Origin of the sequence: Dyella ginsengisoli LA-4, from assembly GCF_000334915.1 — a bacterium.
In the GTDB taxonomy this organism is placed as follows: domain Bacteria; phylum Pseudomonadota; class Gammaproteobacteria; order Xanthomonadales; family Rhodanobacteraceae; genus Dyella_A; species Dyella_A ginsengisoli_A.
Genome location: NZ_AMSF01000037.1, coordinates 1 through 113,252, shown reverse-complemented (window position 1 = coordinate 113,252; position 113,252 = coordinate 1). Strand labels below are relative to the sequence as shown.

108 protein-coding genes, 3 tRNA genes and 1 other RNA gene (1 of these 112 running past the window's edge) are annotated in these 113,252 nt (G+C 66.9%); 90 read left to right on the top strand and 22 right to left on the bottom strand.

All coding sequences use genetic code 11. From position 1 onward, the window contains the following. From C693_RS0111005 to C693_RS0110995, 3 genes are all read left to right on the top strand, one after another. A protein-coding gene (locus C693_RS0111005; RefSeq protein ID WP_017462331.1) for an alpha/beta hydrolase crosses the window boundary here: on the top strand, window positions 1-1,020 show its 3' portion. Its footprint begins 603 nt before the window's first position; only the last 1,020 of its 1,623 coding nucleotides appear in the window; the start codon falls outside the window, past its left edge; the stop codon is at window positions 1,018-1,020. A gap of 411 nt (window positions 1,021-1,431) precedes the next feature. Continuing rightward, complete coding sequence (locus C693_RS0111000; RefSeq protein WP_017462330.1) at window positions 1,432-2,913, top strand: SulP family inorganic anion transporter; 1,482 nt, start codon at window positions 1,432-1,434, stop codon at window positions 2,911-2,913. Window positions 2,914-2,922: 9 nt separating this feature from the next. Next, window positions 2,923-3,777 (top strand): universal stress protein, encoded by an 855-nt coding sequence (locus tag C693_RS0110995; protein WP_017462329.1) that lies wholly within the window; start codon window positions 2,923-2,925, stop codon window positions 3,775-3,777. A 52-nt stretch (window positions 3,778-3,829) separates the two neighbouring features. On the opposite strand, the gene C693_RS0110990 is transcribed toward C693_RS0110995, so the two are convergent. From C693_RS0110990 to C693_RS0110980, 3 genes are all read right to left on the bottom strand, one after another. Continuing rightward, window positions 3,830-4,264: a VOC family protein gene (locus tag C693_RS0110990; protein WP_017462328.1), complete on the bottom strand. Its 435-nt coding sequence runs from the start codon at window positions 4,262-4,264 to the stop codon at window positions 3,830-3,832. A 76-nt stretch (window positions 4,265-4,340) separates the two neighbouring features. Beyond that, window positions 4,341-5,156 carry a helix-turn-helix domain-containing protein gene (locus C693_RS0110985; protein ID WP_017462327.1) on the bottom strand — a complete coding sequence of 272 codons (816 nt, stop codon included), beginning with the start codon at window positions 5,154-5,156 and terminating at the stop codon, window positions 4,341-4,343. 80 nt (window positions 5,157-5,236) lie between these two features. Next, window positions 5,237-7,624, bottom strand: a complete 2,388-nt coding sequence (locus C693_RS0110980; protein ID WP_017462326.1) for a DUF3772 domain-containing protein — start codon at window positions 7,622-7,624, stop codon at window positions 5,237-5,239. Between the two features lie 88 nt (window positions 7,625-7,712). On the opposite strand from C693_RS0110980, the gene nfi reads away from it, so the two are divergent. After that, the gene (nfi, locus tag C693_RS0110975; protein ID WP_017462325.1) at window positions 7,713-8,396 is read left to right on the top strand and encodes a deoxyribonuclease V; all 684 of its coding nucleotides are present in this window, start codon (window positions 7,713-7,715) and stop codon (window positions 8,394-8,396) included. A gap of 46 nt (window positions 8,397-8,442) precedes the next feature. On the opposite strand, the gene C693_RS0110970 is transcribed toward nfi, so the two are convergent. Further along, entirely contained in the window at window positions 8,443-8,880 is a 438-nt protein-coding gene (locus C693_RS0110970; RefSeq protein ID WP_017462324.1) for a DUF3592 domain-containing protein, read from the bottom strand. 196 nt (window positions 8,881-9,076) lie between these two features. Here C693_RS0110970 and C693_RS0110965 point away from each other — a divergent pair, with 196 nt between their 5' ends. The 22 genes from C693_RS0110965 to purF all read left to right on the top strand — a co-directional run bounded on the left by C693_RS0110965 (window position 9,077) and on the right by purF (window position 29,810). Beyond that, window positions 9,077-10,921, top strand: a complete 1,845-nt coding sequence (locus C693_RS0110965; RefSeq protein WP_017462323.1) for an ABC transporter ATP-binding protein — start codon at window positions 9,077-9,079, stop codon at window positions 10,919-10,921. A 277-nt stretch (window positions 10,922-11,198) separates the two neighbouring features. Next, complete coding sequence (locus C693_RS0110960; protein ID WP_017462322.1) at window positions 11,199-11,420, top strand: hypothetical protein; 222 nt, start codon at window positions 11,199-11,201, stop codon at window positions 11,418-11,420. Window positions 11,421-11,869: 449 nt separating this feature from the next. Then, window positions 11,870-12,643 (top strand): hypothetical protein, encoded by a 774-nt coding sequence (locus tag C693_RS23710; RefSeq protein WP_157798602.1) that lies wholly within the window; start codon window positions 11,870-11,872, stop codon window positions 12,641-12,643. Window positions 12,644-12,782: 139 nt separating this feature from the next. Continuing rightward, on the top strand, window positions 12,783-13,043 hold the full coding sequence (locus C693_RS23705) for a hypothetical protein (RefSeq protein WP_157798601.1): 261 nt from the start codon (window positions 12,783-12,785) through the stop codon (window positions 13,041-13,043). 59 nt (window positions 13,044-13,102) lie between these two features. Further along, entirely contained in the window at window positions 13,103-13,336 is a 234-nt protein-coding gene (locus C693_RS23700) for a hypothetical protein (RefSeq protein WP_157798600.1), read from the top strand. A gap of 70 nt (window positions 13,337-13,406) precedes the next feature. Continuing rightward, window positions 13,407-13,670, top strand: a complete 264-nt coding sequence (locus C693_RS0110955; RefSeq protein ID WP_157798599.1) for a hypothetical protein — start codon at window positions 13,407-13,409, stop codon at window positions 13,668-13,670. Window positions 13,671-14,192: 522 nt separating this feature from the next. Continuing rightward, window positions 14,193-14,624 carry an NAD(+)--rifampin ADP-ribosyltransferase gene (gene arr, locus C693_RS0110950; RefSeq protein WP_017462320.1) on the top strand — a complete coding sequence of 144 codons (432 nt, stop codon included), beginning with the start codon at window positions 14,193-14,195 and terminating at the stop codon, window positions 14,622-14,624. A 111-nt stretch (window positions 14,625-14,735) separates the two neighbouring features. Next, window positions 14,736-14,951: a hypothetical protein gene (locus tag C693_RS0110945; RefSeq protein WP_157798598.1), complete on the top strand. Its 216-nt coding sequence runs from the start codon at window positions 14,736-14,738 to the stop codon at window positions 14,949-14,951. A 70-nt stretch (window positions 14,952-15,021) separates the two neighbouring features. Then, window positions 15,022-15,489 (top strand): GNAT family N-acetyltransferase, encoded by a 468-nt coding sequence (locus C693_RS0110940; RefSeq protein WP_017462318.1) that lies wholly within the window; start codon window positions 15,022-15,024, stop codon window positions 15,487-15,489. Between the two features lie 170 nt (window positions 15,490-15,659). Continuing rightward, window positions 15,660-16,550: an ankyrin repeat domain-containing protein gene (locus C693_RS0110935; protein ID WP_017462317.1), complete on the top strand. Its 891-nt coding sequence runs from the start codon at window positions 15,660-15,662 to the stop codon at window positions 16,548-16,550. A gap of 169 nt (window positions 16,551-16,719) precedes the next feature. After that, entirely contained in the window at window positions 16,720-17,574 is an 855-nt protein-coding gene (locus C693_RS0110930) for an ankyrin repeat domain-containing protein (protein WP_017462316.1), read from the top strand. Between the two features lie 23 nt (window positions 17,575-17,597). Further along, window positions 17,598-19,901: an XVIPCD domain-containing protein gene (locus tag C693_RS21565; RefSeq protein ID WP_017462315.1), complete on the top strand. Its 2,304-nt coding sequence runs from the start codon at window positions 17,598-17,600 to the stop codon at window positions 19,899-19,901. Between the two features lie 92 nt (window positions 19,902-19,993). Then, complete coding sequence (locus C693_RS0110920) at window positions 19,994-20,413, top strand: heavy metal-responsive transcriptional regulator (RefSeq protein WP_017462314.1); 420 nt, start codon at window positions 19,994-19,996, stop codon at window positions 20,411-20,413. Further along, window positions 20,413-22,977: a heavy metal translocating P-type ATPase gene (locus C693_RS0110915; RefSeq protein ID WP_026107344.1), complete on the top strand. Its 2,565-nt coding sequence runs from the start codon at window positions 20,413-20,415 to the stop codon at window positions 22,975-22,977. Before C693_RS0110920 ends, C693_RS0110915 begins: the two co-directional genes overlap by 1 nt. Window positions 22,978-23,084: 107 nt before the next feature. Beyond that, entirely contained in the window at window positions 23,085-23,249 is a 165-nt protein-coding gene (locus C693_RS24015) for a hypothetical protein (protein ID WP_017462312.1), read from the top strand. A gap of 66 nt (window positions 23,250-23,315) precedes the next feature. Next, complete coding sequence (locus tag C693_RS0110905) at window positions 23,316-23,723, top strand: ketosteroid isomerase-related protein (RefSeq protein WP_017462311.1); 408 nt, start codon at window positions 23,316-23,318, stop codon at window positions 23,721-23,723. A 4-nt stretch (window positions 23,724-23,727) separates the two neighbouring features. Beyond that, entirely contained in the window at window positions 23,728-24,324 is a 597-nt protein-coding gene (locus tag C693_RS0110900; protein WP_017462310.1) for a GNAT family N-acetyltransferase, read from the top strand. Window positions 24,325-24,333: 9 nt separating this feature from the next. Beyond that, window positions 24,334-25,221, top strand: a complete 888-nt coding sequence (locus C693_RS0110895) for a carbon-nitrogen hydrolase family protein (RefSeq protein WP_026107343.1) — start codon at window positions 24,334-24,336, stop codon at window positions 25,219-25,221. Next, the gene (gene folC / locus C693_RS0110890; RefSeq protein WP_017462308.1) at window positions 25,218-26,507 is read left to right on the top strand and encodes a bifunctional tetrahydrofolate synthase/dihydrofolate synthase; all 1,290 of its coding nucleotides are present in this window, start codon (window positions 25,218-25,220) and stop codon (window positions 26,505-26,507) included. Before C693_RS0110895 ends, folC begins: the two co-directional genes overlap by 4 nt. A gap of 89 nt (window positions 26,508-26,596) precedes the next feature. Next, a complete protein-coding gene (locus tag C693_RS0110885; RefSeq protein ID WP_017462307.1) occupies window positions 26,597-27,601 on the top strand; it encodes an SPOR domain-containing protein in 1,005 nt (334 codons plus the stop codon). Between the two features lie 28 nt (window positions 27,602-27,629). Beyond that, the gene (locus C693_RS0110880) at window positions 27,630-28,304 is read left to right on the top strand and encodes a CvpA family protein (protein ID WP_017462306.1); all 675 of its coding nucleotides are present in this window, start codon (window positions 27,630-27,632) and stop codon (window positions 28,302-28,304) included. Between the two features lie 30 nt (window positions 28,305-28,334). Further along, window positions 28,335-29,810 (top strand): amidophosphoribosyltransferase, encoded by a 1,476-nt coding sequence (gene purF / locus C693_RS0110875; RefSeq protein ID WP_017462305.1) that lies wholly within the window; start codon window positions 28,335-28,337, stop codon window positions 29,808-29,810. Window positions 29,811-29,831: 21 nt separating this feature from the next. On the opposite strand, the gene C693_RS0110870 is transcribed toward purF, so the two are convergent. Then, window positions 29,832-30,221, bottom strand: coding sequence for a VOC family protein (locus C693_RS0110870; protein WP_017462304.1), 390 nt, complete (start codon window positions 30,219-30,221; stop codon window positions 29,832-29,834). A gap of 68 nt (window positions 30,222-30,289) precedes the next feature. On the opposite strand from C693_RS0110870, the gene C693_RS0110865 reads away from it, so the two are divergent. From C693_RS0110865 to C693_RS0110855, 3 genes are all read left to right on the top strand, one after another. Next, on the top strand, window positions 30,290-31,096 hold the full coding sequence (locus tag C693_RS0110865; protein WP_017462303.1) for a ferritin-like domain-containing protein: 807 nt from the start codon (window positions 30,290-30,292) through the stop codon (window positions 31,094-31,096). Between the two features lie 120 nt (window positions 31,097-31,216). Beyond that, the gene (locus C693_RS21560) at window positions 31,217-31,636 is read left to right on the top strand and encodes an SRPBCC family protein (protein ID WP_017462302.1); all 420 of its coding nucleotides are present in this window, start codon (window positions 31,217-31,219) and stop codon (window positions 31,634-31,636) included. Between the two features lie 27 nt (window positions 31,637-31,663). Continuing rightward, complete coding sequence (locus C693_RS0110855; RefSeq protein ID WP_017462301.1) at window positions 31,664-31,936, top strand: DUF4242 domain-containing protein; 273 nt, start codon at window positions 31,664-31,666, stop codon at window positions 31,934-31,936. Between the two features lie 45 nt (window positions 31,937-31,981). Here C693_RS0110855 and C693_RS0110850 read toward each other — a convergent pair. Next, a tRNA-Pro gene (locus C693_RS0110850) sits at window positions 31,982-32,058 on the bottom strand. Between the two features lie 151 nt (window positions 32,059-32,209). On the opposite strand from C693_RS0110850, the gene hisS reads away from it, so the two are divergent. The 8 genes from hisS (at window position 32,210) to C693_RS21545 (ending at window position 40,367) form a co-directional block, all read left to right on the top strand. Next, window positions 32,210-33,595: a histidine--tRNA ligase gene (hisS, locus tag C693_RS0110845; RefSeq protein WP_017462300.1), complete on the top strand. Its 1,386-nt coding sequence runs from the start codon at window positions 32,210-32,212 to the stop codon at window positions 33,593-33,595. A 181-nt stretch (window positions 33,596-33,776) separates the two neighbouring features. Further along, a complete protein-coding gene (locus C693_RS0110840; protein ID WP_017462299.1) occupies window positions 33,777-35,681 on the top strand; it encodes an HAL/PAL/TAL family ammonia-lyase in 1,905 nt (634 codons plus the stop codon). A 75-nt stretch (window positions 35,682-35,756) separates the two neighbouring features. After that, entirely contained in the window at window positions 35,757-36,149 is a 393-nt protein-coding gene (locus tag C693_RS0110835) for a DUF6165 family protein (protein ID WP_017462298.1), read from the top strand. 161 nt (window positions 36,150-36,310) lie between these two features. Further along, on the top strand, window positions 36,311-37,561 hold the full coding sequence (locus C693_RS0110830) for a tyrosine-type recombinase/integrase (RefSeq protein ID WP_017462297.1): 1,251 nt from the start codon (window positions 36,311-36,313) through the stop codon (window positions 37,559-37,561). 80 nt (window positions 37,562-37,641) lie between these two features. Further along, on the top strand, window positions 37,642-38,589 hold the full coding sequence (locus tag C693_RS23695) for a hypothetical protein (RefSeq protein WP_157798597.1): 948 nt from the start codon (window positions 37,642-37,644) through the stop codon (window positions 38,587-38,589). A 116-nt stretch (window positions 38,590-38,705) separates the two neighbouring features. Then, window positions 38,706-38,978 carry a helix-turn-helix transcriptional regulator gene (locus tag C693_RS21555; protein ID WP_052329386.1) on the top strand — a complete coding sequence of 91 codons (273 nt, stop codon included), beginning with the start codon at window positions 38,706-38,708 and terminating at the stop codon, window positions 38,976-38,978. Then, window positions 38,965-40,152, top strand: coding sequence for an AAA family ATPase (locus C693_RS21550; protein ID WP_083868283.1), 1,188 nt, complete (start codon window positions 38,965-38,967; stop codon window positions 40,150-40,152). The genes C693_RS21555 and C693_RS21550 overlap by 14 nt, the downstream gene beginning before the upstream one ends. 2 nt (window positions 40,153-40,154) lie before the next feature. Then, window positions 40,155-40,367, top strand: a complete 213-nt coding sequence (locus C693_RS21545) for a hypothetical protein (RefSeq protein ID WP_043598625.1) — start codon at window positions 40,155-40,157, stop codon at window positions 40,365-40,367. A gap of 938 nt (window positions 40,368-41,305) precedes the next feature. Here the strand turns inward: C693_RS21545 and C693_RS0110805 are convergent. The 9 genes from C693_RS0110805 to C693_RS0110770 form a co-directional block, all read right to left on the bottom strand. Next, window positions 41,306-43,138, bottom strand: coding sequence for a DUF262 domain-containing protein (locus C693_RS0110805; RefSeq protein ID WP_017462292.1), 1,833 nt, complete (start codon window positions 43,136-43,138; stop codon window positions 41,306-41,308). Between the two features lie 35 nt (window positions 43,139-43,173). Continuing rightward, window positions 43,174-43,605 carry a hypothetical protein gene (locus C693_RS23690; RefSeq protein ID WP_157798595.1) on the bottom strand — a complete coding sequence of 144 codons (432 nt, stop codon included), beginning with the start codon at window positions 43,603-43,605 and terminating at the stop codon, window positions 43,174-43,176. A 75-nt stretch (window positions 43,606-43,680) separates the two neighbouring features. Next, window positions 43,681-46,455: a DEAD/DEAH box helicase gene (locus tag C693_RS0110800; protein ID WP_017462291.1), complete on the bottom strand. Its 2,775-nt coding sequence runs from the start codon at window positions 46,453-46,455 to the stop codon at window positions 43,681-43,683. 10 nt (window positions 46,456-46,465) lie between these two features. Beyond that, complete coding sequence (locus tag C693_RS0110795; RefSeq protein ID WP_017462290.1) at window positions 46,466-46,963, bottom strand: hypothetical protein; 498 nt, start codon at window positions 46,961-46,963, stop codon at window positions 46,466-46,468. After that, entirely contained in the window at window positions 46,960-50,172 is a 3,213-nt protein-coding gene (locus C693_RS0110790) for a hypothetical protein (protein ID WP_017462289.1), read from the bottom strand. Before C693_RS0110790 ends, C693_RS0110795 begins: the two co-directional genes overlap by 4 nt. 12 nt (window positions 50,173-50,184) lie before the next feature. Next, entirely contained in the window at window positions 50,185-51,174 is a 990-nt protein-coding gene (locus tag C693_RS0110785; RefSeq protein ID WP_017462288.1) for a hypothetical protein, read from the bottom strand. Next, window positions 51,174-53,906: a DUF499 domain-containing protein gene (locus C693_RS0110780; RefSeq protein WP_017462287.1), complete on the bottom strand. Its 2,733-nt coding sequence runs from the start codon at window positions 53,904-53,906 to the stop codon at window positions 51,174-51,176. Before C693_RS0110780 ends, C693_RS0110785 begins: the two co-directional genes overlap by 1 nt. A gap of 463 nt (window positions 53,907-54,369) precedes the next feature. Continuing rightward, window positions 54,370-54,684: a hypothetical protein gene (locus tag C693_RS0110775; protein WP_157798594.1), complete on the bottom strand. Its 315-nt coding sequence runs from the start codon at window positions 54,682-54,684 to the stop codon at window positions 54,370-54,372. Between the two features lie 315 nt (window positions 54,685-54,999). Next, on the bottom strand, window positions 55,000-56,043 hold the full coding sequence (locus C693_RS0110770; protein WP_017462285.1) for a glycosyltransferase family 9 protein: 1,044 nt from the start codon (window positions 56,041-56,043) through the stop codon (window positions 55,000-55,002). Between the two features lie 25 nt (window positions 56,044-56,068). Between C693_RS0110770 and C693_RS0110765 the strand changes: the two genes are divergently transcribed. The 9 genes from C693_RS0110765 (at window position 56,069) to C693_RS0110730 (ending at window position 61,654) form a co-directional block, all read left to right on the top strand. Further along, complete coding sequence (locus tag C693_RS0110765; protein ID WP_017462284.1) at window positions 56,069-56,833, top strand: 3-deoxy-D-manno-octulosonic acid kinase; 765 nt, start codon at window positions 56,069-56,071, stop codon at window positions 56,831-56,833. Continuing rightward, window positions 56,830-57,588: an MBL fold metallo-hydrolase gene (locus C693_RS0110760; RefSeq protein ID WP_017462283.1), complete on the top strand. Its 759-nt coding sequence runs from the start codon at window positions 56,830-56,832 to the stop codon at window positions 57,586-57,588. Before C693_RS0110765 ends, C693_RS0110760 begins: the two co-directional genes overlap by 4 nt. Window positions 57,589-57,728: 140 nt before the next feature. Then, a tRNA-Ser gene (locus tag C693_RS0110755) sits at window positions 57,729-57,821 on the top strand. Window positions 57,822-57,922: 101 nt separating this feature from the next. Next, an RNA gene (gene ffs / locus C693_RS23035) (signal recognition particle sRNA small type) lies at window positions 57,923-58,019 on the top strand. A 115-nt stretch (window positions 58,020-58,134) separates the two neighbouring features. Continuing rightward, a complete protein-coding gene (gene dnaX, locus C693_RS0110750; protein WP_017462282.1) occupies window positions 58,135-59,820 on the top strand; it encodes a DNA polymerase III subunit gamma/tau in 1,686 nt (561 codons plus the stop codon). A gap of 25 nt (window positions 59,821-59,845) precedes the next feature. Beyond that, on the top strand, window positions 59,846-60,169 hold the full coding sequence (locus C693_RS0110745) for a YbaB/EbfC family nucleoid-associated protein (protein ID WP_017462281.1): 324 nt from the start codon (window positions 59,846-59,848) through the stop codon (window positions 60,167-60,169). 106 nt (window positions 60,170-60,275) lie between these two features. Then, complete coding sequence (recR, locus tag C693_RS0110740) at window positions 60,276-60,878, top strand: recombination mediator RecR (protein ID WP_017462280.1); 603 nt, start codon at window positions 60,276-60,278, stop codon at window positions 60,876-60,878. Between the two features lie 4 nt (window positions 60,879-60,882). Continuing rightward, window positions 60,883-61,287: a GNAT family N-acetyltransferase gene (locus C693_RS0110735; protein ID WP_017462279.1), complete on the top strand. Its 405-nt coding sequence runs from the start codon at window positions 60,883-60,885 to the stop codon at window positions 61,285-61,287. A 22-nt stretch (window positions 61,288-61,309) separates the two neighbouring features. After that, window positions 61,310-61,654 carry a histidine triad nucleotide-binding protein gene (locus C693_RS0110730; protein WP_017462278.1) on the top strand — a complete coding sequence of 115 codons (345 nt, stop codon included), beginning with the start codon at window positions 61,310-61,312 and terminating at the stop codon, window positions 61,652-61,654. Between the two features lie 68 nt (window positions 61,655-61,722). On the opposite strand, the gene C693_RS0110725 is transcribed toward C693_RS0110730, so the two are convergent. The 4 genes from C693_RS0110725 to C693_RS0110710 are packed head-to-tail and all read right to left on the bottom strand — an operon-like array spanning window position 61,723 to window position 66,206. Continuing rightward, window positions 61,723-62,304 (bottom strand): Slp family lipoprotein, encoded by a 582-nt coding sequence (locus C693_RS0110725; RefSeq protein WP_017462277.1) that lies wholly within the window; start codon window positions 62,302-62,304, stop codon window positions 61,723-61,725. Between the two features lie 43 nt (window positions 62,305-62,347). Further along, the gene (locus C693_RS0110720; protein WP_017462276.1) at window positions 62,348-64,318 is read right to left on the bottom strand and encodes a transglutaminase TgpA family protein; all 1,971 of its coding nucleotides are present in this window, start codon (window positions 64,316-64,318) and stop codon (window positions 62,348-62,350) included. Next, on the bottom strand, window positions 64,315-65,268 hold the full coding sequence (locus C693_RS0110715) for a DUF58 domain-containing protein (protein WP_017462275.1): 954 nt from the start codon (window positions 65,266-65,268) through the stop codon (window positions 64,315-64,317). Before C693_RS0110715 ends, C693_RS0110720 begins: the two co-directional genes overlap by 4 nt. Beyond that, window positions 65,268-66,206: an AAA family ATPase gene (locus tag C693_RS0110710; RefSeq protein WP_017462274.1), complete on the bottom strand. Its 939-nt coding sequence runs from the start codon at window positions 66,204-66,206 to the stop codon at window positions 65,268-65,270. Before C693_RS0110710 ends, C693_RS0110715 begins: the two co-directional genes overlap by 1 nt. A gap of 41 nt (window positions 66,207-66,247) precedes the next feature. On the opposite strand from C693_RS0110710, the gene C693_RS0110705 reads away from it, so the two are divergent. Further along, complete coding sequence (locus C693_RS0110705) at window positions 66,248-67,858, top strand: ArnT family glycosyltransferase (RefSeq protein ID WP_017462273.1); 1,611 nt, start codon at window positions 66,248-66,250, stop codon at window positions 67,856-67,858. 3 nt (window positions 67,859-67,861) lie between these two features. Here the strand turns inward: C693_RS0110705 and C693_RS0110700 are convergent, their stop codons facing one another. Beyond that, complete coding sequence (locus C693_RS0110700) at window positions 67,862-68,443, bottom strand: Maf family protein (RefSeq protein ID WP_017462272.1); 582 nt, start codon at window positions 68,441-68,443, stop codon at window positions 67,862-67,864. Continuing rightward, complete coding sequence (locus tag C693_RS0110695; RefSeq protein WP_017462271.1) at window positions 68,440-68,886, bottom strand: hypothetical protein; 447 nt, start codon at window positions 68,884-68,886, stop codon at window positions 68,440-68,442. Before C693_RS0110695 ends, C693_RS0110700 begins: the two co-directional genes overlap by 4 nt. A gap of 194 nt (window positions 68,887-69,080) precedes the next feature. Here C693_RS0110695 and C693_RS0110690 point away from each other — a divergent pair, with 194 nt between their 5' ends. The 42 genes from C693_RS0110690 to gyrA all read left to right on the top strand — a co-directional run bounded on the left by C693_RS0110690 (window position 69,081) and on the right by gyrA (window position 112,086). Next, on the top strand, window positions 69,081-69,557 hold the full coding sequence (locus tag C693_RS0110690; protein WP_052329384.1) for a YceD family protein: 477 nt from the start codon (window positions 69,081-69,083) through the stop codon (window positions 69,555-69,557). 36 nt (window positions 69,558-69,593) lie between these two features. After that, window positions 69,594-69,788: a 50S ribosomal protein L32 gene (gene rpmF, locus C693_RS0110685; RefSeq protein WP_017462269.1), complete on the top strand. Its 195-nt coding sequence runs from the start codon at window positions 69,594-69,596 to the stop codon at window positions 69,786-69,788. A gap of 154 nt (window positions 69,789-69,942) precedes the next feature. Next, on the top strand, window positions 69,943-70,917 hold the full coding sequence (locus tag C693_RS0110680; RefSeq protein WP_017462268.1) for a beta-ketoacyl-ACP synthase III: 975 nt from the start codon (window positions 69,943-69,945) through the stop codon (window positions 70,915-70,917). Between the two features lie 139 nt (window positions 70,918-71,056). After that, entirely contained in the window at window positions 71,057-72,004 is a 948-nt protein-coding gene (gene fabD / locus C693_RS0110675; protein WP_017462267.1) for an ACP S-malonyltransferase, read from the top strand. A 33-nt stretch (window positions 72,005-72,037) separates the two neighbouring features. Beyond that, the gene (fabG, locus tag C693_RS0110670) at window positions 72,038-72,781 is read left to right on the top strand and encodes a 3-oxoacyl-ACP reductase FabG (protein WP_017462266.1); all 744 of its coding nucleotides are present in this window, start codon (window positions 72,038-72,040) and stop codon (window positions 72,779-72,781) included. Between the two features lie 227 nt (window positions 72,782-73,008). Next, the gene (acpP, locus tag C693_RS0110665; RefSeq protein WP_017462265.1) at window positions 73,009-73,248 is read left to right on the top strand and encodes an acyl carrier protein; all 240 of its coding nucleotides are present in this window, start codon (window positions 73,009-73,011) and stop codon (window positions 73,246-73,248) included. A 149-nt stretch (window positions 73,249-73,397) separates the two neighbouring features. Then, window positions 73,398-74,687, top strand: a complete 1,290-nt coding sequence (gene fabF, locus C693_RS0110660) for a beta-ketoacyl-ACP synthase II (protein ID WP_017462264.1) — start codon at window positions 73,398-73,400, stop codon at window positions 74,685-74,687. Window positions 74,688-74,694: 7 nt separating this feature from the next. Further along, window positions 74,695-76,047, top strand: a complete 1,353-nt coding sequence (locus C693_RS0110655) for an aminodeoxychorismate synthase component I (protein ID WP_017462263.1) — start codon at window positions 74,695-74,697, stop codon at window positions 76,045-76,047. Beyond that, the gene (pabC, locus tag C693_RS0110650; protein WP_017462262.1) at window positions 76,044-76,868 is read left to right on the top strand and encodes an aminodeoxychorismate lyase; all 825 of its coding nucleotides are present in this window, start codon (window positions 76,044-76,046) and stop codon (window positions 76,866-76,868) included. The genes C693_RS0110655 and pabC overlap by 4 nt, the downstream gene beginning before the upstream one ends. Continuing rightward, complete coding sequence (mltG, locus tag C693_RS0110645) at window positions 76,865-77,899, top strand: endolytic transglycosylase MltG (RefSeq protein WP_017462261.1); 1,035 nt, start codon at window positions 76,865-76,867, stop codon at window positions 77,897-77,899. The genes pabC and mltG overlap by 4 nt, the downstream gene beginning before the upstream one ends. A 2-nt stretch (window positions 77,900-77,901) precedes the next feature. Continuing rightward, window positions 77,902-78,531 carry a dTMP kinase gene (gene tmk / locus C693_RS0110640; RefSeq protein WP_043598628.1) on the top strand — a complete coding sequence of 210 codons (630 nt, stop codon included), beginning with the start codon at window positions 77,902-77,904 and terminating at the stop codon, window positions 78,529-78,531. Continuing rightward, window positions 78,528-79,463 (top strand): DNA polymerase III subunit delta', encoded by a 936-nt coding sequence (holB, locus tag C693_RS0110635; RefSeq protein WP_017462259.1) that lies wholly within the window; start codon window positions 78,528-78,530, stop codon window positions 79,461-79,463. The genes tmk and holB overlap by 4 nt, the downstream gene beginning before the upstream one ends. Window positions 79,464-79,486: 23 nt before the next feature. After that, window positions 79,487-80,410, top strand: coding sequence for a PIG-L deacetylase family protein (locus tag C693_RS0110630; protein ID WP_017462258.1), 924 nt, complete (start codon window positions 79,487-79,489; stop codon window positions 80,408-80,410). A gap of 86 nt (window positions 80,411-80,496) precedes the next feature. Continuing rightward, window positions 80,497-80,850, top strand: coding sequence for a PilZ domain-containing protein (locus C693_RS0110625; RefSeq protein ID WP_017462257.1), 354 nt, complete (start codon window positions 80,497-80,499; stop codon window positions 80,848-80,850). A gap of 255 nt (window positions 80,851-81,105) precedes the next feature. Beyond that, complete coding sequence (locus tag C693_RS0110620; RefSeq protein ID WP_017462256.1) at window positions 81,106-81,462, top strand: NADH-quinone oxidoreductase subunit A; 357 nt, start codon at window positions 81,106-81,108, stop codon at window positions 81,460-81,462. After that, a complete protein-coding gene (locus tag C693_RS0110615; protein ID WP_026107339.1) occupies window positions 81,453-82,010 on the top strand; it encodes a NuoB/complex I 20 kDa subunit family protein in 558 nt (185 codons plus the stop codon). The genes C693_RS0110620 and C693_RS0110615 overlap by 10 nt, the downstream gene beginning before the upstream one ends. Before the next feature lie 13 nt (window positions 82,011-82,023). Continuing rightward, on the top strand, window positions 82,024-82,752 hold the full coding sequence (locus C693_RS0110610) for an NADH-quinone oxidoreductase subunit C (RefSeq protein ID WP_017462254.1): 729 nt from the start codon (window positions 82,024-82,026) through the stop codon (window positions 82,750-82,752). A gap of 1 nt (window position 82,753) precedes the next feature. Continuing rightward, complete coding sequence (locus C693_RS0110605; protein WP_017462253.1) at window positions 82,754-84,010, top strand: NADH-quinone oxidoreductase subunit D; 1,257 nt, start codon at window positions 82,754-82,756, stop codon at window positions 84,008-84,010. A gap of 19 nt (window positions 84,011-84,029) precedes the next feature. Next, entirely contained in the window at window positions 84,030-84,557 is a 528-nt protein-coding gene (gene nuoE, locus C693_RS0110600; protein ID WP_017462252.1) for an NADH-quinone oxidoreductase subunit NuoE, read from the top strand. Between the two features lie 4 nt (window positions 84,558-84,561). Further along, the gene (nuoF, locus tag C693_RS0110595; protein ID WP_017462251.1) at window positions 84,562-85,905 is read left to right on the top strand and encodes an NADH-quinone oxidoreductase subunit NuoF; all 1,344 of its coding nucleotides are present in this window, start codon (window positions 84,562-84,564) and stop codon (window positions 85,903-85,905) included. Beyond that, window positions 85,905-88,232, top strand: coding sequence for an NADH-quinone oxidoreductase subunit NuoG (nuoG, locus tag C693_RS0110590; RefSeq protein WP_017462250.1), 2,328 nt, complete (start codon window positions 85,905-85,907; stop codon window positions 88,230-88,232). The genes nuoF and nuoG overlap by 1 nt, the downstream gene beginning before the upstream one ends. 2 nt (window positions 88,233-88,234) lie before the next feature. Further along, window positions 88,235-89,263, top strand: coding sequence for an NADH-quinone oxidoreductase subunit NuoH (nuoH, locus tag C693_RS0110585; RefSeq protein WP_017462249.1), 1,029 nt, complete (start codon window positions 88,235-88,237; stop codon window positions 89,261-89,263). A gap of 8 nt (window positions 89,264-89,271) precedes the next feature. Continuing rightward, complete coding sequence (gene nuoI, locus C693_RS0110580; protein WP_017462248.1) at window positions 89,272-89,763, top strand: NADH-quinone oxidoreductase subunit NuoI; 492 nt, start codon at window positions 89,272-89,274, stop codon at window positions 89,761-89,763. Window positions 89,764-89,778: 15 nt separating this feature from the next. Then, a complete protein-coding gene (locus C693_RS0110575; protein WP_017462247.1) occupies window positions 89,779-90,435 on the top strand; it encodes an NADH-quinone oxidoreductase subunit J in 657 nt (218 codons plus the stop codon). Further along, complete coding sequence (nuoK, locus tag C693_RS0110570; protein WP_017462246.1) at window positions 90,435-90,740, top strand: NADH-quinone oxidoreductase subunit NuoK; 306 nt, start codon at window positions 90,435-90,437, stop codon at window positions 90,738-90,740. The genes C693_RS0110575 and nuoK overlap by 1 nt, the downstream gene beginning before the upstream one ends. Window positions 90,741-90,744: 4 nt before the next feature. Continuing rightward, window positions 90,745-92,790 carry an NADH-quinone oxidoreductase subunit L gene (nuoL, locus tag C693_RS0110565; RefSeq protein ID WP_017462245.1) on the top strand — a complete coding sequence of 682 codons (2,046 nt, stop codon included), beginning with the start codon at window positions 90,745-90,747 and terminating at the stop codon, window positions 92,788-92,790. Between the two features lie 15 nt (window positions 92,791-92,805). After that, complete coding sequence (locus C693_RS0110560; RefSeq protein WP_017462244.1) at window positions 92,806-94,314, top strand: NADH-quinone oxidoreductase subunit M; 1,509 nt, start codon at window positions 92,806-92,808, stop codon at window positions 94,312-94,314. 12 nt (window positions 94,315-94,326) lie between these two features. Continuing rightward, a complete protein-coding gene (nuoN, locus tag C693_RS0110555) occupies window positions 94,327-95,781 on the top strand; it encodes an NADH-quinone oxidoreductase subunit NuoN (RefSeq protein ID WP_026107337.1) in 1,455 nt (484 codons plus the stop codon). A 75-nt stretch (window positions 95,782-95,856) separates the two neighbouring features. Beyond that, a tRNA-Met gene (locus C693_RS0110550) sits at window positions 95,857-95,933 on the top strand. 191 nt (window positions 95,934-96,124) lie between these two features. Then, window positions 96,125-96,652 carry a ribosome maturation factor RimP gene (gene rimP / locus C693_RS0110545; protein ID WP_017462242.1) on the top strand — a complete coding sequence of 176 codons (528 nt, stop codon included), beginning with the start codon at window positions 96,125-96,127 and terminating at the stop codon, window positions 96,650-96,652. 54 nt (window positions 96,653-96,706) lie between these two features. Then, window positions 96,707-98,212, top strand: coding sequence for a transcription termination factor NusA (nusA, locus tag C693_RS0110540; protein ID WP_017462241.1), 1,506 nt, complete (start codon window positions 96,707-96,709; stop codon window positions 98,210-98,212). A gap of 130 nt (window positions 98,213-98,342) precedes the next feature. Continuing rightward, window positions 98,343-101,129, top strand: a complete 2,787-nt coding sequence (gene infB / locus C693_RS0110535) for a translation initiation factor IF-2 (RefSeq protein ID WP_017462240.1) — start codon at window positions 98,343-98,345, stop codon at window positions 101,127-101,129. Window positions 101,130-101,249: 120 nt separating this feature from the next. Then, window positions 101,250-101,624 carry a 30S ribosome-binding factor RbfA gene (gene rbfA, locus C693_RS0110530; protein WP_017462239.1) on the top strand — a complete coding sequence of 125 codons (375 nt, stop codon included), beginning with the start codon at window positions 101,250-101,252 and terminating at the stop codon, window positions 101,622-101,624. Continuing rightward, window positions 101,624-102,547 (top strand): tRNA pseudouridine(55) synthase TruB, encoded by a 924-nt coding sequence (gene truB, locus C693_RS0110525; RefSeq protein WP_017462238.1) that lies wholly within the window; start codon window positions 101,624-101,626, stop codon window positions 102,545-102,547. The genes rbfA and truB overlap by 1 nt, the downstream gene beginning before the upstream one ends. 184 nt (window positions 102,548-102,731) lie before the next feature. Then, a complete protein-coding gene (rpsO, locus tag C693_RS0110520; protein ID WP_017462237.1) occupies window positions 102,732-103,001 on the top strand; it encodes a 30S ribosomal protein S15 in 270 nt (89 codons plus the stop codon). 18 nt (window positions 103,002-103,019) lie between these two features. Then, a complete protein-coding gene (gene pnp, locus C693_RS0110515; protein ID WP_026107336.1) occupies window positions 103,020-105,125 on the top strand; it encodes a polyribonucleotide nucleotidyltransferase in 2,106 nt (701 codons plus the stop codon). Between the two features lie 82 nt (window positions 105,126-105,207). Further along, the gene (locus C693_RS0110510) at window positions 105,208-106,542 is read left to right on the top strand and encodes a poly(R)-hydroxyalkanoic acid synthase subunit PhaE (protein ID WP_338390723.1); all 1,335 of its coding nucleotides are present in this window, start codon (window positions 105,208-105,210) and stop codon (window positions 106,540-106,542) included. 9 nt (window positions 106,543-106,551) lie between these two features. Further along, window positions 106,552-107,616 (top strand): class III poly(R)-hydroxyalkanoic acid synthase subunit PhaC, encoded by a 1,065-nt coding sequence (gene phaC, locus C693_RS0110505; RefSeq protein WP_017462234.1) that lies wholly within the window; start codon window positions 106,552-106,554, stop codon window positions 107,614-107,616. Window positions 107,617-107,632: 16 nt separating this feature from the next. Further along, a complete protein-coding gene (locus C693_RS0110500) occupies window positions 107,633-107,824 on the top strand; it encodes a PspC domain-containing protein (RefSeq protein ID WP_017462233.1) in 192 nt (63 codons plus the stop codon). Between the two features lie 77 nt (window positions 107,825-107,901). Next, window positions 107,902-108,915 carry an S-methyl-5-thioribose-1-phosphate isomerase gene (gene mtnA, locus C693_RS0110495; protein ID WP_017462232.1) on the top strand — a complete coding sequence of 338 codons (1,014 nt, stop codon included), beginning with the start codon at window positions 107,902-107,904 and terminating at the stop codon, window positions 108,913-108,915. A gap of 5 nt (window positions 108,916-108,920) precedes the next feature. After that, complete coding sequence (locus tag C693_RS0110490) at window positions 108,921-109,322, top strand: GtrA family protein (protein WP_017462231.1); 402 nt, start codon at window positions 108,921-108,923, stop codon at window positions 109,320-109,322. Window positions 109,323-109,461: 139 nt separating this feature from the next. Next, window positions 109,462-112,086, top strand: coding sequence for a DNA gyrase subunit A (gyrA, locus tag C693_RS0110485; protein ID WP_017462230.1), 2,625 nt, complete (start codon window positions 109,462-109,464; stop codon window positions 112,084-112,086). Between the two features lie 62 nt (window positions 112,087-112,148). On the opposite strand, the gene C693_RS0110480 is transcribed toward gyrA, so the two are convergent. Continuing rightward, window positions 112,149-112,634, bottom strand: a complete 486-nt coding sequence (locus C693_RS0110480; protein ID WP_017462229.1) for a peroxiredoxin — start codon at window positions 112,632-112,634, stop codon at window positions 112,149-112,151. Between the two features lie 139 nt (window positions 112,635-112,773). Here C693_RS0110480 and C693_RS0110475 point away from each other — a divergent pair, with 139 nt between their 5' ends. Next, entirely contained in the window at window positions 112,774-113,223 is a 450-nt protein-coding gene (locus C693_RS0110475) for an Hsp20/alpha crystallin family protein (RefSeq protein ID WP_017462228.1), read from the top strand. Window positions 113,224-113,252: the final 29 nt, after the last annotated feature.

The window sequence follows — 113,252 nt, the reverse complement described above, 5'->3', positions numbered from 1 at the left end:
AGCGCGTTCTGGGGCCGGCCGATCCACATGAAGGGCTGGGTGCTGCTGCCGCCGGGCTACGACGTTTCGGGCAAGACCACCTACCCGGTGGTCTATCACACGCACGGCTACACCGGCGGCTATCGCAGCGAGGCGATGACCGGCCTGACGATGTACGGACAGATGGCCGAGAAGGCCATGCCGCCGATGATCTGGGTGCTGCTGGACGAGTCCTCGCCCACTGGTACGCACGAATTCGCCGACTCGGTGAACAACGGTCCGTGGGGGCAGGCGCTCACCACCGAGCTGATTCCGTCGCTGGAGAAGCAGTACCGCATGGACGGCAAGGCCAGCGGGCGCTTCCTCAACGGACATTCTTCCGGCGGCTGGGCCACGCTGTGGCTGCAGACGCGTTATCCGAAGGTGTTCGGCGGCACCTGGTCGACCTCGCCCGATCCGAGCGATTTCCACGACTTCACCGGCATCGACCTGTATGCACCGCACGCCAACGTCTACCGCCGTGCGGACGGCACGCCGTACCCGCTGGTGCGCGACCATGGCAAGGTGATCGCCACCTTCCAGCAGTTCGCGCAGATGGAGCGGGTGGTCGGGCCCTACGGCGGCCAGATGGCCTCGTTCGACTGGGTGTTCTCGCCGCGCGGCAAGGACGGCCGTCCCGAGCCGATGTTCGACCGCGACACCGGCGACGTCGATCCGGCGGTGGTCGCGTACTGGCACGATCACTACGACATCGCCTATCGCCTGAAGACGCACTGGCCGCAGCTGAAGAAGGATCTCGACGGCAAGATCCACCTCTACGTGGGCACCGCCGACACGTTCTACCTCGACGGTGCGGCCCACAAGCTCAAGGCGGTGCTCGACGGGCTGGGCGCGAAGTCCTCGTTCCACTTCATCCCGGACCGCACCCACTTCGACCTGTACCGCATCGGCGACGACCGCCAGGGCCTGATGAAGCAGATCACCTGGCAGATGTACGCCATCGCGCGCCCGCATTCGACGCTGAAGCCGCCGGCACAGTGATCGTGACTCCGGCTGCCGCCTCGTCATGATGCGGCGATGCGCGGCGCAATTGCCGCCCGCATCGCCGCCCATCCGTAGCGAGCGGCCCCGCGGGCGCCCCCGGCCGTGGCTTCTGGCGGAGGCCGGCCCGCTGCGCCCGGCCCGTGCATCGCACGAGAGCGGCCGCCGGAGCGCTCCATCGGCCATACGCGGCAGCGATCCGCGGGCTTGATGTATCCTTTCTGGATGTCTTTGCCTGTTCCTTCTCCGCTCGCCGTCGTTGGCGGGCTCGCGCCTACGCCACCGTAGCGCGGCAACCCCAGACCCCAGCAAACGATCGGTCGCCCACCGGCGGCCGGAAATTCCTGTGCTCCCTTCCCCGCAGATGCATGCCGCGGGCGGGGCGCTTCTGACCCCGGATCCCTTTTCCCCATGACTCTCCGGACATTCCGTCAGGACTGGCTCTCCAACGTGCGCAACGACGTGCTGGCCGGCACCGTCGTCGCGCTGGCCCTGATCCCCGAGGCCATCGCTTTTTCCATCATCGCCGGCGTCGATCCGAAGGTGGGTCTCTACGCGGCCTCATGCATCGCCATGACCGTGGCGATCACCGGCGGCCGGCCGGCGATGATCTCCGCGGCGACCGGTGCGATGGCGCTGCTGATGGTCACCCTGGTCAAGGACCACGGGCTGCAATACCTGTTCCTTACCACCATCGTCACCGGCGTGCTGCAGGTGGTGGTGGGCCTGTTCAAGCTCGGCACGCTGATGCGTTTCGTCTCGCGCTCGGTGGTGACCGGCTTCGTCAACGCGCTGGCGATCCTGATCTTCATGGCGCAGCTGCCGCAGCTGATCGGCGTGCCGTGGATGGTCTACGCGCTGGTCGCGGTTGGGCTGGCGATCATCTACGGCTTCCCGCGCATCACCCGGGCGGTGCCATCGCCGCTGGTGGCAATCGTGCTGATCACCGCGTTCACCCTGCTGACCGGCACCCACGTGCGTACGGTCGGCGACATGGGCGCGCTGCCTGCAAGCCTGCCGCAGTTCCTGTGGCCGGACGTTCCGCTGAACCTGCACACGCTGGCGATCGTGCTGCCGTATGCGATTCCGATGACGGTGGTCGGCCTGCTCGAGTCGCTGATGACGGCGGCGATCGTCGACGAGTTCACCGATACCACCGGTGACCGCAACCGCGAGTGCGTGGGGCAGGGTCTGGGCAACATCGTCGCCGGCCTGTTCGGCGGCATGGCCGGCTGCGGCATGATCGGCCAGACCGTGATCAACGTGAAATCCGGCGGTCGCGGGCGGCTGTCCACCTTCTGCGCCGGCGTGCTGCTGCTGGCGATGGTGGTGTTCGCGCGCGAGTGGGTCAGTCGCATCCCGATGGCGGCGCTGGTCGCGGTGATGATCATGGTCTCCATCGGTACCTTCAAATGGAGTTCGTTCCGCAACCTGCGCGAGCACCCGAAATCGTCCAGCGTGGTGATGATCGCCACCGTGATCGTGGTGGTGGCCACCCACAACCTGGCCATCGGCGTGCTGGTCGGCGTGCTGCTCAGCGCGCTGTTCTTCGCGCGCAAGGTGGGACAGGTGATGCATGTCGGCTCGGCGCTCAACGCCGATGGCCGCATGCGCGAGTACCGCGTCACCGGGCAGGTGTTCTTCGCCTCGGCCGAGGCGTTCGTCGCCTCATTCGATTTCCGCGAGGCGCTGGATGTGGTGCGCATCGACGTCAGCCGCGCGCATTTCTGGGATCTCACCGCCGTGGGCGCGCTGGACAAGGTGGTGCTGAAGTTCCGCCGCGAGGGCGCCACGGTCGACGTCCATGGCATGAACGAGGCCAGCGCCACGCTGGTCGACCGTCTCGCTGTCCACGACAAACCCGATGCCGTCGAGGCCCTGGCGGGCCACTAGGAGCTGCACATGAACCATCTGCTGGTCTGTATCGACGACTCGAGCTACACGCGCAGCGTGGTCGACCACGCGGCCTGGGCCGCCTCCCGGCTGGGTGCCGGCATCGAGCTGCTGCATGCGATCGATCGCCATCCGGAGCGTCCGACGACGGCCGACCTCAGCGGCAACCTCGGTGTGGACACCGACCAGGCGCTGCTGTCCGAGCTGGCGGGACTGGACGAACAACGCGGGCGCCTGGCCATGGCGCGCGGGCACCAGTTGCTGGACGCTGCCAGGGCCGACCTGCAGCAGCGCGGCGTGTCCGGGGTGCGTGATTGCCTGCGCCACGGCAACCTGGTCGATCTGCTGGAGGACGAGCAGCTCACCCATGATCTGCTGGTGCTGGGCAAGCGCGGCGAAGCGGCGGATTTCGCCCGGCTGCACCTGGGGGGCACGCTGGAGCGCGTACTGCGTACCGCGACGCGGCCGGTGCTGGTGGCGTCGCGCGCGTTCCGCCCGATCGCCAGGGTGCTGCTGGCGTTCGACGGCAGTGCCAGTTCGCGCAAGGCGGTGGACCTGGTCGCGCGCAGCCCGCTTTTCGCAGGGCTGGAGTGCCACGTGGTGATGGCCGCCAGCGAAGACCGTGCCGCCACCGTGCACATGGACTGGGCGCACGCGCTGCTGGATGCGCTGGAGATCACCCACCGCACCGAGATCATCCCCGGCAACGCCGAGGAGGTGATCGGCGGTTACGTGGAGCGGCACGGCATCGACCTGCTGGTGCTCGGCGCCTACGGCCACTCGCGCATCCGCGAGCTGCTGCTGGGCAGCACCACCACCGCGCTGATCCGCCGCTGCCTGGTGCCGGCGCTGGTGGTGCGCTGAGGGGACCCTGCCCAGGCGGAAGGGCAGGCGAGGACGTGCGCCGGAGCCTGCCCTACTGGCCGGGGCCCTGGTCCTTCCACGGGTCGTAGCTGCCGAACCACCACAGGTGGCCTTCGACGTCGCGGCAGCTATAGCCGGCACCGCCGTAGTCCTTCTCTTCGTAGTCGTCCACGATCCGCGCGCCGGCGGCTTTGGCCTGGGCGTAGTGGGCGCGGCAGTCCTCCACGATCACGCAGGCGCATTGGGTTTCGCGCCCCTGGGTCTGGTCCGGGTGCAGCAGGTGCTCCCCGAAACCATCGTCGCGCACGCTGCCGAGCATGATCATGCCCGGGCCGTAGCTGAGCTGGGCGTGCGCGATGCCGCCGTCGTCGTCCGGGTAGACGGCGTGGCGCTGGAAGCCGAACGCGCGGCACAGCCAGTCGATGGCGGCGGGCGCGTCGCGGTAGCGCAGGCAGGGAATGATGGTGCTGCCCTGGATCGATGGCATGGCGGGTCTCCTCGATAGCGGGTGGGACAAGCCTGGCGCCGCGCGCGCGATGCCGTCTTGGCGATTTTCCGCGCGGCTACCCGATCACCAGGTGATTCAGGTGCGGGCCGCGCTGCGCCAGGAACGCGCCGGGGGTGAGCCCGGCAAAGGCACGGAACTCGCGCACCAGGTGCGCCTGGTCGGTAAAGCCGCCGTCGGCAGCCACCCGGCACCAGTCCACGGCGCCGGCCCGGTGCACCTGTACCACCACCGCGCGAAAGCGCTGCAGTCGCGCGTAGCGCTTCAGGCCGATGCCGATCTGGCGCCGGAAGCGCATCCGCAGGCGGTCGTCGGACAGGCCGGTCTGTTCCACCACGCCGGCGATGCGCGCCCACTGCGGCGCGCGATCCAGCGTTGCGGCGGCATGCGCCACCGCCGGATCGATCGCCGGTCCGCGCCGGTGGGCGCGCAGCCATTGCTCGAGGAGCTGCAGGCGTGCCTGCGGTCCGGTCGCTTCGAGCAACTGCTCGCGCAGTCGCCGTGCGTGGCTGCCGAACAGGTCTTCCAGGTCGATGTCCCGCGCCAGCAGGGCCTGCTGGTCTTCGGCCGTGAGCGCATGCGCACCGCCGGGTCGGAACACCACGCCCATCACGCGCACCTGCTCGGCGGTGTCGATGATCTGGCTGGTCACCCGCGGGCCGCCCAGCACGCTGCCGGATGCGCGCAGGCAGCGGCGCTGCGGCTCGTCGGTATAGACGCGCGTCTCGTCCTCGCGCAGGTTGATGATCAGCTGCGCGCCCGGTTGCGGCAGCACCCGCTCGAGGTGGTGTCCGCAGGTCGGCATGTCCCAGTCCCAGATCTTTTCGACCAGGGCATCCAGCGGGGCGGCCGGATGGCGCTGCGTGAGTCCCATGGATCGCCTCCGTCGAGGAACGGAGTTCCAGCCTCGCGCGTCGGGACCCGGCTGTCGAGTCCCGCCGGGCCGGCGCCTGTTCAGTCCTCGCCGGGTGCGGGCGGGCGCGGCGAGCGGTGCACCACCATGTCCTGCGGGCGGATCAGGCGCAGGCTCTCCTCGCGCAGGCGGGTCAGCAGGGTGAACAGGATCTCGCTCTTCACCATCGAAGCATCGCGCGGGCTGCGGGTGTAGGCGTAGGCGCCGAACACGATGTGGGTGGTGGTGACACTGTCCAGCCGTACGAACGGGGCCGGGTCGTCCAGCGTGCCGGGGTGGGCAGCGAGCACCGTCAGGATCACGTCGCGCACGTGCGCCGCGTCGGTGTCCAGCGGCATCGGCAGGGTGAAGCTGACCCGGCCCAGCGCATTGGCCAGGGTCACGTTGCGCACGTTCTGGGTGATCAGCTGCGAGTTCGGCACGATCACCGTGGAGCGGTCCCACAGCTGGATCTCGGTGGCGCGCACGTTGATCCGGCGGATGTCGCCTTCCACGTCGTTGATGCTGATCCAGTCGCCCACCTTCACCGGGCGCTCGGCCAGCAGGATCAGTCCGGAGATGAAGTTCGACACGATCGCCTGCAGACCGAAGCCGATGCCCACCGACAACGCGCTGGCGATCCAGGCGATGTTCTGCAGGCTCACCTTCAGCGTGGCCAGCGCCATCACCACCACCAGCACGCCGCCGACGTAGCCGAGCAGGGTCACCATCGAGCTGCGCATGCCGGGGTCGAGGCGGGTGTTCGGCAGCAGCTCGCGATCCAGCCAGCGCTTGAGCGTGCGGACCACGAACAGGCCCGCGACCAGCACCGCCAGCGCCTTGAGCACATCCGCCGGCGCCAGCTTCAGCTCGCCGAAATTGAATCCGCCCAGCAGCGAGCCGACGCTGGCGCCGAGGTCTTCCGGACTGGCCCCCAGGCGTGACACCACCGCGGCGATCGCCAGCAGCAGGGCGAAGGCGCGGGTCATGCCGGCGAGTACCGTGCGGGCCTGCTCCAGCCGCTCCGGCGTGACCTCGAACGCGTCCTGCAGGCGCTGGCCGTTGCTACCGCGGGGCGAGAGCAGCAGCTCCCACAGGTCGTTCAGCACGTGCGAAGCCAGGTACAGCGAGGCGACCACCACGCCGATCCATACCGTGTTCACTGCGATGAAGAACGCCAGCGCGATGTAGCCGGTGGCCACGCCCAGCACGCCCAGGATGGCGGCGACCATCAGCACGCCCAGTCCGATCCCCACCCACAGCGGGCGACCCGGCGGGGTCTCGCCGTTGGCCAGCTCGCTGCGGCGCGCACGCGCCTGGCGCATCAGCAGGGAGAGCAGCAGGCCACTGATCACCAGGGCGATCAATCCGCGGGTGGCCACCGTGGCCGGCAGGCTGGCGCTGATCGCGTGGTTCACCAGCTCCATCGCGCCGAGCAGGGCAACGGCCATGGCCAGCCGCCATGGCAGCGGTCGCAGCGCGCAGGCCTCGGCATCGGAGAGTCCCGGCATCCGCCAGCTCGGCCGCGTGGCAGAGAGCAGGGCGCGGCCGAGCCCGGCGATATAGGCACTGAGCAGTGCCAGCCGCACCATCTGCAGCCCCAGTGCATGCAGGTCGCCGTCGAGCAGGCCGTTCCAGTCCAGCGACTGCAGCGCCAGTTCTGCTGCCAGGCCGGTGTTGAGCGCCGTGAGCAGGGCGATTGCCAGGGCCAGCGCACTGCGGCGCAGGTGGCCCGCCGGCACGCGGTTCTGCGTGAAGCGCAACAGGCCGCGCTCGAGCAGCCAGCGGCCGACGCCCAGCAGCAGGGCGGCCGCCAGCAGGCAGGCGAGGAACGGCGTGCGGTTCGGCGGCAGCCATGCCGCGACGATCGCGTCGCGCAGGTCATCGCCAAGGTTGCGCAGCCGATGCAGGTCCGCGGGCAGGCTGCGCAGCGGGTCGGACCAGAACGCGCGGCTGAACGGCGTGGCCGTGCGTTCGGCCAGCCGTGCCTGGAACGCGTTGCGTCGCAGGTCCGAGAGCTGGGTGGCCAGTTGCTCGGCCTCCTGGCCCATCAGCTGCGCCTGCTTCATCTGCGCATCGACATCGGCCGCCGCCTTCTCCAGCTTGCGGCGCTGGTTGCGCACCTCCGGTGTCTCGGTGGTGTTCTTGTCCGGCACCGGGCCGAGCACGGCCAGTTGCGCCTGCGCGGCCTGCACCTGGGGGGAGAGGCTGGTCGCCAACTGGCTGGCCTGGTCCTGCACGGCCAGTGCCTGATTGCGCAGGTCGGTGAGCGCGGCCGTATCGGGCTGGCTGTCCAGCGCCTTCTTGATGCCGTCGAGCTGGCCGCGCATCTGTGCCAGCGCCTGGTCGGGTGTGGGCGGCGTGGCCGGGGCGTCGGCCTGGCGTGCCGCGGCGGTGGCGCTGCCGAGCAGGAGCAGAAGGGTCAGCAGCAGGCGCAGGAACTTGGGCATCCCGAAATGATCGGAGTCGCTCCGCGAGGGGTCAATGGAATCCCCGGCCGCGCTGGCATCTTCGGCGGCGGGCGTTCAGGCTGGCGGGATGGAAGTCCGACTCGACGTACCCCCCGAGCTGCTCGCCTGGGACGGCGACGTGCCCCGTGCCCGGCAATTGCAGGCGGAGCTCGCCACGCGCGTGCTTCTGCAGGACGATCTTGCTCCATTGCGGCGCCTCGCCGGCGTGGACGTGGGCTTCGAAGAAGGTGGCGCAATCACCCGCGCCGCCGCCGTGCTGCTCGATGCCGACACCCTGCAGCCGCTGGCTGAGGTCGTGGCCCGCCTGCCGACGCGGATGCCCTACATCCCGGGCCTGCTCTCGTTCCGCGAACTGCCCGCCGTGCTCGCTGCGCTGGCGCAGTTGCCGCAGGTGCCGGACCTGGTGCTCGTCGATGGCCATGGCGTGGCACATCCGCGCGGGCTGGGCATCGCCGCACACCTGGGCGTGATCACCGGCCTGCCCACGATCGGCGTGGCGAAGAAGGTCCTGGTCGGTCGCCACGAGCCGGTCGGGCCGAAGCGCGGCGATCGCCAGCCGTTGCTGTACCAGGGGCGGGTGATCGGCACCGTGCTGAGGAGCAAGGACCGCGTCCAGCCGTTGATCGTTTCGGCCGGCCATCGGGTCTCGCAGGCGACCGCGGCCGAACGCGTGCTGGCGGCCGGACGGGGCTACAAGCTGCCCGAACCGACCCGCCTGGCCGACCGGATCGCCTCGCGTCGCGATCGCTGATCGCGCGCACTGCCAGGGTCGTGGCCCACGCCATGCGGTGCGCGCCTCATGCCTTACACCTCTCGTGCCACGCCATCGGGGCCAACAGGCAAGCAAGCGCCGATGCAGCAATTGCCAGGCAGTAGAGGAACGTGGAATGGCGCAGCCCGTAGCCCATGATGAAGGCGCTTTCTTTCACGCTTGCCGCATGCGGGTCATAACGTACCTGAACCCCTTGGCCTTCGACGAACGCCGGCTCGCGCATACCTACGTTCGAGATGAAAGTGATGGTCTGTCCTTCGGCGGTGCTGAACTGCACGGTCGGGAACCATTTGCAGCGCGTCCTCCTGTGGCCGTCGTAATAGCCACACCGCGGAACGACCGCCGTGACGCGGCCATGGGCCTGAGCCAGCATGGCGTCGCGCCGATGCTCCTGCACCGCCGTCAGCCGACCGGCCACAAGCAACGCTGCAGCGATCAGCGCACTGAACCAGGCCTGCTGCATTCGCCCGATGCGCGGGCCCCGGTGGCGAGTCGTTCCCTGACCATGCGGCATACGCCGGTTCCTTGTCGGCGGCGCTGCTGTGGCCACCTCGTCGCGGTCTAGACTAGTGCCTCTCCATGCTCCTGGTTCGCCTGCCGACGCACCCCATTGATCGGTGAGTCGAAGCCCGAGCCGCTCTGCTCCCCCGGACACCCACATGCTCTTCCGCTGGTTCGAAAACCTGATCGACCCGTTCAAGGAACCGGTCGACGCCATGCCGCCGGCCACGGTGGGGCGCTTCTACGCGTTCTACCTGCGCCAGGTGTGGCCGATCTTCCTCGTCACCCTGCTGGTGGGCCTGGGTTTCGCGCTGATCGAGGTGGCGCTGTTCGGCTTCATCGGGCGCATCGTGGACATGGCCAACGCCACGCCGGCGGCGGACTTTTTCCGCCTGCACGGCCGCACGCTGCTGTGGATGGGCTTCGTCGCGCTGGTGCTGCGGCCGGTGCTGTCGGGGCTGCACGACCTGCTGGTGAACCAGGCGATCGTGCCGGGGCTGACTGGGCGCATCCGCTGGCAGAACCATCGCTACGTGATCCGCCAGAGCCTGGGCTTCTTCCAGAACGACTTCGCCGGGCGCATCGCCAACCGCATCATGCAGACCGGCGCGAGCCTGCGCGAGTCGGCGGTGCAGATCGTCGACGCGCTCTGGTACGTGGTGGTGTACACGGGCAGCGCGATCTTCCTGTTTGCCCAGGCCGATGCGTGGCTGGCGGCGCCGCTGGTGGTGTGGATCGTTGCCTACGTGGCGACGCTGGCGTACTTCATCCCGCGCACCAAGCAGCGCTCGTGGGAATCGTCCGAGGCGCGCTCCAAGCTGATGGGCCGCATCGTCGACGGCTACAGCAACGTGCTCACGCTCAAGCTGTTCTCACACACCCGCCGTGAGGAGGACTACGTGGCCGCCGCGCTGGGCGAGCAGATCGGCAAGACCCGCCGCATGACGCGCATGACCACCGCGATGGACATCACCATCACCTCGCTCAACGGGCTGCTGATCACCGGCACCTCCGGCCTGGCGCTGTGGCTGTGGAGCCAGGGCCGCGTCACCGTCGGCGCCATCGCGCTGGCCACCGGTCTGGTGATCCGCATCAACAACATGTCCGGCTGGATCATGTGGGTGGTCAACGGCATCTTCGAGAACCTCGGCACGGTGCAGGACGGCCTCACCACCATCGCCCAGCCGCGCACCGTGCAGGACGCGCCCGACGCGGTGCCGCTGGTGGTGCGCGAGGGCGGCGTGCGCTTCGAACACATCCACTTCCACTACGGCAAGCAGGGCGGCGTGATCGCCGGGCTGGATCTCGCCGTGCGGCCGGGCGAGAAGATCGGCCTGGTCGGTCCGTCCGGTGCGGGCAAGTCCACCCTGGTCAACGTGCTGCTGCGCCTGTACGACCTGGAGCAGGGTCGCATCCTCATCGACGGCCAGGACATCGCGCACGTCACCCAGGAGAGCCTGCGCTCGCAGATCGGCGTGGTGACCCAGGACACCTCGCTGCTGCACCGCTCGATCCGCGACAACCTGCTCTACGGTCGCCCGGATGCCAGCGAGGCGCATATTGCCGAGGCCGTGCGCAAGGCGCGCGCCGACGAGTTCATCCCGACCTTGCTCGACGGGCAGGGCCGCACCGGCTACGACGCCCATGTCGGCGAGCGCGGCGTGAAGCTCTCCGGCGGCCAGCGCCAGCGCATCGCCATCGCCCGCGTGCTGCTGAAGGACGCGCCGATCCTGGTGCTCGACGAGGCCACCAGCGCGCTCGATTCGGAAGCCGAAGCCGCCATCCAGGACAGCCTCGACCTGCTGATGCAGGACAAGACGGTGATCGCCATCGCGCATCGACTTTCCACCATCGCCCGCATGGACCGGCTGGTGGTGATGGACAAGGGCCGCATCGTCGAAACCGGCACGCATGCCGAGCTGATCGCGCACGAGGGTCTGTATGCGCGGCTGTGGGCAAGGCAGACGGGCGGGTTCGTGGCGGTGGAGGATGAGGTGGGGTGATAAAGCTGGTCCTGCGGTGGTGCACGCGACCGAGAGACCCCTGACGAGCCGTCTGTTACGCCGGCATATCTGCCGGTGTAACTCATACACCCTCACTTCCGCCGTGTAACACCGGTCACTACAGGCGATGCTTGCCTTGAGTTTTCTTTGCAACTGATTGAAGGGGCGCTAAATTTTCAACTTGCCCGCTGCGGATGGGGCCATGCATACTCGGTGCAACACCCCGGATGTGGGGTCTACTAAGCGTTAGGCTTTACTCATCGCAACGGAAGCGCTTATGAAAAACCTTCTGATCTTTGCCGGCGTGGCCTTTATGTTGAGAGGAGGAGTGGATTGCTTTGCCCTTATCCGCAACGTCCAGGCCGCTAGCATCAATTCGGCGTACTCCGCGGGTTACATCACGGGGCAAGCAATCGGCGCAATCGCACTCCTCGTAGCCGGCGTCGGTCTCATCAAACGTGGCAAAGCTGCCGCTAAATCAAGACTCCCGACAGTCTAACCACTCATCCAAGCGGACGGCTTCGCCGCCGCTTAACTCCGACGTTAGAAGGTTCTGGAGCGTATGGATTCGCCAATCGACCATCTTCACGAAAAGGTTCTAGTCAATAGCCTCCTTATGGGCGCAATTGGCAAAGGGTCAAAAAAACATGGATAAGTTTTCTGGCTGGCTTCTCGCGGGATTTGCCGCGGTTGTCGCCGTGCTCTTCGGCAACCTAAGCGAGGCATCAATGTATCTCTCAGGTTGCGCCATTCAGACGGTATTTGCGTGTTTCTTCATCGTGGCCATTCTCGGCATCGTCGCGAAGGGTCTCGCGGTGCTTGTTGCCAGCCCGAGTGCCGCAAAGACTGCCATCGTTCTAGCGAACGATGGCAGCATTCGTATGCCTGCGATACTACGTAACGTCGGCTATTTCCCTCTACCTCGTCTGATCACCGAAAAGGCAGAATATGGACAACTTTGGTGTTGGAAGGGGCTGTTTAGCCCTAGCGCTTGGCTTGGTGCCTGCGCTGGTTGTTGCCGGACAAGTGGCATATCAGGATCCTAACACGGATCGGGAAATCTGCCCGGATTTCTACAAAGTAGTCAATGGCGCCAATCTTTCGAAACTGACGGACGATGAGCTATGCAACTTTAGATTCTCAAATCTCGGCTTTCGACCTTCAAGAGATTTTTCGACCCCAAAGTGGGTTGTGCTGGACGTCAAAGATCCTGTTGCGACATATGAGAAGATGGTGAATGCAGACTATCCCGCATATGGTGTAAAAACAAGACCGGTCGCCGATGAGGAAACTCTTAACAAGATAAGTAGTTACTATAAAGACGGCTATATAGAGTTTGTGAAATCAAACGTGCCAATGGTTACTTATGATGTGACAAGTTCCAGGGTCCCAATTGGATCCATCACGCTGGTTGAGATGAGGTATCGAAGGTGTCCAGTTGGAAACAGAAATGCCGTGCCGGCACCCTATTTTGCGGCTTTTTACGATACAGATCTAAATCATCCAATGGTGGCGAACGGAATGTCGATCTCTAGCGAGATCGTTATTTGGAAAGGGTGGGTGCCAATAGCGCTTACCTATCCTGATCGTTGGTTGGCAGGCGACGATAGTCGCAAGGGTCTATTTGTAAACATCGACTCTGTGTGGAAATCCCCCATGCGTCGCGGGGGGTGGGAAATTTTGGGCGGTAAAATCTGCGGCTACACAGTCAATAAGGGATGATCATGGATGGCCTAACATCTCGTTCAAGGCGGACGCGCTGACGCGCGCCGCTTAACTCCAGCGTTAGAGGTAGGGCTCGCGGTCAGCGACACAAAGGCTCCGGGGATGATCACGTGGCACTTGCCAGAACGGAGGTGAAATGAAAGGGATGCAAATCGGTGCAGTAGTAGCTATTTTTGCTGTATTCGGTACTCTTGGGCTTTTTGGCGCTGCGGCCATCGCCATCCAGTGCGCCGACTCCCGATTGGTTCGTGCAAACGCTGCGAAGTTGCTATCTCCTTCCGAGCTAAAAACGTTGCACTCTGCAAATGGCCTCTGTTCAGACACATATGTCTTTATCCGCAACGGCAAGAAGATGTGCATCAGTGCGGGCATGGGGACTGTCGGCAGCTGTGGGTAGCACTCTAGCCAGTCATCCAAGCGGCTTCGCCGCCGCTTAACTCCAGCGTTAGGCAGAACATGCTTACTGTGTTCTGGTTCAACACAAGCAGTGGTCTTGGGTTTGGCGTAACCGCCGAGTCCCAGGTTGCGGCCGAAGATCTTCTGCGCAAGTATGGCTATCCATCGCGTGACGTCGAGATCACCAGCGTCGTTGCTGGTGTTAAGTTCGCCGACCTCGATCAAAAACATATAGTTCCAAACGCCGGGCCGATCATTGTGAAGGGGATCTGGTATCCGAGGCACAACGTTTGAGGCTGCGCCTAATAACTCCTTCAAGGCGAACGCACTGATGCGCGCGGCTTAACTCGAGTGGTGGGTTCGCATGGCCTTTCTGCAGCAACTATCTTCTTCGCTCTTTCCGCATCGTTGGCGGCTTCTGGCTATTTCCATGGCCGGTCTGCTGATCTGTGCCGTTCTCTTTTTCCTCGCACATTCGGCGATTGGGGTTGCGTTGGTGGGACCGCTGGTCCTTCTGCCTTGGGGGCTCATGTGCGTGGCCCGCGCCAAGTACGCATTTCAATCGGCGTTCTTTCTTGCCCTTGCCACTTTCGGTCTGGCATGGCCTCTGATCGTGCTCCTGGGCTAGCTACCCAACTCCTTGTTCATGGTGGAGCGCGCATCGCGCGCCGCTTAGCGCCAGCGTCAGGCGCCAAAAGGGCCTCGGCGTGCGCCACGGATGAACAGCCATCCAAGGCAATCGCCGTTCGAGGGGCTGGTCGATCGAACGGCGTTCGACGTCTTGCTGGCGCATGGCACGAGCGGGTGTTGGCCGATAAATCCGCACGGACTGCAGATTCCCCTCTCGGTCCTGGAAAGTTCTTCCCGACTGGCCGGGTGCTGCGCAGATAACGCGCGAGATCGATTTCGTGCCGCGCCAGAGTCTCGGTAGTGACCAGACGCCGAGCGGCTCCGGCTGATTTCGTCGAGATACGGGTGTGATGCCTCTCGATCGCCGGGAATCCTTGGGCCGGCCGCGCTGGTCAAAAAAGGCGCATCGCGCCTCCCAGCTTCAATCTATATCAGCCGCCTGGGCTTGCGGCAAGGCGCTCGCCCTGACCTAGGATCGCCACCCTGCCGATTGGGCAGGAAGCATGAGGCGCTCCGGGTCATGCATGAAGAAGACTGGACTCCCGTTTCCGTCGAGAACTGCGGTCAGGTTCGAGGGCCGTTCTATCACGGCACCAGGGTGGACCTCTCCGTTGGCGACATGTTGAAAGCAGGGTTCACTTCCAACTACGACGAGAGCGTCGTGATGAACCATGTCTACTTCACCAGCTTGCCCAAGGGGGCTGGTCTCGCCGCGGAGCTGGCGCTCGGAGCGGGAAGGCCGCGGGTCTACGTTGTAGCGCCAACCGGTGCGTTCGAAGACGACCCGAACGTCACCAACAAGAAATTCCCGGGCAATCCGACACGGTCCTATCGAAGCGCGCAACCTCTGAGGATCGTCGGCGAGCTGGAAAGTTGGGAGCTCTACGATCCGGAGTTCATTCTGGAACTCCGGAGGCGGGTCCAGGCGGGCATGGGAGAGATCATCAACTGATCCGGATGAGGGGGGGCCGGTCCGATCACGATGGCACGCGGGCCACTTGGCGCCGCATCTGTTGCTCGCCGTCCTATCATCGGTGGCGACCCGCGCCATGCGAGAGCCGTCATGTTCAAACCCTTGGGATGGATGTACCGCCCCACGTCGATCACCGGCTGGGTAATCACCGTGCTGGTGCTGGCGTTCTGCGTGCACATCTTCGTATGGGTGGATGCCCGTTCGCACTCGGTAAGCGATACCTTCTACGGCGTGTTTCCCTACGTCGTGCCGACGGTTACCGCGTGGTACGTGCTGGCGATGCGCTTGTCGGGGCACCGGGAGTGAGCCCGGCCTGCCGACTGCGACGGAACTGTCTTTCTCGGTGCCTCCACCTGACTCCCGGAAGCCGTTTGCCGTGACCGTCGATTCCCTGCTCATTCGTCCTGTCTCCCAGTCCGACCATGCGCCGTGGCGGCTGCTCTGGGACGGCTACAACGCGTTCTATGGCCGCGAGGGCGAGACGGCGTTGCCGGAGGCGATCACCGCGTGCACCTGGAATCGATTCCCGGATCCAGCCGAGCCGGTGTTTGCGCTGGTGGCCGAGCTGGACGGCGAGGTCGTCGGAATCGCGCATTACCTGTTTCATCGCAGCACCACCCGCATCGAACCGGTGTGCTACCTGCAGGACCTGTTTACCCGCACCGACCTGCGTGGTCGTGGGGGCGGGCGGCAGTTGATCGGGGCGGTTTATCAACGAGCGCGCGACGCCGGCGCGCGACGCGTCTATTGGCAGACGCAGATCGACAATGCCGCCGGCCGGGCCCTGTACGACAAGGTGGCGCGCCATCTGGGCTTCATCGTCTATACGCACGAGGTCGCCTGAAGCGCGGCCTGGTCTCCGCACGCGGCTTGCGCCGACAGCGGCGCGATCAGCCCTTCTGCTAGCCTCGCGGCCAAGGATCGTGTGACGAAGATCACTTCCGGCGCGCCGCGTCGGGACGCGGCGGGCTTGCCCCGCTTAGGATCCGGCTCTGACCTGCCATGGGACGGCATATGTCGCGAAACGTGTTTGCCCTTGCCGGGCTTCTGATGAGCCTGCTGCTTGCCGGCTGTGGCCCGGACACGCCGGCGAGCCACTCGCGCTACGGGTTGGGCACGTACTTCAGGGATCCGCGCGCACAGGCGCTGGCGCTGGCGGCGGAGCAGGGCGATGCCGCGCAGGTGCGGCACCTGATGAAGGACGAGCACATCGATCCGGACCGCTACTTCAGCGTGGACGGCAGCGGCATGCCGCTGATCGGGTGGCCGATCTACACGCACAACCCGGCGGGCCTGAGGGCGCTGCTGGACAACGGCGCCGATCCGAACGCACGCAAGCCGGGAACGCACTCCAAGCAGTATGCCGACGGCAGCGGCGGCACGTACTTCGACTACAACAACGCCATGGTGCTCGCGGCCACCGAGAAGGACCCGATCTACCTGAAGCTGCTGCTCGACCACGGCGGCGATCCGAACACGCGCAACGCCAACGACGAGCCGCTGCTGTTCCAGGCGTTCATCTGGCACAACCAGTGGCAGAACGTGCAGCTGCTGGTGGAGCGTGGGGCGGACGTCAATGACACCAGTCGGGGTACGTCGATCCTGTTGGATTATGCCGGCGCGGGTGACTTCAAAGCAGTTTACTGGTTGCTCGACCATGGTGCGGATCCCGACGCAGTGGGCTCGCTCCTGAAGCAACCGGCGCCGCCCGCGCCCAAGCGTAATCTCATCGTAGAGAGCATCTACTGGCACCCCGGCAATCCCGAAGACCCGACGTGGCAGCGCCGTTGCCAGCACTGGCTCCTCGATCACGGATATCAGCGGCCTCCCATGCCCGAGTCGTATCGCACCATGCGCAGAGACCTTGGTTTTCCCTATGAGGAAAAAGACATCCCCCTGCGTTGAAACACGCGATCAAGGAGTGATCCATGTCCGATGCCAGCGAGCGAGAGCTTTTGACCGTAGTAGCCGGGGTGCGATGTGGCGGCCTGGGGCGCCCGAACACCAGAGCGGCATGAAATCTGCCATGGGACGGCATATGTCGCGAAACGTGTTTGCCCTTGTCGGGCTTCTGATGAGCCTGCTGCTTGCCGGCTGTGGCCCGGACGCGCCGGCGAGCCACTCGCGCTACGGGTTGGGCACGTACTTCAGGGATCCGCGCGCGCAGGCGCTGGCGCTGGCGGCGGAGCAGGGCGATGCCGCGCAGGTGCGGCACCTGATGAAGGACGAGCACATCGATCCGGACCGCTACTTTAGCGTGGACGGCAGCGGCATGCCGCTGATCGGGTGGCCGATCTACACGCACAACCCGGCGGGCCTGAAGGCTTTGCTGGACAACGGCGCCGATCCGAACGCACGCAAGCCGGGAACGCACTCCAAGCACTATGCCGACGGCAGCGGTGGCACGTACTTCGACTACAACAACGCCATGGTGCTCGCGGCCACCGAGAAGGACCCGATCTACCTGAAGCTGCTGCTCGACCACGGCGGCGATCCGAACACGCGCAACGCCAACGACGAGCCGCTGCTGTTCCAGGCGTTCATCTGGCACAACCAGTGGCAGAACGTGCAGCTGCTGGTGGAGCGCGGGGCGGACGTCAATGACACCAGTCGGGGCACGTCGATCCTGTTGGACTACACCTCGCGTGGGGGATTCAGGCAGGCGTATTGGCTGCTTCAACATGGCGCGGATCCGGAGGCCGTGGGCGACCTGCTGAAGCAGCCACCCCCGCCGGCGCCGAAGTGCAACCTGATCGTCGAGGACGTCTTCTGGCACCCGGGCAATCCGGACGACCCGACCTGGCAGCGCAAGTGCCAGCAGTGGTTTCTCGCCCATGGCTACAAGCGCCCGCCGATCCCGAAGGATTACCGCGATATGCGCAAGAACCTTGGTTTTCCCTATGAGGAAAAAGACATCCCCCTGCTTTGAAACACGCGATCAAGGAGTGATCCATGTCCGATGCCAGCGAACGCGAGGCACTGCTCGGCCAACTGCAACGGTACGGAAGTCCGGCCGCCCGGGCGGAAGCGACCAGGCTTCAGAAGCTCTACCACGACCGCCAGATGGCGGATCTTGCGACCGACGCCTACGCCTCGGCGAGGCATGAGGGACAGCCGCCGCACGGCTGGTTGCGGGCCTCCGAACATCCGGAGCTGCTCGTACGCTATGCCGGCTCGCTGGGTATTTCGACCAAGGATCTGCTCGACCAGCTGCAGCCGGAGAGTTCGGGCTTTCGCGCCGAGATCTATCTTCCGGATTCGTCGGTGCTGGGGCCGGGCTACAAGCCGGTACTCGCATTCAAGGGATCGTCCGGGGAGGTGTTGACGCCTTCGGGCTTGCGCGACACTACGGCCGAGGATTTCGTCGCCAACAACTTCCCGCAGTCGGTGGGGCTGGAGACCGACTACTACGATCGCGCCATGGCCGTCGCGAGAAATCTCAAGCTCGCTGGTCTGGACTTCGAGCTCACCGGACACAGTCTCGCCGGAGGCATGGCTTCGGCCGCCTCGGCAGTCACCGGCAGGCCGGCGACCACATTCAATGCCGCCGGCCTGCATCCGAATACCGCGCTGCGGTTCGCCGAGCGGCACGACATGGCTGTGTACGACGTGAGCCACCGCATCACCGCCTACCAGGTGCAGGGCGAGCTGCTCAGCAACGGCGTGCAGGACAACATCCACGGCATGGACGCCAACCAGCGGAGCGAACTCGGTGGCGTGCTGCGCGACACCTGTCGGTTGCTACGGCAGGTGCCCGAGGCCCGCAACCTGCTGGAGAACCGCCTGATGGACGGTATCCCCACGGCGGAGCGGGCGACCGTGCGCGCGTTCGTCGACACCGTGGCCACCGGCGATACCGACAAGCTGCTGCGCGAGTTGCCGTTGGCCGCCGGTGAGGTTCCGCCGCTGCTGGCACCGATGCGCCGGCTGGATCCCAACGATCCGGGCAGCCAGCTGGTGGCCCGCAACCACGCGCTGTCGCTGCCCGAGCTCACCCTGTTGGCCGGGCCGGTGCTGGAGGCCGCCAACGCGGCGGCGCGCGGTGCCGACCTGGGGCGGCAGGGCGGCGAGCTGATCGCCGCTGGCGGCCACCGGGTGCATCAGGGGTTGGACCAGGTGAGCAGCGGCGTGCGCGCCACCGCCGAACGAGCCGGTGCGTTGGCCAACCAGGCGACCCGCTGGGGTGGTGGCTTCCTGCAGGATGGGGAGCGAGTCGCCGGCGAGGTGCTGGCGCAGGGGCGCGAAGCCTCCTCCCACGTGCAGGCCGGCCTGGACGAGGCGGTCGGGCAAGCGCGCGATGTCGGCGCCGAGATCGACGCCGGCGTGCTTCGCGGGATCGGGCGAATACTGCCCGATGGGGCGAGGCAGTGGATGGACCACCAGGCGGACCAGATCGATACCGCAGGCGACCGCGCGCTTGCGCAGGCGCACTCCGGGGCGGCAGCCAGTCTGCGCGACGGCCGCGCGGATGCCGATGCCATCCGCAGCCAGGTCCGGGCGGCCGCGGCCGCCACGGGGCAGGGGGCGGCGGCGCTGGGAGCACTCCAGCAACGGACAGCGATACAGGCCGGGGACCTGGCAGCATCGGGCATCGCCTTCGGCGGACGCGCCGTGGACGAGGTCACTGGACACGCGCCGCTGGCCGGCGCCGCGCTGGGCGGTGCGCCCGCTGCGGCGCCCACCGTGCTCGGTTCGGCGATCCTGGCCCGCTTCGGGGGCAGCGAGGCAATGCATGAGGCATTCGAAAGACACCTGATGTCCGCCACCGTCCTGCCCAGCATGGACAAGCGCATCGAGAACGTGGAGCAGGAGGCGCGGCAGGTGCTGCGGCAGCACGCGGTCGCTCCGCCGGCGGCGCGACGGCTCGATGATCCGTCGCATCCGGGGCATGCGATGTTCCGGCAGATCCGCGGCCACGTACACGACATCGACGCCTCGATGGGACGCACGTCCGACACGCGGAGCGACAACCTGTCCGGTCATCTTGCGGTGGCTTCGCATGCGGCTGGACTCAGCCGCGTGGATGCGGTGGCGATGAGCGAGGACGGCGCCCGCGCGTTCGCGTTGCAGGAGCGCACGCCCCGCGCGCTGAGCCTGGTGGCGCAGGTCGACACGCTGGAGGCGGTTCGCACGCCGCTGGCGCAGAGCAGCGCTGCCTGGCTCGCGCTGCCGGCAGTGCAGGCACAAGCGACGGAGCTGGCACCGCCGGCACGGATCCAGGCCGGGCCGGAGCACCCGCCCCTGCTGCCGAGCTGATCGACCGGTCGCAGGGCGCGAAGCCAGTGGTCAAGTCGGTCGGCTCGACCGGGCTTGACTCTGGACCTGAATCAAGGGTCTAGACTTTCGCCATGGATACGAACAGCTCGCTCACCATCGGAGCCGTCGCCCGGCGCGCCGGCGTTCCCATCGACACCATCCGCTACTACGAGCGCGAAGGCCTGCTGCCTGAGCCGGTTCGTCGTGCCTCCGGCTACCGCAGCTATGGCGAGAGCGCGGTGGCCCAGTTGCGCTTCATCCGGCGTGCCAAGGATCTGGGTTTCACGCTGGAGGAGATCCGCGGGTTGCTGGCTTTGTCCCACGACCGCCAGCGCGGCGTGAAGGCAGTGAAGCGACGTGCCGAGGAGCGCCTGGCCGCGATCGATGCACGCATCGCCGAGTTGCAGCGCGTGCGCGATGGCCTGGCCGAGTTGGTTGCCTCCTGCCCCGGCCACGGCGCACCGGAGCAATGCCCGATCCTGCGTGCGCTCAACGATGGGGAGGGTGCCTGATGGACACCGGAACCTCCTGCTGCCGGGGCGCGGAGACACCACGCACGGCGATTGACCCGGTCTGTGGCATGACCGTGGACACCACGGCCGGCAAGCCGAGCACGGTGCACGAGGGCCAGACCTTCCACTTCTGCTGCAACGGCTGCCGGACGAAGTTCGAGGCCGATCCGGCGAAGTATCTGGCGGCGGAACCGGCCAGCGGCGGTTGCTGCGGCGGCAAGGCGGTTTCGCAGGCGGGGCACGACCACGCACACGGCCATCATCACGGCCATGCCGGCGACCACGCGGTGAAGGACCCGGTCTGCGGCATGACCGTGGACCCGCACACGGCAGAGCATCGCGCCGGGCATGGCGGCCACACCTACTATTTCTGCGCGGCCCGCTGCCGCGAAAAATTCGTGGCCGATCCCGAGGCGTATCTCGGCGGGCGCAAGCCCGCGCCGCCGGCGCCGGCCGGCGCCATCTACACCTGCCCGATGCATCCGGAGGTGCAGCAGGTCGGTCCCGGCGACTGCCCCAAGTGCGGCATGGCGCTGGAGCCGATGATGCCCACCGCCGAGGACGATGGCAGCGAGCTGAAGGCGATGGCGCGCCGCCTTTGGACGCTGGTGGCGCTCACCGCACCGGTGTTCGTGGTGGCGATGCTGCCGCACCTCACCGGCTGGCATCCGCCGGCGCCGTGGGACCGCGTGGCGGCATGGACCGAGGCGCTGCTGGCCAGCGTGGTGGTGCTGTGGGGCGGGGCACCGTTCTTCCGGCGCGGCTGGAACTCGCTGCGGCCGTGGTCGCCGAACATGTACACGCTGATCGCACTGGGCACCGGCGTGGCGTGGGTCTACAGCGCGGTGGCGTTCCTCGCGCCGGGCGTGTTCCCGGCCAGTTTCCGCGACATGCATGGCCGCGTGGCGGTGTACTTCGAGTCGGCAGCGGTGATCGTCACCCTGGTGACGCTGGGTGATTTCCTCGAGCTGCGCGCGCGCCGCCGTACCGGCGAGGCATTGAAGGCGCTGCTCGGTCTGGCGCCGAAGATCGCGCATCGGATCGATGCCCAGGGCCGCGAGGCCGATGTGTCGCTGGACGAGGTGCAGCCCGGCGACACGCTTCGCGTGCGGCCGGGTGAGAAGGTGCCGGTGGACGGCGTGGTGCTCGACGGCGACAGCCATGTCGACGAATCCATGCTTACCGGCGAGCCGATGCCGGTGGCCAAGACGGCCGGTGACCCGCTCACCGGCGGTACGGTCAACCAGGACGGTACGGTGCGGATGCGCGCCGAGAAGGTCGGCAGCGAGACGGTGCTGTCGCAGATCGTGGCGCTGGTCGCCGCGGCCCAGCGCAGCCGGGCGCCGTTGCAGCGGGTCGCCGACAAGGTCGCCGAATGGTTCGTGCCGATCGTGGTGGCCTGCGCGGTGATCGCGTTCGGGTTGTGGGCCTGGCTGGGTCCGGACCCGCGGATGACGCGGGCGCTGATCGCCGCCGTGTCGGTACTGATCATCGCCTGTCCCTGCGCGCTGGGTCTGGCCACGCCGATCTCGATCATGGTGGCCAGCGGTCGCGGCGCCCACCTGGGCGTGCTGTTCAAGGATGCCGGCAGCATCGAGGCGATGCGCGACATCGACACGCTGGTGGTCGACAAGACCGGCACCCTGACCGAGGGCAAGCCGGCGCTGCGCGAGCTGGTGCCGCTGGGCGGGCGTTCGCATGACGCGCTGCTGGCACTGGCCGCCGCGCTGGAGGCGCCGAGCGAGCATCCGCTGGCCCGTGCCATCGTGCGCGCGGCGGGTGATCAGGCGCTGCCCGCGGTGGAGGATTTCCGCAGCATCGCCGGGCAGGGTGTGCAGGGGCGCATCGACGGCCAGGCCGTGGCGCTGGGCAACCGGGCGATGATGCGGGCCCTGTCGGTCGACGTGGACGCTGGCGCGGTGACCCATGCCGACCGGCTGCGTGGTGAAGGGGCGACAGTGATGTACCTGGCGCTCGGGGGCGCGCTGGCCGGGTTGATCGCAGTGTCCGACCGCCTGAAGGACGGCGCGGCCGAGGCGATCCGTCGCCTGCACGCCGAGGGCCTGCAACTGGTGATGCTTACCGGCGATCACCTGCTGAGCGCGCAGGCGGTGGCGCGTGAGCTGGGCATCGACGAGGTACACGCGGAGGTGTCGCCTGCCGGCAAGGCGGCGGTGGTGCAGTCGCTCAGGAAGAACGGCCGGCGTGTCGCCATGGCCGGCGACGGCATCAACGACGCCCCGGCGCTGGCCGCGGCGGACGTCGGCATCGCCATGGGCACCGGCACCGACGTGGCGATGGAGAGCGCGCAGGTGACCCTGGTGAAGGGCGATCTGGGTGGCATCGTGCGGGCGCGGGCGCTGTCGCGCGCCACCGTGCGCAACATCCACCAGAACCTGTTCTTCGCCTTCGTCTACAACGGCATCGGCGTGCCGCTGGCGGCCGGCGCGCTGTATCCGTGGCTGGGCTGGATGCTGTCCCCGATGGTCGCCGCGCTGGCGATGAGCTTCAGTTCGGTGTCGGTGGTGAGCAACGCGCTGCGGCTGCGCTCGGCGCGGTTGTGATGCGGCGGTGACGGTTGTCACCGGCGGTGGCTGACGGAACCGACTGCCACGGGAGAGGGGGGCAGCCGATGATGCTCCCACGCCCATCGGGGCGAGGGAGCACAGCCATGAACACCGTCAACGACACCCGCAGCCTGCTCGATCGCCATCTGCCCCTGCTGGTCGGCCTGCTGGCCGCACTGCTGGCCGGCAAGGCCCTGAAGAAGATGTTCTGGACCGCCTTCGGCATGTACTGGGCGCTGCGTGCCAGCGGGATCCATCCGTTTGGCTGAGCGGCGGCGGGAACGGGTGATGGCTTACACTTTCGCGTCCCCCGCCACGCCCCGGAGCCGCCCGCCATGTCCGACGCGATCGCCCTGATCCAGCGCTACTACGCCGCGTTCAACGCTGGCGACTGGGAGGCGATGCTGGCCTGCCTGACCGACGACGTGGCGCACGACCTCAACCAGGGCGGGCGGGAGCACGGTCGCGAGGCGTTCCGCGCCTTCCTCGCGCGGATGAACCGCTGCTACGCCGAGCGGCTGGAGAAGATCGTGGTGATGGCGGCCGCCGACGGCACCCGCGCGGCGGCCGAATACGAAGTGCATGGCAGCTATCTCGCCGACGACGAGGGCCTGCCGCCGGCGCACGGCCAGCGCTACGTGCTGCCGGGCGGCGCGTTCTTCGACCTCCGCGACGGGCGCATCAGCCGCGTCACCAACTACTACAACCTCGCCGACTGGATCGCGCAGGTCTCCGGCGGCTGACCCGATGGCCGTCCGCACCATCACCTGCACCGGCAAGGCGGTCGCGCCCTACCTGGCTGACCTCGCTCGGTTGCGCAGCACCGTTTTCCGCGACTACCCGTATCTCTACCAGGGCAGCGCGGACTACGAGAGCGAGTATCTGACCGCCTACGCGCGCTCGCCGCGCAGCGTGTTCGTGCTGGCGCTCGACGGTGACACCGTGGTCGGCGCGTCCACCGGCATCCCGCTGCTGGACGACCAGCCGGCCTTCCACGCGCCGTTCCGCGAAAAGGGCCTGGCCCTGGACGAGGTGTTCTACTTCGGCGAGTCGGTGCTGCTGCGCGACTACCGCGGGCAGGGGCTGGGCCATCGCTTCTTCGACGAACGCGAAGCGCACGCGCGCCGGCTGGGCGGTTTCGCGCTCACCGCGTTCTGTGCGGTCGAGCGCGCCGATGACGATCCGCGCAAGCCGGCCGGCTACCGCCCCAACGACGCCTTCTGGATCAAGCGGGGGTATCGCCGGCAGGACGATCTGTTCTGCACGCTGGACTGGAAGGAGCTTGGCGACGCCGCGGCCAGTCCCCACCTGCTGCGGTTCTGGTTGCGTCCGCTGGAGGGCTGAGCGTTGAGCGTGAAAGTGGCGGTGGCGCAGTGGCCGATCGGTGCCCCGGCGCGTTTCGATGATTTCGCGGCCCGCGTGGAAAGCGAGCTGGCCGGCGCCGCCGCGCAGGGGGCGCAGATCGCCGTGCTGCCCGAGTACCTGGCGCTGGAGCTGGCGCATGCGTTCGGCCCTGCGGTCTACGGCGACCTGCAGCGTTCGCTGGAGGCCGTGGACGGGCTCTATGCCGATTGGCGTGCGCTGTTTTCCGGGCTGGCGCGCCGGCACGGCATGTATGTGGTGGCCGGCAGCTTCCTGCGGCGGCAGGGCGGGGCGTTCCGCAACCGCGCGCTGCTGTTCGCCCCGGACGGTCGCGTCGGCGAGCAGGACAAGCTGCGCCTGACCGGCTACGAGAAGCAGGCCGGCTGCATCGAGCCGGGTGACGCGCTGAAGGTGTTCGACACCGAGTTTGGCCGCGTCGGCATCAACATCTGCTACGACGTCGAGTTCCCGCTGTTCGCACGCGCCCAGGCCGAGGCCGGCGCGGCCCTGCTGCTGGTGCCCAGCTGCACCGACACCGAGGCGGGTGCCTGGCGCGTGCGCATCGGCGGCCAAGCCCGCGCGCTGGAGAACCAGGTGCCCGTGGTGTGTGCGGTCACCGCGGGCGTCAGCGAATGGAGCCCGGCGCTGGACGTCAACACCGGTAGCGCCGCCGTCTACGTGCCACCGGACCGCGGCCTGCCGGAGACGGGCGTGCTGGCCGCGCTGGACGCCGACGCGGGCTGGCTGCTTGCCGACGTGGACGTCGCCGCGGTGTGCGAGGCCCGCGCCATCGGCCAGGTCGGCATAGCCGCCGACTGGCCTGGGCAACGCCTACCCGCCGTGCAGCGCGCACGGCTTGCCGGATTCGAACCCGCGTGAACACCCGAACCCTCGCCGACTGGCTGAGCTACCAGGAACAGGTCAATCCCCGCGCCATCGAGCTGGGTCTGGAGCGCGTGCGCGCGGTCTGGCAGCGGATGGGCGCGCCGCGGCCGGCGCGCCACGTGGTCACCGTCGGCGGCACCAACGGCAAGGGCTCCACCGTGGCCCTGCTCGAGGCGATGCTGCGCCAGGCCGGTCGGCGGGTGGGCTGTTTCACCTCGCCGCATCTGCTCGCCTACAACGAGCGCGTACGCATCGACGGCACCGACGTGGACGACGCGTCGCTGGTGGCCGCGTTCGAGCGCATCGAGGCGGCGCGCACGCAGGGGCCGGGTGCGCCGATCCCGCTGACCTATTTCGAGTTCGGCACCCTCGCCGCGCTGGACCTCTTCGCCCGCGCCGACCTGGACGTGGCGGTGCTGGAGGTGGGCCTGGGTGGGCGGCTCGACGCGGTGAACATCGTCGATGCCGACGTGGTGGCGATCACCACGGTGGATCTGGACCACATGGACTGGCTGGGGTCGGACCGCGACAGCATCGGACGGGAAAAGGCCGGTATTGCCCGCAGCGGCCATCCCGCCGTGGTGGGCGAGGTCGAGCCGCCGGTCGGCCTGCTCGATGCGCTGCATGCCATCGGAGCGCAGGTGGTTCGCGCCGGCGTCGATTTCCGGGTGGAGCACCTGTCATCCGGCTGGAGCTGGGTCCACCGCGACGGCACGGCGATGACGCTGCCCGACCCGGCGCTCGCCGCACCGGTGCAGTACGCCAACGCCGCCACGGCGATCGCCACCCTGCATGCGCTGGGTCACGGGTTGCTGGGAGATCACCCGGAGCATGCGGTGGCCTCGGCGCTGCGCAGCGTCTCGGTGTCGGCACGGCTGCAGGCGCTGGGGGGCGATCCGGCGCTGTATGTGGACGTGGGCCACAACCCCCAGGCTGCGCGCGCGCTGGCGCAGTGGCTCGATGCCGTGCCGCACGGGCGGGTGCACGCGGTGTTCGGCGCACTGTCGGACAAGGACGTGGCCGGCGTGATCGTCGCGCTGGGGGCACGTATCGACCACTGGCACCTGGCCGGGTTGGATCGCGACACGCCGCGCGGCCTGCCGGCACACGCCCTGGCCGAGGCCTTGGCTGCCGGCCGGCCGGAGGCCCGGTTCGACCTGCATCCCGGCGTGGCCGAGGCGCTGGACGCGGCACGCGCAGCCGCGCTTCCCGGCGAGACGATCCTTGCGTTCGGTTCGTTTTTCGTCGCCTCGGCGGTGCTCGCAGCGCATCGCGCCTGAACGCGGCCCCCCGGCGGTTTCCGGCGGCAGGGGTACGCCGGGTATAATTCCGCCGCTTCGCGCCGCGCCCGCCACCCCTGGAGCCCGTCTTGAAAACTCGCCTGCTGGGAGCTGCCGTTCTCATCGCGCTGCTGGTCCTCATCGTCCCGATGTTCTTCCCGAGCCATCCGCCGGCGGCACCGGGCGACCAGTCGGTGAGCCTGGCGATTCCGCCGGCACCGGATCGCGATCTGCAGACCCGCACGATGAGCCTGAACCCCGACGCTTCCGCACCGGCGATTCCGGCCAGCACGGGCGCAACCGTCATCCCTGCCGCCGGCAACGGCAGCAGTGACCAGCTCGCCACGGTCGACATCCCGTCGCACCGTCCGACCGACGTCGAGACCGGTGCCGCTGGCGCCGCAACGACCACGCCTCCTCCAGCGACGCCCGCCGCCAGCCAGCCGGTGATCCAGCCGCAGCCGCAGGCCCCCAAGGCTGGCAGCGCTCCGGCAAAGGCACCGCCCAGCACTCCGGTCAGCAAGCCGGCGCCCACTCCGGAACCGGCGCTGCCAGCGGCTGCGGCCGCGCGCGGCAGCTACACGCTCAACCTCAGCGCTTACGCCTCCAGCAGTGGCGCAGCCAGCCTGATGCAGAAGGTGCGCGCGCTGGGCTATCCGGTGCGCAGCCATGCCATCCACCAGGGCGGCAAGACGCTCACCGCGGTGGAGGCCGGTCCGTTCCCCTCGCGCACCGCGGCCGAGAGTGCGCGACTGAAGATCACCCAGAGCATCGCCGGCGTGCCGGCAAAGCTCGAGAGCAGCGCCAGCACCCCGGCCGGCGACGCGCCGGCCAGCGCGCCGGCCAAGGCCAGCCGGGCCGGCGGCTGGGCGGTGCAGGTCGCCGCGATGAGCGGCCAGTCCGACGCGATCGCCCTGCGCGACAAGCTGCGTGCGAACGGCTTCGATGGCTTCGTCGACTCGGTCGTCGTGGGCGGCAAGAAACTCTGGCGCGTGCGCGCCGGGCCGCAGACCCAGCGGGACGATGCGATGCGCGTGCGCGAGCAGATCAAGTCCAAGCTTGGCCTGTCCGGCAACGTCGTCAGCGTCCCCTGAGCAGCAGTCGTAACGGAGTGACCGCAGGATGAACTGGGCCGATTACGTCATCGCCGCGGTGATCGCCATTTCGGTGCTGATCGGCCTGTGGCGCGGGCTGGTGGCGGAGGTCCTGTCGCTGGCGATCTGGATCGGCTCGATCTGGGTCGCCTGGGCGTTCGGTCCGACCGTCGCGGGCTATTTCGACCACAGCATCCACACGCCCGAACTGCGTCTGATGGCCGGCTATGGCTTGTGCATCGTCGGCATGCTGATCATCGGCGCGCTGGTCAATGCGATCTTCCACCGGCTGGTGGTCGGCGCCGGTCTGTCCGGGCCGGATCGCGCGCTGGGCGTGCTGTTCGGTTTTGCCCGCGGCGTGCTGCTGGTCGCGTTGATGGTGTTCCTGCTCGGTTTCACCGCCGTGGTACGCGAGCCCTGGTGGCACCAGTCGCTGTTGTTGCCGCAGTTCCAGGGCGTGGCGATCGCCGTGGGTCAGCACCTGCCGGCCAGCACCGGGCGCTATCTGCATCCTTCGCCAGAGGTGAGCGACAGCCTGTCCCGGCTAAAGGCCGGTGCGGACGGTGCCGATCTCTCCGGCATGCGGCGCCTGCTCGACGCGCAGGCCGCAACCTTGCGCGGACCGCTCGCCGCACCCACATCGCCTGCTCCGGCGACGTCTTCTCCCGCGGTGGCTCCGGCCGGCGCACCTTCGCATCCGTAATCGCAACACCCCACGCAGGCACCCAACATCATGTGCGGAATCATCGGCATTGTCGGCATCACCGAGGTCGCCTCGGCGCTCTATGACGGCCTCACCGTCCTCCAGCACCGTGGCCAGGATGCCGCGGGCATCGCCACCGTGGATGGATCCCGCCTGCGCCTGCACAAAGGCAACGGCCTGGTACGCGACGTGTTCAACCAGACCTCGATGAGCCACCTGCGCGGCCGCATCGGCATCGGCCATTGCCGTTATCCCACGGCGGGCTCGGAGGGTGCCGACGAGGCGCAGCCGTTCTACGTGAATTCGCCCTACGGCATCGCCTTCGCGCACAACGGCAACCTGGTCAACACGGACGTGCTGCGCAAGGAGATGTTCGAGGACGACCGGCGCCACATCAACACCGATTCCGATTCCGAGGTGCTGCTGAACGTGCTGGCGCACGAGCTGCAGATCCAGGAGCGGATGGCGATCACGCCGGACAACATCTTCAAGGCGGTCGCCGGCGTGCACGCGCGCGCCAAGGGCGGTTATGCCTGCATCGGTCTGATCCTCGGCTACGGCCTGATCGCCTTCCGCGATCCCAACGGCATCCGCCCGCTGGTGCTGGGCGAGCGCGTCACCGACGAGGGTCGCGAGTATGCGGTGGCCTCCGAGTCGGTGGCGCTGGACGTGCTGGGCTTCAAGCGCCTGCGCGACATCGAGCCCGGCGAAGCGGTGGTGATCACCGACGACGGCCAGCTGTTCAGCCGCCACTGCGCCGAGGCCGCGGTGCATGCGCCGTGCATCTTCGAATACGTCTACCTGGCCCGCCCGGACTCGATGATCGAGGACGTGTCGGTGTACAAGGCGCGTCTGCGCATGGGCGAGAAGCTGGCGCAGAAGATCATGCGCCTGCGCCCGGACCATGGCATCGACGCGGTGATTCCGATCCCCGACACCTCGCGCACCGCCGCCAGCGCGCTGGCCGGCGCGCTGGGCGTGCCGTTCCGCGAGGGCCTGGTGAAGAACCGCTATGTGGGTCGCACCTTCATCATGCCGGGGCAGGGCGACCGCGTGAAATCGGTGCGCCGCAAGCTCAACGCGGTGGATCTGGAGTTCCGCAAGAAGACCGTGCTGCTGGTGGACGACTCCATCGTGCGCGGCACCACGTCGAAGCAGATCATCCAGATGGCGCGCGATGCCGGCGCCACGCGCATGTACTTCGCTTCGGCCGCGCCGCCAGTGCGCTATCCGAACGTGTACGGCATCGACATGCCGTCGGCGCACGAACTTGTCGCGGCCGGCAAGACCGAGCAGGAGGTCGAGGCGATGCTCGGCGCCGACTGGCTGATCTACCAGGATCTCGATGACCTGATCTGGGCGGTGCAGGACGGCAACGAGGACCTGACGCAGTTCGACACCTCGTGCTTCTCCGGCGAGTACGTCACCGGTCTGGAGAGGGACTACCTGCAGCAGATCGAGCTGATGCGCTCGGACGACGCCAAGGCGGCGCGCCGGATCGCCTGAGCCTGGGGACCCGCGGACGGTTCAGCCGTCCGCGAGCGGCCGTCCGCCGATGTTCTGGGCGATGCGCCAGAGCACGCCGGAAGGGTCGGTCAGGCAGAAATCGCGCATCCGCCAGGGCCGATCGGCCGGTGCGTCCAGGCGGATACCGTAGCGCTCGGCGATGCCCCGTTCGCACAGGTACCGGTGCCAGGCATCGACATCGGCAACCAGCAGGTGCATGACGAAGTTGCCGGCCAGGTCGGGATGGTGAAAGTCCTGCAACAGGAAGCTGCAGTCGCCGGCCGCGAAGTAGGCGACGCCATCGCCCTCGGATTTTTCCTCGAAGCCGACATCGGCGTAGAAACGCCGCGACAGCGCGTAGTCGCGGGCGGGAACGAAAGCCTTGATCTCGATGGTGTCCAGGCGATCCATGCGAATATCTCCGGGGTTGGGGGGCATGTCTGGCCGGCTACGGCCGGCGACGATCTAGACTTGCCACGATGAACGATCTGCACGCCGCCGCCAAGACCTGCCTGGACGCCGCCGACCCGGTCGAGAAGCTGCGCCTCACCCATGAAACCTGGCAGGCCCTTCTGGCCGGGGAGCTCGGGCCGGATGCGGGCTCGCCGCCACCGGGGCCGATCGGTGCGCCGGGCCGTCCGCTGCGTCCCCGACTGGTGCCGGCCCGCCAGGTGCCGCAGCGTGGCCTGGGGACGCCGGCCGGCCGCGCCGCGCTGGTCCACGCGGTGGCGCATATCGAATTCAATGCGATCAACCTGGCCTGGGACGCGGTCTACCGTTTCCGCGGCATGCCGGACGAGTACTACCGCGACTGGGCCAGTTGCGCGCACGACGAGGCACGGCACTTCGCCCTGCTGACCGAACGGCTGGCCAAGCTCGACCATGCCTATGGCGACTTCGACGCGCACAACGGCCTGTGGGAGATGGCCGAGAAGACCGCCCATCACGATATCGCCCGCATGGCGCTGGTGCCGCGGGTGCTGGAGGCGCGGGGACTGGACGTGACGCCAGGCATCATCGAGCGGCTGACCACCGTCGGAGACACGCGGACCATCGCGATCCTCGAAGTGATCCTGCGCGAGGAAGTGGCCCATGTGGCCGCCGGTACGCGCTGGTTCCGGTGGTGCTGCGCACGCGACGGGCTGGAGCCACGCGACACATTCATCGCGCTGCTGCAGCAGTACATGGGTCCCGGCCTGCGCGGGCCGTTCAACCACGAGGCGCGACTGCGCGCCGGCTTCGATGCCGGGGAAATGGATCGCCTGCTGGAACTGGCGAACGCCTGAACGGGCGCTGCGCTGCACCTTTCTCCGGAGACGGCAGGCGGGTAGGGTCGGTCGGGTCGCTGCCGGAATCGCCGGATCGCGATTCCGCCGCGACAGCCGATCCCTGCCGGAGGAGCTGCCATGCTGAGTGTGTCCGAAGCTGCCGAACTGAACGTGCCCGCGGACGTCGTCTGGAAGACGCTGGGCGATTTCGGCGCTGCCGATCGTTACCTCGATCTGGTCGAGCGTTGCGAACTGCAGCGCAACGGGGGCAGCGTGGAGCGTCTGCTCCACCTGCGTGGAGGAGGCCTGGTGCATGAACGCCTGGTGCTGGCCTGCCCGCAGGACCGCGCGCTGCGCTACACCATCGTCGATTCCCCGCTGCCGGTGGCCGACTATGTCAGTACGGTGCGGGTGGACGCGATCGACGGCGATCGCTGCCGCGTCAGCTGGTCCGCCACCTTCGATCCGTACGGGGCCGGCGAGGAGCAGGCCCGCGACGCCGTCGCCGCGATCTACCGCATGGGTTTCGACGGGTTGCGACGGTTGCATGCCGTGTAGGCCTGCCATCACCGAGGAGACATCGCCATGCCGAAATTCCTGATCGAACGCGACATTCCTGGTGCCGGCGCGCTCACGCCGGAGCAGCTGAAAGGCATTTCGCAGACCTCCTGCGGCGTGCTCGACGCGATGGGGCCGCGCATCCAGTGGGTGCACAGCTATGTCACCGACGACAAGGTGTATTGCGTCTACATCGCCCCGGACGAAGCCACCGTGCGCGAGCACGCCAGCCGGGGCGGCTTTCCCGCCAACAAGGTGACCCCGGTCCACGCCATCATCGATCCGACCACGGCGGAATGACGGCCACAAAAAAGCCGGCGCGGGGCCGGCTTTTTCGTCGAATTTTGGTCGGGGAGACAGGATTCGAACCTGCGACTTCTACGTCCCGAACGTAGCGCTCTACCAGGCTGAGCTACACCCCGTGGGAGCCGCGCATTCTAGCGACCGTCCCCGACCTTGGCAACAGGGGGCGCGACATTTCGATGCTCCCCGGGCGGTCGGGCATGGACTGCCATCTGCTAATCTTAAGGGCTGCCGTTTCGCGGCGTTCCACCCCGTCAAGCAGAGGATTCCATGGCGCTTACCCCGGCCCGCACCATGCCCGGCGTGCTCGAGCTGTTGCCGCTCGACCAGATCGCGTTCCAGCGCATGCTCGACACGATCCGCCGCAACTACGAGCGCTTCGGCTTCCTGCCGGTGGAAACGCCGGTGATCGAGTACTCCGACGTGCTGCTGACCAAGACCGGCGGCGAGACCGAGCGCCAGGTGTACTTCGTGCAGTCCACCGGCGCGCTGAATGCCGAGAAGGACTCCGACGGCGTGCCCGAGCTGGCGCTGCGCTTCGACCTCACCGTGCCGCTGGCCCGCTACGTGGCCGAGCACGAGCGCGAGCTGAGCTTCCCGTTCCGCCGCTACCAGATGCAGCGCGTGTACCGCGGCGAACGCGCCCAGCGCGGCCGTTTCCGCGAGTTCTACCAGTGCGACATCGACGTGATCGGCAAGGACAGCCTGTCGATCCGCTACGACGCCGAGCTGCCGGCGGTGATTTACAGCGTGTTCCGCGAGCTGGACATCGGCCCGTTCACCATCCAGCTCAACAACCGCAAGCTGATGCGCGGCTTCTTCGAGAAGCTGGGCATCGCCGATGCCGAGCAGCAGATGCTGGTGCTGCGCGAGGTGGACAAGCTGGACAAGCGCGGCGCCGACTACGTGCGCGACACGCTGACCGGCGAGACCTTCGGCCTGAGTGCCGAGGTCGCGCAGCAGATCCTCGATTTCGTGCAGGTGCGCTCCACCTCGCTGCAGGACGCCTACGACAAGCTCGACGCGCTGGGCGCCGGCCCCGAGGCGATGGAGCAGGGGCGTGCGGAGCTGAAGGAGGTGCTGGGTCTGATCCACGCCTTCGGCGTGCCGGAGACGCACTACGCGTTGAACCTGTCGATCGCGCGCGGCCTGGACTACTACACCGGCACCGTCTACGAGACCACGCTCAACGACCATCCGCAGATCGGCTCGATCTGCTCCGGCGGCCGCTACGAGAACCTGGCCGGCCAGTACACCAAGTCGCACCTGCCGGGCGTGGGCATCTCGATCGGCCTGACCCGCCTGTACTGGCAGCTGCGCGACGCCGGCCTGGTCAACACCGCGCAGAGCACGGTCGATGTGCTGGTGACCCAGATGGACGAGGCTCAGCTGCCGGCCTATCTGGCGCTGGCCAGCGAGCTGCGCAGTGCCGGCATCGCCACCGAGGTGGTGCTGGAGGCCGGCAAGCTCGGCAAGCAGTTCAAGTACGCCGACCGCGCCGGCATCCGCTTCGTGGTGGTGCTGGGCGAGGACGAACTGGCCAAGGGCGTGGTGACGGTGAAGGACCTGCGCCGCGAGGACCAGTTCGAGGTGGCGCGCAGCGAGCTGATCAAGACGCTGCGGGTGGAACTGGAACAGGCGGCCGTCATGGGCTGATGTTCCTGCGATGGCGCGGCGCAGCTTGCCCGTCACCGTCGCAGCCCCGAGCATGCGCCGTCGTTGCGGCCGCCCCAGGCGGTTCGCGCGGCGGCTTTTCACATCCGGTGTCGGCGCATGTCGCGCCCCACCATCCGACGACCCCGCGCCCTCGGCGCGTGTCGATCCCAGGGAGAAACGAGTGACTTCGCAGGATTTCATCACGCTGGACGGCTCCAGCCTGACCCGCAAGCAGCTGGTGGCCGCGGCGCGCGGTGGTGCATCGGTCCGGCTGGATCCGGCCCAGCTGGCCCGGGTGCAGCGCGCGGCGGATTTCCTCGCCGAGAAGGTGAGCTGCGGCGAGCCGACCTACGGCGTCACTACCGGCTTCGGCTCCAACGCCGACAAGCTGCTGGGCGCCCATCGCCTGCGCGACGAACTGCCCGGCGGCAATCCGCACCAGCCGGAAGGCACGCTGCTGGACGAACTGCAGCACAACCTGATCATCACCCACGCGGTGTGCGTCGGTAAGCCGTTCGCCGAGGACGTGGTGCGGGCGATGCTGGTGATCCGCATCAACACCCTGATGCGCGGCCATTCCGGCATCCGCGTGTCCACGCTGGAAGCACTCACCGCCATGCTCAACGCCGGTATCGTGCCGGTGGTGCCGGAGAAGGGCTCGGTCGGCGCCAGTGGCGACCTGGCGCCGTTGTCGCACCTGGCGATCGTGCTGCTCGGCGGCGGTGAGGCGTTCTATCGTGGCGAGCGCATGCCGGGCGCCGAAGCGCTGAAGCGCGCCGGGCTGGAACCGATCCGGCTGTCGTTCAAGGAAGGGCTGGCGCTGAACAACGGCACCGCGCAGATGCTGGCCACCGGCGCGCTGGCGCTGGACACGCTGGAGCGGCTGCTCGACACCGCCGACCTCGCCGCCGCGATGACGCTGGACGCCTTCGCCGGCCGCAGCGGCGCGTTGCGCGAGGAAGTCCACGCGCTGCGTCCGCATCCGGGCCAGGTGGAAACCGCCGCCCGCGTGCGCGAGCTGCTGGAGGGCTCGACCCTGGTCGACATTCCCTACCACCTGGTGCCGCGCTTCCGGCAGTGGACGTCCGATGCATGGAGCACGCCGGAAGACCAGGCGCTCAGCTTCGACATCGGCTGGGAATGGGTGCCGGCCAACCAGCGCCACGGCCGCGAGGCGTTCTACAGCCGCTTCCTGCCGTTCAAGGGCGGCAAGAAGCACCAGCCGCAGGATGCCTACTGCCTGCGCTGCATGCCGCAGGTGCATGGCGCGGTGCGCGACGCCTGGGCCCAGGCCTGCCGCGTGTTCGACATCGAGCTGAACGCGGTCACCGACAATCCGCTGATCTTCCCGGACAACGACGAGGCGCAGTTCATCGAGGAACAGGTGATCTCCGCCGGCCACTTCCACGGCATGCCGCTGGCGCTGGCGATGAGCTACGTGAAGGCGGCGATCCCGGTGCTGGCATCGATCTCCGAGCGGCGGCTCAACAAGCTGGTCGACCCGGCCACCAACGACGGCCTGCCGGCCTTCCTCACCGGCAACGAGGACGCCACCGATTCCGGTTTCATGATCGTGCAGTACACCGCCGCGGCGCTGGTCAACGACCTGGCTACGCGGGCCCATCCGGCCAGCGTGTACTCGGTGCCGACCAGTGCCAACGCCGAAGATCACGTGTCGATGGGCGCCAACGAGGCGCGCCACGTGCTGGAGATGTGCGAGGACCTCGGCCACGTGCTGGCGCTGGAGCTGTACACCGCCGCGCAGGCGCTGGACTACCGCCAGGAAATGCTCAACGCCGCGCGCCGCCTGGCCGCACGCGGGGACTGGCGCGCGCTGGCCGCCAAGGTCACCAACGCACCGCGCGAGGATAGCCCGCACTACGCGCAGTTCGTCGCCGAGGTGCAGGCCCTCACCAGCGCACTGGCCGAGGTCGGCGACTACCATGCCGGCAACGCCGTCCGCCGTGCATACGAGCGCCTGCGCGGGCGGATCGCCTTCATGCACCGTGACCGTGCGATGGATGGCGACGTGCGTGCCGTGTGCGAGCTGATTGCGCAGGGGGCAGTGCTGGACGGCGCCGCCTGACACGTCCACGGACGACCCGATCCGCCGATTTTCCCGGTGCGCCGGCCGGTGCACCGCACGACTCCGGAGTTTTCGATGAGCCAGATCCAGACCCCCGTCTCCTACGGCGAACTGATCGACAAGATCACCATCCTGGAGATCAAGTCGCAGCAGATCAGTGACCCGGCCAAGCTGGCCAACGTGCGCACCGAGCTGGACCTGCTCAACGCCACCTGGGCCGCCCATCCGGCCTCGCAGACCGACATCGCCGACGAGCGCGCCCGCCTGCTGGCGGTGAACCAGGCGCTGTGGGACATCGAGGACCACATCCGCCTGAAGGAAAAGGCCCAGGCCTTCGACGCCGAGTTCATCGAGCTGGCCCGTTCGGTCTACTTCCGCAACGACGAGCGCGCCGCGGTGAAGCGCGAAATCAACCTCAAGCTCGGCTCGCAGCTGGTGGAAGAGAAGTCCTACCAGGACTACCGCTGAGGGGGCGGCGGGGTCCGGCCCTGTCTAGAAAAGTCCTCTAAGTGACTGTTCTAATTGATGTGCCGGACAGCCTCGGACACGGGCGGACGCGGAGCGACGCTTGATTTTGGGTAGCTGGGTGGGTAGCTTGAGCGCCTAGCTACCCAGCCCGGGTGATCGCCATGCCCACGCGTGCTTCCCGCCGTTTGACCGATGCCACCCTGCGCCGGCTGGTGACCGCCGGCCAGCCGGCCGCCCAGTCGGACGGGGAGGGCCTGACCTTCACCGTCTCGGCAGGCGGCGTCGCCAGTTGGGTCTTGCGCTACCGCTACGGCGGCCGTCGTCGTGAGCTGACCCTGGGCCGCTACCCCGACCTCTCCCTCGCCGACGCGCGCACCGCGGCAGCCAAGGCCCGCGTCCAGGTCGCCGAGGGCGTGGACGTGGCGCTGGCCAAGCGGCGGCGCAAGCAGGCCGAGGCCCTCGCCTGGTCGGTCGATCAGCTGTTCCGCGACTTCGAAAAGCGCGTCGTGCCCAAGCTGGCTCCTAGTACCGCTTTCGGGCTCCTGAACTACCTGCGGACCGACGTGTTGCCGTTGCTGCGCGCGCAGGCCGTGCAGGAGGTGACCCCGGAGGACGCCTACACCGTCATCGACCGTGCAGCCCGGCGCAGCTACTGGGCCGGCGTCAACGCCCGCAAGGCCGGCATCGCGCTGTTCAAGCACGCGGTGCTCAAGCGCCTGATCCTGCGCAACCCGTTCAGTGCCGTCGTGATGGAGAGCGTGGCGCCCCGGCCGGCGGTGCGTCAGCGGGTGGCCCTCATCGACGCGCAGATGCGCACCTTCCTGTCCCACCTGGAGCGTCTGCCGCCGCGCGACGCGCTGCTGGCCGAGCTCCTGTTGCGCACCGGCGTGCGGATCGGCGAAGCACTGACCGCCGAGTGGGCGGACCTGCACGAGGCGGCGGGGGAGTGGCGCATTCCCCGGGCCAAGATCAAGACGCGCAAGGGCATGAGCGAGCCGTACTTCGCCATCCCGCTGACGCCGGCCGTGAAGCGGGTGTTCGATCGGCTGCGGGCGCTATCGGAGGCCTCCCGGTGGGTCTTCCCGGCCCTGTCGGGCGCGCTGGAGGACGAGCGCGGCATGGACCACGAGCGCGCCCTGGCGCGCCTGAAGGCCTACGTCGCGACGTTGGCGCCGTTCCCGGGCATCTCCTTCCACGACCTGCGCAGCACGGTCCGCAGCGGCATGCGCCGGCTGGGGATCCCGGCCGAAGTCTGTGAGCGTGCCCTCAACCACCGCCTGCCGGGCCTGCCGGGGGTGTATGACATCGTGCACCAGGAGCAGTTGAACGCGGCCTTCGAGCAGTGGAACGCGCATCTGGACAGCTTGCGGCGGTCGGGCGTCGTCGTGCCCTTGGCGCGTAGCGTGCTGTGACGCGACGCGGGATGGCGCCGCCACGTTCAAAGGCGCCTGCTCAGCGGTCTTCGACGGCCCCATCCTCCCTGCGGCCTTCCGTGTTTGAAGCCTTAAAGTTTTCAGCACGCGACGGATGGCAGCAGGCCATCGCGCTCTGGCGATCCGACCGTCCCCTCCCGCCATTGCTCGCGGAGTCGGTCGCGCAGGCGCTGGAGGCGTGCCTGGCGGATCCGGGAAATGTCGCGTTTCATCTGGGTTTGAAGGTGGGTCGAGGGCGTCCTCGTAAAGGGGGCAGTGGCCCCGTTCTCGAGCATGAGGTCTTGGTGGACCGCTCGCCGGAGGTGCCGGCGAGGTCCACTGGTGAGACGGTTCCGTCCGTGGTTCCTGCCGGTGAGGGAGCTGCTGAGGCGCTTGCACGCCTGATGTTCGATCGCGCGCAGGCCCGATTGCTACCTCATCCGGGGGACGGCGATCCGGTGCAGACACGGCAGATGTTCTGGCGGGAAGTCATCTGGCAGGTCCGCTTGGGTCATGCGCTGGCGCCGCGCCTGGCGCAGGAGGCGGCGAGGTCGTTGCAGGCCTGCATAGATCATCCGAAGGACATCCCAAAGCACTTCGGATTGAAACGCCCCAACGTCCGGCCTCGCAGCGACTCGGCATACTTCGCGTTGGCCAAGCGCGTCCAACACCACCTCAGGCGTGAACTGCAACAGGCATCGGACGATGCTGAGCTGGCTCTTTTCAGGGCGATCGGTGCAGTCGTCGAGGAGCTCCTGCCGGAAGAGTGGGGGCGCCGGTCTCAGCGGCATGACCTCGAAGGAGGCCGTTTCGAGCCGCTCGAGCGTTGGCTTAAAGGCCATGCCGCTGAAGGTCGGCGCAAAGCGTTACGTGAAAAGGTCGGTCGAGCGTGGGAGCGCTTTGATCGGCACGCAGACAGGACATATCGCCCGGTGTTTCCGGAGTTTGTTCCGTCCAATCCTTTGGCCAACCAAGGGCGCAAAAAGCCACGCCGTGCGGACTCGAGCGGGCCGTCCAACGGGGGGTGAGAGGCGTTCCGGCGACGACAAAAAATGCGCTTACTTTTTGCCGCTCGCGTCTCCAGAGCGGCTTGTCTACGGTTCCGGGCATGTACCGCGCCTTCCGCGCATGTCTGGAGCCGCTCATGATTCATCACCTCCACACTCCCTCTGCACCTGCCCTTCTCAGGATGCCGGAAGTCATCCGTCGGACCGGCCTTCGCCGCTCCAGCATCTACGACGCCATGAAGCGCGGGGACTTTCCCAAGTCCGTGCCGCTGACCTCCACCGCACGAGCCTGGCACAGCGACGAGATCGACGCGTGGATCGCTGAGCGGCGCGCGGTTCGTGATGCGCTGCAGAGTGCCGCCCAAACGATGCCGCAAGCGCATTCGGTAGGGCATCATGACACGGAGTAACCGAAACGCTGAAGTGCCGCGTGAGGTAGAGCTGGCCCCCGCACACGAACTCCCTCCTCAGCCCATCGAATGGGTTTGGGATGATTGGCTGGCGACCAGATGTTTGCAGTTGATCGCGGGTGCGCCTGGGGCCGGCAAAACGACCCTTGCCATGACCATAGCCGCCGCCGTCAGTCGCGGTGGCCAAATGCCCGACGGATCCCATGTGAAGGCTGGTAGCGTCGTGATCTGGTCTGGCGAGGACGATTACAGCACTACGCTTGTACCTCGCCTGCTGGCCGCCGGGGCTGATATGACGCGCATCAAATTCGTGATGGGTATGCGGCGTGGTGATGAAAGGTTTTCGTTCGATCCTGCGAGAGATCTCCCCGAACTCCATGCGGCGATACGGTCAATACCTGATGTCCGACTGATCATCATCGACCCGGTGGTCTCAGCCGTTGCGAAGGACAGCAACCACAACTCGGACGTTCGCCGGGGACTTCAGCCGCTGGTCGACATGGCTTCGGCTATGGGTGCCGCAGTACTGGGTATTACCCATTTCTCCAAAGGCACGCAGGGCAGGGATCCGCTCGAGCGACTGACCGGGTCCTTGGCGTTTGGCGCGGTGCCGCGCCTGGTCATGGTTGCGGTGCGTCAGCCGGCAAGCGAGGATCGGCCCGAGCGACGAATCCTTGTCCGTGCCAAATCCAATAACGGTCCCGACGGTGATGGCTTCGAATTTCACCTTCGAAATGGCGAGTTGCCGGACCATCCGAAGATTCAAGCGTCTTGGGTCGAATGGGGCCCTCAGCTGAAGGGGACTGCCCGAGCCCTCTTAGCTGAGGCCGAGATGGAGGCCGATGCCCAGGCTGGGCGAGATGGCGAAGCGGTGGCATTCCTGCGCGACGCGCTCTCCGGAGGACCGCTATCGGTTGAGGAGCTCAGGCAATTAGCGGCTGAAGCTGGGATCGGGTGGCGAACGATCGAGCGACAGAAGAAGCGAGCAGGTGTCGGCTCACGTAAGAGGGGCATGAAAGGTGGTTGGGAGTGGCTTCTGCTACACAACCCCGAAAGCCAGTTACCGAAGACCGCCGAAGATACTCACCCTGTGGACGTGGTCCCCTTCGGCGGTCTTCGCGAGTCTCTGCCATCCGAAGAGATTGCCGAGGCCGTTCATCGGGAGGATTTCTGACCATGAAAGCTATCGAGACCTTGCTTCTCGTCTGGGCTGCTGGCGGTGTGTTGTCGCGAACGGGAGACACCCTGCATTTGGAAAGCCGAAACAAGCAGCTCCCACCAGAGCTGAAGGAGGCTATTCGAGCGAACAAGACCGAGCTGCTTGCGATGCTTCCCCACCATGAGCGCAGCCCGTCGCATCTGGATAGGTCAGCGCAACAGTCGCGCTGATAATGGTTGAAGGCGAATGGATGAGGAAGCGAGGTCGCATGACCAATCGAGAAGCAGCGCCGTCCTCTTCACGGCGTCACTATGGCAGCCGCCCCCACCTCGAGGACGCCCTCAGGCTGGATCTCAGCGAGCTCCGTCGGCTGGGACTGTTCGAATGCGTAGGCGCTCAAGCCATGGTGACTGGCATCGTGGATGGCCGCACGGTCAACCTCTGCCGGGCTGAGGTCAGGCTGAGGTCACACGTAGGTTGGGTCGAGGTGCGTGAGGCGGATTGTCCGGGCATCTTCGGGCCGCCAGGCCTGCAGCGGATCGAGCTCGTAGCCACGCCCACGCAGTTCGGTGGGAGGCGCTGGTGGTTTTTCTGTCCCAGCGCACGCAAGCGAGCCACCAGCCTGTTTCATTTTCCCGGTGTGGAGGGCTTCCAAAGCCGGGCGGCCTTCGATCCGCCACCGGTGTACCCCTGTCAGCGCACCAGCCGGGGGACTCACGTGTACGAGCGGATAGGAGCGATTCGTCGACGGCTGAGATTCAACGGTCCGGTCTTCGCTGTCCCGCCCAGGCCCCGGTACATGCGCTGGAGTGTCTATCTTGCCCTGGTTGCAGAGCTGTCCCAGCTCTGGGGCTCGCCCGAGCTTCCGCTCGCCCGATTCATGAAAAAGTACGGTACTGGTAGTGCTCTCGAGGCATGCAAATAAGCAAATGTTTTAGGTTTCGCAGTTCGATGCCTGCCTTGGTCGAAAATCTGCACGGTGCGCCGCCTTTCGCAAGAGACTTGAATGTGCGTGGAAACGTCCGCCACAGGTCTTTCGGTCTCTGCAATTGCGGGAACTGTTGTCGCCACCTACCCCGCATGCCACGAAGCGCCGAGCAACTGAGGATGCTGCGGCTATGGGTCGGGGATGCTGCTGGTAGAGCGATCCCCTTCGCCAAAGCCGTGATCAGATGTCGATGGCAGCCGTCTTCCAGACTTCCTGCGAAAGAGCAATGAGCATTGCGTGACGCTTCTCGATGGACGCGGCATTCCATGTTGGAAAAGCCGCTAACTTGGTGTTGATCCGCGAGATGGACGTGTTCTGCCCGACGTCGGTCAGGGCCAGCAGGCTGCGTGTCAGGTAGTTGCCGCTCTTGCCGTATTCGACCTGCTTTGCTGCGTAGAAATCATTGCCTGCAACGATATTGATTGGCTTTTCGAGCAAGGTGAGATTGCCGAGGCGATTCTTGTAGTCGTCGTAGGCCGCATTTGGATTCTCTGCAGCCCACCTCGCACGCAGTTCCGCCTTCGGGTTGTCGGGCAGGATGTGCTCGATTTCCAGCTTGGTGAAGGGCTCCAGACTGCCCGGGGTCTTCAGCCCACTGAATGCCATCTCGACGTGCTGGGTCAGGCGCGCCAGCAAGTAGCGTGTGCGGTACTGTTGCATCGAATACAGCGTGAAGCGCTTGAGCGCGTCGGCCAGTTCCTGCGACTTGCCTGCCATGTTCTTCTCGAAGCGGTCGGCAATGAAGGTGTTGAGCTGCACCTTCTGCTTCACCGGATCGCTGGCCTCGGAAATTGTGCGCAGCTCGTCGGCCCATTGGGAAAAGCTGCGTTCCAGATCTTTGGTCGGTGTCTTGGTGAAGATGTAGTAGAAGAGGAAGCTCTCCAGCTGCGCCACGAAGTGGTCGAACAGTGGCTTCGGAAAGTTCGCCGCCGCCAGCAGCAACACGTAGTGCAAGCTGAACGCGCCGCCTGCCAGCCGCTTGAGGCTGTCCATCGCCAGACTTGGCTTGCCGTCATTGCCCAGTCCGTTGGCAAAGGCCAGGTAGTGTTCGACGTTGCGGATCACCTTGCGAACGAACTCGAAGGGTTTGCCTTCGTAGTCGCATAGCGCCGCGTTGTCCTTGGCGATAAACCAGTCGTAGATCTCGTCCTCGCGCACCACCGCATCGCCGCGCTCGTTCTTGATCGTGTAATTGGCCATCAAGAAATAGCGCAGGAAGCGCAGCGGCTTTTCCTTCTCCTTCTCCAGCGGCTTGGTGATCTTTTTCCACTCGTCCTTGAGCTGGGTGAACTGCGTTTGCTTGACCTGCGTGAACAACAGGTTCTTGAGCAAGTCCATCGGGTTCAAGCCAACGCCGCGCTCGTTGATGGTCTCGAAAATCTTCAGCGCGCTGCTCACGTCGGTGGAGATCTGGATGAACACGACGTTTGTAGCGAGATAGAACCAATACTTCTTGAGCTTGGCGTCGTCGTCGTAGTTATCTTTCAGATAACGATACAAGGTTGAGTAGGCGTTGATGAGGTTTTCCAGCGATCCGAAGCTAGCGATTCCCGATGCCTGGACGCCGGAGCGCACGGCCACGGGATCGCCATTGATCTCGACCACCTTAGCCATGACCTCAGCCGCGCTTTCGTAGCGAGGATCAAGCTTGAGACGAGTCACGATCCCGGTATTGCCGGTGTAGCTGTCGGAAATCAGTCGCTTGAGGTGCTCGGCTTCCGGCTCTTGTTGCAGGAGGCGCCGCAACGCGCACAGCAACAGGAAGAACGTGGTTAGACGTTGCTGGCCGTCGATGACCTCGTAGTGGTTCTTCTGGTCGGTTGGCGACACCAGCACGGTACCGATGAAGTATTCGCGCGTTGTGCCCACATCGATCTGCTCGCCGATGTCCTCCAGCAGCTGATGCACTTCTTTGTCCGTCCAGACGTACTCGCGCTGGTAGTCCGGGACGATGTAGAAGCACTCCCTGAAGGCTTCCTCGATACTGTATTTGTGGTTTTCGATGCGGGCCATGTGCTTCCTCTGCTTGCTCTGTCAAAATTCCCGCATCACAGATACTCCGCCATCAATCTGAGCACTCTCTTGAACTCGTCGTCCGCTCCACCACCACCGGTGCGCGTTCCGCCCAAAGTTGCAGTCGTGTTTTTCTTAAAGGAGTCGTAGTTATAACCAAAGGTGGTACGCCCGAAAGAGCCATTTTGGGTTGCGACCCAATTTTTCAGATCCTTTCTAATTTTGGCATCATGCGCCACGTCATAAGGTTTTGTGGGATCGGATGACTTGATGCGATCAATATGCTGAGGGTGAGCCTCCAAAAACTGCTGTGCCACTCCCACTGCTTGCGTCACATGTCCACGAGTACCGTCGGACTGGCCGACTCCTTTTTCAAGCACGACCCAAGCCATATGAGAATTATGTGTATGGTTCTTTATCTCATTCAAACATTTTTTGTAGAACCACTCTTTAGATTTGATAGCCATAACGATTTCCCTTTGAAGAAGAAAGCCACGTAGTTACGTGGTGTTGCCGTGCGGGTGGTGCTTTCCAGTGAAAAACTACCCACTTGGAATAATTTCAATATATCCGATCAGTTCCGCAGAGTAGCTGCCGTCACCGTTTGCGGCTCCCTTGTGCTTCAGCTCACGCTGTAAGGTCGGCTCAACCATTCTGGCGAACAGATCAATCCGCTGCTCTGGTTGGAGGGTCGGCGTGTCGGACGGTGCTTGCAGGTATTTTTCGTATAGGCGCTCGACCGCCGGAATGCGGGTGCCGTCCTTTTTGACGGCGATGGGCTGCACGACCACGCGGCGTTCGCCTTTGCCATCAGATGCTTGAACCATCCAAAGCGACAGCAGTATCGGCTCGTCCACGTCGCCGGACACGGCAATACCGACCTCCTCCGGCGGCACACTGCGCCAGCGTCCCAGCTCCTCCTGTACCAACGGGTGATCCAAGCCCAGCAGTTGCAGTGATTCCTGATTCGTCGCCGCATCGCGGCTCAGGGTGAAGCAAGCGCGGCGCGTGCCGTCCGCTGCGACGAGGTCGTAGGTCGCAGCGTCCACCTTGACCAGCTTCTGTTGGCGTTCCGCGACCGCCGCCGACAGAAAGCGTACCAGTCGATCCAGGCTGGAGGACACATCTGAGAAGGGCTTGTAGTCGTCGAGAGTAAAACCGTCGAGGTCTTGGAACAGATCGAACACCACCTGCCGCGCCTCGCGTGAATTCGACAGCGCCGCCTCCAGCTCCACCTGCGTGCGTTTTAGCTCTGGGTCGGACAGCGCCTCCTGGTACAGTCGGTCGTAGTTCAAGCGTTCCGACAACTGCCCCAGAATCTGCGCACGCAGGTCTTCGGCCACATTGCCCTGGTCATCCACCTTGCCGACGGTGCGCGCGATCTCGGTGAGCTTTTCGTCGAGCAGCAGGAAGATGCGCCCTTCGATGGTGTCCGACAGCACGAGGTTGTAGACCTGCGCGGTGTGGCTCTGGCCGTAGCGATGGATGCGCCCGATGCGCTGCTCCATATCCATCGGATTCCACGGCAGGTCGAAATTGAACAAGACACGCGCGAACTGCAGGTTGATACCTTCGCGCCCGGCCGCCGTGCAGACCAGCACGCGCGGGCCATCCTTCAGGCGGAAGCGCCGTTCCGCAGCCACCTTCGCGCCGTGGTCACCGCCGCGCAGCACGGCGACGCCCTGGCCGGGGAAGGTCTGCTCGATCTCGCGGGCGATCATGTCCACCGTGCCGAGGTAAGTGGCGAAGATCACGATCTTCTCGTTGGCGTTCTGCCGCCACAGCGTGCCCAAGCCGTCGAGCAGCTTTTGCATCTTGGTCTCACGCTCTGCCGGGAACACGCGCAGCAGGTCGCCGATGCGCAGGCGCTCCTCTGGCAGATGCAGGTCCACCACCGCCGACGCGGCTTCTTCCGCGTGTGTGGCCGAATACTCGCTTCCGTAAGGATCGGAGGCCATTTCCAGCGCCTCCTCGTCCAGTTTCTTCACCAGCTGGTACTTCAGATCAGCCAGCACGCGATCCACTTCGCTGCGCCCGACGCTGTCGCGCGACAGGCCGAACTCCTCGTGGATCAGCTCGCGCGCCTCCTCAGTCAGGCGCTCGCGGCCTTCGATGTCCAGTTCCCTGTCGCGCAGAAACGCTTCGTGCAGCGTCAGCATCAGCAGGCGGCGCTTGAGCGTGCGTCGGACGGCGGCGAAGCTCGACGCCGCGATCTTCTGGAAGATCGCCATCAGGAAGCCCAGTGCACGACCTTGGTTGCCTTGGCGGCGCGCGAGGTCGAAGCCGTCCTCCAGATACTCGCGCAGCTTCTCGTAAAACAGCCGCTCGGCTTGGTTCATCACGAAAGATTCGGTGTGAACCCAGCGCCGCGCAAACAGCGGGGAGCCATCCGGCTGGCAGGCGTCCGCCTTGGTGCGGCGGAACATCACCGTGTTGAGCCGGTGCCGCTCCTCCAACATCTCCTCGGGGCTGCGGAACAGCGTCGGATTAAGCAGTTGCGCCAGCATCCAGAACTGGAAGTGGTTCCCCTGGTGCGGCGTGGCCGACAGCAGCACGAGGTCGCGAGAATGATCCTTAAGCGCCTCGGCCAGCTTGTAGTTTTCGGTCTTGCGCACCTTCCCACCGGTGCGATATGCGGTCAGATGATGCGCTTCGTCGAACACCACCAGATCCCAGCGTGGCGCGTTCAGGAGGCGCTTGATCCGGCCCGGGCGCTTCAGCGTGTCAATGCTGGCGATCAGACGGTCGTGTTTGGCGAAGGCATTGGTCTTGCGGTCGGTGATGTCGCCTTCGGAGCCGAACACCTCGAAGTCGAGGTTGAACACCTCGTTCAATTCCCGATGCCAGTTGTTCACCAGGCCCGCAGGCACCACCATCAGAGCGCGGGTTAATTCGCCCCGGCTGGCCAGCTCGCGCAGGATCAGCGCGGTTTCGATGGTCTTGCCCAAGCCCACCTCGTCGGCAATCAGATAGCGCCGGGGTGAGGCGGTGGCGATGCGGTGCGTGAGCACCACCTGATGCGGCAAAAGGTCGATCTTGGCTGAGGTCAGCGCCGAGGCGCTTTCCATCACCGGCAGGGCGTGCGCCTCGTAGGACAGCCATGCCTTGCGCGACCGCTCCGCGCCGCCATTCACGGCGTGCAGGATGCGTTCGGTGCGCGTGAGTTCGCGCCGCAGCGATGCCACTGGCACGCGGCGTTCCCCGATGCCGAAGAACGCGCGCAAATACCCGTCACGCGCCGGGTCGATGACGATGCCTTGGCCGTGCTCGTGGTGGGTGATGCGCTCGCCGGGTTGGAACTGAATTTCTGCCGTCACGCAGCCACCCTCAAGTAATACGCAGATGGAACAGGCCGGCAGGCTTGCTGCTGTCGCGTAGTAGAATTTCCTGCGGGTATTCGTTGGCTTGGCCCCACAGGATTCGGCCGAGGTCGATCTGATGCCCGTGGGGTGTGTGGCACAGCCAGCTCACCTCATCGGTGGCTGCATTCGCCTTGATGCGGTTGTGGCCTCCAGGCAGCCAGAACACCAACGCGCCATCGCTTCCCCATTCGTCCTGAAACGAGAGCACGGCAGGCTTGATGTTGTCCGCCAACCACGTTTCGGCATCGGGTGGCGTCAGCAGATCGAGGCTGCCATCCAGCCCGGCGACCACCAGCGTTCTGCCGTCATTGCTGGGCAATTCGTCGGGCCATTGACCTTTGGCACGCAGAAACTGGCGCAGGCTCAACACCTCGTTGGCCGCGCAGATCTGGTTGCGCGCTTCCTCGTCCCACACCCAACTGGTGCCGCGCCGCTGCCACACCGTGTCGCGCAGTTGCCTCATTGGTCGTACTCCCCATCGTCTTCAAACAACAAAGTCTGCGCGGGCTGGGGTGCCTGGTTTGCCTGCCATGCGTTGTGGATGGACACCGCACGCGATGCCGCGTTGCGGGTGGCCTGATCAGGGCCGTTGCGATGCAGCCATTCCAGCAACGGTCTCAGCGCGACGTGCGGCTTGAAGTTTTCGTTCTTCAGCGTGTCCGAGGCATTGATGCCGCTGTTGTCGAAACACGCTCCGATCAGTACAAGCGCCTGATCCAGATCGGACGTCAAGCGACGGCGGTGCTTGCCTTGCCATTCGCGTGCGAATTCCAGCGGATTGGTGCGGGTGAACACCTTGTTCTTCTCCGCGCACCATCCGCGCTGCACGAATTCGTCCGGTGTGGTGATCGAGCCTTTCAGAAACTTCTGCAACTGGTCGCGCTTCAGCTCGGCGGCTACTCCGAAGGTGCGCAGGAACTGGCGCGTGATCGGCTCGGCATTGACTGGCGGCGCTTCCTTGCCCTTGTCGGCATCCTCGTCGATGAGCTGGTTGATGCCGACCAGCGCGTCGCGCACGGAGATAGTTCGGCCTTCGTCCACATAGACCTTACCGTAATGACGCGAAAAATATTCCAGCGCCTTGCCGCGCCGGATGACCTGAATGTCCGCGGCAGGCAGACCTTCCTTCGCGTGGTTTTCCAGCATGGCTTGCAACTGGCGCACGTCGGCCATCACCTCACGGCGCATCCGGCCCCAACTCACCGGCTTGGGTTCTTCGGTGCGCTTGCGGCAGACGTGGATGATGTCGTACTCGATGGTCTTGGAACCGAACTCGCCTTCGCCCTTGGTTTCGTCGGAGCGGATGGGATACGTTGCTTCAAGGTAGTAGCCCGCGTCGAACAGCGACTCCAGCACAGCCACCCACGGCTCATCTTCACTGTGGTGGAAGGTGAAAGCCAGAATGCCGCTTGGTTTGAGTACGCGATGCGCTTCGCGCCAGCACTGCGTGAGCAGGCGCTGGTAGAAGCCATCTGGGTCTTCTGGTTCGCGTGCGCGGTTGGCCACTGCTTCCAGCGACTTGGGTGTGTAATCGGCGCGGAAGTAGTCGGGGTACTTGTCCTTCAGCGCGAGGCGCAGCCAGACGTAGAAAAAATCAGACAGCTCCGAGTAATGCAGCAGGCCACCGAAGGGCGGATCGGTGATGACCAGATCGAGGCTGGATGTGGAGACATGCGCGAGATCGGTGGACGATCCTTGGAACACGCCAACGTCGCCGACGGGATCACCGGGATAGACCTTTTCGCTCTTGCCAGCAATTTGTTCTGCCAATGTAGGAGCCTGACGCTTTAGGGTTTCGAGGCTCGCTGCTTCCCAAGGATCTACAGCCCATTCGCGCCCCTCAACGATGCCCTCGACGCAGGCCGCCCAGTTGCCGCGCCCAAGCGCGGGGAACACACAGTTTTCGACAACAGTGGACTTAGGATGAAAATTGTTGTTTGCAAACTGTGGTTCCAGCTTGTCGCCCTGCACATTCCATAAAGTGAATTGGCTCTGGTTGCGAAGATATTGCTGGAAGGCACCAAGCACATACTCGCGTGTTTTCCATTCATAGCCTCCAACCTCGACAATCGCTTTCAGAAGCTGTGCGTGAACGAGCAACTGGCGAGGATTGAACATCGTCCACCAGTGCGTGAAACCGTGGTTCGGAACGCCACCTTGCAGATGGTGTGTCATGAAGCCATAGGCCAATTCAGAGCGAGGCCAGTAGTCCTTGAGATCGGCATCCTTGCGCGTCTCCCATTCCGCGAACGCGGCGTCGTACTGCAGGGCGTGCGCCACATCGAATGCAGCGAAGAAGCGGCCGTTGTAGGGCTTGCCCGCTTCATCTCGTTTGGGTGCATACCCCTGGACCGAGTAGGCAGCCATCGGCCCGGTCTTGCCCGTAGCCTTGATGGTAGAAAGCACATCCTGCACCGTGCCGCAAGCCGAGCAGGCGTAGTGCGACTTCTTGGGCACCGTGCCTTTGTCGGGCGCAAAGGTGACACCCGTTTCCGGATCGGTCACTTCATCCGGCAACGCGCCGCGCACTTCCACCAGACGAATCTTCGCAGCGCGTGCAGCGTCCCATCGCGTGGTCGCCGCCACGTCGTCCTGCGCCGAACCGCCGTAGGGCGCGCCCGTATCATCCTGCTTCGCTTCGCCCGCTAGCCATTGCGGATGCACCAGCAGACTCAGTTCCACCTTTTTATTCTTGCCCTTGCCGAGATTCACTAGCGCGGCGTGGCCGCAGTGTGGGCAGATCACCCCCTTCTTGCGGTCGAGCACGGAGTACGGCGCTTCGGTAGGGGCGACTACGAGCGGCGCATCGGGGGCCATGCGCGCGGCTTCTTCCTCCACAGAGAACGCCTCACCGCATTTGCCGCAGATGTGTTCCCAATGCTTGACGGTCAGCGTTTTCACCGCCATCACCGGGCTCGTCATTATCGGTGTTCGGTGGCCGCAGCCCGTCACCTGACAGGGGCCGTGCTTGGCCCAGAAGGTATAGATGATCTCCGGGCCTTCGTACTGGTAGTCCTTGCGCTCGCCGCGCGGAATGGTGAGCGGGTCAAAGGCGGCGGGCATCACCTTGCCCGTGGGTAAATGCATCCATTTGCCTTTCTCCCCCTGCGGGCCGTCGCAGTAGTAATACGGCATGATCTGCGGCTTGACCTCCGCCTCGATGTCGGCGAGGAGCTTCTTCACCTCGTCCAAATCGACGTTGGCCAGTTCTTGCTTGACCACGAACCATGCGACCGGGTTGAGGTCGTTGCCGATCATCTGCATGCCGAGGCGCGAACCCTCCACCAGCGTGGTGCCGCCGCCCATGAAAATGTCCGCCACCTTCAGGTGTTTGAACGCGCCTTTCTTCTGGTGATTAGCGTAGTAGTTCTCCCAGACCAGTTTCGCCGCGTGCGAGGAATCTTCCGGTGCTTTGGTGGCCGCCGCGATCAGCATGGAGCGGAACACGCTGGAACGCCGCCGCGCCCACCATTTGGACATCTGGTAGATGGGCTTGCCCGCGTTGCCTTCGATCACCGCCACCTGATTGACCGGCAGGATGGGGAAATCCACCTCCAAGCAGGTCTTGGGGCGGTTGGGGTCGTTGAAGTCGACCGTCTCAAGCGCGACCGCCTTGCCTGCGCCAACGGCTTTGGCAACTTCTTGTCGGAGTAGTTGTTTTTTGGTGGCCATCAGCCGCAATCCTTACTTGGTCAGTTCGACGAAGGGCGACAGCACTTCCAGCAGTGACAGGCCGCCATGCGTGAGCGTCGGGTAGCCGCCCTGGCTGCGCCACTTCCTGCGGCCCAGGGCCAGCAGGTGCGCGCCGTGAGGGCCGTTGATCTGCAATGCCACGGGCGGCACGAAGGGGCCGGTGTCTGCGGTTCCCGTCTTGCTGCGCGAGCTTCCAAACGTCTGCTTGAGGAACTGGCCAACCTCGCCATCGGCATCGGGGAAGTAGCCGGTGGCCGCGTAGCCGTGATCGGAGGTGATGACCAGCCGCCGCCCGGTGGCGAGGCGCTCCACGAAAGCCCAGAAGTCATCGCTGGACAACTGCTCCGCCACGTCCTTGGTCAGCGGCTCCAGCCCCTGGCCTGCGCCGGAGCCGTCGTGCAGCTTGGCGTCGGGCCAGTGGTGCCAGAAAATCTGATTCGGCGCGCTGCCGATCAGGGCTTGGCAGTCCTTCCACGGCAAGTCGACGGTTTCGGTGTTGGCGCCTTGAAGCTTGTGCGCGAAGCCGCCGCCGTTGCTCTGGAGCTTGCTGCGGCTGGCGAAGCCAAGCGCGCGGGCAAATTCATCGGTTTCGCCGGGCAGTTCGGAGGCGCAGGCGGCGACCTCGTGCGTGGTGAAACCGCGCTCCTTCGCGCCCTGCAACAGCCACGGCAGCTCGCGCAGGGAAAGGCCGTCGAGGATCAACACTGCCTTGGCGCTGAAGGGCTCGACCCACCAGCGCACCAAGCGATCCGAGGTGCGCTCCACGCTGTCGCCGAACGCTTGCCACAAATCCCAGCCGCTGGAGGAGAGGAACAGATCCAGTGCGCCGATCTCGCGGTCGCGCTTGACGACCTCGCTGGGCGCATTGCCTGTGGCCAGCGGTTTGCTGGCAATTTCGACTGCGTGGCCGACGATGACGCGCCAAGCATCGGCGTCGGAGGCTTGGGTCAGTGCCTGCAAGGCGCTGGCGGTCAGTGCCATCAGTCGTCCTCCTTCTCAAGGTTCAGCTCGAAGGTCATGCCTTCGGGCAGCTTCTTGAGTAGTTCCTTGAGCTGCGCACCGGTGGCGGCAGAGACCTTGATGGACACCTCCGCCACCTTGGTGGCCGGACCGATGCCCCAACCCTCGATCTTGCCGATCAGGTTCAGCGGCGATGTAGCCGGGTTCGACAGCGGCGTGCGCGGCCTGGCGGCGGCGCCGTCACCGCCAAAGATGCCTCCGCCGGGCGTGGGGGCTGGTGTGGGAGTGGACGAACCGCCCGATATGGGTTCGGACACACCCGGTGCAGGGGCCGCGCCACCACCTGATGGCACACCACCCGGTGCTGGTGCGGGCGGCGTAGAGCCACCCGTTGCGGGCACTGCCGAGGGCAGCATCACGAATACGTCGTCGAGGTGGCGACCCGTGAGCGAGAGCTTGGGACGCAGACGCCGCCACGCGGTGTCCTCGTCCTCGCCGGGGTTCGTCTGCAGGTACTCCATGCCGCGCACGTTGATGGCGACCTTGCCCTTGGCGCACAGGTGCAGGAGGCGTTCCTTCATCGCTGTTTCGCCCAGCCAAGGGATGCAATCCTGCCCGGCCGGGCGCGGCTCTTGCAGTTCGCGCAGCAACTTGCCGACTGATTCGTTGTTGCTGGCGTATACGAGCACCAGATCCTCGAAGTCCTCTGGCACGAACAGGTCGCCTTTTAGCGCCTCTTCGATGGCTTCGGGGATCTGCGAGCCCTGCTTGTCGAGACGCTCGACGCTGAATTTGCACTGCGCGGGGTCGGCGAAGTTCCAGCGTTGCAGGATGGCGAAGCGGTCGAAGCGTTTCTTGAGGTTGTCGCGCAGAGTGTTCTCGAATTCCTTGTGCAGCTTCTTGTATTCGGGGTTCTGGCCGCCCCATTCCTGCGCCTTCATTTCGGCGCGGGCGAGGACGAGGAGGTCGCGATCCATGAAGGAGTTGGTACTGCCCGCGCGCGGCAGCAGAAAGCGCACGGTGTTGCGGCGCTTCTGCAACTGGTCTTTGAGCCAGCGGCCTAGCGTGGCGTCGAGCTTGTCGGCTTCCTCGGGCAGCACGAGGATGGGCAGGCGGTCATCCCATTTGTCGGGCTGCTCGGCTTCATCGAGCGTCGTCCACGGATCGTTGACCCACGACTTGGGCAGGGCGATCACGCGGAAGATCTTGGCGACCTCGTCGCTGCCGCCGATGACATAGCGCACTTGCTTGGCGAGCTGCGCCTGATCTGCGCCGTCGGCGAATAGCTTGTCGTTGCGCGCGTAGGCCATGAGCTTGGCGCGCGGGTTCTCTTCCTCGCGGAAGAGCAGCTTGGTGCCTTCCTGATGGATGTTGAAGCTGTTCTCGACGATGGTCGCCAGCTCGACCTGGAAGGCGTTGTCGTCCACCGGCTTGCCACGGGTGATGTCCAGCTGCAGCGTGGCGGGATCGGCTCCGGCAAGGTTGCCCACGGCAATCGAGCGCAGCCACAGTGCACCGATGATTTCTTGCAGGTGTGGCGCGACGCTGGCGTGGTCGTGCCGCGCTTCCTGCACCGAGATGATGTTCTGCTGCGCCTTTTCGCGCAGCGTGCGGTGGTGCTGGTTGGCGACGGCTTCGAGCAGTGCGCCGATGCCCGAGGTGTCGTCGTCAAGCCGGAAGTCGGCAGCGGTGAGCACGGGCACGGCCTCGCCACGGCTCTTGTAGAGGTTGGCCAGGATGCGAATCAGGTCGCGCGTTTCCTGCGCATCGGTGGCGATGAGCACCTGTTCTTCGAGCAGACGCAGCAGGTGCGGCGCATAGGGCCACGATTCGGTGAACTCCCGGCTCTTGCGCTCCTGTTCGGCGGACGGCACATCGAGCAGGCGGAAGGATTCTGCGACGTGCTGCGCGACCAGCGATTCGATGGTGCCTTCGGCGATCTGCAAGCGGTTGTCGAACAGACGGTGCAGCAGCATCCGGCGGCGGTCCTGCTGGATGCGCTCGGCACTGCCACCCGCCTTGAAGTCGATGGCGATCGGGTTGACGCGATGTACCTGCTGGTAGGCGTCGCTGCCGCCGTTGCGCACCGAGATAACCAACACCAGCAGATCGGGGCGCTCTTTGGCGATCTCCGAAAGAATCTGGATGAAGTTGAATGCCCAGTTCTTCCACGGGTACTGCTTGGTGTTGGTTAGACCGTCGTACCACGTCTGGAATTCGTCCAGCAGCAGCATCGTCGGCTTGTTCTCCAGCAGCTCGATGATGAGCTTGTCGGACGGGATTTCGGTCTTGGACGCGCCCTGACCGTCCCACTTGCCCTGGATGAAGGTGCCGTGCGGATGGTTCTCGAACAGCACGTCCCACAGAAATTTATAGCGGTGGCGGTGCAAGCTTTCACCGATGACGTGCATGCCGTCACGTAGGGCGATCTTGCCGATGCTGGGGGCGGCGAGCGTGGCTGCCCATGCTTGGAGCCACGCGCGGGTTGAGGTCGGGTCGGTCACCGCGTGGTAGAGCGCGGCCATCAAGTGCGACTTGCCGAGGCCGCGTTCGCCGATCACGACCACGGGGCGGCCCTGGTTGGGGCCGACGGCCTCGATGCCTTTCAGCAGGTCGTGCGTCGGATAGGTGATCTCCAGAAACTCTTTGGCTGCAATCTGGGTCGCGCCGGTCTTCTGATCGTTGGACAGCTCGATGGCTGTGCCCTTGAGGCGCTTGCCCCGGAATTCTTCTCGTAGCGTCAGTCCAAGCATTTCCGGTCGGTCCCCTGGTTCGATGTACCAATCTTTTTTGCGCTTCCAAACACCCGTTAGCCGCGATCCTGTGGCCTGGAGCGCGGCACCCTCTTCGTGATGATTTGCGACCAGAGGCCGTATGAATGCCCCAAGGCGTGCCAAGGTCCATCTGGCCTGAGGTCGGAATGAACGGTCATCCTCAGTGGGCGCAATCCTATGCGGCAGGGTGCTCGACCCTACAAGTCTTACAGAATACGCGCGGCTTGGGGACCACTGATAAGGCCTCGAGGCATGTAGCGTTCGTCATGCTTGGCGCCCGCCCGCAGGAGCAGACCAAAGAGCCAGTCATCCCCGCAACGGAGCATGTTTTTGCCGTTCGGACGAATACCGGAGTAGGAGGGAGCAAGAAAGGCCGACGTGAATGAACCGAGGAAGGTCGAGGGACAGCCTAGAGACCGTCCCTCGAGACTGCGGCCTGCGATCAGCTCAAGAAATGCACGGCTTCTTCGCGGTCGATGTGCCGAATGACCACGCAGTCCTTGGACGCCACACCGCTGGCCTCGGCGACGCTGACGAGCTCACGATAGGCTTGGTCGGCCGTGTCGTATCCGAAGCGCAGCGCTTGATAGTGCGCTGCATCGCTGGCGGGATCGGGGAAGGTCACGTGGCAGATGGCGTAGGGTCCAGGGATCACAAAGGCCTCCTTGAAAGGGATGGAAAGGACGTGAGCTTGCAAGCGTGGCGGCTCATCGGCTGAGACGCGGTGGCGGCCGCGCAAGAAATCACGGGGGCGCATCCTACGCATCCCGCGCGCGTTGAAAAGAGGGGAGGTCGCAGTGAGGTCGGATGAGGTCGCGGCGAGGTGTGCGCGTGTCCGGAAAGAGGATGAAGCAGCCCCGTGCCCATGGGTAGCCCAATGGGTAGCTAGAAGCATCAATGGCCTGGAACCCTGTGCTGCATAAGGATTCTCAGAGTCCTACCAGGACTACCGCGCCGTCTGATCGATGCGAGTCGCGCAGGAGCCCGCTCGCGGGCGATGCTCCGGCTCTGATGCTGCATCAAAGCGAAAGGCATCGCCCGCGAGCGGGCTCCTACATGGGTCAGGGGGAGGTCAGGCCAGGCCGAGATGGCTGGCGGCGGCCTCGAAGCGTTCGATCACGTCGTCGACCGTGATCAGGTCCATCACGCCGGGTTTCTCGATCTTCGCGCCCCAGGCCAGCTCGCTGGCGGGCTTGCCGAGGAATCGACGCGCGGCATCGCCGTAGCGGTTCACGCACCAGCGGCGGTCGGAGTAAGGGCCGGAGCGGTCCGGGTTGCTGGCCGCGTGCAGGCCGAGCACGGCCGTGCCCATCGCGTTGGCCATGTGCATCGGGCCGGAATCCGGGGTGAGCAGCAGGTGCGCGCGGCCGAACATCGCCAGCGCACGCTTCAGCGTGTCCTTGCCGGTGAGATCCAGGGGCTGGTGCCGGCAGGCGGCGAGCACCGCGTCTGCCATGGTGCGCTCGGCTGCGGAAGGGCCGCCGACCAGCGCCACGCGCCAGCTCCTGTCCATCGCGTGGTCGATCACCCTGGCATAGCGCTCGGGGCGCCAGTTGCGCAGCGCATGGCTGGACGTGGGGCTGACCAGCAGGGTGGCGCGTTCGCCGGGCAGTTGCTCCTCGGCCCAGGCCTGGTCGGCCTCGGGTACCGGGATGTCCCAGCGCACCTCGGTCTGCTTCAGGCCCAGCGGCTCGCAGAAGCTGCCGATGGCGTCGAGCACGTGCTCGCCGGTGCGCGCCGGGATGCGTTCGTTGATCACCAGGCCGTGCAGGTCCTTCGAGCGGGCACGGTCGTAGCCGATGCGCCGCTCGGCGCGGATGCCCAGGCTGAGCAGGTTGGAGCGCAGCGCCACCTGCATCTGCAGCAGGGCGTCGAAACGCTCGCCCTTCAGCTCGGCATGCACGGCGCGGATGCCGGCGCGGCCGGCGGATTTGTCGAAGGTGACGAAGCGCACGCCGGGCAGATCGCCCACCAGGCGGCGCTCCAGCTTGCCCACGATCCAGGTCAGGGCGGTGGCGGGCAGCGCCCGCTGCAGGGTGCGCACCAGCGGCACCACGTGGGTGACGTCGCCGATGGCGGAGGTGCGCAGCAGGCAGATCGAGGCGGGAACGGTCATTGGCTTGGGCTAGAATCGTCGCGCCATGAATGCAGACAGCGCCCCCGACGTGCCCGGCACGAGCATGCGAGAACAGGTCCGCCGGGGCGCGGAAGGCGTGATTCTGTTCGACCCCGGCGTGTTCCCACAAGTCGACGGCGACTGGTTCGACCCGGACTACTGGCGACGCCACGGCGTGCTCAAGACGCAGAAGGGTGGGCGCGGTGGTGTGGCGGTGATCGAGACGCCGGTCGGCGAATGCGTGCTCCGGCACTACCGCCGCGGCGGCGCCGTGGCCGTGCTGATGGGTGACCTCTACCTGTGGACCGGCGCGGCGAGGACCCGTTGTTTCGCCGAGTTTCGCCTGCTGCAGGGACTGCGCGCGCGGGGTCTGCCAGTGCCCGAGCCGGTGGCGGTGTGCTACCGACGCCGCGCGCTCTGGTACAGCGCCGACCTGATCACGCGCCGCATCGCCCGCGCCGAGACCCTGGCCGAACGGCTCACCGTGAACGGCATCGGCACCGAGTTGGCTGAAGAGGTCGGCGCGCTGGTGGCGCGCTTCCATCGCGAGGGCGTCTGGCATGCCGACCTCAATGCCCACAACATCCTCATCGCGCCGAACGGGCTGTTCCTGATCGACTTCGACCGCGGCCGCCTGCGCGCGCCGGCCGAGGGTTGGCGGCTGGCCAACCTCCAGCGGCTGCGCCGTTCGCTGATCAAGCTCGGCGCGATGGAAGACCAGCCCGATGCCTTCGAGCAGCGCATCTGGGCGCCGCTGCAGCGCGGCTACGAGCGGACCTTCAGCGCGTGAGCTGGTCGCTGCATTTCCTCGGCACCGGTGCGGCGCATGCCGTGGAGCTCGGATCCTCGTCCGCGGTACTCGAACGTGACGGTCGCCCGCTGCTGCTGATCGACTGCGGCCCGGACACGCTGGACCGCTACGAGGCGGCCTATGGCGAGCCTCCGGGTGCGCTTTACATCACTCACACCCACATGGACCACGTGGCCGGGATGGAGCGTCTGTTTTTCCGGCTCTGGTTCGATTCGGAACGCCGGGGCCGCACCCGCGTGTTCCTGCATGCCGACCTGCTGCCGTGGTTGCAGATGCGGGTGGCCGATTATCCCGGTGCGCTGGCCGAGGGCGGCGCGAACTACTGGGAGGCCTTCCAGCTGGTGCCATGCACGCGTGGCTTCTGGCTGGACGGTCTGTGGTTCGACGTGTTCGCCACGCGCCACCATCGCCCCGGTACCTCGTTCGGCGTGGCCCTGCGTGGCAGCTTCCTCTATACCGGCGATACCCGGCCGATCCCGGAGATGCTTGCCGTGCAGGGCGCCGGGACCGGATGCATCGCGCACGACTGCGGGATGGTGGGCAACCCGTCGCATACCGGCGTGGACGACATCGAGCGCGAGTACGATACCGCGCTGCGCGAGCGACTGTGCCTTTACCACTACGGCAGTGCGGCGGATGGCGAGGCCCTGGAAGCGCGTGGCTACCGCGTCGCGCGTCCGGGCGGACGCATTCCGCTGGATGCGCCGCCCGCACCGCATGCCGACGCTGGCTGAACGTCGCGCCGCTTGTCTCGGCCCATGCGTGCCGCTATCCTTCCGCCTCTTTGCCGGGGCAGGTTCGCCCGGCTCGCAGGTCGCCCGTCCACGGGTGTCTGCGGACCGGCGCCGCAGGACGCAGCCCGGGAAAGTTTCGCGGAGAGGTGTCCGAGTGGTTGAAGGAGCACGCCTGGAAAGTGTGTATACGGCTTATCCCCGTATCGCGGGTTCGAATCCCGCCCTCTCCGCCAATTCCTGAGGTGCGCGACGGTCGAAAGTCGGCGCGAAGGTAAAAAAGCCGCCGATCCGATCGGCAGCGACAGGGCGTAAAGCCCAACGTCTATGGTGGCCCCGTCGGTCCCCCCGCGACGATAGTCCGCAAACTCCGCCAGGTCCGGAAGGAAGCAACGGTAGTGGATGATTCGGGTGCCGGGGTGTGGCTGGCGGGGCCGCCACCTTTCCGGGACCCGCGCGGCTGACTTGCCCGTCCCGACTTGGCACAATCGGCCTTTGCCCCCAAGTCCTCCCGGACTGATCCGGCGCAGCAATACAGGCCTTTCCCGCATGTCCTACCAGGTACTCGCGCGCAAGTGGCGCCCCCGCAAGTTCGCCGAACTGGTGGGCCAGGAACACGTCGTGCGCGCGCTGACCAATGCGCTCGACACCGGTCGCATGCACCACGCCTACCTGTTCACCGGTACCCGCGGTGTGGGCAAGACCACCATCGCGCGCATCTTCGCCAAGTCGCTGAACTGCGAGCGCGGCGAATCGGCCGATCCCTGTGGCGAGTGCTCGGTGTGCACGGCGGTGGATGCCGGCCGCTTCGTCGACCTGCTGGAAATCGACGCGGCCAGCAACACCGGTGTGGACGACGTGCGCGAGGTGATCGAGAACGCGCAGTACGCCCCCTCGCGCGGTCGCTTCAAGGTGTACCTGGTCGACGAGGTGCACATGCTCTCCAAGCCGGCCTTCAATGCCCTGCTGAAGACGCTGGAGGAGCCGCCGCCGCACGTGAAGTTCCTGCTCGCCACCACCGACCCGCAGAAGCTGCCGGTGACGGTGCTGTCGCGCTGCCTCAAGTTCAATCTCAAGCGCCTGCTGCCCGAGCAGATCTCCGGCCAGATGCGGCACATCCTCGGCGCCGAGGGCATTGCCTTCGAGGATGCGGCGATCGCCGAGCTGGCGCGTGGCGCCGACGGTTCGCTGCGCGACGGTCTGTCGCTGCTCGACCAGGCGATCGCCTATGGCGGCGGCGCGCTGAAGGCCGACGACGTGCGCGCCATGCTCGGCAGCGTGGCGCGTGGCCAGGTGCTGGGCCTGCTGCAGGCGCTGGCGGCTGGGCAGGGCGAGGCGCTGATGCTCGAGTGCGCGCGCATCGCCTCGTACTCGCCGGATTTCGGCGGCGTACTCGATGACGTGGCGGCCGTGCTGCACCGGATTCAGCTGATGCAGCTGGTGCCGGGCTACCAGGCCGAGGGCGACGAGGGGGCCGGCGAGGAGCTGGCCGCGCTGGCGCAGCAGTTCGCTCCGGAGGACGTGCAGCTCTACTACCAGATCGCCACCACCGGCCGCCGCGACCTGCCGATGGCGCCGGATGCGCGCACCGGCTTCGAGATGGCCGTGTTGCGGATGCTGGCGTTCCGGCCGGGCGAGGTTGGCGATGCGCCGGCGGCCCGTTCGGTTCCGGCGCGCGCGATGCCAGCTGCCGCTACGGTCTCCAGCCCGGTGCGCCCGGCCCCCGAACGTGCCACGCCATCGGCGGCCGCGGCACCGCGGCCACCCGCACCGGCTCCCTCCGCACCGGCACCCGCACCGGCCGGCGCCGCGCCGGCGTCGCGCCGCGCCGTACCGACGGATGCCCGCGGCCTGCCCGACTGGGTCGCGCTGATCGACCAGGCCGGGCTGCGTGGCCCGCTCGGCCAGCTGGCGCAGAATGCCGCGCTGCGTGACCGCGACGGCCAGACGCTGACCCTGGTGCTGCAGGAGGCGCACATGCACCTGGCGGTGGAGCCGATGGTCGGCCAGATGGAGGAGCGGGTCAGCGACGCACTGGGCGAGCGCATCCGCCTGCGCTTCGTCAGTGATGCCAGCGCCGCCAACCAGACCCCGGCCGCCCGCGCCGCCGAGGCGCGCGATGCCGCCCAGGCGCGCGCCGAACAGTCCATCGAGGAAGATCCCCTGGTGCAGGCGCTCAAGCGCGATTTCGGCGCCCGCGTCGTACCCCAATCCATCAAGCCCGTGTCGGGCTGACCCCAAGAACGACGGAGTACCCCCCATGAGAGGACAGATCGGCCAGCTGATGCAGCAGGCGCAGCGCATGCAGGAAGACATGAAGCGTGCGCAGGATGAACTGGCGAAGATGGAAGTCACCGGCAGCGCCGGTGGTGGCCTGGTCAGCGTGATGATGACCGGTGCGCATGAGGTCCGCCGCGTGCAGATCGACCGCAAGCTCTTCGCCGACGATCCGGAGATGGCCGAGGACCTGGTGGCCGCCGCCGTGAACGACGCGGTGAACAAGGTGGCGGCGGCCAGCAAGGACCGGCTTGGCGGCGTGACCGCCGGCCTGAACCTGCCGCCGGGCTTCAAGATGCCGTTTTGAGACAGGAGTGAGGGAAGGGGAGTGAGGAGCGAGAGTGCGGTCATCGGCGATCCTCCGCTTTTCTCTCACTTCTCACTCCTCTCCACTCACTCCTCGAATCTCCCCCATGTCATCCGCATCCCCCCTCCTCGCCGAACTGATCGACGCCCTGCGCTGCCTCCCTGGCGTGGGCGCGAAGAGTGCCCAGCGCATGGCCTTCCATCTGCTGGAGCGCGAGCGTGAGCGCGGGCTGAAACTGGCCGGCGTGCTGGAGCAGGCGATGCAGCGCATCGGCAACTGCAGCCGCTGCCGCAACTTCAGCGAGGAGCCGGTGTGTGCGCTGTGCGCCAGCTCCAGTCGCGACCGCCACGTGCTGTGCGTGGTCGAGTCGCCGACCGACCTGGCGGCGGTGGAGCAGGCGACCGGCTATCGCGGGCAGTACTTCGTGCTGCTTGGCCGGCTCTCGCCGCTGGATGGCCTGGGCCCGCGGGAGCTCGGCCTGCACCTGTTGACCGAGCGGCTGGCCGAAGGCGAGGTGGAAGAGCTCATCCTCGCCACCAGTCCGACCGTGGAAGGCGAGGCGACCTCGCACTATCTGGTGCAGCTGGCGCGGGCGGGCGGCGTGAAGGCCACACGTCTAGCCCATGGCGTGCCGCTGGGTGGCGAACTCGAGTACGTCGATCGCGGCACGCTGGCTCACGCCTTCGGCAGCCGGCAGGCGGTGGAGTGAGGCGATGGGAGCGGAGCTTTCCCTGACGCCCCCCGGCGAGGACGAGTACCGCGCACTGCGCATCGCGGCCGGACTCAGTGCGATGAGCCCCGAAGGTGCGCGGCTGGGCCTGCCGGCCAGCTGGTGCTCGGTGTGCCTGCGCCACGAGGGCGAATTGGTCGGCATGGGGCGTGTGGTGGGCGACGGCGGGCTGTTCCTGTTCGTCGTCGATATCGCGGTGACTCCGGCCTGGCAGGGCAAGGGTCTCGGGCGACGCATCATGCAGGCGCTGATGGACGAAGTGCACGCGCGCGCGCCGGCGCGGACGATGGTCGCCCTGATCGCCGACGGCACGGCTTACCGGCTGTACGAGAAATTCGGCTTCAAGCTGGTGGGCCCGGGTGCCCATGGCATGCTGATGCGTCTCTAGAGAACGGAACAGGAGTTCACCGATGGGCGATACGATTTTCGGCAAGATCATCCGGCGCGAGATTCCCGCCGACATCGTCTACGAGGACGATGAGGTACTGGCCTTCCGCGACCTGAATCCGCAGGCGCCGGTGCACGTGCTGTTCATCCCGAAGCAGCCGATCGCCACGCTCAACGACGCCGCGCCCGATGACGCGGCCTTGCTCGGCAAGGTGCTGCTGGCGGCGGCGGAGTATGCGAAGCAGGAGGGGTTCGCCGAGGATGGCTACCGCACGGTGATCAACTGCAACACCCATGGCGGCCAGACCGTCTACCACCTGCACGTGCACCTGCTGGCCGGCCGCAAGCTCACCTGGCCGCCCGGCTGAGCGTTTCGCGAGGACAGCAACAAAAAACGCCGGCCCATGGGCCGGCGTTTTCCTTGGACGTGCGTCGCTTACTTCTTCGGCGGCGGGGGCGGCGGCGGGCGAACCACGATCACCCGCGGCTGGTACCAGTACGGGTAGCCGAAGCCCGGCCCCCAGGGGCCCCAGAACGGGTCGTAGAAGCCCGGCGGGTACGGATAGTTCACGGTCACCGGACGACGCGGCCACAGGTACACCACGTCGGCCTCCACCCGCGGATAAGCGTAGTCGTAGTCCCCCACCTTGCGGGTGACCATGCCGTGCACGGTACCGGTGACGGTCAATTCGCGACCCTTGGAGAACACTTCCGGATCGTAGAAGCCGGCATGGCAGGCGACGAAGCGGCCATCCTGCCTGTCGTCGCCCCGGCCGGCGCGCGGGCGAGCCTGCGAGTCGAGCGGATGGGCCAGCATGTAGAAGCAGGTTTCCTGCGGGCCGGGTTCGGTCTTGATGATCTCGCCGCCCCAGCGCACCTTGGTGCCGCCGGCTCCGCCCTGCTGGGCGTTGAGTGTGCTGACGTCGGCGTAGGTGCCTTCCAGTGGCTTGGGCACGGTGGCACAGCCGGCCAGCAAGGCGACGGCTGCGGCAAGCGTGAGCGTTCGGTAATGAGCCATGAGTCTCTCCAGCAGGGACGATGGACGTGCCATCGCGTCGACTTTATTGGACCACGCGAGCGGTCCGAAAATCCCGCACCTTTCTGCGGAAGTCCCGCAGCGATTCATCGGCCGGTTCATCGCCGGCGTAGCGCAGTTGCAGATACTGCTCCATCAGCACCCGCAGCGCCTCGCGTTGCCCAGGCAATGCTCGCGCAGCCCGGCGAAGATAGTGCTGCGGCCCTTCGCCACGTCGTCGCGTCACTCCGGCCCGGGCGAGCTTGCGCTCGAGCCGGCGAAACGCCGCCAGCGCCGGGTCGATCCGGTTGCGCCGTGCCATTGCCCACGCCAGCCCAGCGCCGCCGAACAACATGCTGCCGGCCGCCAGCAGCCAGGCCAGCGTCTGGTTGTCGGTGCGCTCCACGCCGAACGGCGTGAGCAGGCCGCGCTGGCGCAGCGCGTCGAAGCCGATAACGCCCTTGTCCCACCACCGGTTGACGATGTCCCATCGGTTGCGCAGGCCCTGCAGCCAGGCGTCCTGGTACCACGGACGTTCCCCGCCACCGGTTGCCGCGGCCCCCAGGCTGACCCGTTCGGGGCGTACCGCGGCGGTCGGGTCCACGCGAACCCAGCCTCGGCCTGTCATCCACACTTCGCTCCAGGCATGGGCATCGGATTGCCGTATCAGCAGGTAGTTGCCCAGGCGGTTCCAGAAGCCTCCCTGGTAGCCGGTCACCACCCGGGCCGGCACACCCGCCGCACGCATCAGCACGGTGAAGGCAGACGCGTAGTGTTCGCAGAAGCCCTCGCGGGTGGAGAACAGGAAGTCGTCCATGGCATCGCGTCCCAGCGGTGCCGGGGTCAGCGTGTAGCTGAATCCGCCGTCATGGAACAGGGCCAGCGCGGCACCGGCGATCGCTGTCGGATCGCCGTGGAAACGCTCGCGCCACTGGCGTCCCAGGGCCAGCGTGCGTGGATTGAGGCCGGCCGGGAGTTCCAGGGCGGGCGCCCGTTCCGGACCGAGCGTGGCACCGAACCGGTAGTGAAGCGCCGAGGTCAGCCGGTAGCGCAGGAGGTCGTCGACAGGCTTGCCGCGGGCCAGGACACGGCCTGCGCGCAGCACGGCGCCGTCCGGAGCCGCCAGTGGTACCCCCAGCGCCGGAAGCACCCGCTGTCCGTTCGGCAGCAGCGTGACCGCGTAGCTGACGCGGTCCGTCGCGTCGACCGGCTCGGGCTTCGCGTAGGGAGTCGACGCCCGCCAGCTCCTGCCGTCGTAGTTCCACATCACGAAGGCGCGGAAATACAGGTCGTTGCGCGGTGGTGGTGCCGTGTCGAAGCTGACGCGCATGGCCGGGCTGTCGTCGACCAGCAACTGGGTCATGTCGCCGGGTGACATTTCGTTGCTCAGCCCGGTGCGCGCCTGGTCGTCCTGCGGCGCCCCCCACAGCGGCGTGCTGAGCCTGGGAACGACTGCAAAGGCGAACAGCGTCAACGGCAGCGACACCGCCAGCAGGGTCAGTCCCGGCAGCAACTGGCGCGGCAGGGTGGTCGGCGCCTGGGCGGGTTCCAGCGAACGCAGGGCGGCAAGCACCGGCAGCAGGCCGAGCGCCACGCCGAAGGTGGCGGCCAGTCCCTGGTCGAACAGCAGGGCGGCCATCAACGCGAAGCAGGCAAAGGCGATGCCGACCCGGGCGTCGCGGGCTGTTTCGGTTTCCAGCAGTTTCAACACCAGCAGGCCGACGGCCAGCGATGCCCCCGGGGCGCGACCGAACACGGTGCCGTAGGTGGTGACGATGGCGAGCGTGAGCAGGGCGATCAGCGGAAGCTTGAGCCAGGCTGGTGTCTTGCCCGGGGCGCGGCGCCGCTGCCACCAGCGCAGCGCCAACACGCTGCCGAGCCCGAGGCTCAGCCAGACCGGCAGGTGCGGGGCATGCACCGCCAGCACCATCAGCATGGTCAGCACGGTGAGGTCGAAGCTGCGTGGTGTCAGCAGCGGGCCCTCGACACGTCGGCGCCAGTGGATGCGCCAGTTCATGGCAGCAGTGCCAGTGCGCTCATGCAGCGCGCGTAATGGTCGCTGCCGCTGTCGGCGGCGATCTCCTGCGTGGGCAGCCACAAGCCGTAGCGGCGACGTTGCGCGTGAGCCTCGCCGACCCAGCGGGCCAGGCGGGCGATGCGCGCCTCGTTGTCGAGTGCGCCGAGTTCGCGCCAGTCCAGCCGCCATTCCTCGTGCGCACGGGGTTGCTCGAAATCCTTCACCAGCAAGCCTTCGTGGCGGGCGCTGGCCTTCCATGCCACATGGCGTGGCGGATCGCCGGCGCGGTAGTCGCGCAGGGCGGCGAGATCCTCGCCTCGATGAAGCTGGCGCTCCGCGGCGTCGCTTTCCGGCAGGCGCGGCGGCGGGCCCTTGGCCTCGGGCTGCGGCCAGACCAGCACCGACTGCTCGGGATACAGCCAGCTCCAGGCACGGAACAGGCCCAGCGGCCAGGTACTCCAGACACGCATCCGCGGCAACGCCAGCCAGCCGCGGCGACTCGTGGGGAGCTGGAAGACCAGTTCGACCTCGCCGCCGGCGGCGAGATGGAATGCCCGCGACTGGCCGGTCAGGTCCACGCGGATCGACTCGCGCGCCCGGGCGGCGGCGAAAGCCAGGTGCAGGTCCAGCGGTTGTCCGGCGATGGCCTGGCCGGCGCGCACCGTTGCCAGGCTCAGCCCGTCCAGCGCGCGGAAGGTCAGCAGCATGCTGGTCATGCTGGCCGCGCCGAGCAGGCAGGTCAGCAGCAGCGCGGCGTTATTCGTGTAGTTGAGCGCGCCGACCAGCATCACCAGCAGCAGCACGCCGAAACCCAGGCCGAAGCCGGTCGGGACGATGTAGATGCGTCGTCGGTGAAGCTCGATCGGCAGCGGTTCGGCGCGGCGGTAGCGGGTGAGCGCAGGCAGGCGCCGTTCGGCCCACTGCTGCAGGCGTGCCAGCGGAGCCCGCATCAGTCCACCGCAACCTCGGCGAGCAGTTCGCGCGCCAGTGCCTCGCCGCTGCTGCCGCGGCTGGGGACCAGGCGGTGGCCGGCCAGCGGCACGAACAGCGCCTGCAGGTCTTCCGGCAGCACGTGGCCGCGCCCGCTCAGCAGCGCCCAGGCCTTGGCCGCGGCCAGCAGCGAGAGGCCGGCGCGCGGCGACAGTCCCACGCGAATCTCGGCGTGGCGGCGGCTTGCGGTCAGCAGCCCCTGCAGGTAGTCGAGCAGGGCGGTGCTTGCGGTGATCGCCTGCGCACGATCGCGCAGGGCGATCAGCCCCGCGGCATCGAGCTGGGGAACCAGCCTGGCCAGCAGATCGCGGCGGTCCGCCCCGGACAGCAGCGCCCGTTCCGCGCCGGCGTCCGGATAGCCGAGCGAGATGCGCAGCATGAAGCGGTCCAGCTGCGAGTCGGGCAGGGCGAAGGTGCCGTGCAGGTCCAGCGGATTCTGCGTGGCGACCACGTAGAACGGCTGCGGCAAGGCGTGGGTCTGGCCGTCGACGGTGACCTGGCCCTCGGCCATCGCCTCGAGCAGTGCGCTCTGGGTCTTCGGCGTGGCGCGGTTGATCTCGTCGGCAAGCAGCAGCCCGGCGAAGATCGGTCCCGGGTGGAAGCGGAACTGCGATGTCTCGCGCTCATACACGCTCACGCCGATAATGTCCGACGGCAGCAGGTCGCTGGTGAACTGCACGCGCTGGAAGTCGAGCGAGAACGTGGCGGCCAGTGCGTGGGCCAGCGTGGTCTTGCCGACGCCCGGCACGTCTTCCAGCAGCAGGTGACCGCCAGCGAGCAGGCAGGTGAAGGCCAGCTTGACCTGGCGCGGTTTGCCGAGCAGCACCTGGTTGACCTGCGCCAGCGCCGCTTCCAGGCGCTGCATGAGCGGATCGTCGCGGAGGGGAGTGGCAGACATGGCGATGGGTGGTTTCCTTGCGGCTGGCTGCGGCGTGGCGCATGCGTGACCGGGTCAGTGTAGTGGTGCCCGTCGCGCGCTGGCGAGCCGCTTTCCTCACGGTTTTCGCCGTGCAGTTCGCGATCAAGGCGTGGCTGGCGGCCACGCTGGCGCCGTTCACCGACGAAGCCTTCTACTGGCTGGAAAGCCGGCATCCGGCGTGGGGGTACAGCGATCTGCCGCCACTCACGGCGCGGCTGATCCGGGGTGGCGAGGCGGTTGCCGGGCACGGGGTGATCGGCATGCGCTGGCCGTTCCTGCTGCTCGGTGCGGTACTGCCATGGATCGTGGTGCGTTTCGCGCGCGAGGCCTTCGACCCGCGCACCGGCTGGCAGGCCGGACTGCTCTGCCTGCTGCTGCCGCTGGCCGGCACGCTGGGCGTGCTGGCAGTGCCCGACGTACCGCTGACCGTGGCGATCATGCTGGCTGTGCTCGCGTTGCTGCGGGTGACGGCGAGGGATCGTCTGCGCGACTGGCTGTTGCTTGGTGGCGCGCTCGCGCTGGCGTGGGCAACCCATTACCGCGCGGCGATGCCCATGCTCGTTGGGCTGCTGTTCGCGCTGGCTGCTCCGCGTGGACGGGCGCTCTGGCGCCGACCGGGGCTGTGGCTGGCGCTGGCGGTGGCGGCACTGGGCCTGGTGCCGCTGGCGATATCGAACTGGCACCAGCACGGCGCGGGTCTCTCCTTCCAGCTGGTCGATCGCAACCCCTGGCGATTCCACGCTACTGCGTTGGTGCAGCCGCTCGAGCAGGCTCTGGCCTGTACGCCGCTGTTGTACGCGATGCTGCTCTGGGCCGGTTGGCGTGTCTGGCGTCGTCGTCGGGAAGGGGCGCCATGGGATGTGATTGCTTTCGTCTCGATGGGTTTTCTCGCCTTGTATTTCCTGCTCGGCCTGTTTGCCGACGACGTGCGCTTTCGTGCGCACTGGCCGTTGCCTGGCTACCTGCCGTTGCTGGCGGCGTTGCCGGTGCTGGTGGCGGCGAAGACGGGGGCGTCGGCCCGTCGATGGCTGGCGGCTGCGGTGTTCGTGGCTGTGCTGGGGCAAGGCCTGGGCCTGGCCTGGCTGGGCATGGCGGCGACGCCGGGTGCTGCCAGGCGGCTGGCGGATCTCAAGGCGTTCCCCTATGCCTTCGTCGGCTGGCGCGAGGCGGCGGCACTGATCGAGCCGGCGCGGCAGGGTGAGGTGCTGGTGGCGGACAATTTCGCACTGGCTGCCGAGCTGGCGTTCTTTCTGGACGATCGGCAACCGGTGTACAGCCTGGACAGTCCGTTGAACGTCAAGCACGGACGCGCGCCGCAACTGGCGCTGTGGCATCTGGATGAGGCGGGGCTGCGCGCCGCGCACGCCGGTCAGCCGATGCTGCTGGCGGTGGAGGAGACCGCGCAGGGCGAGCGTGAGCGTTTCGCCTGGCTCGGCACGATCTGCCGTCGTATCGACGGCCCCCGCGAAGTGGCGCGGGTGTCCCTTTATGACGGACGCAAGCGGGTGGCCTTGTATGCGGGAACGGTACCGCTGCGCATGCCGGCGAGCGGCGACGCCTCGCCAGCCGAGCGCGGGGCCTGTCCGATCTGGCTGGCCTCCCAGGCCGCCGCCGACTCCGCCGCCCGCTGATTCTCAGGGGATGGCGCAGCCAGCCTCGCGCAGCAGGCGCGCAAGCGCGATCAGCGGCAGCCCGACCAGGGCGGTGGGATCGTCGGTTTCGATGCGTTCGAACAGGCTGATGCCCAGCCCCTCGCACTTGAAGCTGCCAGCGCAGTCCAGCGGCTGTTCGCGTGCGACGTAGCGCTCGATCTCGCGGTCCGAAAGAGGGCGGAACACGGCACGGGTGACGTCCACGTGCACATGTTGCGCACCGTCGCGAGCATCGAGCAGGCACAGCGCGGTGTGGAATTGTATGGTGCGGCCGGACGAGCGCCGCAACTGTTCCCGTGCGCCCTCGGCCGTGCCCGGCTTGTCCAGGGCGAAACCATCCAGTTCGGCGACCTGGTCGGAGCCGATCACCAGCGCCCCCGGATGCCTGGCGGCCACCGCCCCGGCCTTGGCGATCGCCAGCCGGAGTGCGCGGGCGGCGGGCAGCTCGTCGGGCAGGTGGCCCTCGTCGGTACCGGGGGCGTCCTGGACGAAGTCTTCGCACACACGACGCAGCAGGTCGGCCCGGTAGCGCGAGGTCGAGCCGAGCACCAGCGGCGGCGTCACGCGCCCGGTCCCCGGTGGATGTGTTCGCGCATCGCACTGTCCAGGTCCTGCTGGGCCTGGCTCAGCGCTTCGAGCAGGGGGCGCAGGCGACCGCGGGTGTCGCGCATCGACTGGGCCGTGGCCTCCAATTGCTGCTCGCTGGCCTCGCTGGCGCAATCGCGGATCCACAGCCGCTGCTGCAGCAGTGCCCGCAGTCCGGCGTCGATCGCCTGGCGGGCATCCTTCTCGCTTGGTTGCGGGCTGTCGGGGTTGAGCGACATCACCGAGTGGGCTTTCTGCAGTCCGGTGCGGCAGGTCTTCAGATCGCCTTCCAGTCGATCGGCGAGGTCGAGCAGGGTCTGCAGGTTTTCGTGGTGCCGCCGTTCGCGCTGTCGCTGGCGCAGCAGCAGGACCACCACGACAATGGTCAGTCCGAGCAGGGCCGCGCCGCCCGCTATCATCATTTCGGGAGTCACTGGGGGCGTTCGCCGCAAGAAAATCGGGCGGCCAGTCTGCCTGAAGCGATCCTTTGCAGGCAAAATGTCCGGCCGCCTGCCGGATCGGCACCGATCCGCGGCGGGTTGACTTGGACCGCCGTCAAACCGATAATTTCGCGATTATGTCCGTGACACTGCCAGAGTCCGTGGACGCTTGGCGCATGGTTTCGGCGCGGCGTTCCTTTGCGGGAACGCTTCCGGTGGCCTCGATGCCCCGCCTCTGCGGGATGCTCGCAGGCGATGCGGGGGAGGTTGCCTACGAGCTGGAGTTCGGCCGCGACGACCTCGGCATGGCTTATCTCGACGTTCGTGCGGATGTGCCGCTGACAGTCACTTGCCAGCGATCGCTCGAGCCGTTCGTGCTGCCGGTGTCGATCAGCAGCCGACTGGGGCTGATCCGCTCGGAGCGCGAGGAGTCCGGGTTGTCGCCCGAGTCCGAGCCGCTGCTGGTGGGCGAGGATGGCAAGCTGGCCATGGCCGATGTCATCGAGGACGAGTTGTTGTTGGCGCTGCCGCTGGTGCCGGTCAATCCGAACAGCGCGTTGCCCGAAGAAGTCACCCGTCCGCCGTCGGAAACCGAAGCCGGCGACGAACGCACCGAAAACCCGTTCGCGGTGTTGCGCGAACTGAAGAAATAACCCGCTAGCTACAAGCGATTACGTTGGAGATTCGCCATGGCCGTTGCCAAGAGCCGCAAGACCCCGTCCACCCGCGGCATGCGTCGTTCGCACGACAAGCTGAAGACCGTGCAGCTGTCGACCGACCCGACCAGCGGTGAGGTGCACCTGCGCCATCACGTGACGGCCGACGGTTACTACCGCGGCAAGAAGGTGATCGACACCGCCACGGCGGTGGTCGAAGAGGATTGATCGGTCCCGCAAGGGATTCCGGTGGCAAAGCGGCGCGGTAACGCGCCGCTTTGCTTTTGCGCGCGCGCGAACGTACCTTTCCCGGCTTCGGTGTGGTTGCGACATCCAGAGGGGATGCGCGACGCCCGATCGACCGCACTGACTGGATAGTGGAATGACCCCGATCTACTCCCGCATCACCGGTACCGGCAGCGCCCTGCCGGAGCGCATCCTTACCAATGCCGACCTGGAAAAGCTGGTCGAGACCAGCGACGAGTGGATCCAGACCCGTACCGGCATCCGTCAGCGCCACGTCGCCGCCGAGGGCGAGACCACCGGCGACCTCGCCACGCTGGCTGCGCAGCGCGCGCTGGAGGCGGCCGGCGTCAAGGCGTCCGAGATCGACCTGATCGTGCTCGGTACCACCACGCCGGACATCATCTTTCCCTCGACCGCCTGCCTCGTGCAGCATCGCCTGGGCGCGAACGGTTGCGCGGCATTCGATGTCAACGCGGCCTGCTCGGGCTTCATGTACGCGCTGGGCGTGGCCGACAAGTTCATCAAGAGTGGCCAGTCGAAGAAGGTGCTGGTGATCGGCGCCGAGACGCTGACCCGCATGGTCGACTGGACCGAGCGCGAGACCTGCGTGCTGTTTGGCGACGGCGCGGGTGCCGTGGTGCTGGAGGCGTCCAGCGAGCCGGGCATCTACGCCACCTGCCTGCATGCCGACGGCGGTCACAAGGAACTGCTGTACAACCCGGTCGGCGTGTCGGCCGGTTTCACCGACGAGCCGAATCATGGCGTGCGCATCCGCATGGCCGGGCGCGAAGTGTTCAAGGTCGCGGTCAAGACGCTCGACTCCCTGGTCGACGAGACGCTGCAGGCCGCCGGCATGCAGGAATCGGATATCGACTGGCTGATCCCGCATCAGGCCAACCTGCGCATCATCGAGGCCACCGCCAAACGGCTGAAGATGTCGATGGACCGCGTGGTCGTCACCGTCGACAAGCACGCCAATACCTCGTCCGGTTCGGTGCCGTTGGCGCTGGACTTCGCCGTGCGCTCGGGCAAGGTCCAGCGTGGTCAGAACCTGCTGCTCGAGGCATTCGGCGGCGGTTTCACCTGGGCGTCGGCGCTGCTGCGTTACTGAGCCCAGGCCCGGGACCGATCCGCGCGAGCCGCCCTTCGGGGCGGCTTTTGCGCTCTACGGCACGTAACGTCGCGATACGGCTGCGTACGTCATCGATTGCTGGCAACATGCCGCTTTTCCCTCGACGGTTTTCCAATCCATGACTGCTTCCGCACCCTCGCTGGCCTTCGTGTTTCCCGGGCAGGGCTCCCAGTCGGTCGGCATGCTGGCCGAGCTGGCCGAGCTGCATCCGGAAGTGCGGACCACTTTCGAGGAAGCCTCCGAGGGTGCAGGCGTCGATTTGTGGGCGCTGAGCCAGCAGGGTCCGGAGGAGCAGCTCAACCGCACCGAGTACACCCAGCCGGCGCTGCTCGCGGCGAGCATCGCGGTGTGGCGTGTCTGGATGGCCCAGGGCGGCACCATGCCGGCGCAGTTGGCCGGACACAGCCTGGGCGAGTACAGCGCGCTGGTCGCCGCCGGATCGATCGCCCTGGTCGACGCCGCGCACCTGGTGCGCATCCGTGGACAGGCCATGCAGGACGCCGCGCCGGCAGGCACCGGCGCGATGGCCGCCGTGCTCGGCGCCGAGGACGCCGTGGTCGAGCAGGCGTGCCAGGACGCATCCGGTGTGCACGTCGTGGTCCCGGCCAACTTCAATTCGCCCGGCCAGGTCGTGATCGGCGGTCATGTCGAGGCGGTGGACAAGGCGCTGGCGCTGCTGGCCGAGCGCGGTGTGCGCAAGGCGATCAAGCTGCCGGTGAGCGTGCCGTCGCATACGCCGCTGATGCGCGAGGCCGCCAACCGGCTGGCCGAAGCGATGACCGCCTATGCGTGGCGCGAGCCGGCGATCCCGGTGGTGCAGAATGTGGACGCCAGGGTGCACGAAGGTGTCGCGTCGATCCGCGAGGCGCTGGTCAGCCAGCTCTACCAGCCGGTGCGCTGGACCCAGTGCGTGCAGGCGCTGGCTGCCGGTGGCGCCACCCGTTTCGCCGAGTGCGGTCCGGGCAAGGTGCTGGCGGGACTGGTCAAGCGCATCGACAAGAGCCTGGAGGCGCGCGCCCTGGGCACGCCGGGCGACTTCGAGGCTGCCCGCACCGAGTGGGCCTGAGCCCTTTCGATCACGAACTGCAAGGACAGATGCATGAACGACGTACTCAAGGGTGAGGTCGCCCTCGTCACCGGGGCCAGCCGCGGGATCGGTGCGGCCATTGCCGACGAGTTGGCGGCGATGGGCGCCACGGTGATCGGCACGGCCACCAGCGAGGCTGGCGCGGCTGCCATCGGCGAGCGGCTGGCGGCCAACGGCGGTCACGGGCGCAAACTGGACGTCACCGATGGGGCGGCGGTTACGGGCCTGATCGACGCGATCGGCAAGGAGTTCGGCGCGGTCTCGATCCTGGTCAACAACGCAGGCATCACCCGCGACCAGTTGCTGATGCGCATGAGCGACGAGGACTGGCAGGCGATCCTGGACACCAACCTGTCCTCGGTCTATCGCACCTCCAAGGCGGTGATGCGCGGGATGATGAAGGCGCGCAAGGGCCGCATCATCTCGATCGCCTCGGTGGTCGGCGTCACCGGCAACCCGGGCCAGGCCAACTACGCGGCGGCCAAGGCCGGCATCATCGCGTTTTCCAAGTCCCTGGCGCGCGAGATCGGCAGCCGCGGCATTACCGTGAACGTGGTCGCCCCGGGCTTCATCGACACCGACATGACCCGCGCCCTCAGCGAGGAGCAGCGCGGCGCACTGGTCGGCCAGATCGCGCTGGGCCGGCTGGGCGAAGCGGTGGACATCGCGAAAGCGGTGGGTTTCCTGGCCTCGCCCGCGGCCGCCTACATCACCGGCGAGACGCTGCACGTCAACGGCGGGATGTACATGCCCTGAGTTTCCGGGGCGGGGTGCGAGCCCTGTCCCATGCCATTTGGCCGGTTGTCGCCAGCAGACGTTTTTTGGGCGACAATGGCCACTTCGCGCCGGCCGGATGGCCAGCGTTGCTCCACTGTCCGCGACAAGGTGGCCGGCTCCCAAGGGGGCCGCGCAGCGCCAGACGCGGGCCTCTGCCGGAACAAGCCGGCGCAGCACGAAAATTTCTCCTTGGGAGGTTTTGCAACATGAGCACCATCGAAGAACGCGTCAAGAAAATCGTCATCGAGCAGCTGGGCGTGAAGGAAGATGAAGTCACGGCGAACGCTTCGTTCGTGGACGATCTGGGCGCGGACTCGCTGGACACGGTCGAGCTGGTGATGGCCCTCGAAGAAGAGTTCGAGACCGAGATTCCGGACGAGGAAGCCGAGAAGATCACCACCGTGCAGCAGGCCGTCGATTACATCAAGGCCCACTCCAAGGAGTAATCGCTACGCGGGGGAGTGCCGCTGCGGTGGCGCCGATCTCTCCGCGTTCCGATCACGAAAGCTGCGCCGCACCGGCGCAGTTTTCGTTTCCGCATTTCGTAACCTGCGACCGCGTATGGTTCGCGCGGCCTCAGTGAAGGAACAGACGCATGAGCAAACGACGCGTGGTAGTGACCGGCATGGGCATCGTCTCGCCGGTCGGCAACGACATCGCCACCGCCTGGAAGAACGTGCTCGAGGGCAACACCGGCATTGGCCCGGTCACCGCCTTCGACGCCTCCGCCTATGCCACCCGCATTGCCGGTGAGGTCCGCGACTTCGATCCGGTCGAGGCTTACTTCGTCGGCTCCGACGCTCCGGACGACGAGCGGCGCGCGATCGCCAAGGACTTCAAGCGGATGGACCCGTTCATCCACTACGGCATCGTGGCGGGTACGCACGCGCTCCGTCAGTCCGGCCTGGTCGTCACCGACGAGAATGCCGGACGCATCGGTATCGCGGCAGGCGCCGGCATCGGCGGCCTGCATACGATCGAGAGCACGGCGCTGGAGCTGGCCGAGAAGGGGCCGCGCAAGGTGTCGCCGTTCTACGTGCCCAGTTCGATCATCAACATGGTCGCCGGCAACCTGTCGATCTACCACGGCATGAAGGGACCCAACATCGCACTGGTGTCTGCCTGCACCACGGCCGCGCACAACATCGGCATGGCGATGCGGCTGATCCAGTACGGCGACGCCGATGCGATGCTGGCCGGTGGCGCCGAGTTCGCCACCACGCCGACGGCGATGGCCGGCTTCTGCTCGGCCAAGGCCATGTCCACCCGCAACGACGATCCGGCGCACGCCAGCCGTCCGTGGGACACCGGCCGCGATGGCTTTTTGCTGTCCAACGGCGCGGGCATGCTGATGCTCGAGGAATACGAGTTCGCCAAGGCGCGCGGTGCCAACATCCTGGCCGAGATCATCGGCTTCGGCATGAGTGGCGATGCGTACCACATCACCGCGCCCAGCGGCGACGGCGCCGAGCTGGCGATGCGCAATGCGTTGCATGATGCCGGCCTGAAGGCGGAGGACGTGCAGTACGTCAACGCCCACGGCACCTCGACCCCGGTCGGCGACCTGGGGGAGGCGAAAGCGATCCGCAACGTGTTCGGCGAGCACGCCACGAAGAAGGGGCAGTTCGCGGTCAGCTCCACCAAGTCGGTCACCGGCCATCTGCTCGGTGCGGCCGGCGGCGTCGAGGCGATCTTCTCGATCATGGCGCTGCGCGACGGTGTGATGCCGCCGACCATGAACCTGGAAAGCCTCGATCCAGAGGTCGAGGCGCTGGGTATGGACCTGGTGCCGAACAAGGCGGAAAAGGCCGACCTCAACGTGGCGATGTCCAACTCGTTCGGCTTCGGCGGGACCAACGGCACGCTGGTTTTCCGTCGCATCTGAGCGACGGATGGACGGTCATCGCCGCACCCTTGGCGGCCGGCGCGACCTGCTCGCGCCGGCCGCGTCGTTTCCGCAGCGCTATCCCGGCATGCTGCAGAGCGTGGTCTCCGGCACGCCGCAGGCGCGTCATGACCTGCTGTTTGCCGGCAGCGGCGAGTTCATCGCATTGCACGCCGACGGCATCGTCCGCGATGAGTCGGGCCGGCCGCTCCCTGGCCGCTTCCTGGATCAGCTCGATGCCCGCTGGCGTGCACTCCGGACCGGCCCGGTCACCGAAGGGACGCTCCCGTTCCGGGGTGGCTGGCTCCTGTTCCTGAGCTACGAACTGGCCGGCGAGATCGAGCCGCGCCTGCGTCTGCACCCGCATGCGGTGCTGCCCGTCGCGCTGGCGCTGCGCTGTCCGGCCGCGGCGATCGTCGACCACGCGCGCGACGTGACCGAGCTGGTCGCCGAGCCGGGGCACGAGGCACTGCTCGAGCAGATGGCCGCCGATCTCGAGGTGCCGGCACGCTGGCCGGCCGCGGCGGCGCCGTTGGCGATCGAGGAAGACGATCCGCAGCACTTCCTCGATGGCGTGGCGCGCATCCACGAGCACCTGCACGCCGGCGACATTTTCCAGGTCAACCTCTCGCGTGCCTGGCGTGCGCGTTATGCAGCCGCGCCCCGGCCGGCTGCGCTGTACGACGCGCTGCGCCGTGCCAATCCCGCGCCCTTCGCCGGCCTGCTGCAGCAGCCGGGCTGGTCGATCGCCAGCTCGTCGCCGGAGCGGCTGGTCGAGTCGCGCGCCGGCCTGGCGCAGACCCGGCCGATCGCCGGCACGCGTCCCCGCCTGCCCGGCGAGGACGAGGCCGCACGCATCCGCGAGCTCAGCGACCACCCGAAGGAGCGCGCCGAGCATGTGATGCTGATCGACCTGGAGCGCAACGATCTCGGCCGCGTCTGCGTGCCGGGCACGGTCGAGGTGGACGAGCTGATGGTGGTGGAGAGCTACGCCCACGTGCACCACATCGTCTCCAACGTGCGCGGCCGGCTGCGGGCGGGCGTCACGCCCGGCGAGCTGATCGCGGCCACCTTTCCCGGTGGCACCATCACCGGTTGTCCCAAGGTGCGCTGCATGGAGATCATCGCTGCGCTGGAGCAGGCGCCCCGCGCCGCCTACACCGGCGCGCTGGGCTATCTCGACCGCTCCGGCGACATGGACCTCAACATCCTGATCCGCACGCTGACCCAGGTCGGCGACGCGGTGAGCCTGCGGGCGGGGGCGGGCATCGTGGCGGACTCGGTCGCCGCGAACGAGCTGGAAGAAACCCGCGCCAAGGCGCGCGGGCTGCTGCGTGCGCTCGCGGCTGCCGACGCATGACCGTGCGCATGCTTGTCGACGGTCGGCCGGGCGACACCGTGTCGGCCCAGGATCGCGGGCTCAGCTACGGCGACGGGCTGTTCGAGACGGTAAGCGTGATCGGTGGCCGCGCGCCGCTGTGGTCCAGGCACATGGCTCGGCTGGCCGAGGGCGGTCGCCGTCTGGCTATCCCGTTGCCGGATTCCGAGGTGCTGGCGAAAGAGATGCGCGCCGTCGTCGGCGACATGGCTGCCGCCGTGGTGCGCATCACTGTTACCCGGGGTGTCGGCCCCCGCGGTTACGCGCCGCCGGCGGTGTCGATGCCTGCACGCATCGTCGCGGCCTTTCCGATGCCGGCGCCGGACCCGCACCTGGCGCGTGACGGGGTGTGCCTGCGTGTGTGCAGCCTGCGCCTGTCCGAGCAGCCGGCTCTGGCCGGTCTCAAACACCTCAATCGCCTCGAGCAGGTGCTGGCCCGGGCCGAATGGGTCGATCCGGCGATCCATGAAGGACTGCTGCTCGATGTCGCCGGCCGCGTGGCGTGCGCCACCATGGCGAACGTGTTCGCGGTGATCGGGGGCATCCCCGTCACGCCCTCGCTGGCACGCTGCGGTGTCGCCGGTGTCGCCCGCGCCGAAGTACTGGCGACGATTCCGGCGGTGCAGGTGCGCGACCTGGCGCTGGAAGAGCTGCTTCGTGCCGACGAGCTCTTCCTCACATCGAGCGTTCGCGGCATCCTGCCGGTTCAGGCCGTCGGCGATAGGGTCTTCGCCCCCGGCCCCGTGGCGCGCGCGATGCAGCGACATTGGCGCGGGCTGGGTTTTCCATTGGAGTTGGCATGAGTCGTTTTCTGGTGCGTGGCCGCGCGTTGTGGCGTGCGCTGATCCTCCTGTCGCTGCTGGCGGCGCTGGCCGCGGCCTGGCTGTGGCGCGACCTGGACCGCTTCGGGCGGACGCCGCTGGACATCGTTTCCGCCGGGCAGACGATCGATGTCGCCCGGGGCACCGGCTTCAAGCAGATCGTCGACGAGCTGCGCAGTCGCGGGCTGAGCCATGCCGCGCCGCTTTACTGGCGAGCGCTGGCCGAGCAGATGCACGTGGCTGGCCGCCTGCATGCGGGCGAATACGCGCTGCTACCCGGCCTCACGCCGCGTTCGCTGCTGGAGAACATGGCTGCCGGCCGCGTGCTGCAGCACGATTTCACCATCATCGATGGCTGGACCTTCGCCGAGCTGCGGGCAGCGTTGGACAAGGCCTCGCCGCTGCGCCACCTCACCCGGGGCATGGACAACGCCACGATCATGCGGAAGATCGGCGCGCCCGGTGAAATGCCCGAAGGCCGCTTTCTGCCTGAAACCTATGCCTACGTGAAAGGCGACAGCGATCTGGACGTGCTCAAGCGCTCTTACGCAGCCATGCACAAGACGCTCGATGCGCTGTGGCCCGGGCGCGATCAGGGGCTGCCGCTGACCACGCCCTACGATGCGCTGATCCTGGCTTCCATCGTGGAAAAGGAGACCGGTCGCGCGGACGAGCGCAAGCGCATCGCCGGCGTGTTCGTGCGCCGGCTGGAGCACCACATGCTGCTGCAGACCGATCCCAGCGTGATCTACGGCATGGGGGCCAGCTACACCGGCAACATCCACAAGCGCGACCTGACCACCGACACCCCCTACAACACCTACACCCGTCCGGGGCTGCCGCCGACGCCGATCGCCCTGCCGGGCAAGCCGGCGATCGAGGCAGCGCTGCACCCGGCCTCCGGCGACGAGCTGTATTTCGTCGCCAAGGGCGACGGCACGCACGTGTTCGCCAGGACGCTGGCCGAGCACGACCGCAACGTCGACTGCTACCAGCTCAAGCGGTGCCGCTGACGATGCGCGGTGTGTTCATCAGCCTGGAAGGGGGCGAAGGAGCCGGCAAGAGCACGTTGCTGGCCGGTCTGCGCGATCACCTGGTGGAGCGCGGTATCGATCTGGTGCAGACGCGCGAGCCGGGCGGCACGCCGCTGGGCGAGGCACTGCGAGCGATCCTGCTCGATCCGGACATGCGCGGGATGAGCGCGGAGAGCGAGTTGCTGATGATGTTTGCCTCACGCGCGCAGTTGGTGCGCGAGTGCATCGCCCCGGCACTGGCGGCCGGGCAGTGGGTGCTCTGCGATCGCTTCGCCGACGCCAGCTACGCCTATCAGGGGGGCGGTCGCGGCCAGCCGGTGGAGCGCATCGCCGGGCTCGAGACCTGGGCCTGTGCGGGCATTGCCCCCGACCTGACCCTGCTGCTCGATCTGCCGGTGGCCGATGGTCGTGCGCGGGCGGCCGGCCGTGGCGAGGCCGATCGCATCGAAAGCGAGGCCGATGCATTCTTCGAGCGGGTGCGTGCCACCTACCGCGCGCGTGCCGTGGCCGAGCCGAACCGCTTCCGTGTGCTCGACGCCAGCGCGGCACCGGGGCAGGTGCTGGCCGCGGCGATCGCCGCCCTGGCGCCACTGCTGGAGCGTGCCCGATGAGCGTGATGCCCTGGCTCGACGATGCCTGGTCGCGGCTGCAGGCGCGCCGCGAGCGCGGTGCGCTGCCGCATGCCTTGCTGGTGTGCGGTCCCGAGGGTCTCGGCAAGCGCGATTTCGCCGACCGCTTCGTCCGCGGCCTGCTGTGCCAGCAACCGGAGCATGGCGAGGCGTGCGGACATTGCCGCAGCTGCGTGCTGCTGGACGCGGGTACGCACCCGGATCGCGTCGCGGTGGGCTACGGCCTGCGCAAGGACGGCGTGCAGCGCAGCGAGATCGTGATCGACCAGGTCCGTGACCTCTCCGCCCGCCTGGCCATGGCCAGCCAGTTCGGCGGCTGGCAGGTGGCGACCATCGACCCGGCCGACGCGCTGAATGCCGCAGCGGCCAACGCCCTGCTCAAGACGCTGGAGGAGCCGGCGGCGCAGACCATGCTGGTGCTGGTGGCCGACGCGCCGTGGCGCCTGCCGCAGACGATCCGCAGCCGTTGCCAGCGGATCGAGTTCCATCTGCCCGAACCGGCCCAGGCGCTGGCCTGGCTGCAGGCCCAGGGCGTGGCCGATCCGGCGTCCGCGCTGCAGGCCGCCGGAGGCAACCCGGGGCTGGCCCGGCGCTGGGCCGAGGAAGGGGCGCTCGAACGTCGGCGCGACGTGCGGCGGGACCTCGCGGCACTGTCCGCCGGTCGCGGCGAGGCGACCGAGGTGGTGCGTCGCTGGCTCGACAGCGAGCCGGCGCAGCGGGTCTGGTTCGCCGCGCAGGCGGTGGCCGACGAGTGCCGCGCCCGCGCTGGCGGCGAGGCCGGGCCGCTGGTCAGCGGTCTGGACGAGGTGGGGCTGGCTGACTGGTACGACCGTGCCAACCGCACGCGCGAATCGCTGCGCGGCCCCCTGCGCAACGACCTGGCGCTGCTGGAGCTGCTGGCCCGCTGGCGCTGAGCGCGGCACGGACAGCGTCGATCATGGACATTCTGTCGGCACGCACGCGACTGCTGGTGGTCGCGCCCCATCCGGACGACGAGACGCTGGCCACCGGCATCCTCATCCAGCGGGTGCTCGCTGCCGGGGGCTCGGTACACGTACTGCTGCTCACCGATGGCGACAACAATCCCTGGCCGCAGCGCCGGGCGGAGCGGCAGCTGTGGATCGGGCGGCAGGCCCGGGCGCGGTGGGCGAGCCGTCGTCGCACCGAGTTCATGGCTGCACTCGGCGAACTCGGTCTGTCCCGCGCCGACATGACGGCGATGGCCTGGCCGGACCAGGGGCTGACCAGGCTGATCGCCGTTGATGCGGCAGCCCGCGTCGAGGCGCTGGACGCGGTGGTCGGGCGGGTGCGGCCTACGCTGGTGGCGATGCCGGCGCTGGATGACCGGCACCCTGACCATGGTGCCGCCCATGTGCTGATGCGGCTGGTGCTGGAGCGGCAGACTCCGGCGCCTGTCGTCTGGCTCTACCGGGTGCATGGCGGCGCGCGCCGATCGTGCCCCTCGGTGGCCTGTGTTGCCGACGCGTCCACCTGGGCGCGGAAGCGGGCGGCACTCGCCCGGCATGCCAGCCAGCTGGTGCTGAGCCGGCGGCGCATGGAGCGACTGGCCGCACGCACCGAGCGGTTCGAGGCACTCCCGACCGAGCCGTTGCCGACGGAGCTGCCCTGGGCGCCACGCTGGCCGCAGCGGACGTGCCTGCGTCTGACCGCGGCGGCAGCCGGCGGCGGTGCCGCATGGCGATGGGTGCATGCGCCGCTCCATCGCCAGCCGGGGCAGGGCTGCCGGCTGGCGGCGGAGGCATTGCCGGCGGGCGAGGGGGTATTGTTCGTCAAGCTCGAGCTGACCCTTCCGTCGCCCTGGATCTTCGATCACTGGGGCTGGCGCGAATTGCGCCGGTAGTGCGACCTGCGCGCTTTGCGCAAGCCCGTGCGCATCGCTAGGATTCGATATCCGATGCGCTCGCGGATGGTCCGCCAGGAGCACGCATGAATCCCGTCGTCGCCCGCCAGGGCATCATCTCGCTGAAGATCAAGGACATCCCGACGCTGTACAGCGCCTACATGCCGTTCCTGAAGAACGGAGGCCTGTTCGCGGCGACCACCCAGCGTTACGCGCTGGGCGACGAGGTGGTGCTGCTGCTCAGCCTGATCGACGAGAGCGAGCGCATCTCGGTGGCCGGCAAGGTGGTATGGATCAGTCCGGTCGGCGCGCAGGGCAACCGGCCCGCTGGCATCGGCGTGCACTTCAACGAATCCAGCGATGGCGAAGTGGCGCGCCAGCGCATCGAGAACCTGCTCGCCGGCATGACCGCCTCGGACCGCGTGACCAGCACGATGTGACGCGACGGCGCGCCCGCCGGGCGCGCACGGCTTTCGAAAGTCCGTTCGAAAGCGGCTGAATACTTGTCGTGTTACCTGCCCTCGCTGGTACAATGGCGCGATCCCCGAACCAGACCGTGGTCAATCGGACGCTCGCAAACGGACCGTGAGCGATGGTGATGGCGCCTCGGGCGTCCATTGCTCTCCGCTGATCACTTCCGGACCGTCATCCTCACGGTCACTGATGCGCCCGCGGGCGCGGAGGTACGCTGCATCGTGCTTGCCGAATACTGGCCCATCCTGCTTTTCATTGGCGTCGCCACCGGGCTCGGCCTGGTGCTGCTCGCCCTCGGTCTGCTCGCCGGCCCGCGCCGCCCCGAATCGGAGAAGCTCTCGCCCTACGAGTGCGGCTTCGAGGCCTTCGAGGACGCCCGCATGCGCTTCGACGTGCGCTACTACCTGCTGGCCATCCTGTTCATCATCTTCGACCTGGAAATCGCCTTCCTCTTCCCGTGGGCGGTGGTGTTCAAGTCGATCGGGCTGACCGCGCTCATCGAAATGGCGCTGTTCCTGCTGCTGCTGGTGATCGGTTTCGCCTACGTCTGGAAGAAGGGAGCACTGGAATGGGAGTGATGTCTTCCATCGACCGGGTGATGCACAACCCGCAGCCGCTGAACCTGGTGGACGACATCCTGCGTCCGGCCGGCGACAACCCGGTGATCCAGCGCGGCTTCGTCACCACCAGCGTCGACGCACTGATGAACTGGGCACGCACCGGTTCGATGTGGCCGATGACCTTCGGACTGGCCTGCTGCGCGGTGGAGATGATGCACGCCGGCGCGGCGCGACTGGACCTGGACCGCTACGGCGTGATCTTCCGCCCGTCGCCGCGCCAGTCCGACGTGATGATCGTCGCCGGCACCCTGGTCAACAAGATGGCCCCCGCGCTGCGCAAGGTCTACGACCAGATGCCCGACCCGAAGTGGGTCATCTCGATGGGCAGCTGCGCCAATGGCGGCGGCTACTACCACTACTCCTACTCGGTGGTGCGCGGTTGCGACCGCGTCGTGCCGGTGGACATCTACGTGCCGGGCTGTCCGCCGACGGCCGAGGCGCTGATCCACGGCATCCTGCAGTTGCAGAAGAAGATCCGCCGCACCAGCACCATCGCGCGTTCCTGAAGGCGTCCGTACCATGACTGATACGCAAGACACCTCGCTCGCCGGCCGCCTTGCTGCGCGCTTTGGCGACACGCTGGCGATCCGCGTCGAGCGCAACGAGACCATCGCCGAGGTGCGTCCGGCCGACCTGATCGCCGTGGCCACCGCGCTGCGCGACGAGGCGCCGTTCCGCTTCGGTCAGCTGATCGACCTGTGCGGCATCGATTATCTCGGCTATGGCCAGAGCGAGTGGGAAACCAATACCGCCGGCGGTGAGGGTTTCTCGCGCGGCGTGGAAGGGGAGGCCATGGGGCGTTTCGCCTGGGCCAACCGTCCGCGTGCCGGACATGATCCTCGCCGTTTCGCCGCGGTGATGCAGCTGCTTTCGATCGAGCACAACCACCGTCTGCGCCTGCGTGTGTTCTGCGAAGACGACACGCTGCCGGTGATGCCGTCGGTCACCGGCATCTGGGCGGGTTCCAACTGGTTCGAGCGCGAGGCGTTCGACCTGTACGGCATCCTGTTCGAAGGGCACCCGGACCTGCGCCGCATCCTCACCGACTACGGCTTCGTCGGTCACCCGTTCCGCAAGGACTTCCCGCTGATCGGCAACGTCGAAGTGCGTTACGACGCCGAGCAGAAGCGCGTGGTGTACGAGCCGGTCTCGATCGAGCCGCGCGTGCTCGTGCCGCGCACCATCCGTGACGACGCGGACCTTTTGCAGGCCCAGGCCGAGGCCGCCGACGACTGGCGCAGGAACTGACATGGCCCAGGAAATCCGCAATTACACGATGAACTTCGGCCCGCAGCATCCCGCTGCGCACGGCGTGCTGCGCCTGGTGCTGGAGATGGACGGCGAGACCATCGTCCGTGCCGATCCGCACGTGGGCCTGCTCCACCGCGGCACCGAGAAGCTGGCCGAATCCAAGCCGTTCAACCAGTCGATCGGCTACATGGATCGCCTGGACTACGTGTCGATGATGTGCAACGAGCACGCCTACGTCCGCGCCATCGAAAACCTGATGGGGATCGAGGCGCCGGAGCGCGCGCAGTACATCCGCACCATGTTCGACGAGATCACCCGCATCCTGAACCACCTGATGTGGATCGGTTCGAATGCGCTCGATCTCGGCGCGATGGCGGTGTTCCTGTACGCCTTCCGCGAGCGCGAAGAGCTGATGGACTGCTACGAGGCCGTCTCCGGCGCGCGCATGCATGCCACCTACTACCGGCCCGGTGGCGTCTACCGCGACCTGCCGGCGCAGATGCCGCAGTACCGCGAGTCGCCCTGGCACAAGGGCAAGGACCTCAAGCGCCTGAACAGCTGGCGCGAGGGTTCGATGCTCGACTTCCTCGATGCGTTCACCGCGGACTTCCCGTCCAAGGTCGACGAGTACGAGGAACTGCTCACCAACAACCGCATCTGGAAGCAGCGCACCGTCGGCATCGGCGTGGTGTCGCCGGAGCTGGCCCAGCAGTGGGGCATGACCGGCGCCATGCTGCGCGGCTCGGGCGTGGCCTGGGACCTGCGCAAGAAGCAGCCCTACGCCAAGTACGCCGAGATGGACTTCGACATCCCGCTGGGCGTCAACGGCGACTGCTACGACCGCTACCTGGTGCGCGTGGAAGAGATGCGTCAGTCCAACCGCATCATCCAGCAGTGCGTGAAGTGGCTGCGTGCCAATCCGGGCCCGGTGATGCTGAAGAACTTCAAGGTGGCGCCGCCCTCCCGTGTCGAGATGAAGGACGACATGGAAGCGCTGATCCATCACTTCAAACTGTTCACCGAGGGCTACGGCGTGCCGGCCGGCGAGACCTATGCCGCGGTCGAAGCGCCCAAGGGCGAGTTCGGCTGCTATCTGGTCTCCGATGGCGCCAACAAGCCGTTCCGCGTGCACCTGCGTGCACCGGGCTTCGCCCACCTGTCGTCGATCGACACCGTCGTCAAGGGCCACATGCTGGCCGACGTGGTGGCGATGATCGGCACCTACGACCTCGTGTTCGGCGAAGTCGATCGCTGAGCGCACGGGAGCCAAGACCATGAAAGCCACCGGACATTACGATCAGGTCAAGGACGTCGATCCGCTGGTCGTGCTCAACGACCACACCCGGCATCACATCGATGCGTGGGTGGCCAAGTTCCCGCCCGACCGCAAGCGCTCGGCGCTGATCCAGTCGCTGTTCGCCGCGCAGGAGCAGAACCACGGCTTCCTCACCGACGAGCTGATCACCGCGGTCGCCAAGTACCTCGGCCTGCCCGCGATCTGGGCGTACGAGGTCGCCAGTTTCTACTCGATGCTCGAGACCAGGCCGGTCGGCCGCAACAACGTGGCCATCTGCACCAACATCTCGTGCTGGCTCAACGGCGCCGAGGAGCTGGTGAAGCACTGCGAACAGAAGCTCGGCATCAAGCTCGGCGAGAGCACGGCGGATGGCCGTGTGTATCTCAAGCGGGAAGAGGAGTGCATCGCGGCCTGCGTGTACGCGCCGGCGATGACGGTCAACGGGCATTACCACGAGCGGCTCACCACCGAAAAGCTCGATGCCATCCTGGACGGGCTGGAGTAAGACGATGGCGAACACCACCACCGGTCCGGTCGGACCCGCACCTCAGGACCATCAGGTCGTCTACACCACGCTGCATTTCGACAAGCCCTGGGCGATGTCGAGCTACGAGCAGGTGGACGGCTACAAGGCCTGGCGCAAGATCCTCGCCGAGAAGACCGATCCGACCGCGATCATCGAGGAAGTGAAGAAGTCCAACCTCCGCGGCCGCGGCGGCGCGGGCTTCCCCACCGGCCTGAAGTGGTCCTTCATGCCGAAGGGCGACATGCAGAAGTACATCCTCTGCAATTCGGACGAATCCGAGCCGGGCACCGCCAAGGACCGCGACATCCTGCGCTACAACCCGCATGCGGTGATCGAGGGGCTGGCCATCGCCTGCTACGCGACCGGCTCCACGGTGGCCTACAACTACCTGCGCGGCGAGTTCCACCACGAACCGTTCGAGCACTTCGAGGAAGCGCTGAAGGAAGCCTACGCGGCCGGCCTGCTGGGCAAGAACATCCAGGGTTCCGGCATCGATGTGGACATCTGTGGCGCGCTTGGCGCCGGTGCCTACATCTGCGGCGAGGAAACCGCGCTGATGGAGTCGCTCGAGGGCAAGAAGGGCCAGCCGCGCTTCAAGCCGCCGTTCCCGGCCAACTTCGGCCTGTACGGCAAGCCGACCACGATCAACAATACCGAGACCTACGCCTCGGTGCCGGCGATCCTGCGCAACGGCGCCGACTGGTTCCTCAATCTCGGCAAGCCGAACAACGGCGGCCCGAAGATCTTCTCGGTCTCCGGCCACGTGGCCCGGCCGGGCAATTTCGAGATCCGTCTCGGCACCCCGTTCGCCGAACTGCTGGAAATGGCCGGCGGCATGCGCAACGGCAACAAGCTCAAGGCGGTGATCCCGGGCGGCTCCTCGATGAAGGTGCTGCCGGCCGCGACGATGATGGAAGCCACCATGGACTACGACTGCCTGCAGAAGGCGGGTTCGGGCCTGGGTTCCGGCGCGGTCATCGTGATGGACGAGACCACCTGCATGGTCAAGGCCTGCCACCGCATCTCGCGTTTCTACTACGCCGAGTCCTGCGGCCAGTGCACGCCGTGCCGCGAGGGCACCGGCTGGATGTACCGCGTGCTCAGCCGCATCGTGGAGGGGAAGGGCACCGAGGACGATCTGCACCGTCTGAAGGCGGTCGCCGGCCAGATCGAGGGCCACACCATCTGCGCCTTCGGTGAGGCCGCCGCCTGGCCGGTGCAGGGCTTCCTGCACCACTTCTGGGACGAGTTCGAATACTTCGTGCGCAACGGTCGCTCCATGACGGACGACAAGCTTGCCGCCGCAAACCAGGGAGTCGCCGCCTGATGAGCGCGCAGCCAACCCCCGCCGCCCCCGATCTGCTGAACATCGAGATCGACGGCAAGCCCACCCAGATCCGCAAGGGCGCGATGATCATCGAGGCGGCCGACGCCATCGGTGTGTCGATCCCGCGCTTCTGCTACCACCGCAAGCTTCCCATCGCCGCCAACTGCCGCATGTGCCTGGTGGACGTGGAGATGGGCGGCCGCATGATGCCCAAGCCGCAGCCTGCCTGTGCCACTCCCGTCGCGGAAGGCATGAAGGTGATGACGCGCTCGGAGAAAGCGCTGAAGTTCCAGAAGGACGTGATGGAGTTCCTTCTGATCAATCATCCGCTGGACTGCCCGATCTGTGACCAGGGCGGCGAGTGCGAACTGCAGGATGTCTCGCTGGGCTACGGCCGCAGTGTGTCCCGCTACACCGAGCGCAAGCGCACCGTGGCCGACGAGAACGTCGGTCCGCTGGTCGCCACCGAGATGACCCGCTGCATCCAGTGCACCCGCTGCGTGCGCTTCACCAGCGAGATCGCCGGCACCTACGAGCTCGGCGGCATGAACCGCGGCGAGAACCTGCAGATCGGCACCTACATCGGCAAGACGATCGAGACCGAGCTGTCGGGCAACATCATCGACGTCTGCCCGGTCGGCGCGCTGACCAACAAGCCGTTCCAGTTCAAGGCGCGCGCCTGGGAGCTGGTGGCCAGGCCGTCGATCGGCTACCACGACGCACTCGGCTCCAACCTGTGGTTGCACACGCGCCGCGGCGAGGTGCTGCGCACGGTGCCGCGCGACAACGAATCGATCAACGAGTGCTGGCTGTCCGATCGTGACCGCTACAGCTATCAGGGTCTGTACGCCGCCGACCGCATCACCGCGCCGGAAGTGAAACGCAACGGCCAGTGGCAGGCGACCACCTGGGAAGACGCACTGTCGTTCGCCGCCGAGGCGCTGCGCAAGGTGCCGGCCGGCGAGCTGGGCGTGCTGGCCCACCCGGCCACCACCAGCGAAGAGGGTGACCTGCTGGTGCGTCTGGCGCGCGGCCTGGGTTGCGCCCATGTCGACCACCGCCTGCGCCAGCTCGACTTCGCCGACGGTGCCGTCGCCACCTCGTTCGCCATGCCGGTGGCCGACGTGGCCAAGGTGCGCGCCGCGCTGCTGGTCGGCTCGAACCTGCGCCACGAAATGCCGCTGCTCAACCATCGCCTGCACCAGGCGGTGAAGAAGGGTGCGAAGGTCTACACGGTCAACCCGGCCGCGTTCGATTTCAATTACAAGCTGGCCGGTGAGTCCGTCGTGGCTCCGCACCAGTTGGTCGATGCGCTGCTCGGCCTGGCCAGGGCCGCCGTCAACGGGGGCGCGACCGCGCCGGCCGCGCTGGCCGAGGCGATCGCCGCAGCCCCGTCCGACCAGGGCGATGCCGACGCGCTTGCCGAGCTGAAGAAGGGGCCGGCGGTGATCGTGCTGGGCGAGTTGGCCGCAACCCATCCGCAGGCCTCGTGGCTGCGCGCCGTTGCCCGCTTCATCGGCGAGGCGACGGGGGCCACGGTCAACGAGCTTCCGGTCGGAGCCAACGCGCTCGGCCTCGCCCGCGCCGGCGTGCTGCCGGGCAACGGCGGGCTGGACGCCCGGGCCATGCTGGCCAACCCGCGCAAGGCCTATGTGCTGTTCGGCGTCGAGCCGCCGCACGACTTCGCCGACGGCGGGATGGCGCTGAAGGCGCTGCTCGGTGCCGATGCGGTGGTGGCGTTCGCCGCGTTCGCCGGCCCCACGCTGCGCGACGTGGCCGACGTGATCCTGCCGATCGGCCTGCTGCCGGAAATGGACGGCACCCTGGTCAATGTCGACGGCGTGCCGCAGCAGGTTCAGGCCGGGGCGAAGCTGCCGGGCCAGGCCCGACCGGGCTGGAAGGTGCTGCGCGCGCTGGGTGGCCAGTTGCAGTTCGCCGGTTTCGAGTTCGACGATCTGGCCGGTCTGCGTGCAGGCATGGCCGAGGCGTCGACCCGTCCGGGCGCGGCGGGCCTGGCCACCCGCGAAGCGGTTTCCGGCCTGACGCGGCTGGCGAGCTGGCCGATCTATCGCACCGACGCGGTACTGCGCCGCGCCGAAGCGCTGAACGCGCACCCGCTCAACCTCGCGCCGGCCGCGCGCCTGAACGCCGACGAGGCGGCCCGCCTGGGTCTGGCGGCCGGTGAGGCGGTGAAGCTGGAGCAGTCGGTGTTGCCGGTGGCGATCGACGCCGCGGTGCCGGATGGCGCCGTCTGGATCGAGGCCGCGCACGACCTCACCGCGACGCTGCCGGCTTACGGCGCAACTCTCACCCTGAGCAAGGCTTGACCATGGGCGACCAGATCCTCAACCAGCTCGTCTGGCCGATCGTACACATCCTCGCCATCGTGCTGCCGCTGGTGCTGGCGGTGGCGATGTTCGTGTACTGGGAGCGCAAGATCATCGGCTGGATGCACGTGCGCATGGGACCGAACAAGATCGGTCCACTCGGCCTGCTGCAGGCTTTCGCCGACGTGGTCAAGCTGCTGATCAAGGAAGTGATCCTTCCGACCAACGCGAACCGCTTCCTGTATTACCTCGCGCCGTTGCTGGCGCTGGTCCCGGCGCTGGCCGCGTGGTCGGTGATCCCGTTCGGCACGAAGATGGTGCTGGCCAACGTCAACGCCGGCCTGCTTTACCTGCTGGCGATGACCTCGCTGGGCGTGTACGGCATCATCCTCGCCGGCTGGGCCTCCAACTCGCGCTACGCGCTGCTCGGCGCGATGCGCTCGGCGGCCCAGGTCATCTCCTACGAACTGGCCATGGGCCTGTGCCTGGTCTGCGTGCTGGTGCTGGCCGGTTCGCTCAACCTGACCGACATCGTGATGGCGCAGTCGGGCAGCAAGGGCATCGGCGAGTGGTTCATGTGGCCGCTGCTGCCGGTCTTCGTCATCTACTTCATCTCCGGCGTGGCCGAGACCAACCGCGCGCCGTTCGACGTGGCCGAGGGCGAGTCGGAGATCGTGGCCGGCTTCCACGTGGAGTATTCGGGCTCGGCGTTCGCGCTGTTCTTCCTGGCCGAGTACGCCAACATGATCCTGGTGAGTTTCCTCGCCTCGATCCTGTTCATGGGCGGCTGGCTCAGCCCGTTCCCGGAAAGCTGGGGCTGGATCGGCCACGGCAGCTTCTTCTGGCTGTTCGCCAAGGCCTTCGCCTTCGCCTTCCTGTTCCTCTGGTTCCGCGCCAGCTTCCCCCGCTACCGCTATGACCAGATCATGCGGCTGGGCTGGAAGGTGTTCATTCCCATCACCATCGTGTGGGTCCTCGTCGCCGGCTGCCTGAAGTACTACGGCTGGGTCACCATCGGCACGGGGGTCTGAAGAAAGCCATGTCCCGCATTACCCACTATTTCAAGAGTCTGCTGCTCATCGAACTGCTCAAGGGCATGGCGCTGACCTGGCGCTACCTGTTTGCGCCCAAGTACACGATGCGCTACCCGATGGAGCACATCCCCAAGTCGAACCGCTTCCGCGGCCTGCACGCCCTGCGCCGGTATCCGAACGGCGAGGAGCGCTGCATCGCGTGCAAGCTGTGCGAGGCGGTGTGCCCGGCGCTGGCGATCACCATCGACTCGGCGCCGCGCGCCAGCGACGGCCAGCGCCGCACCACGCGCTACGACATCGACCTGTTCAAGTGCATCTTCTGCGGTTTCTGCGAAGAGAGCTGCCCGGTCGACTCGATCGTCGAGACGCACGTGCACGAGTACCACTTCGAACAGCGTGGCGAGAATGTGGTGACCAAGCCGCAGCTGCTCGCCATCGGCGACCGCTTCGAAGCTGACATCGCCGCCGCCCGCGCGCAGGACGCGGCGTACCGCTGAGGGCAGGGGAAACACATGATCAATCCACAACTGTTCCAGCTGATCTGCTTCTACGCCTTCGCCACGGTGACGGTGGCCTCGGCGCTGGCGGTGATCACCCTGCGCAACTCGGTGCATGCCGTGCTCGCGCTGGTGCTGACATTCTTCAGCTCCGCCTGCATCTGGCTGCTGGCCGAGGCGGAATTCCTGGCCATCGCGCTGATCGTCGTCTACGTCGGCGCAGTGATGGTGCTGTTCCTGTTTGTCGTGATGATGCTCGACATCGACCAGGAGAAGATGCGCGAGGGCTTCGTGAAGTTCCTCCCGGTCGGCCTGATCGTCGCACTGGTGATGCTCGGCGAGATGCTGGTGCTGATCGGCGTGCGCGCCATGCATGCCAGGGTGCTGGGCCCGAACCCGGCGACCGAGGCGGGCCTGTCCAACACCGCGTGGCTTGGCCACGCGCTGTACACCGACTACCTGCTGCCGTTCGAGATTGCCGCGTTGATCCTGACCGTCGGCGTGGTCGCGGCGGTCGCGCTGACCCTGCGCCATCGTGGTGGCGTGCGCTACCAGACCGCCAGCCAGCAGGTGGCGGTCAAGGCCAGCGACCGCGTGCGCATCGTCAAGATGGACGCGGACACGAACTACGGCCGCACGCCGGCCCCGGCCGCTTCCGAGGAGTCCAAGTAATGCTCACGCTCTCGCACTACATCGTGCTCGGCGCGGTGCTGTTCTGCATTTCCGTGGCCGGCCTGTTCATCAACCGCAAGAACGTCATCGTGCTGCTGATGGCGATCGAGCTGATGCTGCTGGCCGTGAACATGAACTTCGTGGCGTTCTCGCGCTTTCTCGGCGACGTCTCCGGCCAGGTGTTCGTGTTCTTCATTCTCACCGTGGCCGCGGCGGAGTCCGCCATCGGCCTGGCGATCCTGGTCCTGCTGTTCCGCAACCGCAGCACGATCAACGTCGCCGAAATCGACAGCATGAAGGGTTGATTGGATGGAACTCTCGACGGCAATCCTTCTCACCATCCCGCTGGCGCCGCTGGTCGGCTGCCTGCTGGCGGGCTTCTTCGGCAAGTTCATCGGCCGGGCCGGCGCGCACAGCGTGACCATCCTGGGCCTGCTGGTCGCCTGCGGCCTGTCGTTCTACGTGCTGTACCAGATCACCGCGGGCGGCGCGCCGGTCTACAACCACAACCTGTACACCTGGTTCGAGATCGGCAAGTTCAGCGCCAGCGTCGGCTTCCTGATCGACCGGCTGACCGCGATGATGATGGTGGTGGTGACCTTCGTGTCGCTGCTGGTCCACGTCTACACGATCGGCTACATGGCCGACGATCCGGGTTATCAGCGCTTCTTCAGCTACATCTCGCTGTTCACCTTCTCGATGCTGATGCTCGTGATGAGCAACAACTTCATGCAGCTGTTCTTCGGCTGGGAGGCGGTGGGGCTGGTGTCGTACCTGCTGATCGGCTTCTGGTACAAGCGGCCGACGGCGATCTTCGCCAACCTGAAGGCGTTCCTGGTCAACCGCGTGGGCGACTTCGGCTTCCTGCTGGGCATCTCGGCGGTGCTGTACTTCCTCGGCACGCTGGACTACGCCACTGCCTTCGCCGGCGCCGATTCGCTGGTCGGCAAGACGCTGACGATCACCCAGGGCGTGCACTGGGATGCGCCCACGGTGATCTGCGTGCTGCTGTTCATCGGTGCGATGGGCAAGTCGGCCCAGGTGCCGCTGCACGTGTGGCTGCCCGACTCGATGGAAGGCCCGACCCCGATCTCGGCGCTGATCCACGCCGCGACGATGGTGACCGCCGGTATCTTCATGGTCGCCCGCATGTCGCCGCTGTATGAGCTGTCCAGCTCGGCGCTCAGCTTCATCATGATCATCGGCGCCACCGGCGCGCTGTTCACCGGCCTGATCGGCATCGTGCAGAACGACATCAAGCGCGTGGTGGCGTACTCGACGCTGTCGCAGCTCGGCTACATGACCGTGGCGCTGGGCGTGTCGGCCTACTCGGGCGCGGTGTACCACCTGATGACCCACGCGTTCTTCAAGGCGCTGCTGTTCCTCGGCGCGGGCTCGGTGATCATCGCCATGCACCACGAGCAGGACATGCGCTACATGGGCGGTCTGCGCAAGTACATGCCGGTGACATGGATCACCATGTGGATCGGTTCGCTGGCGCTGTGCGGCGTGCCGTTCTTCTCCGGCTTCTACTCGAAGGACGCGATCATCGAGGCGGTCGGCGAGTCGCATCGCTGGGGCGCCAGCTACGCCTACTTCTGCGTGATGGCCGGCGCCTTCGTCACGGCGCTGTACACCTTCCGCCAGATGTACCTGACCTTCCACGGCAAGGAGCGCTTCACCGTCAAGGCCCACCACGGTCATGGCCACGATGCGCACCATGACGATCACCACGACGACCACGGCCACCACGAGCCGGGCGTGCTCGAGCACGCGCCGACCGAGTCGCCGTGGGTGGTGACCCTGCCGCTGGTGCTGCTGGCGATCCCGTCGCTGCTGATCGGTTTCCTGACCGTCGGCCCGATGCTGTTCGGCGGCTGGTTCGGCCAGGCGATCCACGTGGACGAGGCGAACAACGTACTTGGCGAGCTGGCCGGCGAATTCCACGGCGCGTTGTCGATGGCGCTGCACGGCTTCAACCCGGTCGGTCCGTTCGGCCTGGTGCTGCTGGCCTTCGCCATCCAGACCTACATCTATTTGTTCAACCCGGCGCTGGCCGGCCGGGTCAAGAGCGCGCTCAAGCCGCTGTGGACCGTGCTGGACCGCAAGTACTGGGTGGACGACATCTACTTCGCGGTCTTCGCCCGCGGAGGCGTGAAGCTGGGTCGCCTGTTCTGGAAGGCCGGTGACGCGGCCGTGATCGACGGCGCCCTGGTCAACGGCTCGGCCGGCCTGGTGCAGAAGATCGCCGCGGCGATGCGCCGCCTGCAGTCCGGCTACCTCTACCACTACGCCTTCGCGATGATTCTCGGCCTCATCCTGCTGCTTGGCGGGTTCTGGCTGGTCGGGCACTAAAGGGAATCCAGCTCCATGTTCAATCACCTGCTCAGCCTGCTGATCTGGCTTCCCGTGGTGGGCGCCGTCCCGGTGCTCCTCGCGGGCTCCGGCCGTCCCTCGCTGGCCCGCTGGCTCGCCCTGGCCGTCGCCGTGCTCACCTTCGCGGTGAGTCTGTTCCTGATTCCGCAGTACCACCTCGACGGGGCGGTGATGCAGCTCGGCGAGGATCACCTGTGGATCGCCTCGCTCGGCGTGCACTACGGCCTCGCGGTGGACGGCATCTCGGTCGCCCTGATCCTGCTCACCACCTTCGTCAGCATCCTGGTCATCGTCGGCGCGTGGGAGGTCATCCAGGACAAGCCGCACCAGTACATGGCCGCCATGCTGGTGCTCGAGGGCCTGATGATCGGCGTGTTCTGCGCCACGGACGCGTTGCTGTTCTACGTGTTCTTCGAGGCGATGCTGATTCCGATGTTCATCCTCATCGGCATCTGGGGTGGCCCGCGTCGCGTCTACGCCACGATCAAGTTCTTCATCTACACGTTCCTCGGCTCGATCTTCATGCTGATCGGGCTGATCTACCTGTACCAGAAGGCCGGGACGTTCAACCTGCATGCGCTGGCGGCGTTGCCGCTGTCGATGACCGAGCAGACCTGGCTGTTCTTCGCCTTCCTGCTGGCCTTTGCGGTGAAGGTGCCGATGGTGCCGGTGCATACCTGGCTGCCGGATGCCCACGTGGAGGCGCCGACCGGCGGTTCGGTGGTGCTGGCCGCGGTGATGCTGAAGATCGGCGGATACGGTTTCCTGCGCTTCTCGCTGCCGATCACTCCGGATGCTGCTGCACACTTCGCGCCGCTGGTGATCGTGCTCAGCCTGATCGCCGTGGTGTACATCGGTTACGTGGCCCTGGTGCAGGACGACATGAAGAAGCTGGTGGCCTACTCGTCGGTGGCCCACATGGGCTTCGTGACGCTGGGCATCTTCATCGCCTTCATGCTGGTGCGTGACGCCGGCAACCTGGATGCGGCCAAGCTCGGCATGCAGGGTGCGATGGTGCAGATGATCTCGCACGGATTCGTCTCCGGCGCGATGTTCTCCTGCATCGGCGTGCTCTACGACCGCCTGCACACCCGCCAGATCAAGGACTACGGCGGTGTCATCAACGTGATGCCCTGGTTCGGTTTCTTCTACGTGCTGTTCGCCATGGCCAATTCCGGCCTGCCGGGCACCAGCGGCTTCGTCGGCGAGTTCATGGTGGTGCTGGCCAGCTTCAGCGCCAACCCGTGGATCGCCCTGTTCGCCGCCTTCACCCTGATCATCGGCGCGGCGTACACGCTGTGGATGGTCAAGCGCGTGCTGTGGGGCGACATCACCAACCCGCACGTGGCAGAGATGAAGGAGATCAATGGGCGCGAGACCTTCGTGCTGGTCGCCTTCGCTGCCGCAGTGCTCGCGCTGGGCATCTGGCCGCAGCCGCTGATCCATCTGATGGACAACTCGGTGGCGCAGCTGGTCCAGCAGCTGGCTGTTCACAAGATCTGATCGGGACCGACCATGCCCTCAATGAATGACATCCTGATCCTTGCGCCGGAGTTCTACCTGGTCGCCGCCGCGTGCTTGCTGTTGCTGCTCGACGCGTTCATGAAGCCCGAGCAGCGGCACTGGCTGCACTGGCTGTCGATCGCCGTGCTGGCGGTGGCGATCTACATGGTGGTCGGTGCTGCTCCGCCGGTCGCGGTGAGCGCGTTCCACGGCATGTTCGTGCGCGACGGCGTGGCGACCATCCTCAAGGTGTTCGCTCTGCTGACCACGATCCTGGTATTCGTTTACTCCCGCCCGTACCTGCGCGACCGCAAGCTGTTCATCGGCGAGTTCTACACACTGATGATCTTCGCGGTGATCGGCGTGATGCTGCTGGTGTCGGCCGGCAGCCTGGTCACCGTCTACCTCGGCCTGGAGCTGCTGTCGCTGTCGTCCTATGCGCTGGTGGCGCTGAACCGCGACGCGCCGCTGCCTTCCGAGGCGGCGATGAAGTACTTCGTGCTGGGCGCACTGGCCTCGGGCATGCTGCTGTATGGCATGTCGATGGTCTACGGCGCCTCCGGCATGGGTGGGCAGGCCACGCTGGACCTGTCCCAGCTGAAGGCGGTGATGGGGTACACCCAGGCGCCGACCCTGCTGCTGTTCGGCCTGGTGTTCATGGTCGTGGGCATCAGCTTCAAGCTGGGCGTGGCGCCGTTCCACATGTGGATCCCGGACGTCTACCAGGGCGCGCCGACGCCGATCACCACCTTCATCGCCTCGGCTTCCAAGCTGGCGGCGTTCGGCATGGCCTATCGCCTGCTGGCCGGTGGCATGGCCGAAGTCGCGCACCAGTGGCAGCTGATGCTGGCCGTGCTGGCGGTGCTCTCGCTGGCAATCGGCAACCTGGTTGCCATCGTGCAGACCAACCTCAAGCGCATGCTGGCGTACTCGACCATCTCGCACATGGGCTACCTGCTGCTCGGCCTCTCGGCGGCCAATCCGGAGGGCTACTCGGCGGCGATGTTCTACGCGATCAGCTATGCGCTGATGAGCACGGCGTCGTTCGGCGTGATCCTGGCACTGAGCCGTGCCGGTTTCGAGTGCGAGGAGATCGACGACCTGCGCGGTCTCAACCAGCGCTCGCCCTGGCTGGCCTTCCTGATGATGCTGGTGATGGTCTCGCTGGCCGGCGTGCCGCCGATGTTCGGTTTCTTCGCCAAGCTGCTGGTGCTTCAGGCCGCCGTGCACGCGAACATGCTGTGGCTGGCGATCGTCGGTGCGGTGTTCGCCATCATCGGCCTGTACTACTACCTGCGCGTGGTGAAGGTGATGTACTTCGACAAGGCGGTCGAGGGCTCGGAACTGCGCATGCAGCCCGACGGCTCGCTGCGCGTGGTGCTGTCGCTCAACGCGCTGGGCCTGCTGGTCATTGGCCTGTACTGGGGGCCGCTGATCGCCTGGTGCCGCAACGCGCTGGCCGGCTGAGTCCATTTTTCCGGGAAATATTCCCGGAAGGACTTGCAAGAAACCGGCCATGTCGCTATAGTCTCTGGACTCTGATGCGGGGTGGAGCAGTCTGGCAGCTCGTCGGGCTCATAACCCGAAGGTCGCAGGTTCGAATCCTGCCCCCGCTACCAGATCTTTCTTAGAACAAGAAAGCCTCCTCGTGAGGCTTTTTTGTTGGGCGCAAGGAAGCGTCGCCAGCCGTCCAAGGGCAGCGCCCCAGGGGCGCCGTGCTCGGAAAGGCTGGAGAGCCGGTACATCGGCGAGTTGAGGGAATGGGCCGCTATGAGCCCATTTTTTGTTTCTGGCACCGGAAAAACCGACCATGGATACCCTGGCACTGGCAAATCGGTTCAGCGAAGTTCTGGCGGATCTACAGCTGGAATGCCTCGGCGTGGAGTTCACCCCGTCGCAGGGGCAGAGTACGCTTCGGGTTTACCTGGACGTCCTGGATCATTCGGGCGGGCGCGAGGTAGGCATCGACGATTGCGAAGCGGCCAGCCGCGAACTGTCGGCGCTGCTGGACGTCGAGGATCCCGTGCCGGGCCATTACGTGCTGGAGGTGTCCTCGCCGGGCATCGATCGGCCGATCTTCACGGCCGAGCAGTTCGGGCGCGTGCTCGGGCAGGAAGTGAAGGTGCTGCTGAAGGCGCCGATCGAGGGTCGCCGCCGCCTGCGCGGCAAGCTTGTGCAGGTGGAAGGCGAGCGGATCGTGCTGGAGGCGGAAGGCAAGTCGTTCGAATTCGACCAGGCGGACATGGAAAGCGCCCGCGTGGTACCGGACTGGGTGGCGCTCGGTTACGTGCCGCAGCCCAAGCCGGGTGGCAAGAAGCCGGCCAAGAAGGCCAAGTAACACCTATCCCTAGCGAGCGGGCGCCGGAGAGCGGCGACCCACGGAGTAGCTGCAATGAGCAAAGAACTGTTGCTGGTCGTCGACGCAGTCGCCAATGAAAAGGGCGTGCCGCGCGAGGTCATCTTCGAGGCGATGGAAGCCGCGCTGGCATCTGCGGCGAAGAAGCGCTACCCCGATGAGGATCCCGACATCCGCGTGGAGATCGACCGCCACTCCGGTGAGTACGAGACCTTCCGCCGCTGGGAAGTGATCGCCGACGACGGCGAGATGGAGTCGCCGTTCTACCAGGTGCGCCTGATGGACGCCGTGGACGAGCGTGAGGACGCCCAGGTCGGCGAGTTCGTCGAGCAGCAGATCGAGAACGCCGAGTTCGGCCGCATCGCAGCGCAGGCCGCCAAGCAGGTGATCGTGCAGCGCGTGCGCGAGGCCGAGCGCCAGCAGGTGGTCGACGCCTTCCGCGATCGCGTGGGAGAACTGGTGGTGGGTATCGTCAAGCGCGTCGAGCGCGGCAATGTCTACCTCGACCTCGGCAGCAACGCCGAGGCCTTCATTCCCCGCGACAAGACGATTCCGCGCGAGTCGCACCGTGTCGGCGACCGCGTGCGCGGATACCTCTACGAGGTGAAGTCCGAGGTGCGTGGTCCGCAGCTGTTCGTGTCGCGCGCCGCGCCGGAATTCATGATCGAGCTGTTCAAGCTCGAGGTGCCGGAGGTCGGCCAGGGGCTGGTCGAGATCAAGGGGTGCGCCCGCGATCCGGGTGACCGCGCCAAGATCGCCGTGCTGGCCCACGACAGTCGCACCGATCCGATCGGCGCGTGCATCGGCATGCGCGGGTCGCGCGTGCAGGCAGTGTCCAACGAGCTCAATGGCGAGCGCGTGGACATCATCCTGTGGCACGAGAACCAGGCCCAGTTCGTGATCAACGCAATGGCGCCGGCCGAGGTGCAGTCCATCATCATGGATGAGGAAAAGCACTCGATGGACATCGCGGTGGCCGAGGACAAGCTGTCCCAGGCGATCGGCCGCGGTGGCCAGAACGTGCGCCTGGCCAGCAAGCTCACCGGCTGGCAGCTCAACGTGATGACCCAGGACCAGGTCACCGCCAAGAGCGAGGCCGAGCAGCAGGCGGCGCTGGCGCTGTTCATGGAAAAGCTCGAGGTCGACGAGGAGATTGCCAACATCCTGGTGCAGGAAGGCTTCTCCAGCGTCGAGGAAATCGCTTACGTGCCCAGTGCCGAGCTGCTGGCCATCGAGGGCTTCGACGAGGACATCGTCGAGGAGTTGCGCGCTCGCGCCCGCGATGCGCTGCTGACCGAGGCACTGGCGGTCGAGGAGGGGCTGGAGGAACACCAGCCGTCCGAGGAGTTGCTTGCGCTCGAGGGCATGGACGAGGCCACGGCCTACGCCCTTGCCGCGCGCGAGGTAAGTACGGTGGACGATCTGGCCGACCTCGCGGTCGACGACCTGATCGATATCGAGGGCATGGACGAGGAGCGTGCTGCGGCGCTGATCATGGCTGCGCGTCAGCCGATGATCGAGCGCCTGGAGAAGGGCGGCTAACCGCGAGCGGCCGCGCCCTGGGACGGGCGCGCCGGGGAGAGTCCACGCGGACTCTCCACCAGGGACGGTGGTGGACGTGCAGGCAAGGCCGCACGGACGTGAAGCGCGGGAACGGCGGAGAAAGAACACGATGTCGGATGTCACGATCAAACAACTCGCCAAGGTACTTGGCATGCCGGTGGACAAGCTGCTCGGACAGCTTGGCGAGGCAGGCATGAAATTCTCCGATCCGGAGCAGGTGATCAGCAGCACCGAGAAGGTGAAGCTGCTCGGCTTCCTGCGCCGTACCCACGGCAAGAACGAGCCGGCGCCGGAGGTCGACGATGCGGCGCCTCGGCAGATCACCCTCAAGCGCCGCAAGGTCAGCGAGCTGAAGGTCGCGACCCCGGGCGGGCGTGGCGCGGCCAGCAGTGCCAAGACGGTCAACGTCGAGGTTCGCGCCAAGCGCACCTACGTCAAGCGCAGCGTGATCGCCGAGGAGACCGCGGTCGACAGCGAGCGCGAGGAGGCTGCCCGCAAGCTGGCCGAGTCGCAGCGCCAGCGCGAACAGGAAGAGAAGGATCGGATCGAGGCAGAGCAGCGCCGCGAGGAAGAGGCGCGCCAGCGTGCCGCCGACGAAGAAGCCCGCACCGCCGAGGAAGCTCGCCGGCAGGCCGAGGCCGAGCACGCGCGCCAGGCCGCCGAAGCCGAGGCGTCGGCCGAAGCCGAGGCAGCTCCCGAGCCGCCCGCTGCTGCACCGGTCCAGGACAAGCCTGCCGAGGCCGTGGAGGCTTCATCCCAGACCACGTCGAGCGGCAGCACCGACCACAGCGCGTTCGGCCTGATCGTTCCCCGCATCCACGAGCCGCGTCGCCGCGAGAAGAAGGTCGTGGCCGCACCGGCACCAGCCCCGGCACCCGCACCCGCCCCTGCACCGGCCGCAGCAGCGGGCGCGGATGCCGCGCGCGGTGCGAAGGCGCGACATGGTCGCGATCGTGACGATGTCGCCGGTGGCAAGCGTTTCGCCTCGGGTGAACTGCATCTGTCCGATGCCGACCGCGCAAGGCGTTCCAGCAAGCGTGGCAAGCCGGGCCGCTCCGGTCGCGATTCCGGTCGCAGCGCGTCGGCGTCCACCAGTGGCGGCCCGCATGGCTTCACCCGTCCGACCGCCGCGGTCGTGCGCGAAGTGGTGGTCGGCGATGCCAACCTGGTCGCCGACCTGGCGCAGAAGATGGCGGTCAAGGGTTCGGAAGTGGTCAAGGCGCTCTTCAAGATGGGCGTGATGGCCACCATCAACCAGACCATCGACCACGACACCGCGGTGCTGGTGGTCGAGGAGCTCGGCCACAAGGCCGTGGCCGCGAGTGAGGACAACGCCGAGGCGGCGCTGGCCGCGCACACCCAGAACGCCGAGCTGGAAGGCGAGAAGGTCGCGCGTCCGCCCGTGGTCACCATCATGGGCCACGTCGACCATGGCAAGACCTCGCTGCTGGACTACATCCGCCGCGCCAAGGTGGCGGCGGGCGAGGCTGGCGGCATCACCCAGCACATCGGCGCGTACCACGTGGATACGCCGAAGGGCGTGATCACCTTCCTGGATACCCCGGGCCACGCGGCATTCACCTCGATGCGCGCCCGCGGCGCCCAGTCCACCGATATCGTGGTGCTGGTGGTTGCGGCCGATGATGGCGTCATGCCGCAGACCAAGGAGGCCGTGCAGCACGCCCGTGCCGCCAAGGTGCCGCTGATCGTCGCGCTCAACAAGATGGACAAGTCCGACGCCAACCCGGACAACGTCAAGCAGGGCCTGGCAAACCTGGAAGTGGTCCCGGAAGACTGGGGCGGCGACACCATGTTCGTGCCGGTGTCGGCGAAGACCGGCATGGGCGTGGACGAGCTGCTCGACGCGATCTCGGTGCAGGCCGAGGTGATGGAGTTGAAGGCGGTCGAGGACGGTCCGGCGTCGGGCGTGGTGATCGAGTCCAGCCTGGACAAGGGCCGCGGTCCGGTCGCCACGGTGCTGGTGCAGCAGGGCACGCTCAAGCGTGGCGACTTCGTCGTCTGCGGCATCGAGTACGGCCGCATGCGCGCACTGGTGGACGAGCGCGGCAAGACCGTGCAGGAAGCCGGTCCGTCGATTCCGGTGCAGGTGCTCGGCCTTTCCGGCGTGCCGGAGGCGGGCGACGACTTCGTGGTCGTGGCCGACGAGCGCCTGGCCCGCGAAGTGGCCGCCGAGCGCCAGCAGAAGCGCCGCGAGACGCGCCTGGTCAGCAAGGCCAACCGCCTTGAGGACATCATCGCCCAGATGGGCCAGGGTGCCGAGCAGCAGACGCTCAACATCCTGGTCAAGGCCGACGTGCAGGGTTCGGTCGAGGCGCTGCGCGAGTCGCTCAGCGCGATCGGCAACGAGAACGTGAAGGTCAACGTGATTGCGGCGGGCGTCGGTGGCATCACCGAGTCCGACGCCACGCTGGCGGCGGCGTCCAAGGCGCTGGTGATCGGCTTCAACGTGCGTGCCGATGCCTCGGCGCGCAAGGTGATCGACACTGCCGGCCTGGACGTGCGCTACTTCTCGATCATCTACGACGTGATCGACCAGGTGAAGCAGGCCGCGTCCGGTCTGCTGGGCGTGGAGATCCGCGAGGAGATCATCGGCATCGCCCAGGTGCGCGAGGTGTTCCGCAGCTCCAAGTTCGGCGCGGTGGCCGGCTGCATGGTCACCGAGGGCTCGGTCAAGCGTTCCAAGCCGATCCGCGTGCTGCGCGACAACACTGTGGTCTTCGAAGGCGAGCTGGAGTCGCTGCGCCGCTTCAAGGACCTGGTCGACGAGGTGCGCAACGGCATGGAGTGCGGTATCGCCGTGAAGCAGTACAACGACGTCAAGGTCGGCGACCAGATCGAGTGCTTCGAGCGCATCGAGGTGGCACGCACGCTGTAACGGACCTTCCGGGCCGGCGTTTCCCGCCGGACCCGCGGCCCGAGATACGGAGCCCGGGCAGGCCTGCCCGGGCTTCCTGCTTTTCCGAACATGCGGCGCGCTGCGCCCGAAGGAGGCCCCATGCCCTCACGCGATTTCAAACGGACCGACCGGGTCGGCGCCGAACTGCGCCGCGAACTCGGCCTGCTGGTGCATGCCGCCGTGCGCGACCATGCGCTGCCGTCGGTGAGCGTGTCCGATGTGGAGGTGACCCGGGACATGGACTGGGCCACCGTGTGGATCACCGCCCTGCAGGCCGAGCAGGCGCCGGTGGCGCTGAAGGCGCTGAAGGAGCTTGCCGGCGAGTTCCGCCGTTCGCTCGCCCGCGGCATGCGCCTTCGGCGGGTGCCGGAGCTGCGCTTCAAGTACGACGACTCGGTCGACAAGGGCGAGCGCATCGACCAGCTGCTGCGCGCCGACGAGCCGACGGCGGCTGACGGAGCCGACGAGGACTGATGGGTCGGATCGTTTTCCGCGAGCTGCACGGTCTGGTGCTGCTCGACAAGCCGCTGGGACTGAGTTCCAACCAGGCGCTGCAGGAAGTGCGCAGGCTGTTCCGGGCCGCCAAGGGCGGCCATACCGGTGCGCTCGATCCGCTGGCCACCGGCCTGCTGCCGCTGTGCTTCGGCGAGGGCACCAAGCTGGCCGCGCACCTGCTCGGCGCGCGCAAGGCCTATCGCGCTACTTGCCGTCTGGGCATCACCACCACTACTGGCGATCTCGAAGGCGAGGTGGCCAACGAACGCGCGGTGCCCAACCTGGATGACGCCGCGATCGAAGCGGCGCTGGCTCCGCTGCGCGGACGCATCCGGCAGGTGCCCCCGGTCTACTCGGCGATCAAGCAGGGTGGCGAGCCGCTCTATGCCAAGGCACGCCGCGGCGAGGCCGTGGATGTTCCCGCCCGTGAGGTCGACGTGTACCGCCTGGTGCTGGCTGGCCGCGAGGGCGACCTGCTGCACCTGGAGATCGAGTGTGGCACGGGTACCTACATCCGCAGCCTGGCCGTCGACCTCGGCGAGGCACTGGGGTGCGGCGCGCACCTGACCGCCTTGCGCAGGATCTGGGTCGAGCCATTCACCTCGCCGCGGATGCATACGCTGGACGAACTGCGCGAGCGGGCCGGGCAGGGCGACGATGTCCTGCTCGAGGCTTTGCTGCCGGTTTCCGCGGCGGTTGCCCACCTGCCGGCGCTCCATCTGGATGCCGCACAAAGCCAGGCGATCGCCCAGGGACGGCGGATCGCGCTCGACGGGACGGGCATTCCCAGCGGGCTTTGTGCGGCGTTCGCCGACGATGGCGCCCTGTTGGCCCTGGTCGAACGCGGACCGGATGGACTGCTGCGGGTCCAGCGTGGCTTCAACCTGCCGCCCGGTGGCTGAGGTGCCGATGGAGTTCGGCGACAGCCCGGTGGCGCGGGGATGACGGTCTTGTTGTGGCGCGGCTCCCCTCGCTACAATAAGGAGCTTGATTCAACCGTTCCAATCAACCAGTCGAAGCTTGCGCAACGTCATCGGGTGGTGACGTTGCGCAAGCTTCGCATTCGCTTTTGAGGAAGAGATACCCATGTCCCTGACCGCAGAACAGACCAGCAAGATCATTGCTGAATTCGGCCGCGTGCCCAACGACACCGGTTCGCCGGAAGTGCAGGTGGCCCTGCTGTCGGCCCGCATCGAACACCTCACCGGCCACTTCAAGACCCACAAGCAGGACCATCACTCGCGTCGCGGCCTGCTGCAGCTGGTCAACCGCCGCAAGAGCCTGCTCGCGTATCTGAAGGATCGCGACCTGGCTCGCTACCAGAGCCTGATCGAACGTCTCGGCCTCCGCCGTTAATCCACGAGGAGACCTAACGTGGCGAAAGTAACCAAGTCATTCCAGTACGGTAATCACGAAGTCACACTGGAGACGGGCGAAATCGCCCGGCAGGCATCCGGTGCGGTAATGGTCAGCATGGGCGGCACCGTGGTGCTGGTCACCGCGGTCGCGGCGGCCAAGCCCCGCGAAGGGCAGGACTTCTTCCCGCTCACCGTCGACTACGTCGAGAAGTTCTACTCCGCCGGCCGTATCCCCGGCGGATTCTTCAAGCGCGAAGGCCGTCCGACCGAGAAGGAGACGCTCACCTCGCGTCTGATCGATCGTCCGGTGCGCCCGCTGTTCCCGGAAGACTTCAAGAATGAAGTGCAGGTGATCGCGCAGGTCGTCTCGCTGAACCCGGAAGTCGACGGCGACATCCCCGCCATGCTCGGCGCATCCGCCGCGCTGTCGCTGGCCGGCATCCCGTTCCAGGGCCCGATCGGCGCCGCCCGTGTGGGCTATGCCAACGGCCAATACGTGCTGAACCCGACGCACACCGAGCTGAAGACCTCCGATCTCGACCTCGTCGTCGCCGGCACCTCGGGCGCCGTGCTGATGGTGGAGTCCGAAGCCAAGCTGCTGTCCGAGGAAGTGATGCTCGGCGCGGTGGTGTTCGGCCACCAGCAGATGCAGACCGCGATCAACGCGATCGCCGAGCTGGCCGCCGAGGCGGCCAAGCCGTCCTGGAACTGGCAGCCGCCGGCCCGCAACGAATCGCTGATCGCCGCGCTCAAGGGCGCGGTGGGCGACAAGCTGGAGCAGGCGTTCCAGGTGCGCGACAAGCTGCAGCGTCGCGATGCCATCTCGGCGATCAAGGCCGACGTGATGGAGTCGCTGAAGGCCGACGCCGAGCAGCACGGCTGGACCTCCGCCGAGCTGGGCAAGGAGTTCGCCGAGCTCGAATACCGCACCATGCGCGACAGTGTGCTGAAGACCAAGGTGCGCATCGACGGCCGTCAGCTGGACGACGTGCGTCCGATCACCGTCCGCGTCGGCGTGCTGCCGCGCACCCACGGCTCGGCGCTGTTCACCCGCGGCGAGACCCAGGCGCTGGTCGTCACCACGCTGGGCACCGCGCGCGACGCGCAGATCATCGACGCGCCGGAAGGCGAGTCGAAGGATCCGTTCCTGTTCCACTACAACTTCCCGCCGTTCTCGGTGGGCGAGGCCGGACGCTTCGGCGCGCCGAAGCGTCGCGAGATCGGCCACGGCCGCCTCGCCAAGCGCGGCGTGCAGGCGGTCAAGCCGAGCATGGAAGAGTTCCCGTACGTGGTGCGCGTGGTCTCGGAAATCACCGAGTCGAACGGCTCCTCGTCGATGGCTTCCGTGTGCGGTTCGTCGCTGGCGATGATGGACGCGGGCGTGCCGCTGAAGGCGCCGGTGGCCGGCATCGCGATGGGCCTGGTGAAGGAAGGCAACGACTTCGTCGTGCTGTCCGATATCCTGGGCGACGAGGATCACCTCGGCGACATGGACTTCAAGGTGGCCGGTAGCGCCGACGGCATCTCCGCGCTGCAGATGGACATCAAGATCGACGGCATCACCGAAGAGATCATGAAGGTGGCGCTGGAGCAGGCCAAGCGTGGCCGCCTGCACATCCTCGGCGAGATGGCCAAGGTGATCAGCACGCCGCGTTCGGAGATGAGCGAGTACGCCCCGCGCCTGCTCACCATCAAGATCCACCCGGACAAGATCCGCGAGGTCATCGGCAAGGGCGGCGCCACCATCCGCTCGATCACCGAGGAGACCGGCACCACCATCGACATCAGCGACGACGGCACCGTGGTGATCGCCTCGGTCAACCGCAGTGCCGCCGAGGACGCCAAGAAGCGCATCGAGCAGATCGTCTCCGACGTCGAGCCGGGCCGCATCTACGAGGGCAAGGTTGCCAAGCTGATGGACTTCGGTGCATTCGTGACGATCATGCCGGGCAAGGACGGTCTGGTGCACGTGTCGCAGATCTCCTCCGAGCGCGTCGAGAAGGTGTCCGACAAGCTGAAGGAAGGCGATATCGTCAAGGTGAAGGTGCTGGAAGTGGACAAGCAGGGCCGTATCCGCCTGTCCATGAAGGCCGTGACCGAGGACGAAGCCGCCGGCGCCTGATCGGCTGCTCCGCGGTAATCGAACGAAGGCCCGGCGGCGACGCCGGGCCTTCGTCGTTTTATCACCACGCCCATTTGCTACGATGCCCGGTGACCCGCATCCGGAGGCAGGTATGGCTGATCAGGCAAGCGAATTCATCAGGCAGTCCCAGGCCATGGCCGAGCAGTCCTGGTCCCAGTGGATGCGCTACCTGCAGCAGGCCGCCGGCCAACCCGCCTCGCCGTTTGCCGGATTCGGCGCGCCCGGCATGCCGGGTATGACAGGCATGCCCGGCATGGCTGCGTCGTCGGCCCCGATGAGCGACATGCTGGAGCGTGGCTTGTCGGGCATTTCCTCCTACCTGGAGTGGATGCAGCGTGCGGCAAACGCGCAGGCGAGCCCGCCAGGCATGGACTGGCAGGCGTCGGTGAAGGATTTTCTGGGCGGCGCGGCCCAACCCTTCGCCCAGGCGTTCAGCGGCATCGACAGTACGGCGGCGCAGGGTTTCGTGCAGCAGTGGCAGGCGTGGCTGGCCGCGGCGAGCCAGGCGGGCACGACCGACTGGCGCGCGCCGGCGTACATGCCCGGATTCGGCCTGCACCGCGAACAGCAGGCCCAGCAGCAGGCACTCGTCGCCGCGATGATGGAAAGTGCCGAGCAGCAGCGCCGCTACCAGGCCCTGATCCTCAAGGCCAACGCCCAGGGACTGGAGCGCCTGCAGGACAAGCTGGCCGACCACGTCGAGCCCGGACGCCAGCTCGAATCGCTCAAGGCACTTTACGACCTGTGGGTCGATGCGGCCGAAGAAGCCTATGCCGAGATTGCGCTCAGCGACGAGTTCCGCGAGGTCTACGGCGCGATGGTCAACGCTCAGATGCGCGAGCGCCAACTCGTGCAGCAGCATCTGGAAGACCTGTGTCGGCAGCTCGGCTTGCCGACGCGCAGCGAGATCGACAGCCTGGGACGCCGCCTGCAGGAGGTGCGTCGCGAGTTGCGCGCCATGGAAGGCGGGGGCGGGGCTGCGGCCGGCGAACTGGCTGCACTGCGCGCGGAGCTGCAGGCGCTGAAGAGGTCACAGCATGGGGCTGCCGCGCCCGCGCCCGTCGCACCCGCGGCGGCCGATGCGGCGCCGGCCAAGCCGAAGCGCAAGGCGAAGGCCACCGGGACCCGCCCGGTGGCCCAGGCAACACGAAAGAAGAGCGCGGGCAAAAAGGCGGGCTCGGCGAAGTCTCCAGCCAAGGCGTCTAAAACCGGGAAGCCCGCCGGCAAGACCGCCACGAAACCGGCGACCGGGTCGTCCGCGCCGTCCAAGGACAGCCGCAAGCGTACCGCTTTGCGAACTCGCCGCGCCGCTGCCGCCGTCAAGTCGAGCGGAGCCAGCCGCCGCTCGCTGGTCAGCCCCGGCATTCCCGCCCCGCATCGCGCACGGCGCAAGTAAGGAATGATCATGGACACGCCACTGCGCATCGATCCGGCCGAGGCCCTGGCCGAGATCAACCGTTTCCAGCGCAAGCTCGCCGCGGGCCTGCAGAACCTGCCCGGCCTGGGTGAGCCGGAGTACGCCAACACGCCGCGCGAGCTGGTCTACGCCGAGGACAAGCTCAAGGTGTGGCACTTCACCGGTAGCCGCCCCACAGCGCGGACGCCGGTACTGATCGTCTACGCCCTGGTCAACACGGTGTGGATGACCGACCTGCAGGCCGACCGCTCGCTGGTGCGCAACCTGCTCGAGCAGGGCGAGGACGTCTACCTGATCGACTGGGGCTATCCGGATGGCGCCGATCGCTGGCTGACCCTGGACGATTACCTCAACGGCTACCTCGACCGTTGCGTCGACGCCGTGCGCCACCGCCACGGATTGGACGCGATCAACCTGCTGGGTATCTGCCAGGGTGGTGCGTTCTCGCTTTGCTACACGGCGATGCACCCGGACAAGGTGAAGAACCTCATCACCATGGTCACCCCGGTGGATTTCCACACGCCGGACAACATGCTCTCGCACTGGGTGCAGCAGCTGGACGTGGACCGCTTTGTCGACGTCATGGGCAACGTCCCGGCGGCGTTGATGAACTGGGTCTACCTCACCCTCAAGCCGTTGCGGCTGAACCAGCAGAAATACGTGGGCCTGGTGGAGATCCTCGACAATCCGGCGGAGCTGGAGAACTTCCTGCGCATGGAGCGCTGGATCTTCGACTCCCCCGACCAGGCCGGCGAGGCGTTCCGCCAGTTCATCAAGGACTTCTACCAGGGCAACAAGCTGGTCAGGCACAGCCTGGAGATCGGCGGCCGTCCGGTCGACCTGGGATTGATCCAGCAGCCGGTGCTCAACATCTACGCCCAGCAGGACCATCTGGTGCCGCCGGATGCTTCGCGCGCGCTGGGCAAGCACATCGGTACCCAGGACTACACCGAGATCGCCTTCAAGGGCGGCCATATCGGTATCTACGTATCCGGTCGCGCACAGCGCGAAGTGCCGCCGGCGATCCATCGCTGGCTGCGTGCGCGCGACTGACGGCAAAGGACAAGCCATGAACGAATCCAAGCGTCTGACCCGCTCCCGCGCCAGCCGAAGCATCGCCGGGGTATGCGGCGGCATCGCCGAGTACTACGGCTGGGACCCGACCATCGTGCGGGTCGCCTGGATCGTGCTGACCCTGCTGGGCGGCTCCGGCATACTGCTCTACCTGATTTTCTGGCTGGTGATGCCCGACGCGTCCTGAGTCGGCGCTTCGCACCGGCCCCAAGCCCCGGCGCGATGCCGGGTGCGGCTTTTTCCCTTCCTCGAAGAACAAACCCGATGGACTACGACCGTTATGACCGCGTCCGTGCCGTGCAGTGGCAGGGCGACCACCTGCGCCTGCTCGACCAGCGCCTGCTGCCGCGCGAGGAGCGCTGGCTCGACTGCCGCAATGCGGCCGATGTGACCCGGGCCATCCGCGACCTCGTCGTGCGTGGCGCGCCCGCGATCGGCATCGCTGCCGCCTGGGGCGTGGTGCTGGCCGCGCAGCAGGGCGAGGCGCTGGATCCGGCGCTGGCGATGTTGCGCGCAGCGCGTCCCACGGCGGTGAACCTGATGTGGGCGCTCGACCGAATGAAATCGCGGATCGCCGCGGGCGCCGACGCTGCGGCACTGGCCGGCGAGGCACAGGCGATCCAGGCCGAGGATCTGGCCGCCAACCGTCTCATGGGCGAACTGGGCGCGGCGCTGATCGCTCCTGGCTCGGGCGTGCTGACCCACTGCAACACCGGCTCGCTGGCCACGGCCGGTTTCGGCACGGCGCTCGGCGTGATCCGTGCCGGCGTAGCTGGCGGCCGCATCGAACGCGTGTATGCCGGCGAGACGCGGCCCTGGCAGCAGGGCGCGCGCCTGACCATGTACGAGCTGGTGCGCGATGGCATCCCCGCGAAGCTGATCGCCGACTCGGCCGCGGCGCACCTGATGAAGTCCGGCGAGGTGCAGTGGGTCATCGTCGGCGCAGACCGCATCGCCGCCAACGGCGACACGGCGAACAAGATCGGCACCTACCAGCTGGCCATCGCCGCGCGCCACCACGGCGTCAAGTTCATGGTGGTGGCGCCGTCGTCCACGGTGGACATGGCCACGCCGGATGGCGAGGCGATCGAGATCGAACTGCGCGATCCTGCCGAACTGCTGGCCACCGCCGGCCAGCGGACGGTGGTCGAGGGTGCCGAGGCGTGGAATCCGGTGTTCGACGTGACGCCGGCCGGGCTGATCGACGCCATCGTCACCGAGCGTGGCGTGATCGAGCACCCGAACGCGCTGGCGATGCAGGCGGTATTCGGGCGGTGAGGGAGGTGCGCACCATCGGGCTGTTTGCCGTGGGTGGATTGATTGGCCTGGTCGTCGATGCCGGGATATCCCAGGCACTGGTCAGCTTCGGTCACTGGAACGCCTACGTCGCCCGTATCGTCTCGTTCCTTGCCGCGGCGACGGTGACCTGGTGGTGGAACCGACGGCACACGTTCGCCGGGCGCTCGAGCGGGCGCAAGGCGCACGCCGAACTGTTGCATTGGCTCGCCCTGATGAGCGTGGGAGCCGTGGTCAACTACGGCATTTTCGCCGCCTGCCTGATGGCGTTTCCGGCGCTTCACCGGTGGCCGGCCGTGGCGGTTGCGGCCGGTTCGGCGGTCGCTGCGCTGGTTAATTTTTCGACAGCCCGCGGACTGCTTTTCCGGCACCCCAAGGCCACGCGCTAAGTTATTGATCTGGAAGACCAAAATACTGTCACGAAATAGCCTTTCGTGATACACTCCGGCAGTTGATTTCAGGGCCGCTTGAGCACGCACCTGAGGTGTTGGCGAAGCGGCCTTTTTTCGTCCCATGGGAAGCCGATTGATGGCAGAACTCGCCAAAGAAGTCATCCGCGTCAACATCGAAGACGAGATGCGCCAGAGCTATCTCGATTACGCCATGAGCGTGATCGTGGGCCGCGCCCTCCCGGACGTGCGCGACGGCCTGAAGCCGGTCCATCGCCGCGTGCTCTACGCGATGAACGAACTGAGCAACGTCTGGAACAAGCCCTACAAGAAGTCGGCCCGCGTGGTCGGTGACGTCATCGGTAAATACCATCCGCACGGCGACTCGTCGGTCTACGACGCGATCGTGCGCATGGCCCAGCCGTTCTCTCTGCGCTACATGCTGGTCGACGGCCAGGGCAACTTCGGTTCGGTCGACGGCGACAACGCCGCGGCGATGCGATACACCGAGGTGCGCATGTCGCGCCTCACCCACGAGCTGCTCGCCGACATCGACAAGGAAACCGTCGACTTCGGCCCCAACTACGACGAGAGCGAGCACGAGCCGCTGGTGCTCCCCACCCGCGTGCCGAACCTGCTGGTCAATGGTTCGGCCGGCATCGCGGTGGGCATGGCCACCAACATCCCGCCGCACAATCTCACCGAGGTGATCAGCGCGACCATCGCGCTCATCGACGACCCCTCGCTGGGCATCGACGAGCTGATGACCTACATCCCGGGGCCGGACTTCCCGACCTACGGCATCATCAACGGCGCCGCCGGCATCGTCGAGGCCTACCGCACCGGTCGCGGCCGCATCCTGGTGCGCGCCAAGACCGAGATCGAGACCGAGCCGAACGGCCGCGAGACGATCATCGTCCACGAGCTGCCGTACCAGGTGAACAAGGCGCGGCTGATCGAGAAGATCGCCGAGCTGGTGAAGGAGAAGAAGCTCGAGGGCATCAGCGAACTGCGCGACGAGTCCGACAAGGACGGCATGCGCATGGTCATCGAGATCCGCCGCGATTCGATGGCCGACGTCGTGCTGAACAACCTGTTCCAGCAGACGCAGATGCAGGTCACCTTCGGCATCAACATGGTGGCGCTGTCCGAGGGCCAGCCGAAGCTGCTGAACCTGAAGGAGATCCTCGAGGCGTTCATCCGCCATCGCCGCGAGGTGGTGACCCGCCGCACCATCTTCGAGCTGCGCAAGGCGCGTGCCCGCGCGCACATCCTGGAAGGCCTCACCGTCGCGCTCGCCAACATCGACGAGATGATCGAGCTGATCAAGACCTCGGCTTCGCCGGCCGAGGCGCGCGAGCGCATGCTGGCGCGCAAGTGGCAGCCCGGCGTGGTCGGAGCGCTGCTCTCGGCGGCCGGCGCCGACGCCTCGCGGCCGGAGGACATGGACCCACGCGACGGCCTCAAGCCCGAGGGCTACCAGCTGTCCGAGACGCAGGCGCAGGAAATCCTCGCCATGCGCCTGCACCGCCTGACCGGGCTGGAGCAGGAAAAGCTAAGCGACGAGTACCGCCAGATCCTGGAAACCATCCGCGGCCTGATCGAGATCCTCGAGCATCCCGACGTGCTGCTGCAGGTGATCCGCGAGGAACTGGAAGCGGTCAAGGCCGAGTTCGGCGACGCGCGTCGCACCGAGATCCAGGCTTCGCAGGAAGACCTCAATGTGCTCGACCTGATCGCCCCGGAAGACGTGGTGGTCACGCTGTCGCACACCGGCTACATCAAACGCCAGCCGGCCAGCACCTACCGGGCGCAGCGCCGCGGCGGCAAGGGTCGCTCGGCCTCGGCGCTGAAGGACGAGGACGTGGTCGAGCAGCTGTGGGTGGTCAACACCCATGACACGCTGCTCACCTTCTCCAGCACCGGCCGTGTGTACTGGCTCAAGGTCTACCAGATGCCGGAAGCCGGCCCGGCCGCGCGCGGCAAGCCGATCGTCAACCTGTTGCCGCTGGCCGAGGGCGAAAAGGTGCAGGCGGTGCTGCCGGTGCGCGAATACGACGAGGATCGCTTCGTGTTCTTCGCCACCAAGAGCGGCACGGTGAAGAAGACCCCGCTGACCGACTTCGCCTTCCAGCTGCAGAAGGGCAAGCAGGCGATCAACCTGGCCGAGGGCGACGCGCTGGTCAACGTGGCCCTCACCGACGGCAACAGCGACGTGCTGCTGTTCGCCTCCAACGGCAAGGTCAACCGCTTCGACGAGAACACCGTGCGCTCGATGGGTCGTACCGCCACCGGCGTGCGCGGCATGCGCCTGGCCGACGACGCCGAGGTGGTGTCGATGATCGTGGCGGCCGAGGGCGACATCCTCACCGCCACCGCACGCGGCTACGGCAAGCGCACGGCGCTGGACGAGTTCCCGAAGAAGGGCCGCGGCACCCAGGGTGTGATCGGCATCCAGTGCTCCGAGCGCAACGGCCCGCTGGTCGCCGCGGTGCAGGTCACCGAGGCGCACGAGCTGATGCTGATCTCCAATCAGGGCACCCTGGTACGTACCCGCGTGGCCGAGGTCTCGCAGCTCAGCCGCAACACCCAGGGCGTCACCCTGATCAAGCTGCCGGCCGACGAGGCCCTGGTCAGCGTGGTGCGGCTGGACGCGGAAGAGGAGAACGGCGAAGAAGGCGAGACGGCAAACGTCGAAGGCCTGCCGCCGCAGGGCGAGGGCGATACCACCGTCGCCGAGCCGGCGGGTGGCGACGAGGCCTGACCGGCCCCACCGCGTACGAAAGACCCCGGCTCCGGCCGGGGTTTTTCGTTTCCGGGGCGGCGTCAGCCGCCGACGGCTTCCAGCATCGCCTCGGCCGCCGACACCCGGAATTCGCCCGGCGCCTCCACCGCCAGTGCCGTCACCACACCATCCTCGGCCACCAGCGCAAAACGGCGTGCGCGCAGGCCCATGCCGTAGGCGCTGCCATCCAGCTCCAGGCCCAGCGCCCGGGTGAACTCGCCGTTGCCATCGGCCAGCATCTTCAGGCCGGGCGGCACATCCTGAGCCTGGCCCCAGGCCTGCATCACGAAGGCGTCGTTGACCGACAGGCAGAACACCTCGAAGCCGCGGGCGCGGAAGGCATCGAACTGTGCAACGAAGCCGGGCAGGTGCTTCTCCGAGCAGGTGGGGGTGAAGGCGCCGGGCACGGCGAACATCACCACCCTGCGTCCGGCGAACAGTTCGCCGCTGCGGGTGTTCTGGCGCTCGCCGCCGTCGACGACGATGAGGGGGACGTCGGGCAGTGGCTGGCCGGGCTGGATGGTCATGGCGTCTCCATGCTGAAAGGTGGGCAACTGCCGGATGCTAACCCCGGCCGTGGCGTTCTGTCGCCTTGAATCGCCGCCGCCCGCACCTACTTGACAGGGCAAGCGGCGACCGCGCCGTAACCGATTCGAGGAGTCCGACATGAGCAACCGCAATCCGACGCACTGGAGTGCCACCCGCATGTTTCCGGAGGAGGTGCGCCAGGCCTTCGACCGTCTGTTCCAGAACGAGGAAGGCGACGCATCCAACGTGGTCACCAGTCAGTGGGCCCCGCGCGTGGACATCCGCGAAGACGAGCAGCGCTTCGTGATCCTCGCCGATATCCCGGGCGTGGATCCGGCGCAGATCGAAGTGAGCATGGACAAGGGCATCCTGACCATCAAGGGCGAGCGCCAGGCGCCGAACGGCGAGGGCGGCAAGTACACCCGGGTCGAGCGCGCGCATGGCGTGTTCCACCGCCGCTTCACCCTGCCGGACAGCGCCGATGCCGAGGGCATCACCGCCACCGGCAAGTTCGGCGTGCTGGAAATCGTGATCCCGAAGAAGCCGCTGGCCACGCCGCGTCGCATCACCATCAACGCGGCCGGGTAAGCTTGTGGTCCATGGGATCGTGGCGGGGG

Coding starts and splice junctions, on each gene's coding strand:
- C693_RS0111000 (WP_017462330.1), top strand. CDS start 1,432: ATGACTCTCCGGACATTCCGTCAGGACTGGCTCTCCAACGTGCGCAAC.
- C693_RS0110995 (WP_017462329.1), top strand. CDS start 2,923: ATGAACCATCTGCTGGTCTGTATCGACGACTCGAGCTACACGCGCAGC.
- C693_RS0110990 (WP_017462328.1), bottom strand. CDS start 4,264: ATGCCATCGATCCAGGGCAGCACCATCATTCCCTGCCTGCGCTACCGC.
- C693_RS0110985 (WP_017462327.1), bottom strand. CDS start 5,156: ATGGGACTCACGCAGCGCCATCCGGCCGCCCCGCTGGATGCCCTGGTC.
- C693_RS0110980 (WP_017462326.1), bottom strand. CDS start 7,624: ATGCCCAAGTTCCTGCGCCTGCTGCTGACCCTTCTGCTCCTGCTCGGC.
- nfi (WP_017462325.1), top strand. CDS start 7,713: ATGGAAGTCCGACTCGACGTACCCCCCGAGCTGCTCGCCTGGGACGGC.
- C693_RS0110970 (WP_017462324.1), bottom strand. CDS start 8,880: ATGCAGCAGGCCTGGTTCAGTGCGCTGATCGCTGCAGCGTTGCTTGTG.
- C693_RS0110965 (WP_017462323.1), top strand. CDS start 9,077: ATGCTCTTCCGCTGGTTCGAAAACCTGATCGACCCGTTCAAGGAACCG.
- C693_RS0110960 (WP_017462322.1), top strand. CDS start 11,199: ATGAAAAACCTTCTGATCTTTGCCGGCGTGGCCTTTATGTTGAGAGGA.
- C693_RS23710 (WP_157798602.1), top strand. CDS start 11,870: ATGGACAACTTTGGTGTTGGAAGGGGCTGTTTAGCCCTAGCGCTTGGC.
- C693_RS23705 (WP_157798601.1), top strand. CDS start 12,783: ATGAAAGGGATGCAAATCGGTGCAGTAGTAGCTATTTTTGCTGTATTC.
- C693_RS23700 (WP_157798600.1), top strand. CDS start 13,103: ATGCTTACTGTGTTCTGGTTCAACACAAGCAGTGGTCTTGGGTTTGGC.
- C693_RS0110955 (WP_157798599.1), top strand. CDS start 13,407: ATGGCCTTTCTGCAGCAACTATCTTCTTCGCTCTTTCCGCATCGTTGG.
- arr (WP_017462320.1), top strand. CDS start 14,193: ATGCATGAAGAAGACTGGACTCCCGTTTCCGTCGAGAACTGCGGTCAG.
- C693_RS0110945 (WP_157798598.1), top strand. CDS start 14,736: ATGTTCAAACCCTTGGGATGGATGTACCGCCCCACGTCGATCACCGGC.
- C693_RS0110935 (WP_017462317.1), top strand. CDS start 15,660: ATGTCGCGAAACGTGTTTGCCCTTGCCGGGCTTCTGATGAGCCTGCTG.
- C693_RS0110930 (WP_017462316.1), top strand. CDS start 16,720: ATGAGCCTGCTGCTTGCCGGCTGTGGCCCGGACGCGCCGGCGAGCCAC.
- C693_RS21565 (WP_017462315.1), top strand. CDS start 17,598: ATGTCCGATGCCAGCGAACGCGAGGCACTGCTCGGCCAACTGCAACGG.
- C693_RS0110920 (WP_017462314.1), top strand. CDS start 19,994: ATGGATACGAACAGCTCGCTCACCATCGGAGCCGTCGCCCGGCGCGCC.
- C693_RS0110915 (WP_026107344.1), top strand. CDS start 20,413: ATGGACACCGGAACCTCCTGCTGCCGGGGCGCGGAGACACCACGCACG.
- C693_RS24015 (WP_017462312.1), top strand. CDS start 23,085: ATGAACACCGTCAACGACACCCGCAGCCTGCTCGATCGCCATCTGCCC.
- C693_RS0110905 (WP_017462311.1), top strand. CDS start 23,316: ATGTCCGACGCGATCGCCCTGATCCAGCGCTACTACGCCGCGTTCAAC.
- C693_RS0110900 (WP_017462310.1), top strand. CDS start 23,728: ATGGCCGTCCGCACCATCACCTGCACCGGCAAGGCGGTCGCGCCCTAC.
- C693_RS0110880 (WP_017462306.1), top strand. CDS start 27,630: ATGAACTGGGCCGATTACGTCATCGCCGCGGTGATCGCCATTTCGGTG.
- purF (WP_017462305.1), top strand. CDS start 28,335: ATGTGCGGAATCATCGGCATTGTCGGCATCACCGAGGTCGCCTCGGCG.
- C693_RS0110870 (WP_017462304.1), bottom strand. CDS start 30,221: ATGGATCGCCTGGACACCATCGAGATCAAGGCTTTCGTTCCCGCCCGC.
- C693_RS0110865 (WP_017462303.1), top strand. CDS start 30,290: ATGAACGATCTGCACGCCGCCGCCAAGACCTGCCTGGACGCCGCCGAC.
- C693_RS21560 (WP_017462302.1), top strand. CDS start 31,217: ATGCTGAGTGTGTCCGAAGCTGCCGAACTGAACGTGCCCGCGGACGTC.
- C693_RS0110855 (WP_017462301.1), top strand. CDS start 31,664: ATGCCGAAATTCCTGATCGAACGCGACATTCCTGGTGCCGGCGCGCTC.
- hisS (WP_017462300.1), top strand. CDS start 32,210: ATGGCGCTTACCCCGGCCCGCACCATGCCCGGCGTGCTCGAGCTGTTG.
- C693_RS0110835 (WP_017462298.1), top strand. CDS start 35,757: ATGAGCCAGATCCAGACCCCCGTCTCCTACGGCGAACTGATCGACAAG.
- C693_RS0110830 (WP_017462297.1), top strand. CDS start 36,311: ATGCCCACGCGTGCTTCCCGCCGTTTGACCGATGCCACCCTGCGCCGG.
- C693_RS21555 (WP_052329386.1), top strand. CDS start 38,706: ATGATTCATCACCTCCACACTCCCTCTGCACCTGCCCTTCTCAGGATG.
- C693_RS21550 (WP_083868283.1), top strand. CDS start 38,965: ATGACACGGAGTAACCGAAACGCTGAAGTGCCGCGTGAGGTAGAGCTG.
- C693_RS21545 (WP_043598625.1), top strand. CDS start 40,155: ATGAAAGCTATCGAGACCTTGCTTCTCGTCTGGGCTGCTGGCGGTGTG.
- C693_RS0110805 (WP_017462292.1), bottom strand. CDS start 43,138: ATGGCCCGCATCGAAAACCACAAATACAGTATCGAGGAAGCCTTCAGG.
- C693_RS23690 (WP_157798595.1), bottom strand. CDS start 43,605: ATGGCTATCAAATCTAAAGAGTGGTTCTACAAAAAATGTTTGAATGAG.
- C693_RS0110795 (WP_017462290.1), bottom strand. CDS start 46,963: ATGAGGCAACTGCGCGACACGGTGTGGCAGCGGCGCGGCACCAGTTGG.
- C693_RS0110790 (WP_017462289.1), bottom strand. CDS start 50,172: ATGGCCACCAAAAAACAACTACTCCGACAAGAAGTTGCCAAAGCCGTT.
- C693_RS0110785 (WP_017462288.1), bottom strand. CDS start 51,174: ATGGCACTGACCGCCAGCGCCTTGCAGGCACTGACCCAAGCCTCCGAC.
- C693_RS0110780 (WP_017462287.1), bottom strand. CDS start 53,906: ATGCTTGGACTGACGCTACGAGAAGAATTCCGGGGCAAGCGCCTCAAG.
- C693_RS0110775 (WP_157798594.1), bottom strand. CDS start 54,684: ATGCGCCCCCGTGATTTCTTGCGCGGCCGCCACCGCGTCTCAGCCGAT.
- C693_RS0110770 (WP_017462285.1), bottom strand. CDS start 56,043: ATGACCGTTCCCGCCTCGATCTGCCTGCTGCGCACCTCCGCCATCGGC.
- C693_RS0110765 (WP_017462284.1), top strand. CDS start 56,069: ATGAATGCAGACAGCGCCCCCGACGTGCCCGGCACGAGCATGCGAGAA.
- dnaX (WP_017462282.1), top strand. CDS start 58,135: ATGTCCTACCAGGTACTCGCGCGCAAGTGGCGCCCCCGCAAGTTCGCC.
- C693_RS0110745 (WP_017462281.1), top strand. CDS start 59,846: ATGAGAGGACAGATCGGCCAGCTGATGCAGCAGGCGCAGCGCATGCAG.
- recR (WP_017462280.1), top strand. CDS start 60,276: ATGTCATCCGCATCCCCCCTCCTCGCCGAACTGATCGACGCCCTGCGC.
- C693_RS0110735 (WP_017462279.1), top strand. CDS start 60,883: ATGGGAGCGGAGCTTTCCCTGACGCCCCCCGGCGAGGACGAGTACCGC.
- C693_RS0110730 (WP_017462278.1), top strand. CDS start 61,310: ATGGGCGATACGATTTTCGGCAAGATCATCCGGCGCGAGATTCCCGCC.
- C693_RS0110725 (WP_017462277.1), bottom strand. CDS start 62,304: ATGGCTCATTACCGAACGCTCACGCTTGCCGCAGCCGTCGCCTTGCTG.
- C693_RS0110720 (WP_017462276.1), bottom strand. CDS start 64,318: ATGAACTGGCGCATCCACTGGCGCCGACGTGTCGAGGGCCCGCTGCTG.
- C693_RS0110715 (WP_017462275.1), bottom strand. CDS start 65,268: ATGCGGGCTCCGCTGGCACGCCTGCAGCAGTGGGCCGAACGGCGCCTG.
- C693_RS0110710 (WP_017462274.1), bottom strand. CDS start 66,206: ATGTCTGCCACTCCCCTCCGCGACGATCCGCTCATGCAGCGCCTGGAA.
- C693_RS0110705 (WP_017462273.1), top strand. CDS start 66,248: ATGCGTGACCGGGTCAGTGTAGTGGTGCCCGTCGCGCGCTGGCGAGCC.
- C693_RS0110695 (WP_017462271.1), bottom strand. CDS start 68,886: ATGATGATAGCGGGCGGCGCGGCCCTGCTCGGACTGACCATTGTCGTG.
- C693_RS0110690 (WP_052329384.1), top strand. CDS start 69,081: ATGGTTTCGGCGCGGCGTTCCTTTGCGGGAACGCTTCCGGTGGCCTCG.
- rpmF (WP_017462269.1), top strand. CDS start 69,594: ATGGCCGTTGCCAAGAGCCGCAAGACCCCGTCCACCCGCGGCATGCGT.
- C693_RS0110680 (WP_017462268.1), top strand. CDS start 69,943: ATGACCCCGATCTACTCCCGCATCACCGGTACCGGCAGCGCCCTGCCG.
- fabD (WP_017462267.1), top strand. CDS start 71,057: ATGACTGCTTCCGCACCCTCGCTGGCCTTCGTGTTTCCCGGGCAGGGC.
- fabG (WP_017462266.1), top strand. CDS start 72,038: ATGAACGACGTACTCAAGGGTGAGGTCGCCCTCGTCACCGGGGCCAGC.
- acpP (WP_017462265.1), top strand. CDS start 73,009: ATGAGCACCATCGAAGAACGCGTCAAGAAAATCGTCATCGAGCAGCTG.
- fabF (WP_017462264.1), top strand. CDS start 73,398: ATGAGCAAACGACGCGTGGTAGTGACCGGCATGGGCATCGTCTCGCCG.
- C693_RS0110655 (WP_017462263.1), top strand. CDS start 74,695: ATGGACGGTCATCGCCGCACCCTTGGCGGCCGGCGCGACCTGCTCGCG.
- pabC (WP_017462262.1), top strand. CDS start 76,044: ATGACCGTGCGCATGCTTGTCGACGGTCGGCCGGGCGACACCGTGTCG.
- mltG (WP_017462261.1), top strand. CDS start 76,865: ATGAGTCGTTTTCTGGTGCGTGGCCGCGCGTTGTGGCGTGCGCTGATC.
- tmk (WP_043598628.1), top strand. CDS start 77,902: ATGCGCGGTGTGTTCATCAGCCTGGAAGGGGGCGAAGGAGCCGGCAAG.
- holB (WP_017462259.1), top strand. CDS start 78,528: ATGAGCGTGATGCCCTGGCTCGACGATGCCTGGTCGCGGCTGCAGGCG.
- C693_RS0110630 (WP_017462258.1), top strand. CDS start 79,487: ATGGACATTCTGTCGGCACGCACGCGACTGCTGGTGGTCGCGCCCCAT.
- C693_RS0110625 (WP_017462257.1), top strand. CDS start 80,497: ATGAATCCCGTCGTCGCCCGCCAGGGCATCATCTCGCTGAAGATCAAG.
- C693_RS0110615 (WP_026107339.1), top strand. CDS start 81,453: ATGGGAGTGATGTCTTCCATCGACCGGGTGATGCACAACCCGCAGCCG.
- C693_RS0110610 (WP_017462254.1), top strand. CDS start 82,024: ATGACTGATACGCAAGACACCTCGCTCGCCGGCCGCCTTGCTGCGCGC.
- C693_RS0110605 (WP_017462253.1), top strand. CDS start 82,754: ATGGCCCAGGAAATCCGCAATTACACGATGAACTTCGGCCCGCAGCAT.
- nuoE (WP_017462252.1), top strand. CDS start 84,030: ATGAAAGCCACCGGACATTACGATCAGGTCAAGGACGTCGATCCGCTG.
- nuoF (WP_017462251.1), top strand. CDS start 84,562: ATGGCGAACACCACCACCGGTCCGGTCGGACCCGCACCTCAGGACCAT.
- nuoG (WP_017462250.1), top strand. CDS start 85,905: ATGAGCGCGCAGCCAACCCCCGCCGCCCCCGATCTGCTGAACATCGAG.
- nuoH (WP_017462249.1), top strand. CDS start 88,235: ATGGGCGACCAGATCCTCAACCAGCTCGTCTGGCCGATCGTACACATC.
- nuoI (WP_017462248.1), top strand. CDS start 89,272: ATGTCCCGCATTACCCACTATTTCAAGAGTCTGCTGCTCATCGAACTG.
- C693_RS0110575 (WP_017462247.1), top strand. CDS start 89,779: ATGATCAATCCACAACTGTTCCAGCTGATCTGCTTCTACGCCTTCGCC.
- nuoK (WP_017462246.1), top strand. CDS start 90,435: ATGCTCACGCTCTCGCACTACATCGTGCTCGGCGCGGTGCTGTTCTGC.
- nuoL (WP_017462245.1), top strand. CDS start 90,745: ATGGAACTCTCGACGGCAATCCTTCTCACCATCCCGCTGGCGCCGCTG.
- C693_RS0110560 (WP_017462244.1), top strand. CDS start 92,806: ATGTTCAATCACCTGCTCAGCCTGCTGATCTGGCTTCCCGTGGTGGGC.
- nuoN (WP_026107337.1), top strand. CDS start 94,327: ATGCCCTCAATGAATGACATCCTGATCCTTGCGCCGGAGTTCTACCTG.
- rimP (WP_017462242.1), top strand. CDS start 96,125: ATGGATACCCTGGCACTGGCAAATCGGTTCAGCGAAGTTCTGGCGGAT.
- nusA (WP_017462241.1), top strand. CDS start 96,707: ATGAGCAAAGAACTGTTGCTGGTCGTCGACGCAGTCGCCAATGAAAAG.
- infB (WP_017462240.1), top strand. CDS start 98,343: ATGTCGGATGTCACGATCAAACAACTCGCCAAGGTACTTGGCATGCCG.
- rbfA (WP_017462239.1), top strand. CDS start 101,250: ATGCCCTCACGCGATTTCAAACGGACCGACCGGGTCGGCGCCGAACTG.
- truB (WP_017462238.1), top strand. CDS start 101,624: ATGGGTCGGATCGTTTTCCGCGAGCTGCACGGTCTGGTGCTGCTCGAC.
- rpsO (WP_017462237.1), top strand. CDS start 102,732: ATGTCCCTGACCGCAGAACAGACCAGCAAGATCATTGCTGAATTCGGC.
- C693_RS0110510 (WP_338390723.1), top strand. CDS start 105,208: ATGCCCGGTGACCCGCATCCGGAGGCAGGTATGGCTGATCAGGCAAGC.
- phaC (WP_017462234.1), top strand. CDS start 106,552: ATGGACACGCCACTGCGCATCGATCCGGCCGAGGCCCTGGCCGAGATC.
- C693_RS0110500 (WP_017462233.1), top strand. CDS start 107,633: ATGAACGAATCCAAGCGTCTGACCCGCTCCCGCGCCAGCCGAAGCATC.
- mtnA (WP_017462232.1), top strand. CDS start 107,902: ATGGACTACGACCGTTATGACCGCGTCCGTGCCGTGCAGTGGCAGGGC.
- gyrA (WP_017462230.1), top strand. CDS start 109,462: ATGGCAGAACTCGCCAAAGAAGTCATCCGCGTCAACATCGAAGACGAG.
- C693_RS0110480 (WP_017462229.1), bottom strand. CDS start 112,634: ATGACCATCCAGCCCGGCCAGCCACTGCCCGACGTCCCCCTCATCGTC.
- C693_RS0110475 (WP_017462228.1), top strand. CDS start 112,774: ATGAGCAACCGCAATCCGACGCACTGGAGTGCCACCCGCATGTTTCCG.